Annotated in this window: 95 protein-coding genes, 1 tRNA gene and 1 pseudogene (2 of these 97 cut by a window edge); 54 read left to right on the top strand and 43 right to left on the bottom strand. The window is 59.2% G+C overall.

Translation table 11 applies throughout. The annotated features are described in order from the left end of the window. Positions 1-133 carry the 3' portion of a ubiquinone anaerobic biosynthesis protein UbiV gene (gene ubiV / locus FJU08_RS05785; RefSeq protein WP_141148009.1) on the top strand. 779 nt of this gene lie to the left of the window's left edge, so the window shows 133 of its 912 coding nt (coding positions 780-912); its start codon lies off the left edge, out of view; its stop codon occupies positions 131-133. A gap of 5 nt (positions 134-138) precedes the next feature. Here ubiV and FJU08_RS05780 read toward each other — a convergent pair whose 3' ends face one another. From FJU08_RS05780 to FJU08_RS05765, 4 genes are all read right to left on the bottom strand, one after another. After that, positions 139-1,224, bottom strand: coding sequence for a nickel/cobalt transporter (locus tag FJU08_RS05780; protein WP_141148008.1), 1,086 nt, complete (start codon positions 1,222-1,224; stop codon positions 139-141). Continuing rightward, the gene (locus FJU08_RS05775) at positions 1,215-1,856 is read right to left on the bottom strand and encodes a DUF1007 family protein (protein ID WP_141148007.1); all 642 of its coding nucleotides are present in this window, start codon (positions 1,854-1,856) and stop codon (positions 1,215-1,217) included. Before FJU08_RS05775 ends, FJU08_RS05780 begins: the two co-directional genes overlap by 10 nt. A 101-nt stretch (positions 1,857-1,957) precedes the next feature. Then, positions 1,958-2,329 (bottom strand): SH3 domain-containing protein, encoded by a 372-nt coding sequence (locus FJU08_RS05770; protein WP_141148006.1) that lies wholly within the window; start codon positions 2,327-2,329, stop codon positions 1,958-1,960. Positions 2,330-2,335: 6 nt separating this feature from the next. Then, positions 2,336-3,235, bottom strand: a complete 900-nt coding sequence (locus FJU08_RS05765; RefSeq protein ID WP_141148005.1) for a LysR family transcriptional regulator — start codon at positions 3,233-3,235, stop codon at positions 2,336-2,338. A gap of 530 nt (positions 3,236-3,765) precedes the next feature. Here FJU08_RS05765 and odc2 point away from each other — a divergent pair. Together odc2 and FJU08_RS05755 are read left to right on the top strand one after the other, a co-directional pair. After that, entirely contained in the window at positions 3,766-4,899 is a 1,134-nt protein-coding gene (gene odc2, locus FJU08_RS05760; RefSeq protein WP_141148004.1) for an ornithine/lysine decarboxylase, read from the top strand. 124 nt (positions 4,900-5,023) lie between these two features. Further along, a complete protein-coding gene (locus FJU08_RS05755) occupies positions 5,024-5,614 on the top strand; it encodes a GNAT family N-acetyltransferase (RefSeq protein WP_141148003.1) in 591 nt (196 codons plus the stop codon). Between the two features lie 219 nt (positions 5,615-5,833). Here the strand turns inward: FJU08_RS05755 and FJU08_RS05750 are convergent, their stop codons facing one another. Next, positions 5,834-6,418 carry a GcrA family cell cycle regulator gene (locus tag FJU08_RS05750; RefSeq protein ID WP_141148002.1) on the bottom strand — a complete coding sequence of 195 codons (585 nt, stop codon included), beginning with the start codon at positions 6,416-6,418 and terminating at the stop codon, positions 5,834-5,836. Positions 6,419-6,794: 376 nt separating this feature from the next. Here FJU08_RS05750 and FJU08_RS05745 point away from each other — a divergent pair, with 376 nt between their 5' ends. From FJU08_RS05745 to FJU08_RS05730, 4 genes are all read left to right on the top strand, one after another. Continuing rightward, positions 6,795-8,000 carry an aspartate aminotransferase family protein gene (locus tag FJU08_RS05745; protein ID WP_181409758.1) on the top strand — a complete coding sequence of 402 codons (1,206 nt, stop codon included), beginning with the start codon at positions 6,795-6,797 and terminating at the stop codon, positions 7,998-8,000. Between the two features lie 17 nt (positions 8,001-8,017). After that, positions 8,018-8,935, top strand: coding sequence for an ornithine carbamoyltransferase (argF, locus tag FJU08_RS05740; RefSeq protein WP_141148000.1), 918 nt, complete (start codon positions 8,018-8,020; stop codon positions 8,933-8,935). A gap of 194 nt (positions 8,936-9,129) precedes the next feature. Continuing rightward, a complete protein-coding gene (locus FJU08_RS05735) occupies positions 9,130-10,125 on the top strand; it encodes an Hsp33 family molecular chaperone (protein ID WP_141147999.1) in 996 nt (331 codons plus the stop codon). A 123-nt stretch (positions 10,126-10,248) separates the two neighbouring features. Beyond that, the gene (locus FJU08_RS05730; RefSeq protein ID WP_407943688.1) at positions 10,249-10,911 is read left to right on the top strand and encodes a TetR/AcrR family transcriptional regulator; all 663 of its coding nucleotides are present in this window, start codon (positions 10,249-10,251) and stop codon (positions 10,909-10,911) included. 27 nt (positions 10,912-10,938) lie between these two features. Here the strand turns inward: FJU08_RS05730 and FJU08_RS05725 are convergent, their stop codons facing one another. Together FJU08_RS05725 and FJU08_RS05720 are read right to left on the bottom strand one after the other, a co-directional pair. Beyond that, positions 10,939-12,519 carry a DHA2 family efflux MFS transporter permease subunit gene (locus FJU08_RS05725; RefSeq protein ID WP_141147998.1) on the bottom strand — a complete coding sequence of 527 codons (1,581 nt, stop codon included), beginning with the start codon at positions 12,517-12,519 and terminating at the stop codon, positions 10,939-10,941. A gap of 65 nt (positions 12,520-12,584) precedes the next feature. Further along, positions 12,585-13,700 (bottom strand): HlyD family secretion protein, encoded by a 1,116-nt coding sequence (locus tag FJU08_RS05720; RefSeq protein WP_181409757.1) that lies wholly within the window; start codon positions 13,698-13,700, stop codon positions 12,585-12,587. Between the two features lie 456 nt (positions 13,701-14,156). Between FJU08_RS05720 and gltX the strand changes: the two genes are divergently transcribed. Both gltX and lysS read left to right on the top strand, forming a co-directional pair. Next, positions 14,157-15,623 (top strand): glutamate--tRNA ligase, encoded by a 1,467-nt coding sequence (gene gltX, locus FJU08_RS05715; RefSeq protein WP_141147997.1) that lies wholly within the window; start codon positions 14,157-14,159, stop codon positions 15,621-15,623. Between the two features lies 1 nt (position 15,624). Next, a complete protein-coding gene (gene lysS / locus FJU08_RS05710; RefSeq protein ID WP_141147996.1) occupies positions 15,625-17,118 on the top strand; it encodes a lysine--tRNA ligase in 1,494 nt (497 codons plus the stop codon). A gap of 78 nt (positions 17,119-17,196) precedes the next feature. On the opposite strand, the gene FJU08_RS05705 is transcribed toward lysS, so the two are convergent. Beyond that, the gene (locus tag FJU08_RS05705; protein ID WP_141147995.1) at positions 17,197-17,934 is read right to left on the bottom strand and encodes an SDR family oxidoreductase; all 738 of its coding nucleotides are present in this window, start codon (positions 17,932-17,934) and stop codon (positions 17,197-17,199) included. A gap of 98 nt (positions 17,935-18,032) precedes the next feature. Between FJU08_RS05705 and FJU08_RS05700 the strand changes: the two genes are divergently transcribed. Further along, entirely contained in the window at positions 18,033-18,926 is an 894-nt protein-coding gene (locus FJU08_RS05700; RefSeq protein ID WP_141148151.1) for a LysR family transcriptional regulator, read from the top strand. A 58-nt stretch (positions 18,927-18,984) separates the two neighbouring features. Here FJU08_RS05700 and FJU08_RS05695 read toward each other — a convergent pair whose 3' ends face one another. The 14 genes from FJU08_RS05695 to FJU08_RS05630 form a co-directional block, all read right to left on the bottom strand. Next, entirely contained in the window at positions 18,985-20,370 is a 1,386-nt protein-coding gene (locus FJU08_RS05695; protein WP_141147994.1) for an amidase, read from the bottom strand. A 55-nt stretch (positions 20,371-20,425) separates the two neighbouring features. Continuing rightward, positions 20,426-21,241: an ABC transporter ATP-binding protein gene (locus FJU08_RS05690; RefSeq protein WP_141147993.1), complete on the bottom strand. Its 816-nt coding sequence runs from the start codon at positions 21,239-21,241 to the stop codon at positions 20,426-20,428. Next, positions 21,238-22,059, bottom strand: coding sequence for an ATP-binding cassette domain-containing protein (locus FJU08_RS05685; protein WP_141147992.1), 822 nt, complete (start codon positions 22,057-22,059; stop codon positions 21,238-21,240). Before FJU08_RS05685 ends, FJU08_RS05690 begins: the two co-directional genes overlap by 4 nt. Then, positions 22,056-22,874, bottom strand: a complete 819-nt coding sequence (locus tag FJU08_RS05680) for an ABC transporter permease (protein WP_141147991.1) — start codon at positions 22,872-22,874, stop codon at positions 22,056-22,058. Before FJU08_RS05680 ends, FJU08_RS05685 begins: the two co-directional genes overlap by 4 nt. Continuing rightward, positions 22,871-23,815: an ABC transporter permease gene (locus FJU08_RS05675; protein WP_141147990.1), complete on the bottom strand. Its 945-nt coding sequence runs from the start codon at positions 23,813-23,815 to the stop codon at positions 22,871-22,873. Before FJU08_RS05675 ends, FJU08_RS05680 begins: the two co-directional genes overlap by 4 nt. A gap of 158 nt (positions 23,816-23,973) precedes the next feature. Next, positions 23,974-25,467: an ABC transporter substrate-binding protein gene (locus FJU08_RS05670; protein WP_141147989.1), complete on the bottom strand. Its 1,494-nt coding sequence runs from the start codon at positions 25,465-25,467 to the stop codon at positions 23,974-23,976. A 144-nt stretch (positions 25,468-25,611) separates the two neighbouring features. Beyond that, on the bottom strand, positions 25,612-26,532 hold the full coding sequence (locus FJU08_RS05665) for a LysR family transcriptional regulator (protein WP_141147988.1): 921 nt from the start codon (positions 26,530-26,532) through the stop codon (positions 25,612-25,614). A gap of 80 nt (positions 26,533-26,612) precedes the next feature. After that, on the bottom strand, positions 26,613-27,497 hold the full coding sequence (locus tag FJU08_RS05660) for an N-acetylmuramic acid 6-phosphate etherase (protein WP_141147987.1): 885 nt from the start codon (positions 27,495-27,497) through the stop codon (positions 26,613-26,615). Next, positions 27,494-28,423, bottom strand: a complete 930-nt coding sequence (locus FJU08_RS05655; RefSeq protein WP_181409756.1) for an N-acetylglucosamine kinase — start codon at positions 28,421-28,423, stop codon at positions 27,494-27,496. Before FJU08_RS05655 ends, FJU08_RS05660 begins: the two co-directional genes overlap by 4 nt. A gap of 10 nt (positions 28,424-28,433) precedes the next feature. Then, entirely contained in the window at positions 28,434-29,111 is a 678-nt protein-coding gene (locus FJU08_RS05650) for an N-acetylmannosamine-6-phosphate 2-epimerase (protein WP_141147985.1), read from the bottom strand. Then, positions 29,108-29,965, bottom strand: coding sequence for a carbohydrate ABC transporter permease (locus tag FJU08_RS05645; protein ID WP_141147984.1), 858 nt, complete (start codon positions 29,963-29,965; stop codon positions 29,108-29,110). The genes FJU08_RS05650 and FJU08_RS05645 overlap by 4 nt, the downstream gene beginning before the upstream one ends. Beyond that, on the bottom strand, positions 29,962-30,882 hold the full coding sequence (locus tag FJU08_RS05640) for a carbohydrate ABC transporter permease (protein ID WP_141147983.1): 921 nt from the start codon (positions 30,880-30,882) through the stop codon (positions 29,962-29,964). Before FJU08_RS05640 ends, FJU08_RS05645 begins: the two co-directional genes overlap by 4 nt. 91 nt (positions 30,883-30,973) lie before the next feature. Next, positions 30,974-32,212 (bottom strand): extracellular solute-binding protein, encoded by a 1,239-nt coding sequence (locus FJU08_RS05635; protein ID WP_141147982.1) that lies wholly within the window; start codon positions 32,210-32,212, stop codon positions 30,974-30,976. 63 nt (positions 32,213-32,275) lie between these two features. Beyond that, positions 32,276-33,334 (bottom strand): ABC transporter ATP-binding protein, encoded by a 1,059-nt coding sequence (locus FJU08_RS05630; protein WP_141147981.1) that lies wholly within the window; start codon positions 33,332-33,334, stop codon positions 32,276-32,278. Between the two features lie 273 nt (positions 33,335-33,607). Here FJU08_RS05630 and FJU08_RS05625 point away from each other — a divergent pair, with 273 nt between their 5' ends. From FJU08_RS05625 to FJU08_RS05610, 4 genes are all read left to right on the top strand, one after another. Continuing rightward, the gene (locus FJU08_RS05625; RefSeq protein WP_141147980.1) at positions 33,608-34,354 is read left to right on the top strand and encodes a GntR family transcriptional regulator; all 747 of its coding nucleotides are present in this window, start codon (positions 33,608-33,610) and stop codon (positions 34,352-34,354) included. Positions 34,355-34,410: 56 nt separating this feature from the next. Then, positions 34,411-35,439 carry an SIS domain-containing protein gene (locus tag FJU08_RS05620; protein ID WP_141147979.1) on the top strand — a complete coding sequence of 343 codons (1,029 nt, stop codon included), beginning with the start codon at positions 34,411-34,413 and terminating at the stop codon, positions 35,437-35,439. A 1-nt stretch (position 35,440) separates the two neighbouring features. Then, on the top strand, positions 35,441-36,592 hold the full coding sequence (nagA, locus tag FJU08_RS05615) for an N-acetylglucosamine-6-phosphate deacetylase (RefSeq protein ID WP_141147978.1): 1,152 nt from the start codon (positions 35,441-35,443) through the stop codon (positions 36,590-36,592). Between the two features lie 216 nt (positions 36,593-36,808). Continuing rightward, complete coding sequence (locus FJU08_RS05610; RefSeq protein WP_141147977.1) at positions 36,809-37,339, top strand: hypothetical protein; 531 nt, start codon at positions 36,809-36,811, stop codon at positions 37,337-37,339. 16 nt (positions 37,340-37,355) lie between these two features. On the opposite strand, the gene FJU08_RS05605 is transcribed toward FJU08_RS05610, so the two are convergent. After that, the gene (locus tag FJU08_RS05605; protein ID WP_141147976.1) at positions 37,356-38,453 is read right to left on the bottom strand and encodes an Mrp/NBP35 family ATP-binding protein; all 1,098 of its coding nucleotides are present in this window, start codon (positions 38,451-38,453) and stop codon (positions 37,356-37,358) included. Positions 38,454-39,188: 735 nt separating this feature from the next. On the opposite strand from FJU08_RS05605, the gene FJU08_RS05600 reads away from it, so the two are divergent. Beyond that, on the top strand, positions 39,189-40,136 hold the full coding sequence (locus FJU08_RS05600; protein WP_141147975.1) for a 2-dehydro-3-deoxygalactonokinase: 948 nt from the start codon (positions 39,189-39,191) through the stop codon (positions 40,134-40,136). Between the two features lie 127 nt (positions 40,137-40,263). Beyond that, positions 40,264-41,142, top strand: coding sequence for an SMP-30/gluconolactonase/LRE family protein (locus FJU08_RS05595; RefSeq protein ID WP_141147974.1), 879 nt, complete (start codon positions 40,264-40,266; stop codon positions 41,140-41,142). Between the two features lie 41 nt (positions 41,143-41,183). Here the strand turns inward: FJU08_RS05595 and FJU08_RS05590 are convergent, their stop codons facing one another. After that, positions 41,184-43,226, bottom strand: a complete 2,043-nt coding sequence (locus FJU08_RS05590) for an NADH:flavin oxidoreductase (protein WP_141147973.1) — start codon at positions 43,224-43,226, stop codon at positions 41,184-41,186. Positions 43,227-43,383: 157 nt separating this feature from the next. On the opposite strand from FJU08_RS05590, the gene mutL reads away from it, so the two are divergent. After that, a complete protein-coding gene (gene mutL / locus FJU08_RS05585) occupies positions 43,384-45,225 on the top strand; it encodes a DNA mismatch repair endonuclease MutL (RefSeq protein ID WP_141147972.1) in 1,842 nt (613 codons plus the stop codon). Between the two features lie 26 nt (positions 45,226-45,251). Further along, a complete protein-coding gene (locus FJU08_RS05580) occupies positions 45,252-45,482 on the top strand; it encodes a DUF2093 domain-containing protein (protein WP_141147971.1) in 231 nt (76 codons plus the stop codon). 237 nt (positions 45,483-45,719) lie between these two features. On the opposite strand, the gene FJU08_RS05575 is transcribed toward FJU08_RS05580, so the two are convergent. Further along, a complete protein-coding gene (locus FJU08_RS05575; RefSeq protein WP_141147970.1) occupies positions 45,720-48,635 on the bottom strand; it encodes a hypothetical protein in 2,916 nt (971 codons plus the stop codon). A gap of 307 nt (positions 48,636-48,942) precedes the next feature. Between FJU08_RS05575 and bcsN the strand changes: the two genes are divergently transcribed. The 3 genes from bcsN (at position 48,943) to FJU08_RS05560 (ending at position 54,800) form a co-directional block, all read left to right on the top strand. After that, a complete protein-coding gene (gene bcsN / locus FJU08_RS05570) occupies positions 48,943-50,031 on the top strand; it encodes a cellulose biosynthesis protein BcsN (RefSeq protein ID WP_141147969.1) in 1,089 nt (362 codons plus the stop codon). 273 nt (positions 50,032-50,304) lie between these two features. Beyond that, positions 50,305-52,476 carry a UDP-forming cellulose synthase catalytic subunit gene (gene bcsA / locus FJU08_RS05565; protein ID WP_141147968.1) on the top strand — a complete coding sequence of 724 codons (2,172 nt, stop codon included), beginning with the start codon at positions 50,305-50,307 and terminating at the stop codon, positions 52,474-52,476. Beyond that, positions 52,476-54,800: a cellulose biosynthesis cyclic di-GMP-binding regulatory protein BcsB gene (locus FJU08_RS05560; protein ID WP_141147967.1), complete on the top strand. Its 2,325-nt coding sequence runs from the start codon at positions 52,476-52,478 to the stop codon at positions 54,798-54,800. The genes bcsA and FJU08_RS05560 overlap by 1 nt, the downstream gene beginning before the upstream one ends. Before the next feature lie 125 nt (positions 54,801-54,925). Here FJU08_RS05560 and FJU08_RS05555 read toward each other — a convergent pair whose 3' ends face one another. The 5 genes from FJU08_RS05555 to FJU08_RS05535 all read right to left on the bottom strand — a co-directional run bounded on the left by FJU08_RS05555 (position 54,926) and on the right by FJU08_RS05535 (position 59,230). Next, positions 54,926-55,849, bottom strand: coding sequence for an ROK family protein (locus FJU08_RS05555; protein ID WP_141147966.1), 924 nt, complete (start codon positions 55,847-55,849; stop codon positions 54,926-54,928). A 218-nt stretch (positions 55,850-56,067) separates the two neighbouring features. Further along, positions 56,068-56,142: transfer RNA gene (locus FJU08_RS05550), tRNA-Gly, on the bottom strand. A 267-nt stretch (positions 56,143-56,409) separates the two neighbouring features. Then, the gene (locus FJU08_RS05545) at positions 56,410-57,714 is read right to left on the bottom strand and encodes a TRAP transporter large permease (RefSeq protein WP_141147965.1); all 1,305 of its coding nucleotides are present in this window, start codon (positions 57,712-57,714) and stop codon (positions 56,410-56,412) included. 16 nt (positions 57,715-57,730) lie between these two features. Continuing rightward, positions 57,731-58,237 (bottom strand): TRAP transporter small permease, encoded by a 507-nt coding sequence (locus tag FJU08_RS05540; protein ID WP_141147964.1) that lies wholly within the window; start codon positions 58,235-58,237, stop codon positions 57,731-57,733. Between the two features lie 6 nt (positions 58,238-58,243). Next, positions 58,244-59,230 (bottom strand): sialic acid TRAP transporter substrate-binding protein SiaP, encoded by a 987-nt coding sequence (locus FJU08_RS05535; RefSeq protein ID WP_235890585.1) that lies wholly within the window; start codon positions 59,228-59,230, stop codon positions 58,244-58,246. 157 nt (positions 59,231-59,387) lie between these two features. Here FJU08_RS05535 and FJU08_RS05530 point away from each other — a divergent pair, with 157 nt between their 5' ends. The 7 genes from FJU08_RS05530 (at position 59,388) to FJU08_RS05500 (ending at position 66,217) form a co-directional block, all read left to right on the top strand. Next, positions 59,388-60,275 (top strand): dihydrodipicolinate synthase family protein, encoded by an 888-nt coding sequence (locus FJU08_RS05530; protein ID WP_141147963.1) that lies wholly within the window; start codon positions 59,388-59,390, stop codon positions 60,273-60,275. Between the two features lie 51 nt (positions 60,276-60,326). Next, positions 60,327-60,998 (top strand): GntR family transcriptional regulator, encoded by a 672-nt coding sequence (locus FJU08_RS05525; RefSeq protein ID WP_235890584.1) that lies wholly within the window; start codon positions 60,327-60,329, stop codon positions 60,996-60,998. A 33-nt stretch (positions 60,999-61,031) separates the two neighbouring features. Next, positions 61,032-63,698, top strand: a complete 2,667-nt coding sequence (locus FJU08_RS05520) for an alpha-L-rhamnosidase (protein WP_141147962.1) — start codon at positions 61,032-61,034, stop codon at positions 63,696-63,698. 89 nt (positions 63,699-63,787) lie between these two features. Then, positions 63,788-64,297 (top strand): prolyl-tRNA synthetase associated domain-containing protein, encoded by a 510-nt coding sequence (locus FJU08_RS05515; protein ID WP_141148149.1) that lies wholly within the window; start codon positions 63,788-63,790, stop codon positions 64,295-64,297. Between the two features lie 55 nt (positions 64,298-64,352). Next, on the top strand, positions 64,353-65,327 hold the full coding sequence (gene trxA / locus FJU08_RS05510; RefSeq protein ID WP_141147961.1) for a thioredoxin: 975 nt from the start codon (positions 64,353-64,355) through the stop codon (positions 65,325-65,327). A 27-nt stretch (positions 65,328-65,354) separates the two neighbouring features. Then, positions 65,355-66,020, top strand: coding sequence for an LON peptidase substrate-binding domain-containing protein (locus FJU08_RS05505; RefSeq protein WP_141147960.1), 666 nt, complete (start codon positions 65,355-65,357; stop codon positions 66,018-66,020). Further along, positions 66,020-66,217, top strand: coding sequence for a Trm112 family protein (locus tag FJU08_RS05500; RefSeq protein ID WP_141147959.1), 198 nt, complete (start codon positions 66,020-66,022; stop codon positions 66,215-66,217). The genes FJU08_RS05505 and FJU08_RS05500 overlap by 1 nt, the downstream gene beginning before the upstream one ends. Positions 66,218-66,230: 13 nt before the next feature. On the opposite strand, the gene FJU08_RS05495 is transcribed toward FJU08_RS05500, so the two are convergent. After that, positions 66,231-67,088: a YopT-type cysteine protease domain-containing protein gene (locus FJU08_RS05495; protein WP_141147958.1), complete on the bottom strand. Its 858-nt coding sequence runs from the start codon at positions 67,086-67,088 to the stop codon at positions 66,231-66,233. 157 nt (positions 67,089-67,245) lie between these two features. After that, entirely contained in the window at positions 67,246-68,460 is a 1,215-nt protein-coding gene (locus FJU08_RS05490; protein WP_141147957.1) for a ubiquinone biosynthesis hydroxylase, read from the bottom strand. 172 nt (positions 68,461-68,632) lie between these two features. Here FJU08_RS05490 and tesB point away from each other — a divergent pair, with 172 nt between their 5' ends. From tesB to xth, 7 genes are all read left to right on the top strand, one after another. Then, positions 68,633-69,547 carry an acyl-CoA thioesterase II gene (gene tesB, locus FJU08_RS05485; protein WP_141147956.1) on the top strand — a complete coding sequence of 305 codons (915 nt, stop codon included), beginning with the start codon at positions 68,633-68,635 and terminating at the stop codon, positions 69,545-69,547. Between the two features lie 229 nt (positions 69,548-69,776). Next, positions 69,777-71,105, top strand: a complete 1,329-nt coding sequence (locus tag FJU08_RS05480; RefSeq protein WP_141147955.1) for an ammonium transporter — start codon at positions 69,777-69,779, stop codon at positions 71,103-71,105. Positions 71,106-71,425: 320 nt separating this feature from the next. Further along, positions 71,426-71,776, top strand: a complete 351-nt coding sequence (locus FJU08_RS05475) for a P-II family nitrogen regulator (protein WP_176084967.1) — start codon at positions 71,426-71,428, stop codon at positions 71,774-71,776. Between the two features lie 22 nt (positions 71,777-71,798). Further along, the gene (gene amt, locus FJU08_RS05470; protein WP_141147954.1) at positions 71,799-73,142 is read left to right on the top strand and encodes an ammonium transporter; all 1,344 of its coding nucleotides are present in this window, start codon (positions 71,799-71,801) and stop codon (positions 73,140-73,142) included. Positions 73,143-73,594: 452 nt separating this feature from the next. Next, entirely contained in the window at positions 73,595-76,267 is a 2,673-nt protein-coding gene (locus FJU08_RS05465; protein ID WP_407943687.1) for an FtsK/SpoIIIE family DNA translocase, read from the top strand. 137 nt (positions 76,268-76,404) lie between these two features. Beyond that, positions 76,405-77,151 (top strand): outer membrane lipoprotein carrier protein LolA, encoded by a 747-nt coding sequence (locus FJU08_RS05460; RefSeq protein ID WP_407943680.1) that lies wholly within the window; start codon positions 76,405-76,407, stop codon positions 77,149-77,151. A gap of 68 nt (positions 77,152-77,219) precedes the next feature. Continuing rightward, positions 77,220-78,023, top strand: a complete 804-nt coding sequence (gene xth / locus FJU08_RS05455; RefSeq protein WP_141147952.1) for an exodeoxyribonuclease III — start codon at positions 77,220-77,222, stop codon at positions 78,021-78,023. An 18-nt stretch (positions 78,024-78,041) separates the two neighbouring features. On the opposite strand, the gene FJU08_RS05450 is transcribed toward xth, so the two are convergent. The 3 genes from FJU08_RS05450 to FJU08_RS05440 all read right to left on the bottom strand — a co-directional run bounded on the left by FJU08_RS05450 (position 78,042) and on the right by FJU08_RS05440 (position 80,832). Further along, positions 78,042-78,914 carry an SDR family oxidoreductase gene (locus FJU08_RS05450; RefSeq protein WP_141147951.1) on the bottom strand — a complete coding sequence of 291 codons (873 nt, stop codon included), beginning with the start codon at positions 78,912-78,914 and terminating at the stop codon, positions 78,042-78,044. Further along, the gene (queG, locus tag FJU08_RS05445) at positions 78,905-80,044 is read right to left on the bottom strand and encodes a tRNA epoxyqueuosine(34) reductase QueG (protein ID WP_141147950.1); all 1,140 of its coding nucleotides are present in this window, start codon (positions 80,042-80,044) and stop codon (positions 78,905-78,907) included. Before queG ends, FJU08_RS05450 begins: the two co-directional genes overlap by 10 nt. Before the next feature lie 95 nt (positions 80,045-80,139). Then, on the bottom strand, positions 80,140-80,832 hold the full coding sequence (locus tag FJU08_RS05440; RefSeq protein WP_141147949.1) for a glutathione S-transferase family protein: 693 nt from the start codon (positions 80,830-80,832) through the stop codon (positions 80,140-80,142). A 287-nt stretch (positions 80,833-81,119) separates the two neighbouring features. Between FJU08_RS05440 and FJU08_RS05435 the strand changes: the two genes are divergently transcribed. Continuing rightward, positions 81,120-82,400, top strand: coding sequence for a lytic murein transglycosylase (locus FJU08_RS05435; protein WP_141147948.1), 1,281 nt, complete (start codon positions 81,120-81,122; stop codon positions 82,398-82,400). Between the two features lie 34 nt (positions 82,401-82,434). On the opposite strand, the gene FJU08_RS05430 is transcribed toward FJU08_RS05435, so the two are convergent. After that, complete coding sequence (locus FJU08_RS05430; protein WP_141147947.1) at positions 82,435-84,063, bottom strand: MFS transporter; 1,629 nt, start codon at positions 84,061-84,063, stop codon at positions 82,435-82,437. A 240-nt stretch (positions 84,064-84,303) separates the two neighbouring features. On the opposite strand from FJU08_RS05430, the gene rimP reads away from it, so the two are divergent. The 11 genes from rimP to FJU08_RS05375 all read left to right on the top strand — a co-directional run bounded on the left by rimP (position 84,304) and on the right by FJU08_RS05375 (position 98,662). Further along, entirely contained in the window at positions 84,304-84,912 is a 609-nt protein-coding gene (gene rimP, locus FJU08_RS05425; RefSeq protein ID WP_141147946.1) for a ribosome maturation factor RimP, read from the top strand. A gap of 89 nt (positions 84,913-85,001) precedes the next feature. Then, positions 85,002-86,660 (top strand): transcription termination factor NusA, encoded by a 1,659-nt coding sequence (nusA, locus tag FJU08_RS05420; RefSeq protein ID WP_235890583.1) that lies wholly within the window; start codon positions 85,002-85,004, stop codon positions 86,658-86,660. 5 nt (positions 86,661-86,665) lie between these two features. Next, on the top strand, positions 86,666-87,304 hold the full coding sequence (locus tag FJU08_RS05415; RefSeq protein ID WP_141147945.1) for an RNA-binding protein: 639 nt from the start codon (positions 86,666-86,668) through the stop codon (positions 87,302-87,304). 128 nt (positions 87,305-87,432) lie between these two features. Continuing rightward, the gene (gene infB / locus FJU08_RS05410; protein WP_141147944.1) at positions 87,433-90,369 is read left to right on the top strand and encodes a translation initiation factor IF-2; all 2,937 of its coding nucleotides are present in this window, start codon (positions 87,433-87,435) and stop codon (positions 90,367-90,369) included. A 1,276-nt stretch (positions 90,370-91,645) separates the two neighbouring features. Then, the gene (gene rbfA, locus FJU08_RS05405; protein WP_141147943.1) at positions 91,646-92,068 is read left to right on the top strand and encodes a 30S ribosome-binding factor RbfA; all 423 of its coding nucleotides are present in this window, start codon (positions 91,646-91,648) and stop codon (positions 92,066-92,068) included. A 2-nt stretch (positions 92,069-92,070) separates the two neighbouring features. Beyond that, positions 92,071-93,003: a tRNA pseudouridine(55) synthase TruB gene (truB, locus tag FJU08_RS05400; RefSeq protein ID WP_141147942.1), complete on the top strand. Its 933-nt coding sequence runs from the start codon at positions 92,071-92,073 to the stop codon at positions 93,001-93,003. A 138-nt stretch (positions 93,004-93,141) separates the two neighbouring features. Then, positions 93,142-94,290, top strand: a complete 1,149-nt coding sequence (locus FJU08_RS05395) for an amidohydrolase (RefSeq protein WP_141148146.1) — start codon at positions 93,142-93,144, stop codon at positions 94,288-94,290. Between the two features lie 178 nt (positions 94,291-94,468). Then, the gene (rpsO, locus tag FJU08_RS05390; RefSeq protein ID WP_141147941.1) at positions 94,469-94,738 is read left to right on the top strand and encodes a 30S ribosomal protein S15; all 270 of its coding nucleotides are present in this window, start codon (positions 94,469-94,471) and stop codon (positions 94,736-94,738) included. 279 nt (positions 94,739-95,017) lie between these two features. Further along, positions 95,018-97,162 carry a polyribonucleotide nucleotidyltransferase gene (gene pnp / locus FJU08_RS05385; protein WP_141147940.1) on the top strand — a complete coding sequence of 715 codons (2,145 nt, stop codon included), beginning with the start codon at positions 95,018-95,020 and terminating at the stop codon, positions 97,160-97,162. Positions 97,163-97,244: 82 nt separating this feature from the next. Further along, positions 97,245-98,261 (top strand): class I SAM-dependent methyltransferase, encoded by a 1,017-nt coding sequence (locus FJU08_RS05380; RefSeq protein ID WP_141147939.1) that lies wholly within the window; start codon positions 97,245-97,247, stop codon positions 98,259-98,261. Continuing rightward, a complete protein-coding gene (locus tag FJU08_RS05375) occupies positions 98,258-98,662 on the top strand; it encodes a bleomycin resistance protein (protein ID WP_141147938.1) in 405 nt (134 codons plus the stop codon). Before FJU08_RS05380 ends, FJU08_RS05375 begins: the two co-directional genes overlap by 4 nt. Positions 98,663-98,836: 174 nt before the next feature. Here the strand turns inward: FJU08_RS05375 and FJU08_RS05370 are convergent, their stop codons facing one another. The 4 genes from FJU08_RS05370 to FJU08_RS05355 form a co-directional block, all read right to left on the bottom strand. After that, positions 98,837-99,271 carry a hypothetical protein gene (locus FJU08_RS05370; protein WP_141147937.1) on the bottom strand — a complete coding sequence of 145 codons (435 nt, stop codon included), beginning with the start codon at positions 99,269-99,271 and terminating at the stop codon, positions 98,837-98,839. Positions 99,272-99,398: 127 nt separating this feature from the next. Next, positions 99,399-100,478 carry an enoyl-CoA hydratase/isomerase family protein gene (locus tag FJU08_RS05365; RefSeq protein ID WP_141147936.1) on the bottom strand — a complete coding sequence of 360 codons (1,080 nt, stop codon included), beginning with the start codon at positions 100,476-100,478 and terminating at the stop codon, positions 99,399-99,401. Between the two features lie 145 nt (positions 100,479-100,623). Further along, entirely contained in the window at positions 100,624-100,830 is a 207-nt protein-coding gene (locus tag FJU08_RS05360; RefSeq protein ID WP_141147935.1) for a DUF1737 domain-containing protein, read from the bottom strand. Next, positions 100,827-101,723, bottom strand: a complete 897-nt coding sequence (locus tag FJU08_RS05355; RefSeq protein WP_141147934.1) for an HpcH/HpaI aldolase/citrate lyase family protein — start codon at positions 101,721-101,723, stop codon at positions 100,827-100,829. Before FJU08_RS05355 ends, FJU08_RS05360 begins: the two co-directional genes overlap by 4 nt. A gap of 159 nt (positions 101,724-101,882) precedes the next feature. Between FJU08_RS05355 and FJU08_RS05350 the strand changes: the two genes are divergently transcribed. The 3 genes from FJU08_RS05350 to FJU08_RS05340 all read left to right on the top strand — a co-directional run bounded on the left by FJU08_RS05350 (position 101,883) and on the right by FJU08_RS05340 (position 103,331). Further along, the gene (locus tag FJU08_RS05350) at positions 101,883-102,125 is read left to right on the top strand and encodes a hypothetical protein (protein ID WP_141147933.1); all 243 of its coding nucleotides are present in this window, start codon (positions 101,883-101,885) and stop codon (positions 102,123-102,125) included. 161 nt (positions 102,126-102,286) lie between these two features. Then, positions 102,287-102,892, top strand: coding sequence for a 3-isopropylmalate dehydratase small subunit (gene leuD, locus FJU08_RS05345; RefSeq protein ID WP_141147932.1), 606 nt, complete (start codon positions 102,287-102,289; stop codon positions 102,890-102,892). 181 nt (positions 102,893-103,073) lie between these two features. Beyond that, a complete protein-coding gene (locus tag FJU08_RS05340; protein ID WP_141147931.1) occupies positions 103,074-103,331 on the top strand; it encodes a hypothetical protein in 258 nt (85 codons plus the stop codon). A 13-nt stretch (positions 103,332-103,344) separates the two neighbouring features. On the opposite strand, the gene FJU08_RS05335 is transcribed toward FJU08_RS05340, so the two are convergent. Together FJU08_RS05335 and FJU08_RS05330 are read right to left on the bottom strand one after the other, a co-directional pair. Then, entirely contained in the window at positions 103,345-104,085 is a 741-nt protein-coding gene (locus tag FJU08_RS05335; protein WP_141147930.1) for an HAD-IIB family hydrolase, read from the bottom strand. A gap of 3 nt (positions 104,086-104,088) precedes the next feature. Beyond that, positions 104,089-105,426, bottom strand: coding sequence for a glycosyltransferase (locus FJU08_RS05330; RefSeq protein WP_141147929.1), 1,338 nt, complete (start codon positions 105,424-105,426; stop codon positions 104,089-104,091). 280 nt (positions 105,427-105,706) lie between these two features. Between FJU08_RS05330 and FJU08_RS05325 the strand changes: the two genes are divergently transcribed. Together FJU08_RS05325 and FJU08_RS05320 are read left to right on the top strand one after the other, a co-directional pair. Beyond that, a complete protein-coding gene (locus tag FJU08_RS05325) occupies positions 105,707-106,975 on the top strand; it encodes a glycerate kinase type-2 family protein (protein ID WP_141147928.1) in 1,269 nt (422 codons plus the stop codon). 245 nt (positions 106,976-107,220) lie between these two features. Further along, positions 107,221-107,991 carry a polysaccharide deacetylase family protein gene (locus tag FJU08_RS05320; protein WP_235890582.1) on the top strand — a complete coding sequence of 257 codons (771 nt, stop codon included), beginning with the start codon at positions 107,221-107,223 and terminating at the stop codon, positions 107,989-107,991. Between the two features lie 252 nt (positions 107,992-108,243). On the opposite strand, the pseudogene FJU08_RS05310 reads toward FJU08_RS05320, so the two are convergent. Beyond that, positions 108,244-108,351, bottom strand: a pseudogene (locus FJU08_RS05310) (transposase); the annotation flags it as partial. Between the two features lie 424 nt (positions 108,352-108,775). Between FJU08_RS05310 and FJU08_RS05305 the strand changes: the two are divergent. Both FJU08_RS05305 and FJU08_RS05300 read left to right on the top strand, forming a co-directional pair. Then, on the top strand, positions 108,776-113,764 hold the full coding sequence (locus FJU08_RS05305; RefSeq protein ID WP_141147927.1) for an autotransporter domain-containing protein: 4,989 nt from the start codon (positions 108,776-108,778) through the stop codon (positions 113,762-113,764). A gap of 781 nt (positions 113,765-114,545) precedes the next feature. Next, a protein-coding gene (locus tag FJU08_RS05300) for an autotransporter outer membrane beta-barrel domain-containing protein (protein ID WP_141147926.1) crosses the window boundary here: on the top strand, positions 114,546-115,343 show its 5' end (the start). The gene runs 5,202 nt beyond the window's last position; only the first 798 of its 6,000 coding nucleotides appear in the window; it begins with the start codon at positions 114,546-114,548; its stop codon lies beyond the right edge, outside the window.

The following is a 115,343-nucleotide window of genomic DNA, read 5'->3' as shown; positions in this document are numbered from 1 at the left end:
GCTTGATGGCAAGCTTTCGGCAGAGAATGCACTCGCGGAATTAAAGGCGATTTATCCCGCCGCCCCGCTTTCCAACGGCTTTCTGCATGGCCGGGAAGGCGCTGCCTATATTGCGGCTGCCCGCAGCGCCTGACTTGATCAGGACGCGGCGACTGAGGCTGCAAACAGGGTCAGGCCGATCATCAGCACGAAAAGCGCGCCGAGGATCTCGATGGCGTGGCCGACAAAGGCGCCACGCCCGCTCCCGCCACCTGCAAGCCTGACGGCGAGGCCCTTGAAAGAGACCGCGATGATGGCGAGCACGGAAACGGTGATGGCCGTGCCGATCGCCATGGCAAAGACCGAGGCAATGCCGCCAAGGACGAGGCCGTTGAGAATGGCGAAGGTGAGCACGATCAGCGCGCCGGAACAGGGGCGCATCCCGATCGCCAGAATGGCCGATCCTGCTGCCTTCCAGTCCATGCGGTTTCCGGCAAGGTCCGCCGGCATCGGCATGTGGATATGGCCGCAGCCGCAATCAGGCCCGTGGATGTGATTGGGATCCGGGTGGGGGGTGATTTCTTCAGCCTGAAAGCGCATCGCACCGGGTTCTTGCCGCCCGGATGCGCTGCTGACCGCCATGGCGGGCATGGCAGGCGCTGCCGTCTCTGTCAGCGGGATGGCCCTCGCGCGCCCGGCAAAAATCGCACGGGTCTTGGAAAACAACAGCCAGGCGCCGAAGGCGGCAACCAGAAGAAAACTGGCTTTTTCCATATAGAGCGTTGCGTCTCGCATCGAAACGGAAGTGCCGCGCAGCACGAAATAGGCGGTACCAACCAGCAGAATGGCCGAAACGGCCTGTGCCAGAGAGGCCAGGATAGCCACGCCGATACCGCGTTTCAGCTGCTTTTCATTGGCAATCAGATAGGACGAGATCACCGCCTTGCCATGACCGGGACCGGCAGCGTGAAACACGCCATAGGCAAATGAGAGACCGATCAGAATAAGGACCTTGAACGGATCGTCACGCATCGCCTTCAAAGCGGCGGTGAGCGCGTGATAGAAGCGCTGCTGATACTGATTGATGATGATCAGCAGATGTTCCAGCGGAGCGAAGGAGGATGAAAAAGACGGCTCCGCCGTGCCGATGCCAAGCGGCGTCGTCTGGGCCTGGGCAATGGTGGCACCCGCCACAAAGGCAATGAAGAGCAGGCCGAGCCAGAGACTGAATTTGGCTAGCCGCATTGTATGTCCAGCTGGGTTGCGAAAAGTTTGCTCATATCGGTCGGATCGGAGAAAAAGGCTGCTGTCAGCGCGTTCTTGTTTTCGGAGATCACCTTGTCGGGGTCGGGGCGCACGACTTCGGTCTTGCAGGCCTTGAAGCCATCGCCCATGGTGACGATGTCGCTGTCATGGTGAAAATTGAAGGAGGTATAGAGTGTCGGGTCATAGACACCAATGGTCAGATGCCCTTTCAATTTCAGCGGTTTTTCCGGCTCGGCGGAAAAGAACAGCAGCAGCTGACCATCCTTCATATCGGCATGGATAACGTCTGGCGTCTTCAGCTTCACCGTTTCGCCATTGTCAGTGATCTGGGTGTAGAAATCATATTCCTTGAGCGAATCGCGCACCGTCTTGCCGATATCGGTCAGCTCGTCACCGGTCAGCTGGTTATCCATATTGGTGTCGTAATCCATGATCACGGACGAGGAGAAGAACTCGTCGAAACGCCAGACATTGTGCAGTTCGGTGATATTGCCCTTGTCGTCGGAGACGACCTCAAGCCTTGCATCGACAAAGACATGCGGATGCGCAAGCGCTTGAGCGGCAGGCAGGAAAAACAGGCAGGAAAGCGCGGCTGGCCATCTGGCGTTCATTGGGGCGGTGTCCGTTGTCGCGGCTGTTTCAGGATTGCCGGACCCTGAAACGGGATTGAGTCAAAAAAACGCCGAAACTGGCCGAAAAGTGGATCCTGGCATCAATTGCCGGCGTCAAGCCGCATAATACCATCCGGTAGCCAGCCGGTCTCGCCTTCCCGACTGCGGCAAAAAAGATAGCCGCCCTCGCTGAAGATGAGTGCCAGCCGGTCACCGGAGGCTACCGACAGTTCGATTGCGTTGTAATCGCGGATGGCAATGCGGCGGCTGCCGTCTTGCCTAAGCCAGCTTTCTGGTACCCAGCCCTCGCGCCCGTCATCGCCACGGCACCAGAGCCAGCCTTCAATATCCGTCTCTTTTCCGCCGATCGGCAGGGCGGCCTCACCGGCCTTTAGTACGATGGGGTCGTCATAGAAACGCTGATAGGACTTTGTGGCGATGACGAAAGTGCCGTCCGGGAAAATGTAATGCATCGCCGTTCAGTCAATATGGTCGCGGAACCACTTTGTCAGATAGTCGACAAAGGAGCGCACCTTGACCGGCAGATAACGGCGATGGGGAAAGATCGCATAGATACCCGCGCCCGGCGGCAGATCGTCGTCAAAGATCGAGACGAGGCGGCCATCTTCCAGCGCCTGGCGGGCGACGAAATCCGGAATCAGCGCAACGCCGAGGCCGGCAAGGGCCGCGCGCATGGTTGCGATCGGCGAATTGACCTCGATCGGCCCGCGGATCGGCACGGAATAGAGTGTGCCATCTTCATTGCGGAAGCGGATTGAGGAATAGGATTTCGGATTGGTGTCAACGATGAAGGAGACATGGGCCAGATCGGCTGGTTTCTTCAGCGGCTGTTCCAGACCTTCAAGAAAGGCAGGAGAAGCGCAGATGCGATTGACCGAGTCGGCAAGCTTGCGGGCGATCAGCGCCGAATCTTCCAGCCGGGTGATGCGGATGGCGACATCATAACCTTCCTCCACCAGGTCGACGAAGCGGTCTTCCGCGACAATTTCCAGTGTCACATCGGGATGTTCGCTGGAAAAATCGATCAGCGACTGACCGATCGGTGCATCAACGAAAGTGCGCGGCACGGAGATTTTCAGCCGTCCGCGCAGGTCTGTATTATTGGCGCGCACCGAGTCGGAGAGGTTGTCGATCTCCTGCAGAATATCCGCGGCGCTGCGGAAATAGATATGGCCGGCCTCGGTGAGGGCAAACTGGCGTGTGGTGCGGTTGAGGAGAAGCGCACCGAGATCGTCCTCCAGCTCCCGCACATATTTGGAGAGAAGCGCCTTGGAGCGCCCGGTTTTGCGGGCGGCGGCGGAAAAGCCTTCCGCCTCCACCACATCGATGAAGGCACGCATGCGTGTCAGTGTGTCCATGGCCGCTCGCTGTCGCTTTCAAAAAAATGTTTGTTCTTTGTCAAACGGATAGCACAGATGATCGCCTGCGCGTGCGGATTTTACAACCTGCCCACTTGATTTTGCGGTCCTGTTTGCATAAATCTCCGCTTGCCCAAAGTCGCGCGTGCCTGTGGGTGTCCGCCGACCCTCGAAATGGCGAGGATCTCGGTAAGGTACCTGGAACTAACCCCTCCAGTCGCTTCCCCGGCCAACCGGTCAAGCGAGGACATCTTGAAGCAACGACGGTGCGGGCCTTTCTGGTGTCTCCCTGCTTTCCATCCGCAGGGGTACTGAAGAGGCACATACCATCATTGCCGGAAGTGCGGTCGGGTTATCCCTCCAATCCAAGGCAGACAAAGCCGGACTCGTCTCAACAAGACAGGTCCATCCGTCTGGCGTTAGCCGTAACCGATCTCCGGGGTCTCCACCGGCCGGGATCGTGAGCGTGTCGATGCGCCCTTTGTCCATCCGGTTTATCCGGATATCGCTTCTGAGAAGGGGTTATCAGCATGACCACCGCCCGTATTGCAGAATTCTTCAAGACCCAGCGCCCCGAAGGCCCCTGCCTCGTTGTCGATCTCGACGTTGTTCGCGACAATTATCAGGCCTTCCGCCACGCGCTTCCCGATAGCTCGATCTATTATGCCGTCAAGGCCAATCCGGCACCTGAAATCCTGTCGCTGCTCGCCGGTCTCGGCTCGAACTTCGACTGCGCTTCGGTTGTTGAAATCCAGATGGCGCTTGCCGCCGGTGCCGATGCGACCCGCATTTCCTACGGCAACACCATCAAGAAGGAGCGCGATATTGCCCGCGCTTACGAGCTTGGCGTCAATCTCTTTGCTGTCGATTGCCATGAGGAAGTTGAAAAGATCGCCCGCGCCGCGCCCGGCGCCCGCGTGTTCTGCCGCGTTCTGACCGATGGTGAAGGCGCTGAATGGCCGCTGTCGCGCAAGTTCGGCTGCGTTCCGCCGATGGCGGTTGACGTGCTGGTCTATGCCCATCAGCTGGGCCTGGAAAGCTATGGCGTGTCCTTCCATGTCGGCTCGCAGATGACCAAGCTTGATGCCTGGGACGTGGCGCTCGGCGATGCCAAGCGTGTCTTCGCGCAGCTGGCCAAGCAGGGTATCTACCTCAAGATGGTCAATATGGGCGGCGGTTTCCCGACCAAGTATCTGCGCGATGTTCCTTCCGCAGAGGCTTATGGCAAGGCGATCTTCGCGGCTCTGACCCGTCATTTCGGCAACCAGATTCCGAAGACCATCATCGAGCCCGGCCGCGGCATGGTTGGTAATGCCGGTGTCGTCAAGGCCGAGGTTGTTCTGGTGTCGAAGAAGTCGGATGACGATCAGCACCGATGGATCTTCCTCGATATCGGCAAGTTCGGCGGTCTCGCTGAAACCATGGACGAAGCGATCCGCTATCCGATCCGCACGGAACGCGACAGCGATGAGATGGAGCCCTGCGTCATTGCCGGTCCGACCTGCGACAGCGCTGATGTCCTTTATGAAAAGAACATGTATCCGCTGCCGATCACGCTGACGGTGGGTGACGAGGTTCTGATCGAAGGCACGGGCGCCTATACCACGACCTATGCCTCGGTCGCCTTCAACGGTTTCGAGCCGCTGCGGTCTTATGTGATCTGAACCGGCTCTCCGGCACAATTCGTCATGATGCGCGGCTTTTGCGGCCGCGCTCGTTTCGCCACGCAGCGGCAACGGCCCGCTGCGCCTATTCTGGTCCTTCGCATACCTATTGGGGGACAACGACATGACTGACGTCATTGGTGAAATCCGCGCCCTGTTTGCTGCGCCGTCTTTTGTAATCGATGCGGAAACCCCGCGTGATGTCGCGGTTCGCGAAAACCTGCTTGATCGCGCCATGGGTGAAAACCGCAAGAAGAAATCCTCGGAAAAGATCCGTCGCGGCCGCTTGCCGGCCGATGGTCTTGCTCTTGTTGCCCGTGACGAAAACGGCCTTGTCATCGGAACCGTGCGGCTCTGGCATGTTGATGCCGGCGTTTCGGCCGAGGGAAACGGCGTTCCGGCCCTGCTTCTCGGGCCGCTTGCGGTTGATCCGCGCGCGGAGGGTAAGGGTATCGGTGCGGCACTGATGCGCGCAGCCATCAAGGCGGCGGAGAAGCGCGGCCATGGCGCAATCCTTTTGGTGGGAGACCCGGAATATTACGAGCGCTTCGGGTTTTCTGCGGACAAGGCACAGCATCTCGTCATGCCGGGGCCGTTTGAGCGCCGCCGGTTCCTTGGGCTGGAGCTGAAGCGTGACTGGCTGACGGGAGCAGCCGGTGTCATCGTGCCGACTGGGGCGAAAGTGCGGGCTGTCAAGCTGCGCCGCGCCGCCTGAGCGCTTAGGGCGCCGTGCATCCATTCGGATGCACCAAGGACGCTCTAACTTATTGAATCTACGCATCGTTCTTTTCGAAAATCGATTCCGATTTTCGAGCCGATGCGCTAGGCCTTGCAGGATATCCATTCTGTGGCTGGGGCAAAATTTGCCAATGAAAAAGCCCTCATGGCCATGCCGTGAGGGCTTTTTTTGACAGGGGCTTGCCGGCCTCGATTATCAGCGTGGCTTGCGTCGGTCGCTGACGGGCTGATAGGCCAGTTTGGCATGGTAGCTGCAATATGGCGAATTTTCAGGCGATTCACAGCCGCAGAAATAGAAGTCTTCCTGGGTCGGGTCGCCAACCGGCCATTTGCAGGTCCGTTCGGTCAGTTCGGTCAGCGCAATCCGGCGCATGATCGGTACGACAACATTCTTGCGATCGACCTGGGTCTGGATTTCAGCAACCGCTTCAACCTCGAGGTCCTGCTTCAGCGCAGTCGCGCCTGCCGTGCGCGGTGCCGACTGGGCCGCCATGCTGGCGCTTGCCTGGGCGGCAGTGCTGGTTGTCGTGGTGGTGCGGGTTGACGCGCGGCTGGCGAAATTGGGCGCGCGCGGCGGTGTGGTGTTGGCCTTGCTGGCCCGTGTTGGCTGTGCCGGCGCCGGAGCGCCACTCTTGGCGCGGCCCGGAAGGCTCAGGCGATGCACCTTGCCGATGACGGCATTACGGCTGACACCGCCCAGCTGGGCAGCGATCTGGCTGGCACTCAGCCCTTCGGACCACAGTTGTTTGAGTTTTTCGACACGCTCGTCTGTCCAGCTCATATAGTCCTCTCCGCGATTTGCGGGCGGAATCCCTCGCCGTGCTCCGCGGATGAAGTCCGTGAAACATGAAACTGGGGCTACTCGGGTAAAAAGATCCGCCGCTTGCAGTCGTTGTGGGCCTTAAAGTAGGCTCGTGGCGCAAGCGTGGCAAGGTTGGGCCGAATCACGATGATTCGTTTTTTCAGTTTTCCCCAACTTGATTGGTCAAGGGCGTAAATGCAAAAGATTCCAGCTCTCACGCGTCAGGTTCGGGTTTTGTTGACATGGCGGGCGAAAAAGCCAATATAGTGTCGCCGCCTGTCAAGGCGGCATTTTTACTTTTTGGAGCGGGCGCAGTCTGTCACTCCGCTCCTGTCCTCGCCGGGAGTTTGTAATAATGTCGAAGGCCTCGCCTCTCTATAATACCTTTGCTCGCATTCCGCTCAATTTCGAGCGAGGCGAGGGTGTCTGGCTGATCACCGACACGGGCGAGCGATATCTCGATTTTGCCGCCGGCATTGCCGTCAACTCGCTGGGCCATGCGCATCCGCATCTGGTTGAGGCATTAAAGAGCCAGGCCGAGAAGGTCTGGCACCTGTCGAACCTTTACACGGTTTCCGGACAGGAGACGCTGGCCGGACGGCTGACCCAGGCGACCTTTGCCGATCAGGTCTTCTTTGCCAATTCCGGCGCCGAGGCGATTGAATGCGCGATCAAGACCGCGCGCCGCTATCACTATGCCAAGGGACACCCGGAAAAGATTGACATCATCACCTTTGAGGGTGCCTTCCACGGCCGGACGCTGGCAACGATCGCCGCTGGCGGTCAGGCCAAGTATATGGAAGGCTTCGGGCCGAAGGCGCCGGGTTTCAGGCAGATCAAGGTCGGGGACATGGAGGCGCTGAAGGCGGCAATCACCGAAGAAACCGCCGCGTTCCTGATCGAGCCGGTTCAGGGCGAAGGCGGCATCAAGCCGATCGACAAGGGGTTTTTGAAAACCCTGCGCGATCTCGCCGACGAACATGATCTTCTGTTGATGTTCGATGAGGTTCAGTGCGGTATCGGCCGTACCGGCACGCTGTTTGCCTATGAGCAGACGGGCGTGATGCCGGATATCATGGCGATCGCCAAGGGCATTGGCGGCGGGTTTCCGCTGGCAGCCTGCCTGGCGACGGCAAATGCGGCTTCCGGCATGGTGCCGGGTGTTCACGGCACGACCTTTGGCGGCAATCCGCTGGCGATGGCTGTCGGCAATGCCGTGCTGGATGTGGTGCTTGGCGATGGCTTTCTCGCCCATGTGCGTCAGATGGGATTGCTGTTCCAGCAGGGGCTTGCCGCGATCAAGGATCGCTACCCGGATGTGATTGAGGAAATCCGCGGCGAGGGGCTGATGCTGGGCGTCAAGGCTAAAATACCGGCTGGCGAACTGGCGGTGGCGATGCGTGACCAGCATCTGCTGTCAGTGCCTGCCGGTGATAATGTGGTGCGTCTTCTGCCGCCGCTGACTGTGACCGCAGAGGAGGTGCGCGAGGGGCTGGCGCGCCTGGAAAAGGCTGCCGAGACCGTGCATGCCGCGCATGCTTCGCCCCAGCACGCAGAGTGAACAAGGACAAGGAATCCATGGCTGACCCAAGACATTTTCTCGATCTTTCGGCGGTGTCGAAAGCCTCGCTGCGCGGCATTCTCGATGATGCCGCCACGCGAAAGGCACGCCAGAAGGCGGGAACCGCCGACAAGCCGCTTGACGGCAAGGTTCTGGCAATGATCTTCGAGAAGCCCTCGACGCGAACCCGCGTTTCCTTCGATGTTGGCATGCGCCAGCTCGGCGGTGAGACGCTGGTGCTTTCGGGCAAGGACATGCAGCTCGGCCGCGCCGAGACGATCGGCGATACGGCCCAGGTTCTCTCGCGCTATGTCGATGCCATCATGATCCGCACCACCGATCACGCCCGCCTCCTGGAACTGGCCGAATATGCCACCGTGCCGGTGATCAACGGGCTGACCGATGCAACCCATCCCTGCCAGATCATGGCCGATCTGCAGACCTTTGAGGAACATCGCGGCCCGGTGGCCGGCAAGACGCTGGCCTGGACCGGTGATGGCAATAATGTGCTTCATTCGCTGGTTGAAGGGGCTGCGCGCTTCTCCTACCGGATGAATATCGCCGTGCCGAAGGGTTCAGAGCCGGAACAGCGCTACATCGACTGGGCGCGCGCCGAAGGAGCGGAAATCAATATCTTCGAAAGCGCCGACGAGGCGGTGAAGGGTGTCGACTGTGTGATCACCGATACCTGGGTGTCGATGAACCAGGAACACAAGGCCCGCGGCCATAATGTATTCCAGCCCTATCAGGTCAATCAGGCGCTGATGGAAAAAGCCTCACCCGATGCGCTGTTCATGCATTGCCTGCCGGCCCATCGCGGCGAGGAGGTGACCGACGAGGTGATCGACGGCAAGCAGTCCGTCGTCTTTGATGAGGCGGAAAACCGCCTTCATGCGCAAAAATCCGTTCTGGCCTGGTGCCTCGGCGCTTTCTGAGCCGGATAGGGACTGTCAACGGCATCGTGCAGAGCGGTGGTTTCAAAACCGCAACAGGCACATTACATAGGGGGCAATTCAAGACCCCCGACATTTCGGGCTGACCGGTTGCCGCCGGTTTGACCGGGCCTCAGGCTGCGGTTGAACGGACGGCCAAGCTGTGTCAGCCTTTCTCCACCAAGGAGCGTGAACACATGCAAGATATTGAAAGCCAGCTCGGCGAACTTGGCTTCGCCGGCGACGACATGGTTGTTCCGTTTCAGGTCGATGCACTGGATGTGCGCGGCCGCACGGTTCAGCTCGGCCCCCTGCTCGACACGATGCTGTCCCGCCATGATTATCCGGAGCCGGTTGCGCGGCTTCTGGCGGAAATGGTGGTTCTGACGGCGCTGATCGGCACGTCGTTGAAATTCAGCGGCAAATTCACCGCCCAGACCAAGAGCGATGGTCCGGTCGATCTGCTGGTCGCCGATTTCTCCACACCGGATGCGCTGCGTGCCTATGCCCGCTATGATGACGAAAAGCTGGCGGCGGCCGTTGCAGCGGATGAAACCGCGCCCGAGCAGCTGCTCGGCAAGGGCTTTTTGGCGCTGACCATTGATCAGGGCAATTTCATGCAGCCCTATCAGGGTATTGTCGAACTGGATGGCCGTTCGCTTGATGAGATTGCCACCGGCTATTTCCGTCAGTCGGAGCAGATCCCGACCACGGTCAAGCTCGGTGTCGCCAAGCTTTTCGCCCGCGAGGGTGATCAGACCAGGGAGACCTGGCGTGCCGGCGGGCTTGTCGCCCAGTTTCTGCCGGAAGAGCCGGAACGGATGCGCCAGCCTGATCTGCATGGCGGTGACGGCGATGACGGACAGTTCTCGCATGAACCCGACGATGCATGGACGGAAGCCAGCACGCTGGTCGAAACCATTGATGTCGATGAACTGACCGACCCGGCCGTGGGGGCCGAACGGCTGCTTTACCGGCTGTTTCACGAGCGCGGCGTGACGGTTTACCCGGCGCAGGCCGTTTATGATCGCTGCAGCTGCTCGCGCGGGCGCATTCTTGATGTCCTGAAGGGCTTTTCGGCCGAGGAGATCACAGAAAGCACCACTGATGGCAAAGTCACAGTGACCTGTGAGTTCTGCTCGACCAGCTATGAATACACGCCCGAGGAGATCGTGAACGCGATCAAGGCCTGAGATCGAACCCGACGGTTTGATTATAGTTGAATTGCATCGCCGCGCTCAGTATGTCTGATATCAACATGGGTACGGACATAAGGAGCGCGGCGCTTGTCTTTCAAGAAACATGGCGTTCACGGATTGGGAGCCGAGGGCTTTTGTGCGCTCAGGCGTTCCAGGCGTCATGCGGCCGGTGAAGATCCGGTCAAGCGCGCGCAGATCCTGAAAGGGGCGCAGCAGGTCTTTCTCCGCGTTGGTTTCGACGCTGCCAGCATGAATGACATCACCCGGGAGGCAGGTGTCTCCAAGGGCACCATCTATGTCTATTTTGAAAACAAGGAAATCCTGTTCCGCACCATGATCCTGGAGCGGAAACAGCAGATCTTTGCCGATCTGCGGACCGCGCTTGAGACTGAAGGCGATACGGAAACCATTCTGCACCGCTTTGCCGTGTCGCTGGCCGAGGGGCTGACACGTGATGACACGATCCGCGCCATGCGGATTGCCATTGGTGTCGCCGATCGTTTTCCGCATCTGGTGCGTGCCTTTTTCGGCGATACGCCGGACAATCTGATTGTCTCGCTTTCCGCCTATATCCGGGTCCGCATTGATGCCGGCGATCTCGAGATTGATGATGTCGACATTGCCGCCAAACAGTTCCTTGAACTCTGCAGCGGTCATATGTGGAAGATGCGGCTGTTCGGTCTGATGGAGGAAGAGCCGCCAGCCTGCGAGATCAACGCCATGGCGACGCGGGCTGTTCATATGTTCATGAGCTGCTACGGCGCCCGCCGTCCTCGCTGAGAGGCGGGTTTTCATGCCAGGCTTCCGTCAGTGACCGCCGCCGCTGGCGCCAGCTTCGGGTTTGCGCACGAAGATGATGCAGACGGTGAGAATGACGAACAGCACCGTCAGCGACGTGAAGACATCGATGAAAGCCAGAAGCCAGGCCTGCTGCGATACGGTTTCGTAAAGTTTGTAGATCGCGGCCAACTCGCCGTTCAGCCCATAGGCATCATAATTGTTCTGAAGCGTCGCCAGCCATTCCTTGGTTGCCGGCAGGGCAGCGTTCACGCTCTCGGCCAGACGGTCATAATGGAAGTCATCGCGGCTGGTCAGCATGGTGTTGATCAGCGCCAGACCAACGGCGCCGCCGAGATTGCGCGTCAGATTGAACAGGCCGGAAGCGTTTTTCACCTCCGATGGCTTTAGTGTGCCGAGCGCGATATTGGACACCGGCACCATGCACAGCATCAGCGCCATGCCGCGCCAGACCTGCGGCCAGAACAGTTCGTAATAATCCCAGTCGGCGGTGATATGCATCATCTGCCAGGTGGAGAAGGCAAACATGCCGAGCCCCACGGCCATGATGGCCCGGGCATCGAATTTCTGTGTCAGGATCCCGACAAAGGGCGCTGTCAGCATCATCGCAATGCCGGAGACGAACATGGTCTCGCCGATCATCAGCGCGTCATAGCCGCGAATGCGGGCCATATAGAGCGGGAAGAGATAGACGAGGCCATAAAGGCCGATGCCGATGGAAAACGAGAAGATCGAGCCGATGGCAAAGTTGATATTACCGAAGGCCTTGAGATCGACCACCGGAAATTTCGCCGTGAAGGCACGGATGAAGAAGAACACGCCGCCAATCGACATGGCGAGAAAGGCGTAGATGATTTCTTCGCTCTGGAACCAGTTCTTGGTATTGCCTTCCTCGAGGAAATATTCGAGCGAGCCGAGAAAGACCGCCATGGCGATCATGCCCCACCAGTCGAAGCGCTTCATCAGCGAGAATTCCGGCTTGTCGAAATCGATCAGCATCCAAGAGAAGATGGTGACGAGAATGCCGGGGACGACATTGATAAGGAACAGCCAGTGCCAGGACATGGCATCGACCAGATAGCCGCCGACCGTAGGCCCGATTGTCGGCGCCAGCGTTGCCACAAGGCCGACGATCGGGATGACTGCGGCGCGCTGGCGTTCAGGAAAGGCGGTGAAGGCGACCGAGAAGACTGCAGGCACCATGCCGCCGGACATGAAACCCTGCAGCGCGCGGTAGATGATCATCTGGTCGATATTGGTGGCGGTGGCGCATAGCGCCGAGCAGAGCGTGAAGGCGGCGGCGGAGACAGAAAAGATGATGCGGGTTGAAAAAATCCGGCCAAGCACACCCGATAGCGGGATCATGATCACTTCGGCGATCAGATAGGAGGTCTGCACCCAGGCGATCTGATCGGCACTGGCCGAAATGCCAGCCTGGATATCGGTCAGCGCCGAGGCGACGATCTGGATATCGAGGATCGCCATGAACATGCCGAAGGCCATGACGATAAAGGCCACGATACTGCGTGCGGTGACCTTGGGCTCGTCAGCCGGTGGCGCGCTGCCATCCATCGTCGCTGTATCTGCCATGATCTGCTCTTCCAGTTCAGCTGGTGGCCTGCGGTTGGGGGGACGGAATTTTTACGGCCGGGTGATCAGCGTCCGGCCGTTTCTCCAAGCGTGCCATGGGGCGCGGTGCGGCTGTCGGCTTCGACGATCACCGAAAGGCCAGCCTTCAGGAAGTCGCTATCGAGCACATCATCGGGAATGGAAATGCGGACCGGAATGCGCTGAACCACCTTGGTGAAGTTGCCCGTGGCATTTTGCGGCGGCAGAAGCGCGAATACGGAGCCGGTTGCCGGCGACAGGCTTTCCACCGTGCCGGTGAAATCATGTTCTGAGAAGGCATCGACCTTGACCTTCACCTTGGCGCCGATGCCGAGCTTGTCGATCTCGGTTTCCTTGAAATTGGCGACGATATAGAGCTGGTGGGTCGGTACCAGCGAGCCGAGGCGCGAGCCAGAGGAAACGAGGTCGCCGAGCTGAATGCTCTTGTTGCCGAACACGCCATCAAAGGGCGCGCGGATTTCGGTGAAGCCCAGATTGCGCTTGGCGAGATCAACGGCAAGCTGCAGCTCCTTCAGGGCGGCCTGCTGTTGGGCAAGCTGCGCCTGATAGGTGTTGATGCTGGCCTTGGCCACGGCCACGGCGGCATTGGCGGCGTCGACATTGGCTTTCAGCTGATCGAGGGCAGAGCGGGCATTGTCAAAGGCAGCAACGGTTGCCGCGCCCTTTTCCTTCAGCGTCGTCGCGCGGGTCAGCGCGGTCTTGGCATTGTCGATCTGCGGATCGAGTGCATTGCGATTGGCCTCAGCCTGCTGCAGCGTCGCCTTGGCACCTTCGATCTGTGCCTGGGTCGCCTGCATGGCGACCTGCTGTGCCGTCAGCTGTGCTTCCGCCTGGGACAGCGCGTTCTTGTAATCACCTTCGTCAATCTTCACCAGAAGGTCGCCCTTCTTGACCTCTTGATTGTTTGTGACCGGAACCTCGACGACATAGCCGGCGACCTTCGGCGCCATGACCGCAATATCGCCCTCGATAAAGGCGTCATCGGTGGAAACGATGAAACGGCCATTGGTCCACCAGTTCCAGCCAAACCAGGCAGCACCACCGACAAGGACAAGGCCGATCACTGCGAAGATGACCTTTCGCATGCCGCCGCCCTTGGCTTCCGTCTTCATGTCTTCGTCATTGCCGGCAGGATTGTCCATGATGCGAGGTCTTTCCGGAGTGCGGCCGCCTGGGCGGATCAAAAAATCGGTATGGTGGAATCCATTTCGAACCGTTGGGTTCGATTAGCTCTGCCTGCTATCGCGCGCCTTTGCAGATGTGTCAAGTCACCTGACCAAATTCACTTGCATGGTACATATGCATTGCGCTCGTGGCTGACAGAAAGCAGCCGGACCGGCACGTGCCGCCGCTTCAGCCCTGCGGCGTTGCCAATACGGGCCGAGAACCCCCGGTTTTAGCCGCTTTTCAGGCCTTGGCCTTGACGTTGACGGTTGAATGTGGCCTAAGGCTGGCCAGTGAAACTCCGCAAAATTGCGCGGTGAAAACCGAGGCGTGGAGCTTTTCGACAGCAACCAGAAACCGCACGGCCGGGCTGAATTCGAGAACCGCCAGACATGGCGGGTCAGAGCCTGACCGGAAGCATGGACAGATCCAAGATGAGTGAAACCGGCCCACGCCTGCGCATTGCGCCATCGCCCACCGGCGAACCGCATGTCGGCACAGCCTATACGGCGCTTTTCAACTACCTCTTCGCCAAGAAGACGGGAGGCACCTTTATCCTGCGTATCGAGGATACGGACGCAACGCGTTCGACCCCGGAATTTGAGGAAAAAGTGCTGGAAGCGCTTAAATGGTGCGGGCTGGAATGGGCGGAAGGCCCGGATGTCGGCGGGCCTTATGGTCCCTACCGTCAGTCTGATCGCAAGGATATCTACAGGCCCTTCGTCGACAAGCTGGTCGAAAACGGCCACGCCTTTACCTGCTTCTGCACGCCCGAGCGGCTGGAGCTGATGCGCGCCGGTCAGCGCGCCGAAGGCAAGGCGCCGAAATATGACGGGCTTTGCATGCATCTCAAAGCCGAGGAGGTGAAGGCCCGTATCGATGCCGGGGAACCGCATGTCGTACGCATGAAGGTGCCCACCGAAGGATCGTGCAAGTTTACCGATGGCGTTTATGGTGATGTCGAAATCCCGTGGGATGCCGTCGACATGCAGGTTCTGCTGAAGGCAGATGGCATGCCGACCTACCACATGGCCAATGTGGTGGACGATCATCTGATGAAGATCACCCATGTGGCGCGCGGCGAGGAATGGCTGGCCTCGGTGCCGAAACATATCCTGATCTATCAGTATCTCGGGCTTGAGCCGCCGACCTTCTTCCATCTGCCGCTGATGAAGAACCCCGACCGCACCAAGCTGTCGAAGCGCAAGAACCCGACCTCGATTTCCTATTATTCGGCGCTTGGCTATCTGCCGGAAGCGCTGATGAACTTCCTTGGCCTGTTCTTCATCCAGATCTCCGAAGGTGAGGAGCTGATGGATATGGCTGAGCTGATCGAGAAGTTTGATGCCGACAATCTCAACAAGTCCGGCGCCGTTTTCGATACGCAGAAGCTGGACTGGCTGAATGGCCGCTGGCTGCGCGAAAAGCTTTCGGAAGAAGATTTCATCCTCCGCGTTGCCCGCTGGGCGGCGGAAAATGAGCGGATGAAAAAGGGGCTGACCCTGTCGCAGAGCCGCATTTCCAAGCTGGGCGAACTGCCGTCGCTGATGGGCTTTCTGCTGCAGTCGGATCTGGTGCCCTCAGAAGCTGCTTTTGCCGGCATCAAGAAGACCAATCCGGAAGAAATTCTCGAGATCCTTCAAACCGTTCAGCCAGCGCTTGAAAAGCTGATCGAGTGGAATATGGACAATGTCGAAGCCTGCCTGCGCCAGGTCGCCGATGATATGGGCAAGAAGCTGAGAACGGTGGTCGCACCGCTGTTTGTCGCCATGTCGGGTACATCGCGCTCGCTGCCGCTTTTCGACAGTATGGAAATTCTCGGACGCGCCGTGGTTCGCCAGCGGCTGAAGGTTGCCGAACAGGTCGTGGCTGGCATGGTTGCCGCCAAGGCGGAGAAGTAAGATGAGTGACAAGACAGATACAGCCGCCCTTTCCTCCGATGCGACGGAAGTGCGCGCCCAGAAGCTGGCATTGCTGCGCGAGAAGATCGGCGATGTTTATCCGGCCCATTTCCACCGCACGATCACCAATCAGGAACTGGCGGAAAAATATGCCGATCTCGCCGATGACACCGAGACCGAAGACGTCGTCACCGTCGCCGGCCGGGTTCATTCGATGCGCAATTCCGGCATGTTCATCGACCTGCGCGATGCGTCGGGCAAGATCCAGATCTTCTGCCACAAGGATGTAACGCCGGAAGAGGTCCGCGATCTGCTGCCGCTGATCGATCTGGCCGATATTATCGGCGTGACCGGCGTGGTGCGCCGCACCAAGCGCGGCGAGCTGACCATCAACGCCCGTGAGATCACCATGCTCACCAAGGCGCTTCTGCCGATGCCGGAGAAGTATCACGGTCTGTCAGACATCGAGACGCGCTATCGCAAGCGCTACCTCGACATCATGAGCAATGAGGAATCGAAGCTGCGCTTCGTCCAGCGCTCGCAGATCATTTCCGGCATTCGGCGGTTCCTCGAAGGCGAGGGCTTCATGGAAGTCGAAACGCCGATGCTGCAGTCGATCTATGGCGGGGCGACGGCTGACCCGTTCAAGACGCATCACAATGCGCTTGATATCGACATGTATCTGCGCATCGCGCCGGAGCTTTATCTGAAGCGTGTTCTGGTGTCGGGGCTCACCGACAAGGTGTTCGAGGTCAATCGCAACTTCCGCAATGAAGGCGTTTCGACCCGGCACAATCCCGAATTCACGATGATGGAATGCTACTGGGCCTATGCCGATTACGAGGACATGATGGGCATTGTCGAACGCATGTTCGAAACGCTGGCCATCACGCTTTATGGCAAGACCGATCTCGAATTCACCGACAAGGTGATCGATTTCAAGGGGCCGTTCCGCCGCGTGCCGATGCCGGATGCCGTGAAAGAGGTCACGGGCATCGATTTCCTTGCGATCAAGACCGATGAAGAGGCCCGCGCCGCCGCCAAGGCTGCCGGTTTTGAGGTCGAGAAGGACTGGACCTGGGGTGAATGCCTTTCCTTCATCTTCGAAGAGAAGGTGGAATCGACGCTGATCCAGCCGTCACATGTCACCCATTTCCCGAAGGATATCTCGCCCTTCGCCAAGGAAGTGCCGGGCGAGCCGCGTCTGGTCGAGCGTTTCGAGACCTATGTCAATGGCTGGGAACTGGGCAACGCCTTTTCCGAGCTCAACGACCCGGTCGAACAGCGCCGCCGCATGGTCGAGCAGCTGGAACAGGCCCATGCCCGCGGCGAGCTTGAAAAGCAGCTGGATGATGACTTCCTCGACGCCATGGATCACGGCATGCCGCCGGCCGGTGGCCTCGGCATTGGCGTCGACCGCCTGATCATGCTTTTGACCAATGGTCCGTCGATCCGCGATGTCATCCTGTTCCCGGCGCGGCGCCAGAAGGACTGACGGCGGCGATATCGGTAGAGAATTTAGGAACCCCGGACGGGAGATCGTACGGGGTTTTTCATGCCGTTTGAAGCGATCTCACGCCATGCCGCCATTGACGCGCAGGACCTGACCGGAGACGTAGCGGCTTTCTTCCGAGACGAGAAAGGCGACGACGTCGGCGATATCGGCGGGCTCACCAAAGCGGCCGGCGGGGATCATTGCAGTCAGGCGGGCGAGCAGCTCCTCGCTCTTGCCTTCGAGGAAAAGATCGGTCGCGACCGGGCCGGGGGCGACGGCATTGACGGTGATGCCGCGTGGGGCAAGTTCCTTGGCTGCGATATGGGTCAGCGTTTCCACCGCCGCCTTGGTGGCGGCGTAGACACCGTAGTTCGGCAGTTTGGTGCCGACAACGCTGGTGGAGAAATTGATGATCCGGCCACCGTCGTTCAGACGGTTGGCTGCTTCGCGGATACCGCGGAAAGTGCCGCCGAGATTGATCGAGACCTCGCGCTCATAGGTCGCGTCATCGAAATCCTTCAGCGGTGAGAGCAGCAATACGCCGCCATTATTGATCAGGATATCGGCTTTGCCGAAATGGTTTTCCGCTGCGTCAAACAAAGTCCTGATGCCGTCCGTTGCGGCAATATCGGCTTGCACCGCGACCGCCCGGCCGCCCGAGGCTTCGATATCGGCGACAACAGCTCTGGCCGGGCCTTCGCTTGAAGCATAGTTGACGATGATGTTCATGCCGCCGCGGCCGAGCCTGCGGGCGATTTCCGCGCCAATGCCGCGCGATGCGCCGGTGATGATCGCTGTCTTTGCTGTTGTGGTCATGTCGTGGTCCTTTCGTTCGCTGCGAAAATAGGCCGTTTTCAATGACAAACAATCTTTCGATATTTGACATCATAATTCGCATGTGCTGAACAATGACTATGGACCGTCTTGATCGCATGCAGCTATTTATCCGGGTTGTGGAACGGGGCAGCTTTTCCGCCGCCGCCCATGATCTCGGCCTTGCCCGTTCGACTGCGACAGAGGCGATCAAGGCGCTGGAGGCTGGTCTCGGTGTCCGGCTTCTGGAGCGCACCACGCGCCATGTCACCACCACGCTGGACGGGCGCGCCTTTTATCAGCGTTGCCTTTCAATCCTTGCCGAGATCGAAGACGCGGAGAACGCCTTTCGCGACCGCACTCCGCGCGGGCTGCTCAGGATCGAGGCGCATCCGCTTTTGACACAGACCTTCATTCTGCCGGGCCTGCCGGAATTTCTTGCCCGTTATCCGGGGCTTTCCATTCATTTCGGTCAGGGCGACCGCTATGTCGATCTGGTGCGCGAAGGGGTGGATCTGGCGATCCGCGCCGGTGAACTGGATGATAGCGGGCTGATTGCCCGAAGGCTCGGTGCGCTGTCGGAAATCACCTGTGCAAGCCCTGCCTATCTTGATGCGCATGGCAGACCGGAGCGGATAGAAGACCTTGAGGGGCATCTCGCTGTCGGCTTCGTGTCTTCGCGCAGCGGCGAAGTGATGCCGCTGGAATTTTCCACTGGCGGCAGGACACATTTCCTGCGGCTTGCAACACGGGTGACGGCCAATAATTCCGACACGATGGCGGAGCTTGCCCGGCTTGGTTTCGGCCTGGTTCAGGCGCCGCGCTATCGTTTCGATGACGATCTGGCGACGGGGCGGCTGGTGGAGGTTCTGCCGGATTTCCCGCCGCCGCCGACGCCGCTGACAGCGGTCTACCCGCAGAACCGGCAGATGACACCGCGGTTGCGGGTGTTTCTCGACTGGCTGGCCACGGTGCTGGCGAAAGCGGATATCTGACAGCGTCTGCCGTGGGGGAGCGGCCGCCCCGTGTCAGAACGGAACGGCCAATGCCGGATCAGAATTCCGGCCAGTTGGTCGTCGGGCCGCGCCAGTCCTCATAGGCTTTGGCGAGCGCCATGACGGTCAGGTCGTCAAAGCGGGGGGCGACGATCTGCAGGCCGATCGGCATGCCGCTTTTTGAAAAGCCGCAATTGATTGAAGCGGCCGGCTGTTCGCCCATGTTCCACGGCATGGTGAAGGCAATATGCTCGAAGGGCTTTTGCGGATCATTGGTGGGCGAGGCCCAGTCGGCCGGGTAGGAGACATTCGGGTTGACCGGCGACAGCACCACATCGACCGTCTGGAACACGGCGGCGCAAGCGGTGCGCATGGCCATGGTGGCATCAAAGCCCTTGACCACCTCCACCGGATCGGCGTCACCGCCGGTTTTAGCCCATTCAAAAATATAGGGCAGGATTGTCTTGCGCTTTTCCGGTGTCAGTTTCAGCATCGAGCCCCAGAAACGGGCGCGCCAGAACACATCCAGCCCGTCCAGCCATTCACGCGTCAGTACGGCAGGAATTTCCACCACTTCGGCGCCCTCGGCCTCGAAGCGCTTCGCCGCGGCAATCACCGCTTCCTTGACTTCCGGCTCGGCATCAATGCCGCATCCGGCATCCAGCATCAGGCCGATCTTGAGACCCTTCACATTGGCGGGTGCGATATTCCAGTCGAGATTTTCATATTTCACCGAGGTCGCATCGCGCCAGTCCGGTTTGGTGATGGTCGGCATCACCATGACGGCATCATCGACGGTGCGGGTCATCGGCCCGGCGCAGCGGCCAGTATAATAGGGATCGATCGGAATGCGCCCGAGCGTCGGCTTGAAGCCGAAAAGCCCGGTCCAGCCTGCGGGTAGGCGCACTGAGCCGCCAATGTCCGTGCCGATATGCAAAGGGCCGAAACCGGCTGCTCCCGCAGCTGCAGCACCGGCTGAGGAACCGCCCGGATTTTGCGTCAGATCCCAGGGATTGCGGCTCAAATGGTGGAAGGTCGAAAGGCCGGACGACAGCATGCCGTAATCGGGACAGGTGGTCTTGGCGAAGATGATCGCGCCGTCTTCCTTCAGGCGGGCGGCGGTCGGGGCATCCTCTTCGGCAGGTGTCATGTCGGATGCGGCAGTTCCCATGGGGATCGGGTCGCCCTTGGTGGCGATCAGTTCCTTGACCGTGACGGGAACACCGTCGAGCGGGCCGATGGTCTCGCCATTGTGCCAGCGTTTCGTCGCGGCTTCGGCTGCCTTCAGCGCTTCTTCCGGCTTAAAGGCATAGAGTGCGCAGACCTTCGGTTCGATGCGTTCGACGCGGGCAATCAGCCAGCGCATATAGTCGGTCGGGCTCGTCTCGCCGCTCTTGTATGCATCAAGAAGCGCGCGCGTATTCAGGTCTGAAAAATCGGTCATATCGGAAATTCTTGTTTTCGGGGGCAATGATCAGGTGAGGGGCAGAAAGGCTTGCTCACGACGGCGGCGGCTCGCCCGCCGCGCGTTTCTTGCGGCCGATCTCACGCAGGGTCGGTTCGGCCGAAAGCAGTTTTTTCGTATAGGCCTCGCGCGGATTGTCGAGCACATCGCGCACCTGGCCATATTCCACCAGCTTTCCGGCCTGCATCACCGCAACGCGGTCGCAGATCTCGTCGACAACGCCGATATTATGGGTGATGAACAGGACCGAAATGCCGTGGGTCTTGCGCATGTCGAGGATCAGTTTCAGGATCTGCGCCTGCACGGTGAGGTCAAGCGCAGAGGTTGCCTCGTCGGCGACCAGCAGCTTCGGCCTGGTGATCAGCGCCCGGGCGATGGCAATGCGCTGGCGCTGGCCACCGGAAAACTCATGCGGGTATTTGTCCATATCGGCAGCGGCCAGGCCGACTTCTTCGAGAAGCTTGCCGACGCGTTCGCGCCTTGCCTTGCCGGTAGGTGCGTTCTTTTCCAGATAGAGCGGTTCGGCGATGATCCGGCCGACCCGGTGGCGCGGATCAAGCGAGCCATAGGGATCCTGGAACACCATCTGGAAATTTGCGCGCATGCGGCGCAGCTTCTCCGCCGGAAGCGCAAACAGGTCCTCGCCATTTAACAGCACATTGCCGGCGGTCGGCCTGTCAAGCGCCATGACGATGCGTGCCAGTGTCGATTTGCCGGAGCCGGATTCACCGACAATACCGAGGATCTGGCCTTCTTCAAGGCTGAGCGAGACATTGTCGACCGCCTTGACGATACCGTTGCCGAGGCCGAATTCGCGGGTCAGATTGTGGATTTCGAGCAGCTTGATCATGCACCGTCTCCTTGCCCTTCGGTGAGGAAGCCGGCACGCGCCCGGCGCGGCAGGGCGGACAACAATTTGCGGGTATAATCATGACCCGGCTGACGCAGCACCCGTTCGGTTTCGCCCTGTTCCATCTCATTGCCGCGATACATGACCAGCGTGCGGTCGGCGATGCGGGCGATCACGCCGAGATCGTGTGAAATCAGGATCAGCGCAATCCCAAGCTCGGTGACGAGATCATCGAGAATGTCGAGGATTTCTGCCTGTACCGTCACGTCGAGTGCGGTTGTCGGCTCATCGGCAATCAGCAGGTCGGGTTTCAGCGCCAGTGCGATGGCGATGCCGACGCGCTGGCGCTGGCCACCCGACATTTCATGCGGGTAGGAATTGATCCGCCGCTTCGCCTCGGGGATCTGCACCATGTCCAAGAGCCTGAGCGCTTCGGCCTGCGCTTCGGATGCCGAAATCGCCTTGTGCAGCCTCAGCCCCTCGGCAATCTGGGTGCCGACCTTCATCGCCGGGTTCAGCGCCGTCATCGGCTCCTGAAAGATCATGCCGATCTTCGAGCCGCGCAGACGGCAGAGCTGCTTCTCGGAGCATTTCAGCAGATCCTCGCCGTTGAACAGGATCTCGCCGGTGGCGGTTGCCGTCTTCGGCAGAAGGCCGATCGTGGCAAGCGACAGCACCGATTTGCCGGAGCCGGATTCCCCGACAATGCCGAGTGTCTGGCCCTTGTCGAGGGCAAGCGAGATGCCGTGAACGACTTCGGTTGCCGGGCCGCTCTGGTTCCTGAAGGCGACCTTCAGATTGTTGATTTCAAGCATCATGTCGCCTGCCTCCGTCGCGGGTCCGTCAGATCACGCAGGCCGTCGCCCAGAAGGTTGAGGCCGAGCACGGCGATGCAGATGGCAAGGCCAGGCGCCAGCACCATATGCGGTGCGATCGAGAGATAGGTCTGGGCATCGGCCAGCATCCGGCCCCAGGAGGGGGTCGGCGGGGCGACGCCAAGGCCGAGGAAGGAGAGGCCAGCCTCGGTCAGAATGCCGAGACCGGTCTGGATTGCCACCTGCACGATAATCTGAGCGGCAATATTCGGGATTACATGTTCAAGCGTGATCCGCGTCTGGCCCTTGCCAGCCATGCGGGCGGCAAGGATGTAGTCGCGTGCCCAGATCTGCAGTGCAGCACCACGGGTGATGCGGGCAAAGACCGGGATCATGAACAACGCGATGGCGATGATGGTGGTGACCGGGCCGCCGCCGAGGATGGCCGCCAGAAGAATGGCGGACAGAACGGGCGGGAAGGCGAACAGCACATCATTGACGCGCATGATCAGCGCCTCGAATTTGCCGCGCCGCGCCGCAGCCGTGACACCAAGCGCGGTGCCGATCGAGCCGCCGATGAAGATCGCCGAAAAGGCAATGCCGAGCGAGGTCCATGCACCGGCCATGATCATCGAAGCCTCGTCGCGGCCGAAATGATCGGCGCCGAGAAGACCGCCGGGGCCAGGGCCTTTCAGCCGGTTGACGATATTGATTGCGGTCGGGTCCACCGGCGTCCAGAAACGGCTGGTGATCGCGGCGATGACGAGCAGAGCGGTGATGATGCCGCCGATGATGAGAGACCAGGGAATACGCTTCATTTGCGGGTCCTCAGGCGCGGATCCAGCACTGTGTAAAGCGCATCGACGAGAAAATTGATGCCCATGACGATGGCAGCGAAGAACAGAACTACATTCTGGATCACCACCAGATCGCGCTGGGCGAGTGCCTGATAGGCAAGAGTTCCCATGCCGGGCAGGGTGAAGACGTTTTCAACCAGAACGGCGCCGGCAATCAGCACCGAGATCTGCATGCCGAGCATGGTAACGACCGGGATCAGCGCATTGGGTACGACATGGCGCCACAGCGCATGCGACGGCGTCGCCCCCTTGGCGCGGGCGGTGCGGACGAAATCCTCGTTGGTGATCTCGATCACCGCAGCGCGGGTAACCCGGGTCAGAACCGCGGCCTGGGGAATGGCAAGTGCGACAGATGGCAGGATCAGCGCCTTCAGTGCCGGCCAGAACCCGGCCTCCCAGCCGGGGAAACCACCGGCAGGCAGAAAGCCGAAGGTCAGGGCGATGCCGAGGATCAGCAACAGGCCGATCCAGAAATTGGGAACGGCAATACCGATCTGGGCAAAGAGCGAGGCGAACATATCGACGATGCCACCCGGGCGGGACGCGGCAATCACGCCAAGCGGCAGCGAGATCGCCACGGAGAGCACGACGGCAAGGCCGGTCAGCGGCAGGGTCACCGTCAGTCGTTCGGCGATCAGATGGGCGACAGACGTGTGATAGGTATAGCTGTCGCCGAGATTGCCGTGGAGGATGCCGGACAGCCATTCGACATAGCGGACCAGAAAAGGCTGATCGAGGCCAAGCTGGGTGCGAAGGGCTGCCAGCGTGTCAGGTGCCGCGGATGTTCCGAGCATGATTTCCGCCGGATCGCCCGGAACGGCCTCCATGATCAGAAAAATGACAAAGGAAATCACCAGCAGGGTGAGAATCAGCCCTGCAAGCGATCTGGCGATATGCTGCATCGGTCGAGAGTTCCTTGCGGGTGCGTTCCCGCTCTGATCAGGCAAAATAACAATGTGCCTGCGCTTGTTTCAGCCCAGCCTGCGCCAAAAGCAGTGCTTCGGACCGGCATGCCGCCCGCATCAGAACATGGTTTCGATGCGGGCGGCCTGATCATGGTCTATTCGCTCCAGTAGACGCCGGTCACGTCGTTGGAGGGCACCGGTTCATTGACCCACAGGCCGTTGAGGCCAGCCTTCCAGACGCCGATCTTCGGCCAGGCATAGAGGAACAGCGCCGGTACGTCATTGGCGAGGATTTCCTCAGCCTTCTGATAGGCGGCAATGCGTTCGTCCTCGGTCGTGGCCGCGGCCACAGAGGCCATGGTCGCGTCGAATTCCGGATTGTTGTAGTTGAAGTAATAGGGGTGACGGCTGTAAATGCCGATATCCAGCGGCTCGGCATGACCGATAATGGTCATGTCGTAATTGGTGTCCTTGAACACGTCCTGAATCCACTTGGCCGGGAATTCCGAACTTTCGATGTTCATCGTCACGCCGATCTGCGCGAAATAGGCCTGCATGATTTCAGCCGCGCGTTCGGCATAGGCCCGGTTCGGCACCTTCATGGTGAAGGTGAAGCCGTTCGGATAGCCGGCTTCTGCCAGAAGGGCCTTGGCCTTGGCCGGGTCATAGGGCAGAACGCCGGTCAGATCTTCATAGCCGGCATCCGACGGCGAGAAATGGCTGCCGATCGGCGTGCCATAGCCGGAATTGGTGGCATCGATGATCGCCTGACGGTCGATCGCCATCATCAGCGCCTGACGCACCTTGACGTCGGAGAAGGGTTTTTCGGCATTGTTCATGCCGGCGACCACTTCCATGCCGGTCGCGCCGATCTCGACGGTGAAATCGGAATTCTTCTTGAACTGATCAACAAGTTCGGGAGCACCGAATTCCGGAATGGCGTCAACACCGCCCGAGGTCAGTGCTGCGGCCTGGGCCTGCGGATCGGCGATGAAGCGGAAGGTCACCTTGTCGAGCTTCGGCGCCTCACCCCAGTAATTCGGGTTCTTGACGAAGGTGACCTCGTTGCCCTTCTTCCAGTCGGAGAATTCGAACGGGCCGGTGCCAACCGGCTTGGTGGTGTTGGTGTCGACGCTGTCGGGCGAAACCATCACGGCTGCGGGGAAGCCGAGCCAGTATAAGAGGTCGGCGGACGGGGCGGAGAGATGCAGCACCAGCGTGCTCTCATCCGGGGCATCGGTGCTCTCGATCGCCTTGTAAAGCGCCTTCTGGCCATTGACGCTGTCGGGTGCAATGATGCGGTCGATGGTGAACTTGGCGGTATCGGCATTGAAGGCCGAACCGTCCTGGAAGGTCACGCCATCGCGCAGATGGAAGGTATAGGTCAGGCCATCGTCGGAAATGTCCCAGCTGGAGGCGAGTTCCGGCTCGATCTTGCCTTCCTCGTCAACCTTGACCAGACCTTCAAACAGGTTCTGCCAGACCACCTGACCGATGGCGACGGGGGACGCAATGGTCGGATCGAGACCCGAGGGTTCAATGCTCATGCCGAGAACGAGATCGGTGCGCGCTTCGGCAAAGGCAGTACCGGCGGTCGCAAGGCCGATCAGGGCGGTCGCTGCCAAAAGCGAACGGAAATGACGTGTCATGAAAACGGGGCCTCTTCTGGATGGTTATTTGAGAAGACTGATTATCATTATTTTTTTATAGCTTGCCCGAGGGGCTAGTGTAAACGCAATGCCTATTATGGTCGCACAGTGCAACGAAAACCGTTGCACTCATACTGTTGGTTCTCAAAGCTCCGCCGTCACCCGTCTGGCTTGCGCCGGCAAAAATTCCTCGAGAAATTCCGCCAGTCTGGCGGCCGCAAAGCTGGGCGCGGTGCTTTTCGCCCGGCCAAGCTGCAGGTCGGAGGCAATTTCCGCCTGCTTGGCAAAGGGGATGGCGACCAGCTCACCGGCACGGATTTCACGCATTACCGTCATGGCCGGCAGGATCAGGATGGCGGCACCCGAGCGCGCCAGTTCCTTTTGCAGTTCCAGCGACGAGGTGGTGAAGGCAATTTCAACAGGCTCAAGCCCCGCAGCACGCTGGCGGTGGTCAAAGGCGCGGCGGATGCCGAAAGAGCGGTCTGGCATGGCGATCGGATGGGCGCGGATCGCTTCCAGCGGTATTTCGGTGAGATTGGCGATCGGATGGTCCGGCGCCATCACCGGAACATGCAGCACCGGCAGGCGGAAGCGGATATCCATCTGCGCTTCGGGGGGCGTGAACATGGTCACGGCCATATCGGTCTGGCCGCCGGTGACGGCATTGAGCGCTGCCTGGGCGGAGGAGACGGTAACCTCGATCCTGACGGCGGGATACTGGGCGTAAAACCGCGCCAGCGCTGGCGCCAGAATGGCGTTGATCGCTGCACCATTGACGTGAATGGAAACGCGCCCGCGCTTCAGCCCGCGCAGATCATCGATCACCTGACGGGCGGTTTCGAGATCGCGCATCACCCCGCGCGAACGGGCGGCCAGAAGTTCGCCCGCCGCCGTCAGCATGATCCCGCGCGCACCGCGCTCGACCAGCGGCGCGCCGAAATAATATTCGAGATTTTCGAGCTGGCGGCTGATGGCGGTCGGCGAGACGCCGAGCGTTTCAGCGGCCTGACGGATCGAGCGCGAGCGAACCAGCTCGTTGAAATAGGTAATCGCCTGTAGCTGCAAGCAAATCATCTCCGGGATTTTGTCCCGGCATCAAATCGCGCATTGCCGCCAGAGGCAAGCCCCTGGCGTGATCCAGCCGCTCAACCTTCAAGCGCGCGGCGCAGATTGCCTCTTACTTCTGCAATCAGCGCTTCGGCCGCCGCGCTGGAAAGCGACTTTTTCAGCATCACGGTTGCGATCTTGATGGAATAGTCACAGGCTTCCAGTGCGGTTGCCGCAGTGGCGATATCGGTCCCGGCCAGTTCCGCCACCATTTCGCGGGCGCGCTGGTAGAGCTTGGCATTGGTCGGCTTCATTTCCACCATGCGGCCGCGATAGACATAGCCGAGCTTGATCATCACCGCCGTGGAAAGTGTCGTCAGCGCCACTTTCTGGGCGGTTCCGGCCTTCATGCGCGTTGAGCCGGCAACAAATTCCGCACCGGTTTCCAGGAGGATCGGAAAATCGGCATGTTCGGCAACCGCGCCGCCGGGGTTGTTGTATAGCGCAACGGTGGCAGCGCCGGTCTTTCGGCCGTGGGCAAGGGCGGAAGCGACATAGGGCGTGTTGCCGCTGGCGGCGATGCCAATCACCACATCCTTCTCCGTAAGACCCGCCGCATCGAGATCGGCGACGGCTGCCGCGCGATCATCTTCTGCGCCTTCCCGGGCAATGATAAAGGCGTCGCTTCCGCCTGCCATCAGGGCAAAGGCCCGCTCGCGCGGAAAATTATAGGTCGGCGGCAGTTCGGCGGCATCAAGCGTTGCCAGGCGGCCGGAGGTGCCGGCGCCGAGATAGATCATCCGCCCGCCATCTTCCAGGCGACCGGCAATGGCCTCTGCGGCGGCGGCGATCATCTGCTGGGCCTGCTGCACCGCGCCGATGGCGGCATACTGGCTTTCGACAATGCCGGAGACGAGTTCACCGGCGGGCCAGTCATCAATGGTCAGATAACGTTTGGAGGCGGCTTCGGTGGTCGATTTCATGCTTTATCCTGACTAAAATGCTGTCCGGCTTCACCGGCTGAAAAATGGTTGCGGGCAAGGCGGGCGGCGCCTTCGGCCTGATCGAGAACGGGAAACATCGCCTCGCCCTTAAGCTCGGCAAGAATGGTTGCGCCAATGACCGGCGAAAGCGTCAAGACGCCGCCGATAAAGGCAACGGGATGTGTTCCGCCGCGGGCAATCAGAATATTGCCGAGCCGGGCCAGCTCGAAACCGGCCTGCCGCAAAAGCTGATCGGCAAAGCCGTCGCCTTCTTCGGCTGCTTCCGCCACCGCCTTGGCGAGCGCACCGATGCGGCCGCGATCACCGCCATAGACATAGGAACGGGTGTCAGACCAGTCGCTGCCGCCCATTGCGGCGAAAAGCCGGTCGGCAAGGATGGTCATATCGCCGGGAGAACCGTCCTCATCGATCCGGCGATAAAGTGCGCGAAGGGCGGCAAGCGCAATCCACGCGCCGGAACCGCCATCGTCGATCATCGTGCCGCGACCACCGATCCTGAGCAATGTTTCGGCTTCCGTCAGATGCACGGCGATCGAGCCGGTGCCGGCGGAGACGAGATGGCCCTTTCCGGGCGCGAAAACCGCGCGAAAGGCCAGCTCGATATCGTCGCGGGCAAAGATTTTCGCGGGCGCGACCTTGAGCCTTTTTTCGATGATCTCGGCAATATCGGTCTCAGCACGCGGGCCATAACCTGTCATGCCGATGACGAGGCCGGACAGGGGTTCCGGCACGCAAGCGGCAATCGCGTCGACCGTGCGCTCGAAGGCGGCGCGGGCATCGGGGTTGAACATGTGTCCCGTCGCGCCCGGTGCCGTCCCGCGACGGATCACGGCGCCGGCCTGATCGGTGAGGCAAAAACGCGATGCCGTGCCGCCGACATCTGCACCAAGATAGAAAGCACTCATTCCCGCACCCTCAACTGTCCGAGGCAAGTGCACCGGCGAAGCCGCGCGTGATCTCACGCGGATTGGTGATCGCGGTGCCGACGACAACGGCATGCGCACCATAGTCGATCGCCTGTCTGGCAAGCGCCGGCGTGTCGAAACACCCCTCGGCGATGACCGGGATCGCGGTCCGGGCGCAAAGCGCCTCGATCAGGGCGAAATCGGGTTCGCGCACGGCGCGCTTCGTGTAATCGGTATAGCCCGAAAGCGTGGTTGCGACATAGGTCGCGCCTGCCTGTTCGGCAATCAGGCCTTCCTCGACGGTGGAAATGTCGCAGAATACCTCAAGGCCGAGCTGTTCTCTGATATGGCGGATGAGCGCGGCTGGCTTGTCACCGATGCGCGGGCGCGGTGTTGCATCAATGCCGATCACATCAGCCCCGGCTTCGGCCAGCGCGTCGCAGGCCTTTTTCGTCGGCGTGATATAGACCGGCACGCGGTCGTCAAACAGCTTGTCGATGCCGATCACCGGCAGCCCTGCCGCCTTCACCGCCCGGACGTCGTCAACGCCGTTGGCGCGGATCGCACCTGCGCCGCCGTCACGCGCAGCCAGCGCCATGGCGCCCATGAAGACGGGGCCGTGAAGCGGATTGTCCTTGCGGGCCTGACAGGAAACGATCAGGCGTCCTTTCGGCAGGGTGAGGCTCATTTGATTGCTCCGGATGTCATGCCGGAAATGAACTGGCGCGACAGCACGATGTAGAGAATGGTGATCGGAGCGGCGGCGAAGGTGAGGCCGGCGAAGAGCACGCCCCAATTGGTGGTATATTCGCCCATGAAGCCGGTCAGGCCCTGCGGCAGGGTCTTCAGATTGTCGTTCTGCAGGAAGATCAGCGGGAAGAAGAAGTCATTCCAGATCGGCACGAGATTGTTGATGGCGGCGATCACCATGGCGGGCCGGGTGAGCGGCAGCATCACCGACCACATGATCCGTGCTTCCGAAGCGCCATCCATGCGGGCGGCATCCTCCAGCTCGCCGGGCAGCGAGCGGATGAAGCCGGTCATGATGAAGACGGCGGAGGGCAGCCCCATGGCAACATAGATCAGGATCAGCGAGAACTGCGTGTCCAACAGGCCGAGATCGCGCATCAGCACGAAAAGCGGAATGACGGCGAGCTTCAGCGGCAGGGTCAGCCCCGCCAGAAAGAACAGCAGAATGAAGCTCGATCCGGCGAAGGTGTAGCGCGCCAGTGCATAGGCCGCCATGGTGCCGAGGATCAGGATCAGGGCGATTGCCGAACCGGTGATCAGAACCGAGTTGAAGAAGTAGCGGACGAAATTGGTATCGGTCCAGATCGCCACGAAATTGGAAAGATCGGTGAAATCGGGCAGCGAGAAGGGATGCCGGAAGATCTCCATGGTCGGCTTGAAGGCCGAGAAGACCATGATCACGATCGGCGCGATCATGATGAAGGAATTGGCGATCAGGAAGATCTGCAAAAGGCCATCGCGGCCGAAGGTGCGCAAGAGACCGGATTTTTCGGAATAGACGGCTGAGGTCACAGTTCAATCTCCCGGCGGCGCAGGAACAGGGTCATGGCAGTGGCAAAAACCGTGATGAAGATGAAGACGAGAGCGGCAACCGCGCTGCCATGGCCGAAATCGGCGACGCCGGTCGAGGGCCCGCCAAAGGCGAGGCGGTAGAAATAGAGCGCCAGCACATCGGAATGGCCGTAGGGCGAGCCAAGAATGTCTTCCATGATATAGGGCAGTTCGAACCAGTTGAACGAACCGATAAACTGCAGCACGAAGACGATTGTTGCAGCCGGGGCGACCAGCGGCCAGATGATCTTGCGGATCTTGACCCATTCGCTTTCGGTTTCCATCCGCGCGGCATCATAGATTTCGCCGGGAATGCGCTGCATGGCGGCGAGGAAAATCAGTGTCGGGAAGCCGACCCAGTGCCAGGCATTGACGAGAATGAGCGAGGGCAGCGCCGTTTCCGGCTGGCCGAGCCAGGGCTGGGCAAGGGCTGCAAGCCCGACCTGCTTCAAGAGATGGTTGACCAGGCCGAAAACCGGATTGAGGAACAGTTTCCACAGATAGCCGACGATGACGGTCGACAGCACCACCGGCAGGAAGACGGCGATGCGGTGGAACCGGGCCAGCGGGAATTCGCGCCACAGTGCATAGGCCAGGAGAAAGGCCGCGCCGTTCTGGATGATCATCAGCGAAACAAAGACGATCACATTGTTCATGAAGGCGTTGCGGATATCGCTCTTGTAGGGCTCCCGCATGAGAACGTCGGAAAAATTCTGAAAACCCACAAATTCACCGCGGGCCAGGCCGTGCCAGTCATAAAAGGCATAGGCGAGCGCGGAAATGATCGGGTAGGCGACGAAGAGGATCATCACCAGAAGGCCGGGGGCAATGAGGCTGGTGATCCACAGGCCGCGCCGTGTGGGCTTTATGGACGGCATGAACAGGTCTCCGGTTCACAATGAACCGCTTGGCTTGAAGGCGGTCATTTCAGGGTCCGGACCGGCTGAAGCCGGTCCGGGATTGTGGCGATCAGTTCTTCTGGAACGGCGCGTAATAGGTGGCGATACCGTCGGTAACGGCCTTTCCGACGCCCTCCGGTGTTTCATCACCAGCCATCATCTTCTGAACGTTTTCCTGAATGAGCGTCGAACCCGAGGGCTGCTCGAAGCGGAAGTGAACCAGCATCATGTAGGGGATCGACGACTTGTTGAGGTCGGCAACCGCCTGCAGATCGGGATTGTCGAAGGTGACACCCGGAATCGGCGAGATGTTGGAGAGTTCATTGGCGAAGGCCTGACCGAATTCCTTTGAGGCCAGGAAGTTCAGGAACTTCGTTACGGCTTCCTTGTGTTCGGTCTTGGCATTGCCGGCATAACCGCCATCATAGAATACAGCGACGAGGCCTTCATCATCGGCATTGACGGTCGGGGCGGGTGCAACGCCGATCTGAATGTCAGGGTTCAGGCTCTTCATTGCGGCGATTTCATAGGATCCGCCGACAAACATACCGGCCATGCCCGAAGCGAAAAGCTGCTGCGAGGACGGGTAATCCAGACCGACGAAACCGTCAGGGAAATACTGGCCCATATCCTTGATGCGCGTCAGGGCATCGACAAAGCGCGGATCGGTGAAATCGGCCTTGCCGTTGATCATGTCTTCGTAAAAGCCCTTGCCCATGGTCGATGCGCCCATGCCGAAGGTCAGAACCTCGTTCTGCCATGCAGCGGCGGTGCCGTTGGCGAAGGGGAAGATGCCAGCGGCCTTGAGCGCCTCGGCATCGGTCTTGATATCGTCCCAGGTCTTGGGGGCTTCCAGGCCGAGCTGATCGAAAATACCCTTGTTATAGAGCATCATCATGGTCTGGGAGGCGAAAGGCACGGCATAGACGGTCTGGTCGGCGCGCAGCGTTTCGGCCTGAAGGGCGTCCTTGGGGAAATCCTTCAGCGCCGGTACGGCATCGGTCAGCGGCATCAGGTAACCGCCGGAGGCGAGATCCTCAAAAGAGCCGTAGGCGCGTACCATCATGACGTCAGGGCCAGCGTCACCGGCCAGCGCCGTCTTCAGGATCGTGCCGTAGCTGACGGCCTCGACCATACGCAGATTGACGGTGATGTCCGGGTTTTCCTTCTCGAACATGGCGATGAAGTCCTGATACTGGGCGACGTCTTCCGTGCGCCAGCCCCAGAACGAGATTTCTTCGGAAAATGCAGGTGCGGCAATGCCAGCAAAGGCAGCCGCCGCAAGGATAGTCTTGACGAAGGGCTTCATCCGGTTGGTTCCTTTCTTCCGTTCCCCTTTATGCGGTGACGGGCGGCCCGCCTGACATTTGTGTCAGGCGACGCGTTGGCCGCTCGTCTTGTCGAAGACGTGCAGCGCATCAGCGCGCGCCGTCACGGACACGTCTTTATCGGCATCGAAGAATTGGTTCGGCGGCACCCTGATGGTGACCTGCTCGCCGCTTGTCAGCCGGACATAGACGTAAGAATCATCGCCGAGATATTCGGTATAGATCACCTTGCCGGCAAAGCCCTCGCCGTGGCCCGCAACAAGGCCAAGCGCATCGGGCCGTACCCCGATGGTGAGGGCGCCGTCTTTCAGGCCGCCCGGTGCGGCGATCGCGCCGGTGCCTTCAATGCCAAGCTGACCGGCCGAATGGGCGACATCAAGCAGCGACATTTTCGGTGAGCCGATAAAGGTCGCGACAAAGGTGTTGGCCGGTGTTTCAAACAGTTCGCGCGGTGTGCCGACCTGCTCGATATAGCCGTCCTTCATCACCACGATCCGGTCGGCGAGCGTCATCGCCTCGACCTGGTCATGGGTCACATAGATCATCGTGCCGCCGATCTCGCGATGCAGGCGGGCGATCTCCAGCCGCACATCGGCGCGCAAGGCAGCGTCAAGGTTGGACAGCGGCTCGTCGAGCAGAAACACATCCGGCTTGCGGACAACCGCACGGGCGATGGCAACGCGCTGACGCTGGCCGCCCGAAAGCTGGCGCGGCTTGCGCTTCAGATAGTCTTCCAGCCGCAGCATGCGCGCAGCTTCGGCAATACGCGTTTCCACCTCCGCCTTGGAAAGCCCCATCAGCCGGGCGCCGAAGGCCATGTTTTCATAGACATCCATATGCGGATAAAGCGCATAGGACTGAAACACCATGGCCGCACCGCGCTTGGACGGGGCAACATCGTTCATGATCTTCTCATTGATCGACAGCGTGCCATCGGTAATCGGGTCAAGGCCTGCGATCAGGCGCAGAAGGGTCGACTTGCCACAGCCGGACGGGCCGACGAAAATGATCAGCTCGCGATCGCCGATTTCAAGATCGATGCCGTGAAGCACTTCGGTTTCCTTGAAGCGCTTGACGATTCCCTTCAGTGACAGTCGTGCCAAAACAATTCCTCGAAGATACCATTAAAATACCAATTTGATCATTGCCGGTTTTCCAAACCCTGTAAAGAGAGAAATCGTATTCCGTGCGAAATTGACCACGCACAATTCATGGCGCAGTGTTGGCAGGGAAGCTGTCATTCCGGCGGCGATGGTTCCAAGCTCCGGAAATGACTGGAAGTTATGACTTGCCACGTGGTATTATATTGGTGTTAATATTCTCGGGATTGGTAAGTTTCCTGCAGGGCAGAAGGTGTGAGCGGAGACGTTGTGCGTATGAACAGGATCATCCAGCCTCTGGATCTCGTTGGCGAGGGGCCGCTCTATCTGCGCCTGAAACGTGCTCTTTCCGATGCCGTGTCCTCAGGCCGCCTCGACAGCGGTGCGGCACTTCCGCCGGAACGTGATCTGGCTGAGGATGCCGGTGTCAGCCGGGTGACGGTGCGCCGGGCGATTGAGGAACTGACCCAGGAGGGGCTTTTGATGCGCAGGCATGGTTCGGGCACTTTTGTCGCCCGGCCGGTGGAGCGTATCCAGCAGCCGCTATCGCGGTTGACCTCCTTTACCGAGGATATGCTGTCGCGCGGACTGACGCCGCATTCGCGTTGGCTGGAGCGCGGCCTCTATTCGCCGACCACCGAGGAGGTGATGGCGCTTGGCCTGTCACCGGGCAGCCGGGTGGCGCGGTTGACGCGTATTCGCCTCGCCGATGACATGCCGATGGCGATCGAGCGCACCAGCCTGCCGGAGGATATTCTGGCAAACCCCGAAGCGGTCGAGCATTCGCTCTATGAAACGCTGTCTGCGCGCGGTGTCCGGCCGGTGCGCGCCATCCAGCGGATTTCTGCCGTGGTGCTGAAGCCTGAGCAGACAGCGCTTCTGGATCTGCCGGAAGGTGCGCCGGCCCTTTCCGTGCAGCGCATCGCCTATAATGAGACAGGCCGTGTCATCGAGGCGACGCAGGCCCATTACAGAAGTGATGTCTATGACCTGATCGCCGAGCTGACGCTCGATAATGTCTGACCGGGCAGTCCTGCCCGAACCCAACCCCCGATATTCATGACCCAGGGAATTTGAAAATGACCGAGATGACGATGATGCGACGCGAGATCCTCGAGATCCCGCAGGCGGCAGCCCGCTTTCTGGATGGGCAAAAGGCTGCCATTGCCGAGGCGGGCAAGGCGCTTTCGGCGCGCGATCCGTCGGTGGTCGTCACCGTGGCGCGCGGCTCTTCCGATCACGCCGCCTATTTTCTGAAATATGCGATCGAACTTGTTGCCGGCGTGCCGGTTGCCTCGCTCGGCCCGTCGCTTGCCTCCATCTATGAGGCGCCGCTGAAGCTGGAAAAGGCCGCAGCGATCTCGATCTCGCAATCGGGCAAAAGCCCCGATATCGTTGCCATGGGTGAGGCAGCACGCAAGGGCGGAGCGCTCACTTTGTCGCTGGTCAACACCATCAATTCGCCGCTGGCGGAGGCTGCCGACCGGCCGATTGATATTGCCGCCGGCCCCGAAAAGGCTGTCGCCGCGACCAAGTCCTATGTCAATTCCATCGTTGCCGGCCTTGCTGTCCTGGCGGAATGGAAGGGTGATCAGGCGCTGAAGGCGGCTCTTGCCGCTTTGCCGGATCATTTCGAAAAGGCGCTTGCCTGCGACTGGTCCATGCTGATCGAGCCGCTGAAGGACGCACAGTCGATCTATGTGCTCGGTCGCGGGCCGTCCTTTGCCATTGCCAGTGAGGCGGCGCTGAAATGCAAGGAAACCTGCGAGCTGCATGCCGAGGCCTATTCATCTGCCGAGGTGATGCACGGTCCGGTATCGCTGGTGGCGCCGCGCTTCCCGATCATTGCCTTTTCCGCTCGCGACAAGGCGGAAGCCTCGGTTGCCGCGATTGCCAACGGGCTGGCGCAAAAGGGCGCTAACGTCTTTCTGGCTTCCGATCTTTCCGATGGCCCGACAAAGCTGCCCTTTGTCGCGACCGGTCACCCGATTACCGATGCCCTGTCATTGATCCTGCCCTATTATTCTTTCATCGAGCGGTTGTCGCTTGCCCGTGGCTTCAATCCCGATGCGCCGGTCGCGCTCAACAAGGTCACGGAGACCAAGTGAGATGACGACGATTGTAACCGGTGCCCGGATTTTTGACGGGGCTGAAACCCATGAGGGCAAGGTTCTGGTGATCGAGGATGGCAAGATCGCAGACCTTATTGCCAGTGCCGATGCGCCTGCGGCGGACAAGGTGGTTGCCGCCGATGGCCAGCTCATCGTTCCGGGCTTTGTCGACCTTCAGGTCAATGGCGGCGGTGGCGTGCTGCTCAACAACGATCCGAGCGTGAAGGGCCTTTCCACGATCTGTGCGGCCCATGCGCAATTCGGCACCACGGCGCTTCTGCCGACGCTGATCACCGATGGTCCGGATGTTGTTCATGCCGCGGTTCTGGCGGGCGCAGACGCGACAGCGCAAGGCGTGCCCGGTTTTCTCGGCCTGCATCTGGAGGGGCCACATCTGGCGCTGTCGCGCAAGGGAACCCATGATCCGGCGCTGATCCGGCCGATGAATGATGCCGATCTCGCCTTTCTGGTTGAACATGCCGGTCGTTTCGGCGCTGCGATGATCACCATCGCGCCGGAAAATGTAACGCGCGAACAGGTCACGGCACTGGCTGAGGCTGGTTATACCGTCTCGCTCGGTCATACCGATACCGGCTGCGCCGAGGCGAAAACCTATCTCGACGCCGGGGCGAAGATGGCGACGCATCTTTATAATGCGATGAGCCCGCTGAAGCATCGCGAACCGGGGCTTGTCGGGGCGGCACTTTCCGACGGGCGGATTTCCTGCGGCATGATTGCTGATGGTTATCACGTCGATCCGGTCGCCATGGGGATTGCGCTCAGGGCCAAGACAGGTCCGGGGCGGATTTTCCTCGTCACCGACGCCATGTCGCCGACGGGAACGGATGAGAAAACCTTCGAACTCAATGGGCGGACCATCTATCGCCGCGGCGGCCGGCTGACGCTTGAAGATGGCACGCTGGCCGGTGCGGATACGGATATGCTGAGCTGCGTCAAAAATGTCATGTCGATGCTCGCCGTACCGCAGGATGAGGCCCTGCGCATGGCCTCGCTCTATCCGGCAGAGGCAATCGGGGCCACGGCCAAAGGACGGCTGGCCAAGGGGTTTGATGCTGATTTCGTGGTCCTGACGCCGGATCTCGATCTCGTCTCGACTCATATCGGCGGTAGTTGTGTCTTTTCCGCCTGAAGCTTGCCAGAGCGCCGTGCATCCATTCGGATGCACAAAGCACGATGTAACCCATTGAATCTACGCATCGGCCCGAAAATCGATTCCGATTTTCGGGCCGATGCTGTTGCGGCGCTGAGCCGGTTATTGTCGTAAAATACCGGTCCGACAGATATGCCACCCCCGAACGAACATCATTGTGGTGTTTCGATCAGGGCGTTTTTCTGGAGGTTCAAAGTGCCGAAATGGGTTGGTCTGTCACTCTTGCTGCTCACGTGCAGCGTGGCAAATGCACAGGAAGAAAGCCGGCATGAAAGCTGGCCTTACGGCGACTGGGTGAGTGAAGCCGAGACGGTTCTCGGCGAACAGGACGAGATGATCACCTGCTCGGTGACATCAAAGACTGAGGACGGTGTCGCGATCCATGTCAACCAGTTCAATCTCGACGGGGGCCCGCCCGATTTCTATCCGCCCATTGAAATCTTGCATGGGCTGGGGACGGCCGGGGTCCGCAGCGAGCTTCTGGTAAGCGATCTCGTCTTTGATGACGGCCTTGTTCTGTCCGCGCCCGTCGATGGCTTCAGTGATGACGGAAAGGCCCGGCATCGGGCGATCCTTGCAGCAATGGCCAGCCACCGCTCTGTCGGACTATCCGGGACGGCGCTTTCTGCCCCGATCTCGCTTAAAGGCTTTGCTGATGCCTATCGGCAGATGGGGCGGATCTGTGGTTTTCCAACCGAAGATCTTGCCGGTGGGCAAAGGCAATAGCAGCGTCATTCCGGCTCTATTCAAAGACGATTGACGGCCCCTTCTTCTGCGTTGAGCCAAGATTTTCCGCAACTTTTCCGGCAATCGCCATATATGCTTTCGCATGCGGGCCGTCCGGTGCCGAGGCGACAACGGGCGAACCTGCATCCGAGGTCTCACGGATATCCATGGCAAGCGGCACTTCGCCAAGGAAGGGAACGCCAATCTTTTCCGCTTCCGCGCGGGCGCCACCATGGCCGAATATGTGGTGGGTGGCGCCGCATTCGGGGCAGATGAAGCTGCTCATATTCTCGACAATGCCAAGAACGGGAACAGAAACCTTTTCAAACATGGCGATCGCCTTGCGCGCATCAATCAGCGCAAGGTCCTGTGGTGTGGAGACCACAACACTTCCGGCCAGCGGCACCTGCTGGGCCATGGTCAGCTGAGCGTCGCCGGTACCGGGCGGCATGTCGACCACCAGCACATCGAGTTTGCCCCAGGCGACTTCGCGCAGCATCTGCAGCAATGCTGACTGCACCATGGGTCCCCGCCAGATCACCGCCGTGCCCTCATCGACGAGAAAGCCGATCGACATGATCTTGAGGCCGAATTTTTCCATCGGCAGGATGGTGCGGCCAGGCCCCTGCAGCGGCCGGCCGGAAAGCCCGGTCAGGCGCGGTACGGAGGGGCCGTAGATATCGGCGTCAAGCAGGCCGACCTTCAATCCGAGGCGGGACAGCGCAAGGGCGAAATTAATCGCCGTGGTCGACTTGCCAACCCCGCCCTTGCCCGATGCAACGGCAATGATGGCACCGATTCCGGGTATTTCCGGTTTTTGCGGTTGCGAAGCCGGTTTTTCGCGCGCGGCGGGCTTGGCGGCGGGGGCGTGATCTGCCGTCAGGGTGATGAGAGCCTCGCTGACGCCATCAAGGGCGCGGACCGCGGCAATCGCCTGCTGGCGCACGGGCTCCATGGCTTCTGCCCTGTCCGGCGTCACGGTCAGCGAAAAATAGACCTTTCCTTCGGCGATGAAAATATCGGAGACCATGCCGCTATCGGCAAGATTGCCGCCCTCCGGCAGGTTGATGGCCTTCAGGCTGGAAAGAACCTTTTCCCGGGACACTGCGCTCATGATACCTCACTTGTGCCAGCCGGCCGCTGGCTTGGCAGAAAGTGCCCGCAGATGGCCGGTTCGTCACATCAGCAACATGCTGAAAACAAGACATAACTGTTTCGGTTGCAGGCCTTGGCCCGTCGCACCGGAAACATCCGAACTCCTGCAATAACGGTCTTTTGACGCTGCGCCAATGGCAAGACTGCTGCTTTTTGAGGTTCGGTCAAGCTTTGCCGGGAGAGGGAAAGGCTGGGCCGGGAGAGGGAAGGGCTGGCGCAGGGGCAAAGAAAAACCGCCAGCGCAGGATCGGAGACCAATCGTGCAAGCCGGCGGTTTCTGTTCTTAATTCACGCTTTTTGAGCGCGCGGTCTCTTGTCATCCCCTCTGGACCTGACGGGACAATGCCGGATTCAATTTGGCTTTGCAAGTGACTTTTTTCATCAGGAGAACAAATGCTTAGGTGATAACATGACAGTCCGGTAACGTGTGACGGCACTGTGCGGTGCACAAATTATTGACAGCGCTTAATAAATAGGCTTTTGCACACATGTATAATTTCCTGACATCAGGGCCGGAAAAAAACTCTTGCGCGTCGAAACGACGCTGGTGCGACAGCGGTAAAACAGCTTGCGCAATCATGTTTGAGGATGCGCAATGACAGAATGGTGTGCGCGGGTGATTGTGGTAACAGATATGGACTGCGCCGTCTGATGGTCCGCGTGTTGCGGCCCGGCAGGAAAGGAAAGGATATCAATGGCGGGAGCATTTGCGGCGGTTGAATGGGGGCTCACTGCTTTTCGGGCCTGGTTGATGGAGGCTGACGGCACCGTCGTTTCGCAGCGCCAGGCCAGTGAAAGCCTGGCTGCCGTGAAATCGGAAGGTTTTGCCGAAGCGCTTGAATCGAATCTGGCCGCCCTTGCCGTTCCCCGCAATGTGCCGGTCGTCATCTGTGGCATGGCCGGCGCGAAGCAGGGCTGGCAGGAAGTGCCTCCGGTGACGCTGCCGATGCGGCTGGATAGTCTTCCAAGCCATGCGATGCGGATTGATGGCCTTGCCCGTGATGTGCGTATTCTCCCGGCGCTGGCGCAGCGGGGAGCGGATTCCGATTTCATGCGGGGCGAGGAGACATTGCTTTTTGGCCTGTTTGCCGGTCAGCCGCAGGTTTCGGCCCGGGTCTGCATTCCGGGCCGTTTTTCGCGCTGGGTCGGGCTGGAGGCTGGCGCCGTCACGCGGATCGCCACCCATATGACGGGAGAGATGTTTTCGGTTCTTCAGCGTTCCTCGGTTCTGTCGCCGATCCTGCGCGGCGCGGAAATGCTGGACGAGACGGCCTTTCTCGATGCGGTCGAGCGTTCATTTCAAGCGCCGGCGCTTTATCTCAATGCCGCTCATGCCATCAGAGCGCGCAATCTGCTGGAGGGGATCGCGCCGGAGCGGGCCGAGGCAGAGCTTTTCGGACTTCTGGTGGGGACGGAGCTTGCGGGCGGGCTGAGCGTCTTTGCAGGCGAAGGGCCGGTCTGGCTGATTGCCTCGGGGCAGCTTTGCGAATTTTACGAACACGCCTTCCAAAGGCTTGGTCAGTCATGCATGGTCCATGATGCGACAGCGGCGGCCAGGGAAGGGCTTGCGGCAGCGGCGTCGCAGTTATTCGACCTTTCTGGAACAGCAGATGAGAAAAAGGGTAGGATTTCTGGTGGATAAGGTGCTTGCTACGGTCATGCTTCTGCCGCAGCTTGTGTCTTTACAGGATCAGTGGCATGCGGATGACGCGTGATGTGGAGGAAACCAGACTCCCTGGCCGGTCAAGGCGGGATGACGGAACAGGATAATGACTCAGGAAATCGTTTTTGAAGGCAAGATACTCAGCAATGAACGTCTGGCTCTGGGGGAGGGGCCTGGTTACGATCCAGTGACCGACACCGTGTGGTGGTTCGATATCCTCCATCGCAAGCTCAATCTTCTCAAGGTCTCAGGTCGCGACCGCCGCATCATCATGCTGCCGGAAATGGCCAGCGTCATGGCGTCCGTGGATGAGCACCGCCAGCTGATCGCGATGGAAACCGGGCTTTATTTCCGTGATACGGGCTCCGGTGCCTTGACGCTGCATGCCGCGATCGAGGCCGATGATGACACGACCCGATCGAATGACGGACGGGTGCATAATTCCGGTGCCTTGTGGATTTCCACCATGAGCAAGCAGGAAGATGAGGGCGCCGGCGCCATTTATCACGTCGCGCGCGGCGAAGTGACCAAGCTTTTCGACAAAATCACGATCCCCAATGCGATCTGCTTTTCACCTGCCGGTGATATTGGCTATTTCGTTGACACGCCGACAGGCAAGCTGATGCAGGTGGCGCTTGATCCCGAAACCGGCCTGCCGGTGGAAGATCCCCGGCTGCTGGTTGATACCAAGGGCAGGCTTGGCGGCATGGACGGGGCGATCTGCGACGGTGATGGCTATATCTGGAATGCCCGCTACGGGGCTTCGCTGCTCGATCAGTACAGTCCCGAGGGCCGGCTGGTGGCGCGTTACCAGCTGCCGGCGCGGCAGCCGACCTGCCCGGCTTTTATCGGCCGCGATGGCGGCTGGATGCTGGTGACATCAGCTGCCCAGCATACCGACCCGGAAGAAGAGCCCAATGCCGGCTTCACCTTCGCACTGGTGACAGGGGCAACGCCGCGCTTCGACCCGCCTTATCGGCCCTGAGTGTCCAAGCGGCTTCATCGCGTTTGGGTGCCGGGCGCGCCCTATAGCATCGAGCAATAGCGCAGCGCGTCATAGACGGCCGCATGGATGTTGCGGGCATGGACAGCATCGCCAATGCGGATCAGGTCGAACTGGCCGCTGGCATTGGTCTCTGGCAGGAAGGGCCGCCGCCCGATCAGCGCCCGGTAGTCGACCTCACCGAGGTTGCGCGACAGCGGCTTCAGCTGGAAATAGAGATCCTGCATCGCCATGGTTCCATATTCGGCAACCACCATGGCGACCTCGCGCGTCTGTTCCACGCCGGGGGCAAAATCGGACGCCAGCACGGCTTCAAGGGCGTTACCCTTGCGGCGCACCGCTTTCAGCCGCTGATTGATGGTCAGGGTAACGCCATGTTCGGCAAAGACCTTGGCATAGGGGACATGGTTCATGCTGCCGACATCAGGGGCGAAGAAACGTTCTGGCGTAACGATTTCCAGCCTTGTGCCCGAGCGTGCGATCACTTCGGCTGCGGTCATGCCCTGATGGCCACCATGATCGTCGTAAAGCAGGACCGGCCCGGTGATCTTTGCTGTGCCGCCGAGGATCTCCCAGCTGGAAACCACCAGATCTTCGCCGCTTTCCAGCGGCGGTAACTGTGACACGCCGCCCGTGGCGATCACCACAATGTCGGGCTGTTCTGCTAGGACGTCATAGTCCTCGGCATAGCAGTCGAAACGGATATCGACGTCGAGGCGGTCCAGTTCGGACAGCCGCCAGTCGATGATGCCGATCATTTCGCGACGCCGCGGATTGCGCACCAGCAGATTGATCTGGCCACCGGCTGCATTCATGGCTTCAAGCACGGTGACCTTGTGGCCGCGCTCGGCCAGCACGCGGGCAGCCTCCAGCCCGGCAGGTCCGGCGCCGACGACCACGGCCTTCTTTTTGCGAAAAGCGGGGGAAATTTCGTGTGGCATGAACGCCTCCCGTCCTGTTGCAGCATTGTGAATGCAGAGCGCCTCTCCGCCTTCGTAAATACGATCCAGGCAGTAGGTGGCGCCGACACAGGGGCGTATGCGGTGTTCGTCCTTCGTCTCTATCTTTCGCACGATATGCGGGTCAGCCATCATGGCGCGCGTCATCCCGACCATGTCGAGCCTGCCTTCAGCAATGGCGTGACGGGCGGTTGCGACATCGCCGATACGGGCGGCGTGAAACACCGGAAAGCCGGTTGCCTTGCGGATCTCGCCGGCAAAATCAAGATGCGGCGCCGATGCCATGCCCTGAATGGGAATGACATCGGTGAGCGGTGCGTCGTGGTCGATATGGCCGCGGATCAGGTTGAGAAAATCAACCTTGCCGCTGCCGATGAAGCGACGACAGATCTCCAACCCCTCATCGCGGGAGATGCCGTTTTTCATATTTTCGTCGGCGACCAGACGAAGACCGACGATGAAATCATCGCCGACGGCGCGGCGCACCGCCTCCAGGACTTCGAAGGTGAAGCGCAGGCGGTTGTCGAGTACACCGCCATAATCATCATCGCGGAAATTGGTGGCAGGTGACCAGAAACCGTCAAGCAGATGGCCATAAGCCTCGATCTCGATACCGTCGAGACCGGCATCGGCCATGCGCTCGGCCGCATCGGCATAATCAGCGGCGATGCGAGCGAAATCGAAATCTTCCATCTCTTTCGGGAAGCTGCGATGGGCCGCCTCACGCACCGAAGAGGCTGCCAGAACCGGCAGCCAGTCGCCCTTGTTCCAGCCGCTTGTCCGTCGCCCGAGATGGGTGAGCTGGATCATGACGGCACAATCATGCTCGTGGCAATCCCAGGCCAGCCGCCGCATCCATGGGACAATCTCATCACGATAGGCCTGGAGATTGCCGAAGGCAGCAGGCGAATCGGGAGAGACGACGGCCGATCCCGCTGTCATGGTCAGCGCTACGCCCCCCTTTGCCTTCTCGGCATGATAAAGCCTGTATCGGTCTGTCGGCAGTCCGTTTTCCCCATAGGCCGGTTCATGCGCGGTTGAGATCAGCCGGTTCTTCAAGGTCAGATGTTTGAGTTGATAAGGTTGCAGTAACGGATCTGCGTTCATTCGGGCCCCCTGTTTCCCAATTGGATATATTACAAAACGAAATTCTGTCGGTGTCATCAAACATTAAGTTGCATCGATAGGCTGTGACCTGAAAAAAGACGGGGACAGTGCCGCAGCTGAGCATTTTCCTCAGGCCCAAATCCGATTAAGACAGGTCATGGCCATCAAGCAGCTCTCCGAAAATCTGATCAACCAGATCGCCGCCGGTGAAGTGATCGAACGGCCGGCCAGTGCCGCCAAGGAACTGATCGAGAATGCCCTCGATGCGGGCGCGACCCGGATCGAGATCGCGACTGCGGGCGGCGGCAAGGCGCTTTTACGTGTCACGGACAACGGGTCCGGAATGGGGCCGGACGATCTTGTGCTTTCCATCCGCCGTCATTGCACCTCGAAACTTTCCGACGATCTCTTCGATATCCGCACGCTGGGTTTTCGCGGCGAGGCACTGCCATCGATCGGTTCGGTGGCGAAACTGTCGATCACCAGCCGTTTGAAGGCAGCAAACGAGGGCTATCGTGTGGCGCTTTCGGGCGGGCATCTGGAAGAACCCCATCCTGCGGCTGTCAATCCCGGTACGATTGTGGAGGTTAGGGATCTGTTCTTCGCAACGCCGGCGCGGTTGAAATTCCTGAAGAGCGAGCGAGCCGAGGCCGGCGCGATCACCGAGATCGTCAAGCGCATGGCGCTGGCCTTTCCGGGTGTGCGTTTCGTGCTGTCGGGGTCAGACCGTTCGACGCTGGAACTGCCGGCGACGGGGGAAGACCGGCTGGCCCGCATCGCCCAGGTGCTGGGCAAGGATTTTCCCGACAACGCCATCGCCATTGATGCCCTGCGCGAGGATGTGACGCTTTCGGGCTATGCCGGCGTGCCAACCTTCAATCGCGGCAATTCCGGCCATGTCTATGCCTTCGTCAATGGCCGGCCGGTGCAGGACAAGATGCTGATGGGCGCCATCCGCGCGGCCTATGCCGAGACGGTGCCAAAGGGGCGTTATCCGGTTGCGGTTCTGTGGTTCACGCTGGATCCGGCTCTGGTGGATGTCAATGTCCATCCCGCCAAGGCGGATGTGCGTTTTCGCGATCCGGGCCTGGTGCGCGGTCTGGTGATCGGGGCGATCCGCGAGGGGTTGACGAGCCATGGCGACCGGGCCTCTTCCACCGGTGCTGATCAGATGTTGCGGGCCTTCCGTCCGGGTTTTGGCGCTCCGCAGGGCGAGCGGCCGCGAAATGCCAACTGGTCGCCTGCCGCCTCGCCATACCGGCCGGAAGGCTTTCGCCAGGAAACGCCGGAACCGGCGACATGGCGCGCCGCGCCGCAGGCCTATCGCACGCCTTCCGTCCAGTCGGATCTTGAAGGGTTTGATCAGCCTTCGGCGCGTGCCGACCTGCAGGAACCGGCCACGGCAGAGGCTGCGGCCGTGTCCCACCCGCTCGGCGCTGCCCGGGCGCAGATCCATGAAAACTACATCATCGCCCAGACCGAGACCGGACTGGTGATCGTTGATCAGCATGCCGCCCATGAGCGGCTGGTCTATGAGGCCATGCGCAAGGCATTAAGAGACCGGCGGCTTGCCTCACAGGTGCTGCTGATCCCGGAAATCATCGACCTGCCGGAGGAGGACTGCGACCGGCTGATGCCTTTCGTCGATACGCTGGAGCAGCTGGGCCTCGCCTTCGAGCGTTTCGGACCGGGAGCGATTGCGGTGCGTGAAACACCGGCCATGCTGGGCGAGGTGGATGCGCCGGCGCTGATCCGCGCCCTTGCAGAGGAAGCCGGGGAGTGGGAGACTGCCGACGGGCTGTCGGCGCGGCTGGAATCGGTTGCGGCAACCATGGCCTGTCACGGTTCGGTCCGTTCCGGGCGTCGCATGCGGCCGGAAGAGATGAATGCATTGCTGCGTCAGATGGAAGTCACGCCTGGCTCTGGACAGTGCAATCATGGCAGGCCAACCTATATAGAATTGAAGCTGGCTGATATTGAGCGGCTTTTTGGGCGCTGAGCGCGCCCCATGATGGAGCATTTGCGTTGAATATTCTCGAAGGTAACGGAAGGGGCGAAGCCCGCATCAAATATCTCGATGCCGATTTCGAGGTGATCGTTCCCGGGACCCATGTCGTCTGTGCTGTGACCGGCCAGCGTATTCCGCTTGAGGAATTGCGCTACTGGAGCGTTGCACGGCAGGAGGCCTATGTGGACGCTGCGGTTTCTTTTGAAGCTGAAAAGCGCGCCGGAACCCTGCCGCTTTCCGCGAAGTAATAGCTGCCGGATGCGGCCGCCTCAGATTGTTGCCAAACGGCGCGCCTTTTTTCTGACGTCATGCCTGTGCCTGGTCAACGGGCATCCAGCTGGCGCGCGTCCGCGCGGCGAGAGACAACGTCTATTCAATGACCTTATGAATCCGGATCCCCGTGGACCAAGCACGGGGATGGCGCGGTTGTTGTGCCCCAAGCAGGCCAACTGAATGACTTTGTCACCAGCTGGAGGGTCGCCTCGTCAGTTTGCATTGCCCATGAGTTGCTGCCGGGCAAGCGCAAGGCCTTCCATGCCTGTGGTATCGCCCTTTTCAGCCAGCGCCTCGAACACCTTATAGGCATCATTGTAGCGTTGCAGCTGCATATAGGCATAGCCGCGGATCGCCAGGAGCCCGTCTTCGGTCGGGGCGAGCTGGTCGCGTTGATCGAGCAGAAGCAGAGCGTCGCGATAATGACCGCCATTATAGGCGGTAACGGCGCGATCGGTCAGGATCTGAATTTGCAGATCGGTCTGGCGCTCGGCGCTCATCGGCGTCTGGGAGGCGGCAACGGCAGCCTTCGAGGTCAGGCCCATGCGCATATAGGCAAGGCTCTGCCCATAGGCGGCTTCTTCGCGGGTCTTTGACGACGACGAGCCGAGTGCGACTTCGAAGGCCCGTGCTGCTTCCATCGGTCGCTGCAGGTCCATCAGGCACCAGCCCTGGGTCAGTGCTGCCGAAGCCGACAGGCCACTGGGAGAGCGCCCGCTCCAGCAGCTTCCCGAACTTGCCGAACTGGTAGAGGTGCTGCGGGTGGTGGTCCGGGTCGTCGTCGTTGCGGCAACCGGCGTGACGGTCGCTTCACCGATTGTCACCTGGGAGCCGGCCGGAAGCGTGTTGGTGGTTCTCACCACCACAGGCGTTGTCGTATCAGTCGCCGTCTTTGCTGCCGTCTGCGGCTGGTAGGTGCCGATCTCATACTGGCGCAGGAAGTCGCGATTGCGATAGGCGGTATCATCAAAGCGCCAGACAACGGTTTTGTCGGAGGGCTGGCCGTAGGTATAAAGCGCCGCTGCGACCTGCTGGGCCGAGGGCCGGTAGGGATTGGTGTTGAGCAGGAGGTCGGTGTTGAGGATGGTCACGGTTTCCTCACCGGTTACCTGATCCGTCGCAATCATCGATTTCGGGATCGACTGACCGTTGAGCGAGGGCAGGTTCTGCAGGGCCGGCTGGTTGCCGGTCGGCACCATCATGGAATGGGTGTCAACACCTGTGTCTGACTGGCCATAGTAATATTTGTAATAGTCCGGCACATAGCTTTCCGCTGCTGTGCTGCCGGCATCAGAGCCGGTACCGGCGGATCCGGGCGCGGAAATCGGGGCCGTCAGTGCCACGCCGGCGGTTGCATCGCCGGTTACCGACATGGCGGCCGCGCCGATCGGCTTCTGCTCGCCGGTTGCCAGATTGACTTCGGCGATCGGCACGGCGGAGACCGAGGTCTTGCCATTGGCGAGCTTGACCGTAGTCAAGCGGAAAACGGTTGCCAGAAGATTGTCGAGACTGTTGACCGGCGCATTCGGATCATTGAGCCAGGCAATGCGTTCGGAATAGGGAGCCCAGATCCTCTGCATCTGATAAACGCCGGGCTTATAGTTCATCTCGTTCAGCGTTATGGTCACGCCATAGGCGAGCGGTTCCTGCCAGGGTTCCCAGGACAGGCCGGCCTCAAACCATTGAAGTCCGGTCATCCATTGCTTGAAATTGTTGGAATACCAGCCAAACTGTTCTGCTGCCGTGACGCTTTTGGTCTCTGTCACGACATCAGCCATGCGCTTGAGCACTTCGTCGGAATAGGCAACGCGCGGTGTGCGGCCGAGCATGTTGACCACGGCGTTGAGATAGGTGTCCTTGGCCTCGTCTGAGCTGTTGCGCCAGGGATACATCACCGCTTCGGCTTCATCGGACTTGTCCTGCTTGATCAAAAGCAGCGCGAGGCCCTGGGAGATCGTGGCACTGTCGCCTTCGTCCCGCGCCTTGCGGAACCATTCCTCCGCCGCTTCGTCTGAGCCGCGTACAAGGAAATACCAGGCGAGAAGCTGGGAATCGTCGGCACTCTTGCTGTCGTCGGCAAGCTTCTGCATCCGGGCCACATCATCGGGTGAGATGACGAGATTGGCATCCTGACCTGCCTGGGCAAAGCGGTCGCGCAGCAACTGGTTGCGCAGATCCTCGAATTCGGGCTTGCCGTCATCACCGGTCCGCTCCAATGCGAAAAGCTTGACGACGTCGTCATAGGGCAGCAGCGACATGGCTTTCTGCATGGTCGCATAGCGCTCTTCGGGCTTTTCGCAATTGGTGAGAATATAAGTATAGGCATCATCCGCGCGGCTGGTCTTGTCCGTCTTGGCAAAGGCTTCGGCCACTTGCCACATGACGTTGACCTCCGCGCAGGTCAGAAGGCTCGGGGCCTGCGAGGCAAGATCGATGACCTTGGCATAATCCTGATCCTTGGCGGCGGCCAGCAGGTTGCGGCGGGTCTCGGCTATGAACAGGCGATCGGTGAGATCGGCCGGCGGGACCCAGCCGGGTTCGCGCTGCTGCCGCTCGGCGATCATGTCGCGAACATCCTGATAGCGGCCTTCGGCATAGGCCTGCCACATGGCCTGCAGCTGGTCATCGCTATTGTCCTGAACCGCGAGCGGATTGGCTGGCGGGGTCCAGTTCGGATAAAGCGCGCGCAGGCGTGAAATTTCTGCCTGAAGCCGTTCAAGGTCACCCTGCTGGGCGAAATAGCGCAGCGCACTTTCATCAACACTGGGTCCTGCCGGGGTCGTGTCTGCCGGCGCAGCAGGCGTTGCTGCGCTGCGCGAGGCTGCGGTGTCGCTACTGCCGGTCTTGCCTTGCTCACTGGCCGGAAGGTTACGCAGATCCTGGCTATCCGACTGCGCCTGGGCTTCGTTCAGGCCGGAAAAGCCAGGATCGGCATTCGCGTCACCGGCACCAGTGCCGGCACCAGCCTGTTGCGGGTCGCGCAGGATCTGATCATAGGCCTCGTCGAAATTCGACGCGGTCACCGGCTGGGCCGCCTTCTCGGCAGCATCCCGGTTGGTCCCGTGTATGCTGATTGCACCAATCACTGCGATACCCGCCGCCGTGAGCGCAATATAGGCCAGTTTCATAACTCAGATACTCCGGCTTTCCGGGCGGGACCGGCATTTGCCGCCTGCCCAAGAGCTGTTAGTCGTCGGCGCCTCGACGCGCGCTTCCCTTGCCTAACAAGAGCCATATTGTCCTTAAGAAAGTATAAAATAGCGGAATTACAACATAGGGATGCGCTAAAATGCCGTGTGAGGGCTGTTATCCTTCCGGGTTTATATGGCTGAAAGCGTTAGCATAGGCGCATGTTAGTGCTTTCTTTACCAAACTGTGAAAATTCTGGCGGCGAGAAAAAAGAGCAGGCAACTGCGCAACAGGGTGAGCCGAGCAATGAGACAATCGAAAGCCGGAACGAACGGGACAGGCCTGCTTTGTGGCGCTGCTGCTATCGGTCTCAGCCTTTTGCTTTCAGCCTGCGCCGGCCCTGTGATGCCCTATGGGGCAGCCACCCGTACGGCGCTTCCCGAAGACGCGCTGGTTATGCCGCCGCCTGGCGGTCCGGCCATTGTCTCTGTTCTTGAGCATCAATATTCCAATGCGCTGCAGCAACGTATCCTGTTGACGACGAATGCCCGGACGCAGGGACAGAATTATATTCAGACGCAGTTCTTCGGCGTGGAGAATTACTCTCGGCTGAACGGACAGTCGCTCGCCTATCACTCCGTCAACGAGACCAATATCGCCGAGACGATGCGGGAAGAAATTCCTGGCGTGGTGATGAAGCAGTCACCCTATTATGTGCAGAATAATTACGGTCCCTTTGGCTATGCCTTCGGCTATGGCCGTGGCAATGATCTTTGCATGTATGGCTGGCAGCAGATCCGGCCGGGTCGCGATACACGGCAGGCCTTTGGTCAGGCGGGAACGATCCAGATCCGGGTGCGCTTCTGCGAAACGGGCGCAAGCGAGGATGATCTGCTCGGTATCATGTATGGCTATACCATCAATGGCGCCGTCGAGGCCTATGGCTGGAACCCCTATGGCGATGCCAATTCGCCGCCGCCGCTTCTTGGCAAGACGGGGGCGCCAACCTATCCGAAGCAGGTCTATGACGATCGCAAGGATAATCTGGCCAGGACAAGTACAGTCCTGCCGTCATCCACGACCAAGCGCACCGTTACGTCCACGACGCGGACCGTGAGCACGGCTGCCCCGGTTACCAATAGTCAGAGCGTCACGATCATCGATCAGCCGGAAGGTGCCGTCGTCACAAGGGCGCCAGCGCTTCCGCCGGCTACCGCGCCAGCAGCTGCCATCGCACCGGCCAGCACCATCCCGGCGCCTGAACGTCAGATCCCGGCGGCGACGGCTGGTGCACCGGCAAGTACGGCAGGCACTGCGGCACAGCCCACTTCGGGTTCCATTCCGGGGCCACCCTGCCGGCTTTTGCCAGGATCAACGACGGTTACCTGTAATTAGCGCCGGTTGCCTGTCGCCACAAAACGGGTCGCGGCTGGGGGAAAGCGGGATGAAGGTGGGGGCCCGCCAGCCCGCCGGGCGGCCAGAGATAAAGATGTTCTTGCCATGCCGCGGCTTCACAAGTAGTGAAATTCAGGGGCCGCAGCAGATATTTACCGGCAGGAAACGCAGTCAGACATCAGAAAAAGTCCGGGCAGGAAAGTAATTCTTCAGCTTTCTCGCTCAGGCTCGGGAAAATAGCAGCAGAGCTGTTTCCGAGAAAGGTTCGACCACATGCGCAAGGCTGGAATCCTGATATTCTGGATTTTTGCATCGATTCTCGTTCTGGGACTCGTCACATTGCCGATTGATCTGCGCACGCAGATTGTCGTCAGCGTTGTCGCCGTAGCGGTGATGACGGTCCTGAAACAGATGCATGCGGAAGGAAACTGGCGCCTGATCGCGCTGGCATTCGGCACATCCATCGTGCTGCGCTATGTCTATTGGCGCACCACCAGCACCCTGCCGCCAATCACCGAGTTGCAGAACTTCATTCCCGGCCTGATCCTTTATCTCGCCGAAATGTTCTCGGTCGTGATGCTGGGGCTCAGCCTTTTCGTTGTGGCATTGCCGCTTCCCGTGCGGCCGCGCTGGGGCAAGCTGGAAGGCGATCTGCCCTATGTCGATGTTTATGTCCCCTCTTACAATGAGGACTATCAGCTGCTGGCCAATACGCTGGCTGCGGCAAAGGCGATGGATTACCCGTCGGACAAGCTGAAGGTCTACCTGCTGGATGATGGTGGTACCGAGCAGAAGCGCAACTCGAAGAATCTGGTCGAGGCCTCGCTTGCCCAGACCCGTTACAAGGAATTGCGCCAGCTCTGTGCCGAACTGGGCGTTGGCTATATCACCCGCCCGCGCAACGAACATGCCAAGGCTGGCAACATGAATCACGCGCTTCAGTACACCAATGGTGATCTGATCGTCGTGTTTGATGCCGACCATGCGCCGGCCAATGACTTTCTTCAGGAGACGGTCGGCTACTTCATGGAAGACGAGAAGCTCTTCCTGGTGCAGACGCCGCACTTCTTCATCAATCCTGATCCGCTGGAGCGCAATCTGCGCACCTATGAGCTGATGCCGAGTGAGAACGAAATGTTCTACGGCATCATCCAGCGCGGTCTCGACAAATGGAATGCGTCCTTCTTTTGCGGTTCGGCCGCTGTTCTGTCGCGCAAGGCGCTGAATTCGGTGAACGGCTTTTCCGGTGTGTCGATCACCGAAGACTGCGAAACCGCCGTTGCGCTTCATTCCCAGGGCTGGAATTCGGTCTATGTCGACCGGCCGTTGATTGCCGGTCTGCAGCCTGCGACCTTCTCCTCCTTCATCGGTCAGCGCAGCCGCTGGGCCCAGGGCATGATGCAGATCCTGCGTTTCAAGTTCCCGCTTTTGCTGCGCGGATTGTCGCTGCCGCAGCGGCTTTGCTATATGTCTTCGAACCTGTTCTGGCTGTTCCCCTTTGCGCGCGCCTCTTTCATGATCGCGCCTTTGTTCTACCTGTTCTTCGGCCTTCAGGTTTTCAACGCGTCGGGCGGTGAATTCCTGGCCTATACGCTGTCCTATCTGGTGGTGAATATCCTGACGCAGAACTATCTGTTCGGGCAGTTCCGCTGGCCCTGGATTTCAGAGCTTTATGAATATGTGCAGACGATCCATCTAATGCCGGCGGTGGTCTCGGCGATCATCAATCCGCGCAAGCCTTCCTTCAAGGTGACGGCGAAGGATGAATCGATCGAGCACAGCCGGCTTTCAGAAATTTCGCGGCCTTTCTTCATCATCTTCTTCATCTTCGTCGCGGCCATGGTGATGATGGCTTACCGGCTTTATACCGAGCCCTATCTTGCTGGCGTGACCTGGGTTGTGGGTGGCTGGAACTTCCTCAACCTGTTCCTGACAGCAGCAGCGCTGGGCGTCGTATCGGAAGCCGGCGAGCGTCAGAAGGCGCGCCGTATCAAGATGTCGCGCCGCTGCGAACTGGTGATCGGCGATAATGTTTATCGCGGAACGATCGAGGATGTCTCCTCCGATGGCGCCGGGCTTCAGGTCCAGGTGCGCGATCTGGACCGGCTGCGGCCGGGAACGGAGGCGCTGCTGCGTGTCGAACCGCATCGCGGTGGTGATCAGGGGGAAATTCCGGTGACACTTCGTCACGCCCGCTCGCTTGGCGAACTGGCCATGGTCGGCTGTCGCTATGCGCCGACGAACAGCCTTCATTATACGATGGTGTCCGATCTCATGTTTGCCAATTCCGAGCGCTGGCAGCAGCTCTTGCAGGCGCGCAAGAATGATCCGGGCACGCTTGGCGGTACATTCTGGTTCATCAAGACCTCCATTCAGCAGATGGGGCGCGGAATGAGCTATTTCATCGGCAAATATCAGTCAAACACCGGTGGGGCAGGCAAGTGATGACCAAGAAGACGGCATTTTTCCTGTTCGCGTTGCTGATGGCGCCTGGCCTTGCTGCCGCGCAGCAGGCAGCGCCCTTCAGCATGGGAAGCGACGGGAGCGGGCCACCGCCAAGCCAGCAGAGCCAGCAGGGTGACGGCGGCGTGGTCGACAGTCTTGCCGCCAAGGCGACGCTGCCATTCTTCCGTTATCTCGTTCCCGAAGACGAAATGCGCCTGGAAGGCGAAATCGTCGATGACGCCTGGTCGATCTATCTGACGGATGCGCAGGCCAAATCGGCGGCAACGCTCAATGTCGGCTATCAGAATTCGATCTTCATCGCGCCGGAATTCTCCGAATTCACGATTTCCATCAATAATGTCGTCATTGCCAAGCCGCCGCTGAGTGCTTCGGAAAGCGAGGCTGACCGGCGCTATGACATTCCTCCCGGTGTACTGAAACCGGGCTATAATCTGGTTTCTTTCAAGGCAAAGCAGCGCCATCGTACCGATTGCAGTCTCGATTCGACCTATGATCTGTGGACCCAGATCGATCAGGAGCGCACCTTCATCATGTTCTCCGATGCTTCCGCAGCGCTGTTGTCGAAGACGGAGGATATTCGTGGCGTCGGGGTTGATGCCACCGGACGGACCCAGTTCCATCTGGTCGTGCCGGCGCTGGACCAGCCGATCACGGCAAACCCGCTGCTTGAACTGTCACAGGGTCTGGCGCTTCTGGCCGACATGCCCAATACCTATTTCACCTATTCCACGTCAGAGCCGGAAAAGTTTGCTTCCGGTGTTCTGCCCGTCTATGTCGGCACGCCCGCCGAGCTTCGCCCGCTGCTTGGCGATGCGCTTCCGGCGATCGGCACGACACAGACGGCCCGCTTCATCGCCACCAACAAGCTCGGCCAGAGCGTTCTTGTGCTGATGGCGCCGTCCTGGCAGCTGATCAGCCCGCTGGTGGACGGGATTACGCGCCCCGCCGCCAAGACGGCTGCGGTCAAGGACGAGGCATTTTCAACCCATTCCTGGCGTAAGCAGGATACCCAGCTTCTGACCGGCAAGCGCAGGCTGTCATTCGAGCAACTCGGCATTCCGACCCAGGAATTTTCCGGCCGCTCCTTCCGCACCGAATTCTCGATCGGTCTGCCGGCGGATTTCTATGCCAATGCCTATGGCGAGGCGCGGCTTCTGCTGGATGCTGCCTATTCGCCCGAAGTGCTGCCGGGAAGCCGCATTCACATCTATGTCAACGACCAGCTGGCGGCGACCTGGCCGATCAGCACGGTCAATGGCGCTGTTCTGCGCCGCAACCCGATCACTTTCACCATGCGCCAGTTCAAGCCGGGCGTGAACAAGGTCGTCATCGAAGCCGCGCTTCTGACCAAGGCCGATGCTGAATGCCTGCCGGGTGCGACCAACAACGCCACGCCACGCTTTGCCCTGTTTGACACATCCGAATTCGATATGCCGAATTTCGGCCGGGTGGCGCAGGTACCGGATCTCTGGGCCACCAGCGGGACGTCCTTCCCCTATGCCAACCAGTCAAGCCGGGTGCCCTTCTATATCGATTCGCTGAACCCGGATTCGCTGTCGGCTGCCTCCGATTTCATCGGCAAGCTCGCCAATTCCGCGCGCCAGCAGATCCCGGTCGATGTGGTTCAGTCGATGGATGATATCGGCGAGGGGGATGCGCTGTTCCTCGGCAGCATCGGTCAGATCCCCGCGGAGGCATTGCGCCAGGTGAAGATTTCGCAGACAAGCCGAAGCACATGGACCCAGCAATCGGGTGGTGAGGCCAATACCAATGAAGGCCCGACGACGACGATCGAGCAATGGGACGAGGCGGTTACCGCCGGCTGGTACAACTGGATCTTCGAGGTGGAGAAATATCTCAAGCGCAATTACGACCTGTCCTTCGACACGCTGCGCTTCCTGCCGAGCCCGGACAGTGAATATCTGCCACCCAATTCGGTTTCGATGATGATAGCGCAGGAACCGAGCCCCAATGGCGATGGCGCCTGGACACTGGTTGCCGCGCCGACGCCTGAGAACCTCAATTATGGCATGACGTCGCTGACCAAGCGCCAGCACTGGGATGCCGTGCAGGGGCGCATCACCACCTTCAACCGCAATACCGGTGTGATCGACAATATCGCGGCCGGATCGACGGATTTCATCTTCGATACGCCCTTCTCGATCCGAAATATACGCCTGGTCATCACCAACTGGTTCTCGACCAACACCATGTCCTTCTCGCTGGCGCTGGTTATCGGCACCATTCTGCTGGGACTGGCAACCAAGGCGATGCTCACCATATTCGGTCGCTTTCATGACTGACCGGAGAGGGCGGCGGCGCTTGAAGTCAAGGTGAAGTCAAGCCCGGCTGCAATCTTTCCATGACAAACGAAACGGGGCCGCCTTTGTCGCGGTCCCGTTTCGTTTCGAATGTTTGAGCCTTGGTATCAGACCTCTTCAAGCGCCTGACGTCCGAGAATAGCCGCCCCCAGCAGGCCGGGCTCGGTGCCGCTCGTGGCAGGCACGACCAGTGGCGTGGATGGCTGGGCAAGCGTCAGCGGGCGCACGGCGCGGTCGATCGCGCCGACGAGATCATGCGCGCGGGCAAGGCCGCCGCCAGCCGGAACGATCGAAGCACCCGTCATATTCACCACCATGGCCAGCGGCGCGGCAATCAGATCAAGATAGACTGAGAGTGTATCTACGGCTGTCACCTCGCCCGCGCGCCAGGCTTCCAGAATGGCTTCCGCCGAGCGTTCACCGCCATGGAACAGCCGGTCGAGCCGCTCCATGCCGCGCGCGCTGACGGCGGTATCGAGGCAGCCGGTCTGGCCGCAGCCACAGGCAAAGCGCGGCACGGGGCGCGGCGGCATACCGGCGATCTGCGCCGCTACAGGGCCATGGCCCCATTCGCCGGCAAACCCGCCCTTGCGATTGATCAGCCTTTCGCCGGAGACAAGCCCGCCGCCGACGCCGGTTCCCAGAATAATGCCGAAGACGATATCGTGGCCGGCACCGGAACCAACCACGGCTTCAGCCACTGCAAAACAGTCGGCATCATTGGCGATGGTGACGGCAATGCCGGTGGCCTCCGCCAGATCCTGTGCCAGATCGGTGCCGTGGATGGCCGGAATATTGGCGACGATCAGGCCGCCGGTCTTCGGATCAACCACGCCGGCAAGCGAAACGGCAATCCGCGCGGGTTTCTCGTCCAGCTGTCCGACAAAGGCTGACAGGGCAGCGATGAAACCCGCATGGTCATCGGTGGGGGTAGCGATACGCTCAAGGAAGGTCAGGTCACCCATGGCGCGTGAATGACCCGCACGGATCGAGGTTCCGCCAATGTCGAAACAGAGAATGTTGGAAGGCATTGACCTTGTCTCTTTTGCTTGATCCGGGACATCGAAATGGAAGCGCATGCCCTATCGCTAAGGCTCAGGCATTGCAAACATGTCTTTAGAGCAAAATGATGCGAATTGGTAATGAGGATTTCAGCGCTGCAACCAGATGGCGTGCAGTGACCAATATCAACAGGCAGCGTTCTGCGCGCTGTCTTCTTCATGGTAATGTATTGTTTCGGAAGAGAAACTGGAGCGGGCGAAGGGATTCGAACCCTCGACCCCAACCTTGGCAAGGTTGTGCTCTACCCCTGAGCTACACCCGCTCATCAATCACCGGGCCGGGGGTAGTCAGTGGCCGGTGGTCACCACCGCGGCGGCGACGAAGGCGTATATGGCCTAAGCCGATTTTAAATGCAACAGGGAAATGACAGATTTTTCGTCTTTTTTTCAAAATTGGCATAAAGCCTTTGTTTTTAAGGGATTTTCCTCTTGAAGCCTTTTGCGCCATCCGGCTTTAACAGTCAGAGGGCCGGTCAGGTGATGACCGGCCCTCTGCTGCGACATGTTGAAATATGCTGCGTGCCCCAGGCTCAGAGCATACCCGCCGCACGCGGCAGCCAGAGCACCAGACCCGGGATGAATGTAAGCGCCAGAAGCATGGAAATTAGGATCGCCATGAAGAACCATGTCTCGCGAATCATCTCCGCAAGCGGGATGCCGTTCAGTGCTTTGATGATGAACAGCAGGATGCCATAGGGCGGCGTGATCAGCCCGATCATCATGTTGAACACCAAAACGACGCCGAGATGGTTGAGGTCGATGCCAAGGGCGGCGGCCGTCGGAATGAACAGCGGCGTCACCACCAGCATGATGGTCGAGACATCGAGAATGCAGCCGAGCAGCAGATAGAGAATGTTGAGCAGCAGCAGAAACTGCCAGGGTTCGAACTGGTAGTTCTGCACCGTGTCGAACACCATTTGCGGCACGCGCTCAATGGTGATGACATAGTTGAAGATGAACGCACCGCACAGAACCATGGTGACGACAGCGGTCGTCTTGACGGTCGAGACCACCACCCGCCAGAAGCTTGCAAGACCCAGAACCCGATAGGCGAAGAACGCCAGCAAAAGCGCATAAAGCGCTGAGACCGCAGCGGCTTCCGTCGGGGTGAAGATGCCCGAATAGATGCCGCCAAGCAGGATGATCGGCATCAAGAGCGCCGGAAAGGCGCGAATGATGACAATCGGCAGCATCCTGAGCGGCACGGCCTCTTCAACGGGAAAGCCACGGATCTTGGCCATGATGGCCACGGCGATGGCCATGACGGTGCACATCAATAGTGCCGGGATGACGCCACCGAGAAACAGGACGCCGACCGAGGTGGATGAGATCAGCGCGTAGAATACCATCGGGATCGATGGGGGGAAGATCGGCCCGACGACGGCGGAGGCCGCTGTCAGCGCACCGGCAAAGCCGCGCGGATAGCGGTTTTCCTTCATCATCATGTCGGTGATGATCTTGCCGACACCAGCGGCATCGGAAATCGCCGAGCCGCTCATGCCGGAAAAGATCAGGCTGGTGAAGATATTGACCTGCGCCAGCCCGCCCGGAAGACGTCCGACCACGGCGAGCGAGAAATCCAGCAGCCGGTCGGATATCTTGCCCTCGTTCATCACATTGGCGGCGAAGATAAACAACGGTACGGCAAGTGCGACGAAATTGCCGAACACGCCGTTGAGCACGTTTTCAGCCGCAAGCCCGACATCGCGATGCGCGAAAAAGAGATAGAAAATGCTCGATACAATCATGGCGATGCCGAAGGGCAGGCCGGTGATCGTGATCGTGACCATGATGGCCAGCATGATGATCAGAGCATGATCGGAAAAAAATGCCATTGTCCAACGCCTCCGCTCAGATCTGATCGTGCCATTTCGGGCCGAACAGCTGGACGAGACGCCAGACGGCCTGGATGGTGAAGCCGACGAGGAAGAGCATGTAGCAGCCATAGATGAGGTTCATCGGGATGCGCAGCACCGAGCTTTTCTTGCGGGTCAGGAAATCGAGATAGTCCCAGGTATAGGGGATCAGCAGCACGAAGGCGGCAATCAGCGCCACCATGGAAATCATGGTGAAGATACGCTGCGTGCGGGCCGGAACGATGTCATAGACAACGTCGAAGGACACATGTTCGCGGATCGGCACGCAAAAGGCCGCCGCCCAGAAAACCGCCCAGATGAAGGCGATCATGGTGAATTCCTCGGTCCACAGCAGCGGCTGGTTCATCACATAGCGATAAAAGATCTGGATGATGAAGCCGGCGAATGCGGACAGGAAGAACAGGGCGCCGATCGCGTCGGCGACGGTTTTGAGAAAGGTGCCCCACTTTCGCAGGGCACCGGTATCGAATTGCGCGGGCATGGCCTGTTACTCGGCCAGCTGGTTGATCTTTTCCATCCAGCCGTCCGGCCAGTCCTTCGCGCGCGGCGAATTCTTGTAGGCTTCCTGGACATGGGCGCGGAACGCGTCGACATCGGGCGTGGTCACGGTAAGGCCCTTGTCCTGGAAGAAGGAGACGAGATCGCTCTCGATCTTCACACGTTCGGCGTTGTTCCAGTCGCAGGCAGCCTTGGCGGCATCGGTCACGGCCGATTTCTGTGCGTCATCCAGCTCGTTCCAGAAGGTGTTGGAAACGGCAAAATTGATGGCATCGACGAGATGTGAGGTCAGGGTGATCTGTTCAGTGACTTCATAGAACTTGGCGGCCTCGACCGTCGGCAGCGGGTTGTCCTGTGCGTCGATCGTGCCGGTCTGCAGGCCGAGATAGACTTCCCCGAAGGGCAGCGGCGTCGGATTGGCGCCGAGCGCCTGGCCGAGGAACAGCCATGCATCCGAGCTTGGCATGCGCAGTTTCACGCCTTTCAGGTCATCCGGCGTGTTGACGTCCATCGTCTTGCGCAGGTTCAGCTGGCGGGTGCCGAGATAGCAGGCATCCAGAAGCGTGATGTCCATCTCGTCGGATACGGTCTGCTTGAATTCGGTGCCGATATCGCTGTCAAGAAAGGCCCGGTAATGTTCGGGGCTCTGGAACAGATAGCCCGCCGTCAGCAAGCCATATTGCGGCAGTGCATCAGCAATCAGCTGGTAGGAAACATAAGTCATTTCCGCATTGCCGCGCTGCAGTGCATCAAGATCGGCGCCCTGGCCGAACAGTGAACCGGAATCATAGATCTGAACATCGAAGACGCCCGGCATTGCCGCGTCCAGCTTGTCCTTGAAGACATGCAGTGCCTTGGTATGTACATCGCTGGGGACCGACGGAACGGTCATCTTCATTTCTATCGGCGCGGAAAGTACCGGCCCGGCAAGCAAGGTCGTGGCAAGAAGAGCCTTCGCGAAAAGGTGCTTGGTCAACTGAATTCCTCCCAAAAGTCATTTCACCGGATCCCTCAGGTCTCCATTCCGGTGAATAAAACAGACTTTACGGGCTAATTTGACTGATGTAAATACTGATTGTATCAGTTATAGTATGAGCTATCCGATAATGGATTGCGTGGGAGGGAGGAACACCATGCTGGCCGGAACGGATCTTAAGGGTGTGATTGGCGCTTCTGTTACACCTGTTGATCAAGACCTGAGAATTGATGTCGAAAAACTGAAATCGCACATGGATTTCATGCTGGGCGAGGGCTGTGCCTTCGTTTCGGAATTCGGCACGACCGGTGAGGGGGCATCATTTTCAAGTGCCGAGAAGATTGCCGCACTTGAAGACCTTGCCGATATGGGGGCGGATCTGAAGCGCCATATCCCCGGCGTCATCGCTTCCTCACTCGATGAAGCGGCGAAACTCTTTGCAGCCATTGCCCGGCTGAATGCGCGCGCGGCACTGGTGATCCCGCCCTTCTACTACGCGCCATCATCCCATGCCGCCGTGGCCGATTTCTATGAGGCGATGATCGAGCGCGCCGGAGCACCCGAGATCGACCTCGTGCTCTATAATTTCCCGCATTTTTCCGGCGTCAGTTTCGATGTGCCGCTGGTTGAGGTGATGCTGAAACGGCTTGGAAGCCGCATTGTCGGCATCAAGGATTCGACCGGCGATCTGGCCGGTGGCCTGGCCCTGATCAAGGCTTTTCCGCAGCTTTCCATTTTCACTGGCGATGACCGGATCCTGCCCGAAATGGTTGCGGCTGGCGGCGCAGGCATGATCGGTGGTATGACCAATCCCTATCCGGCTGATTGCGTGCAGCTTTATGGCGGGCCTGTGACGCCGGAACTACGCGCCCGTGCCAAGGCAAGGATCGAGGCGGTGGATGGCAATGGCGGGCTCGTCGTGCTGAAAGCGCTGGTCGCGACGATGCGCCAAGACGCATCCTTTGCGCGTCCCATGCCGCCGCTTGCTGGCGCATCCGAAACGGTGATGACAAAGGTCGACGCGGCCATTGATGCTGTGGCCTGAACCGGGAGGCATAACGCAGAAGCGTCAGACGGCGCCAGGGGAGGAGAGAATTTGGCCAAGCCGCAGATTGCCGATCCGGGTGGATCCGGTATCAAGGATATTGCCTATGACCGGTTTCAGGAGGCGCTTTTAAGCGGCCGGCTGAGACCTGGCCAGATGGTCAGCCAACGTGATCTGGTCGATATGCTCGGCCTGTCGATCGGCGCGCTGCGCGAATTGTTGCCGCGGCTGCAGTCGGAGGGCCTGGTGAATGTGCTGCCGCAGCGCGGCATTCTCATTCCGGCCATTGATCTGCCGATGATCCGCAACACGTTTCAGATGCGAGCAGCGCTTGAGCGCGAAGCGGTGATGCAGGCCGTGCGCGATCTGCCGGACAGCGTGCTGGAAGGCCAGCGCCGGCTGCATGCCGACATGATCGAGGCGGTGGCGAAAAACCCGACGCCAGAGCTTCTGGATCGCGGTCAGGATATCGATACGGCGTTTCACAATCTGCTGATTTCGGCCACCGGCAATGATCTTCTGCGCCATGCCTATAGTATCAACGTCATCCGCATGCGGCTGATCAAGCTGGACCGGATCAGGCTTAACGAACACATCCTGCCGGAGGCCTTCGGTGATCATCTCGCCGTCATCGATGCGATTTTGCGCCGCGATATGACGGGTGCCATCGAGACCATGGACAATCACATCCGCAATGCCCGCGAACGTGCCCTGAAACTCTGAAATCCTGAATGCAACGTTGATCGAGACATGATCATGAATGACATGAAATCCGCCCTTGCGCCGCTGCGCCTCGCTGTCGCCCACCTTGATGAAGCCCCCGGACTGAACGATGAGGCACCTGTCTTTTCCTGGGCCCTTGGCGGCACTGGCGGCGCGCAATCGGCCTTTCGCCTTGTTGTCGCATTGACCGCAGAGGATGCCGCTTCAGGCCATGGGACCCTCTATGACAGTGGCCGCCGGGAAACGGACTATCCGGGCATGACCTATGACGGGCCGCCGCTCAGATCCGGTCTCAAGCTGTTCTGGAGCGTCTGCGTGTTTGACGATGCGGGCCGCGCTTCTGGCTTTTGCCCGCCCGCATTTTTCTTCACCGGCCTGAGGGCGGAGGACTGGCAGGCGGACTGGATTGCACGCTATTTCGTCTTGCCAGCGGGGCGTGACGTGCCGCAGGGCAACCGCTATGACAACCGCTTTCAGGCGCGCCCTGCCGACTATCTGCGCCGCGCGGTGCAGCTGGCCGGAACGCCGGTCAGGGCAACGGCCTATGTGACGGCGCTCGGTGTCTATGAGTTCTATATCAACGGCGCGCGGATCGGCGATCATGTTCTGGCGCCCGGTTGGACAGATTATCACCGCCGTGTCGAATATCAGACCTATGATGTCACCGGTCATTTTGCCGATGGCGAGAATGTCATCGGTGCCATTCTCGGTGAGGGCTGGTATTCTGGCCGCATCGGTCATAACCAACGTCGCGCTGGCAATCATTATGGTGGACGTCCGGCCTTCTGCTGCCAGATCGTGCTGGAATATGAAAGCGGGCGGCGCGAACTCATCGTCAGCGATGAAAACTGGCAGACGGTGCAGGGGCCGATCCTTTATTCCGATTTTCTGGCGGGTGAGGCCTATGATGCGAGGCTGGAAATCGAAGGCTGGGCCGAAACCGGGTTCGATACGGCCCTCTGGCAGCCGGTGGAGGTGTTCACACCGGGTCCGAAGGCGCCGCAGCTGGATGCCCAGCGCGCTGAGCCGATCCGCGCGGTCGCCTGGCTGCCCGCCCACCACCTGCATGTGCGGGACGGCATGGCGATCTATGATCTGAAACAGAATATTGCCGGATATTGTGCGCTGAGGCTGCGTGCCAAGGCCGGGAGCACTTTCCGCCTGTTCTTCGCCGAGCGGCTGAAGGACGATGGCACGCTCTATCTCGACAATATGCGCTATGCGGTGAATGAGGATATCTATATCGCCAAAGGCGCGGACGAGGAGTGCTTCACGCCGCGTTTCACCTTTCGCGGCTTTCAGTATGTCGGCGTCACGATCGAAGGCCCCGGTGAGGTTGCCGGGCTCGAAGGCGTTGCCATCCAGACCGACACGCCGGTATCCGGGACCATCTCGACGGGCAACCCGATGGTCAATCAGTTGATTTCCAATATTTTCTGGGGTCAGCGCGATAACTTCCTCGCCGTGCCGACCGATTGCCCGCAGCGCGACGAGCGCTATGGCTGGACGGCTGATGCGCAGGTCTTCTGGAAGACCGCCGGCTATTTCATGGATGTCGATGCCTTTCTCAAGAAATGGATGGAAGACCTGATCGACGGCCAGTCGCCGGAAGGGGCCTTTCCCGATGTTGCGCCGACCAAGCCGCTCAACCCTTACCGGCTGACACCCCAGCCGGGCGCGCCGGGCTGGGGCGACGGGCCGATCATCATGGCCTGGCATCACTATCTGCGCTATGGCGACGACAAGCTGCTGGTCCGTGCCTATGACAATCTCGCTGCCTGGATGGATTACATTGCTGCCGCCAACCCGGATGGTATCCGCCGCAATCGCAACAACAATAATTACGGCGACTGGCTCAATGTCGGGCCGAAGACCGATCCCTTTCTGGTCGCTTCAGCCTACTGGATCCATCTTGCAGACCTGATGACCGGTATTGCGGATGCGATCGGCCGCGATGCCTTGCGCTGGCAGGAACTTGGCACGACGCTCAGGGCCGCCTTTCTCGAAACCTATTGGGTGGCGCCGGGCCGGCTCTCCAGCGACACGCAGACGGCCTATCTGCTGGCGCTCGCATTTGACGTGCTTCCGCCGCGGCTGAAACGATTTGCCGCGGCCCGGCTGGAAGAACTCTTTGCCGCGGCCGACTGGCACCTTCAGACCGGCTTTCTCGGCGTGCGCCATGTCTGCCCGGTCGTGGCGGATTTCATCTCCGAAGAGCGCGCCGTCGATCTCCTGCTGAAGGACAGCTATCCCTCATGGGGCTTTTCCATCCGGCACGGCGCCACCACGATCTGGGAGCGCTGGGATGGCTGGACGCCGGAAAACGGCTTTCAGAGCCCCGCAATGAACTCTTTCAATCACTATGCCTATGGCGCGGTCGGCGAATGGATCTGGGCGCGGCTTGCCGGGATTGACTGGCTGGAGACAGCGCCAGGCTATCGCGGTGTTTTGATGCGGCCGGTGTTCGACCGTCGTATCGGCCATGTCGAGGCCGTCTACGCGGCGCGGACAGGGGCGGTCAAAAGCGCCTGGAGGATCAACGGGGATGTGGGGCAGTGGCAGGTGAGCCTGCCGCCGGGCGTCTTCGCGCAAGTGGAATTGCCGGAAGGGCTTGGCGCCGTTGAATGTGATGGCGCGGCGCGCACCGGACGGGCATTCCGGCTTGAAAGCGGTGCGCACAGCTTGACCTTTTCGCTCTGATCGGCCGGGCGGCTTTGTTGCATTCATCGGCAAATGGTGCTGAAGATGGCGGCCTTGATGCAAGAATGAGACAAAGCCGACGCGGACCGATGAGCGAAATGAACCCGAAGACTTCCGAAGACCTGTTTGCCTATCTCGATGAACTGGGCATTTCTTATGAGAATATGGAACATCGCGCGGTTTTCACCGTGGCGGAGGGCGATGACCTGAGGGAAAAAATCCCCGGCGGCCATACCAAGAACCTGTTCGTTAAGGACAAGAAGAGCCGTTATTTCATGCTCACGGTGGAGGAATATGCCACCGTTGATCTCAAGACGGTTCATAGCCTGATCGGCGCCCAGGGCCGCGTCTCCTTCGGCCGGCCGGAGCAGATGCGCGACTATCTCGGTGTCGAACCCGGCTCGGTGACGGCGCTGGCAGCCATCAATGATACTAACGGCAATGTCACCTTCATTCTTGATGAAGCGCTGATGGAAAATTCTGTGATCAACTGCCACCCCTTGCGCAATACGGCGACGACGTCGGTCGGCCGTGACGATCTGCTGCGCTTTATCAGGGCAACCGGCCATGAGCCGCTTGTCTTGAAAGTGACGGCGTGACACACGATCTTTCTATTACGTTTTTAACGGGCCTGGCCCGACGCGGGAGACATTGATGAGCGGTTTTGACAATCCCTATGGCGGTTCGTTCGGCGGACAGATGAATGTGTCGGTCGACGGCAGCACCAATGGCGCAACACCGCCTGGCGGGCTTATCAAGGATACCACCACCGCAGGCTTCATGGCTGATGTAATCGAGGAATCGAAGAACCAGCCGGTGCTGGTCGATTTCTGGGCGCCCTGGTGCGGTCCCTGCAAGCAGCTCGGGCCGGTGATCGAAAAGGTGGTGACGGAAGCAGCCGGCAAGGTCAAGCTGGTGAAGATGAATATCGACGACCATCCGGCCGTGGCCGGGCAGATGGGCATTCAGTCGATCCCCGCCGTTGTCGCCTTTGCCGGTGGCCAGCCGGTTGACGGTTTCATGGGCGCGGTCCCGGAAAGCCAGGTGCGCGAATTCATTGACAAGGTTGCCGCTTCCGCGCCGTCGGAAAAGGATCGCGCTGCCGAGATTGCCGCCGCGCTTGAAGAGGCCGATACGCTTCTGGCAGCGGATAACATCCAGGAAGCGCTGCAGCTTTACGGCGCAATCGCCCAGGCCGATCCGGAAAATGCCCGCGCCCTTGCCGGTATCGGCCGCTGCCTGATTGCCGCTGGCGATCTGGAGCGTGCCAAGGCACTTCTGGAGGAAATTCCAGACAGCGCAAAGGAAGATGATGCGATCAAGGCATTGCAGACCAAGATCGCGCAGATGGAGGAAGCGCGCAAGCTGGGCGATCCCAATGCGCTGGAACATCAGCTTTCGCTTGATCCCGACAATCATGCAGCACGTATGAACCTGGCCAAGATCCGAAGTGCCGAGGGTGCGCGTATGGAAGCGGCAGAACATCTGCTGCTGATCATGAAGAAAGACCGCACATTTGAGGATGACGGCGCGCGCAAGCAGCTGGTCGCCTTCTTCGAGGCCTGGGGTGCGAAGGATCCGGCAACCATCGCCGCACGGCGCAAATTGTCGACGATCCTGTTTTCATAAACATCAAACGTAAAGGAAGGCAGCGTCATGCAAGTGGGAAATGCGCGTTACATCAGGCGGGATGATCTGCCGGAGGCCGTGCCTGTGTTTCCCCTGCCCGGAGCGCTTTTGCTGCCCCAGGGCCATCTGCCGCTGAACATCTTCGAGCCGCGTTACCTCGCCTTGTTCGATCGGGCGCTGTCGGGCAACCGGCTCGTCGGTCTGGTGCAGCCGGCGCGGGTGGAAGAGGGTATGGATATTACCGATGTCACGCCGCTGGCGGGGGTCGGCTGTATCGGCCGGGTCACGTCCTTTGCCGAAACGGGCGATGGCCGCTATCTCACGGCGCTGACCGGGGTCTGCCGTTTCCGCTTGATGAGCGAATTGCGCAGCACCAATCCCTATCGCTCCTTCGAGATCAATCCCTTCATGGGCGACCTCAAATCCGAGGAGGAGGAGGACAGCGTCAATCGCACGCGTCTTCTGGAGGCCTTCCGCGCCTATCTCGATGCCGAGGGGCTGGAGGTCGACTGGAGCCATATCGAACAGGCGAGCAATCTGGTTCTGGTCAATTCGCTTGCCATGATGGCGCCCTTCGGCGCGGCAGAAAAGCAGGCGCTTCTGGAGGCCGAAGATCTGAAGACCCGGGCCGAGCTTTTCGTTGCCATCACCGAATTCGCGCTGGCCGGTGATCCGGGAGAGAAGTTGCAGTAATGCCTTCAGCACAGGATAAATATGATCCGCGTATCGACCCGCGCATGCTGGAGCTTCTGGTCTGTCCGCTGACCAAGGGGCGGCTGACCTATGATCGCGAGGCGGGAGAGCTTGTGTCTGAAAGGGCGCGTCTTGCCTATCCGATTCGTGATGGCGTGCCGATCATGCTGGTCTCCGAAGCACGGCAGCTGATGTGACTGCCGAACCGTGTCAGGGCGTAACCGTCTCAAATTCCGTGATCTGGAATGTCTTGTAACTGCCGTAGCCGTCGTCGCGGTCAAGCTGTTCGGCGAGCCAGCTGCTGAGTTCCTCCCGGTCGCCGAATTCAATTTCTCCGATGTTCGGATCCATGATCCGCATTGTCTCCGATAGGGTTTCGACGCAGGCGATCGCGTGGCCGGATTGCCCCTTGTTTGTCGAATCCGTCAAGATCAACAGGTTGCCGAGCTGAACGTCCGGCGCGTCGTCCCACTCATCTTCCTCTTTCTCGGGCCAGACTGCCTGTGCGAGCGTCTGCGCCATTTCCCCCTTCGTGATGCCTTCCTCCCGGCGGCAAAGAAACGCTCCCTTATACGCAAGTCCACTGTCCCGGATGGTCTCGATCGTGTCGACATACATTTTCTGGGGGGCTTTCTGTTTCAGGTCTTCGTCATAATAATCTCGCCCCAGCCCGTATCCGGCGTCGTGGTGATCGATCCAGCTCCAGTAGTCATGTGCTTTGCTGGAAAGTGATATCATCAGGTAATGCGCGGAGGCAGGCAGGCACACGCCCGGCGGTCTTGGTATGTCACGATGGTCATCTTTACCGTAACTGCGACCGAGAATGCCGGATTGAGGCCTGAGATAGAGCATCGTTCCGTATTTTAGCCGTCGCGGGTTGCTCGCGGCCTGCTCATAAACAGAGCTGATGCCGGAATCCCTGTCGGACGGGCCATCGTCAGCCGATACCCGACCGGCAGGAGCGTCCCCGGCGGCGCGCGGCTGTGAGGGCTGCTCGCTCGGTAGAGAACTGTCTGTCGCAGAAAACTGGCGGCTGGGCCGGTGGTTTGCGTCGGTAAATAATGCCATTTTCAGCCAATATCCTTCATTTCGAAGGAGTTTAGGCCGAAAATATATTATATAAAAATAGATACTGACTATTTATAGTTATTTTATAGGTAAGATATTACATCTATGGAAAATTATATTTTAGATATCGACGCGGCAATGGCCGCTGATATTTAATTCAAAGTGCCTCCCCGGCGAGAAGTTTCGGCGTTGCACGCGAGGCGCGGCCGGCCGCTTCTTCAATGAAATAGCGTTTCAGGCCGGGCATGCGGTCGACCAGGCCGAGGCCGATATCGCGGGCCAGGCGAACCGGGCCGATATCATTGGAAAACAGCCGGTTCAGCACATCGGTGGTCATGCCCATGCGCACCGTGTCGAAACGGCGCCAGGCCTGATAGCGCTCAAGCGTATCCATGGCGCCGATATCAAAGCCCATGCGGTCGGCTTCGACGATGGTTTCGGCAAGGGCGGCGACGTCCTTGAAGCCAAGATTGAGGCCCTGGCCTGAAATTGGATGGATGCCGTGGGCGGCATCGCCGGCCAGCGCCAGGCGCGGGGCAATGAAAGACCGCGCCAGTGTCAGTCCGAGCGGGAAGGCACGGCGGCCGCCGGCAAGCGTCAGCGGGCCGAGATGATGACCGAAGCGGCGTTCAAGTTCCGCCTCGAAGATGAGATCATCATCTTCGACCAGACGGTTGGCATCAGCGGTGCGTTCGGTCCAGACCAGCGAAGAGCGGTTACCGGTCAGAGGCAGGATGGCGAAGGGGCCAGCGGGCAGGAAATGCTCCTCGGCGCGGCCGTTATGCGGGCGTTCATGGGCAATGGTGGTGACGATGCCGGACTGACCATAGTCGAAGCGAACGGTCTTGATGCCGGCCATGTCACGCAATTTCGAGCGCACGCCATCGCAGGCAACGACAAGGCGGGTATCAATCGTTTCACCATCGGCGAGTGTGATCTTCGCCCGGCCGCCCTCATTCTCTAACGCGCTCACGAAAGCGGCGTGGCGGATTTCGATGCCCAGATCTTCTGCGGCGCGGCGCAATGCGCGCACCATGGCGACATTGGGGATCATATAGGCGAAAGGCGCCGATGTTGCACTATTGTCGGCAAAGGTCAAAAAGACCGGGCGGACCGGATCGGCGGTTTTCGAATCAGTCACGATCATGTCGTTGATCGGTTGGGCGTGTTTTCGAATTTCCTCCCAGAGGCCAAGTGTCTTCAGCATGCTGACGGCTGCCGCGATAATGGCGGAGGCGCGCTCGTCCTTTTCCCAGACATGTTCGGGTGCTGCTTCCATCAGCGTGATATCGAGATGCGGCGCCGCTTTCTTGATGGCGACGGCAACCGAAAGACCAACATAGCCACCACCGACGACGATCATGTCTTTCATCACGTGCTTCCTTGCAATTTGCCTCAAAAAGAATTCTTTTGCGGTCCTGGGCCACGCCGTCAAGGGGCGCAGGCGTCCGGCACCTCATCCGGTGTTCTTTTCGCGCCCGCGGCCTGGCGTTTCAAGCCCGGTTCGCCAATCTGTTCAACTTCAATATAGGGAATGAACCCGAATGTCACAGTCCGAAGACAGGGAAAGCGGCAAAGCACTGGCCGATCTTCTCGATCTGGAGCGGCTGGAGGAGAACCTTTATCGCGGCGAAAGCCCGGCAACGACATGGCAACGCGTCTTTGGAGGACAGGTGGTTGCCCAGTCGCTGGTCGCAGCACAGCGCACCGTGCCAATGGACCGTTATGTTCATTCGCTGCATGGTTATTTCATGCGGGCAGGCGACACCGAAGTACCGATTGTCTTCCAGGTCGATCGCCTGCGTGATGGCAAAAGCTTTCTGACCCGCAGTGTGCGGGCCATCCAGCATGGCCAGCCGATCTTCATCATGACGGCTTCGTTTCAGTGTGAGGAGGAGGGGTATGAACATCAGGAGACCATGCCCGATGTTCCGCCGCCGGAGGCGCTGGATGCCGAAGCCATGCTGATCGCCGACAATGCGGCAGGGGCGCCGGCGCCGATCCGCAATTACTGGCAGCGGGAACGGCCGATCGAGATCCGCCCGGTCGATGTCGAGGATTTCCTGTGGCGAAAGAAGGGGTCCAGCGAACAGGCGATCTGGATCCGCGCCAGCGGCGAGCCGCCGGCTGACCGGGCCTATCAGACAGCTTTCCTCGCCTATATGTCAGATATGACCCTGCTCGATTCGACGCTCTATCCGCATTGTGCTTCGGTCTTTTCTGACCGCATCCAGGCGGCAAGCCTCGATCATGCGATCTGGTTTCATCGCCCTTTCGAAATTTCGGACTGGCTGCTTTATGTGCAGAAAACGCCATCGGCCAGCAATGCACGCGGGCTGGCGATCGGCCGTGTCTTCAGCCGGGACGGCCGCCTTGTCGCAAGCGTCGCCCAGGAGGGGCTGATCCGCGCCCGCGAAACGGTTATCCCGTTTTATGAGAAAGGGACGACGCCGCGTTGAAACGGGCTTTATGCATGAAAAGTGATGAAATTTTTGGCATATGTTACCCAATATTGCGATGATTGAAGGCGTTATTGCTGTAAGCGCTGTCTTTGGTTGACGAAAATCAATACGGGCGCGATTTGGCACGCGCCTTGTATGGTCTTTAGATACGCGCCGGCTCCGGTCGGCTCCGTATCGGGCGGGGCTGCGGGTCCGGTCAGCGGTTTTCTGCAAGAAAGGCCGATAGATGACCACCGGAATTCTTCTTAACAGAATGAGATGGCTGGGGCTTGGCTGCGCAGCAGCACTTCTGCCTCTTTCCGCTCATGCACAGGATGCAGCCGTGCCCGACAAGGGCGACACGGCCTTCATGTTCATTGCCACTTTGCTGGTTCTCTTTATGATTCTGCCCGGACTTGCCCTGTTTTATGGCGGCCTGGTGCGCTCGAAAAACATGCTTTCGGTGCTGATGCAGTGTACGGTCATCGCCTGTACCGTGATGCTGATCTGGGTGATTTACGGCTATTCCTTTACCTTTGGCGGTGCGGTTAATCCGTTTTTTGGCGGGTTTTCCAAACTGTTTCTGTCCGGTGTCACGCCCGACAGCACGGCTGCGACTTTTTCGGATGCTGTTATTCCCGAATATATCTTCATGCTGTTCCAGATGACCTTTGCTGCCATCACACCAGCCCTGATCGTCGGTGCCTTTGCCGAGCGGATCAAGTTCTCGGCTGCCGTGCTGTTCTGTGCGTTGTGGGTCACCTTCGTCTATTTCCCAGTTGCACATATGGTCTGGGATGCAAGCGGATTCCTGTTTGATCTCGGTGCGCTCGATTTCGCCGGTGGCACGGTTGTTCACATCAATGCCGGTGTCGCCGGACTTGTCGGTGCCATCATGGTCGGCAAGCGCATGCATCTGGAATCAGAGGAAATGGCGCCGCATTCCATGACCCTGACCATGGTCGGCGCCGCCATGCTGTGGTTCGGCTGGTTCGGCTTCAATGCTGGTTCCAACCTCGAAGCTTCGGGCGGCGCCATGCTGGCAACTGTAAACACTTTTGTGGCAACCGCCGCTGCAACGGTCTCCTGGTGCCTGGTCGAGAAAATGACCCGTGGCAAGGCATCCATGCTTGGTGCTGCATCCGGCATGGTTGCCGGCCTCGTTGCCATTACCCCGGCGGCCGGCATTGCAGGGCCGATGGGCGCCATCATCATGGGATTCCTGGTTTCGCCGCTCTGCTACTTCTTCGTTACCGCCGTCAAGCACCGCTTTGGTTATGACGATACGGCCGATGTTTTCGGTGTGCATGGCGTTGGTGGCTTTTTCGGTGCTTTGGCGACGGGTATCTTCGCTTCGTCGTCGCTGGGCGGCATCGGCTATGCCGACGGCGTCACCATGGCTGGTCAGTTTTTCACCCAGCTGATCGCTGTCATCACCACCATTGCCTGGTGCCTGATCGGTTCGGTTATCCTTTACAAGGTTGTCGATATCGTCGTCGGCCTGCGCGTCTCGCAGGATGACGAGCTGGCCGGTCTTGACCTCGCCTCTCATGGCGAGCGCGCTTATCACATGTAGTGATTGATACAGGGCGTTGCCGCTTTTCGGACGGAAATGCGGCGGCGTCCTGAAAAGAGGGTGCCTGTTTTTGCGTCATTTTTCGAGGCAGTCGCCTGCTTAATAGATGCGCAATTTTGAAAAATTGCTTAGATTCTGGGCGCAGTGCAAAGCCTGTGGCAGCAGCGTGCTGAATTTGTGGGGAAAATGCGACCAAGATTCGGGGCGCAGCAACGGATTGTTGAAACTGGCACGTACTTTGAATGTATGTTTAGGGCCTCTGATTGATTGCTGCCGTCAGAGGCAAGGAGAGTCGGCTCTGGGCCGAGGACAAACAAAGGATGGGAAACCAGATGAAAATTGTTATGGCCATTATAAAGCCGTTCAAACTGGATGAGGTGCGCGAGGCTCTCACTTCAGTCGGTATCCAGGGCCTGACTGTTACAGAAGTCAAAGGCTATGGCCGGCAGAAGGGCCACACCGAAATCTATCGCGGCACCGAATATGCAGTCAGCTTTCTTCCCAAGCTGAAGATCGAAGTCGCCGTCGCCGCCGACGTCGTTGAAAAGGCAGTAGAGGCGATCGCGTCATCGGCAAAGACCGGCCAGATCGGGGACGGCAAGATCTTTGTTTATTCCATCGAACAGGCCGTGCGCATTCGTACCGGCGAAACCGATTCCGAAGCGTTGTAAAACCGCAGGGGGTATTCTTTCTATGTATTCCAAACTCAAACTCGTCGCGGGCGCCAGCGTTATTGCTGCTGGTTCTTTCGCGCTCCCGGCTTTCGCCCAGGACACGACCGTGATTGATCTTTCCACGGCTGCCGGTGTTCCGGGTGAGGTGGCCTGGATCCTGAACACGCTGTTGTTCCTCGTGATGGGTTTTCTCGTCATGTGGATGGCCGCTGGTTTCGCCATGCTCGAAATGGGCCTGGTCCGCACCAAGAACGCCTCGATGCAGGGCCTCAAGAACGTTGCGATTTACGCCGTTGGCGGCCTGATGTTCTGGTTCACCGGCTACAGCCTGATGTACACCAATGTTGATGGTGGCTTCATCGGCACGTTCGGTCCCTACATGATCCCGACGCCGGATGCCGAAGCTGCTTCGGCCATGGCTGATGGCTCGTCCTATTCGGTGGCTTCCGACTGGTTCTTCCAGATGGTGTTCTGCGCCACCGCCGCTTCGGTTGTTTCGGGTACGCTGGCCGAGCGCATCAAGCTCTGGCCGTTCATGATCTTCACCGTCATTCTCACCGGCTTCATGTACCCGATCACGGGTTCCTGGCAGTGGGGCGGCGGCTGGCTTTCCGAAATGGGCTTCTCCGACTTCGCCGGTTCGACGCTGGTTCACTCGGTCGGTGGCTGGGCAGCGCTTGCCGGTGCCTTCGTTCTCGGCCCGCGCCTTGGCAAGTTCTCCTCCGACGGTACGGTCAACCCGATGCCGGGCTCGAACATTCCGCTGGCTGTTCTCGGTACCTTCATCCTGTGGCTCGGCTGGTTCGGCTTTAACGGCGGCTCGCAGCTGGCTCTCGGCTCGATCGCTGACGCATCCGCCGTTTCGAAGATCTTCGTCAACACCAACCTGGCCGCTGCTGCCGGTGCCGTGATCGTCATGATCCTTCTGCAGATCATCTACAAGAAGGTCGACGTCACCATGGTTCTCAACGGTGCGCTTGCCGGTCTCGTTGCCATCACGGCCGAGCCGCTGACGCCGTCCGTTCCGGCCGCTCTTTTCATCGGTGCCATTGGCGGTGTCATCGTCGTTGTCGTTGTTCCGCTGCTCGACAAGCTGAAGATCGACGACGTTGTCGGCGCCATTCCGGTTCACCTTTGCGCCGGTATCTGGGGTACCTTCATCGTTCCGCTGACGAACCCCGACACCAGCTATGTCACGCAGATCATCGGTATCGTCTCGATCGGCATCTTCACCTTCGTCGTGTCGCTGGTTGTCTGGCTCATCCTCAAGGCCGTCATGGGCATCCGGGTATCGCCGGAAGAGGAAACGGCTGGTCTCGACAAGGCCGAAATCGGCGTCGAAGCCTATCCGGAATTCAAGTAATCCGGATTTTTATCGCGCACGGCTCCATCAGGAGTTCTGCCATCAGCCCGGGCCTTTCGGCCCGGGTTTTTGTTTGCATGCAGTTCGGGCCTTTCGGCTCGGGTTTTGTTTGCACGCAGTTCGGGCCTTTCGGCCCGGTTTTGCTTGTCGCGATCTGCGTGAAAGTGATTGGCCCGTTACCATGGTTAAAGAGGCATTAACTCCTCGCTGCTAGGGTCAGTTCGTGAGAAGTGTCCGGCAGCAACCGGGCTGGTGCATCGGCCAGAAAATCGAACCTGATTTTCGAAAAGGCACGATGCGTCGCGGTAAATAAATTGGAGCGTCCTTTGTGCATCCGAATGGATGCACGGCGCTCTAGCAGGTGCGGTGGCCCGCACGGAGTTGCCGGCCATTCCTAAGACTGAGCGGGTTTGAGTATGGCAAAGACAGGAATGACGGCATCGGCGGAACGGATGAGCGGGCGCGGCGACGGAGAGTTCTCGGTCCTTGGCTTTTTGTGGCGTCAGCTTGTCGCCCTTCTCGGTATTGTTCTGTTCGGGGCGCTCTGCGTCGCCATTGCGGCGCTTGCGACCTGGAATGTCGCCGATCCGTCGAGTTTTCACGCAACAGGCAGATTACCGACCAATCTTCTCGGCTATGGCGGTGCGGAATTTGCCGATATCGTGATGCAGACATTGGGGCTTGCCGCCGTCTTTGCGCTTTTGCCAATTCTCGCCTGGTCGCTTTCGATGATGACCGGCCGCAGGATCTATCGCAAGCCAGCCCGCTTTTTCGCATGGATCGGCGGATCGGTGATGACCGCATCGGTGCTGGGCTGCGTTCCGGCACCGCCGACCTGGCCGCTGCCCAACGGACTTGGCGGTGTTGCAGGCGATCTGGTGTTGCGCTTTCCAGCCCTTTTCATCGGTCATTACCCGACCGGTATTGCCGCAATCATCATCGGCGCGATCTTCGTGCTGCCGGCTTTGTTTCTGATGCTGTTTTCAGCCGGGCTCATCATCCGCCATCCCCGGGTCGTCGCTGAAACGGCGCAGGCGAAAAAACGGGCTGAGGCCTCCTCCATTCCCTCCGTCGGCGATCTTGATGACGAGCGCGAGCGTGGTTTTTCGCTGCTGCCGCTCATCGGCTATATGGAACATAGCTGGCTGATCATCCGGGCACGCATCAATCGTCTTTCCGGTCGCAATGCGCGCCGTCACGAGGATGAGGGCTTTGAGGAGCCCTATGATTTCAATCAGGATTCTTTCGAGCGGCTGGATGGGCTCGATGCGCCTCTCGAAACACCGTCCTACCAGCGTCGCGGCGAGCCGAGCCTGATCGATCCCGATGCCCGGGCAAACCGTGGCGGCCCCGGTTTCGTGCCGCCCTTTGATGACTATGAAGAGGATGATGATTTTGTAGCCGAAGCGCTGCCGCAGGGTGTGCTGAGTGCCGATTTCGATGATGGGCCTGCCAGGAGCCGCAGCCGGCGCGATCCCGATGTGGCGCCTGCCGGCGGGGCAAGGCTGCCGCGCGCGAATTTCGTCGCCCAGGCTGCGCCGCCGCCACGCCAGAGCGCGCGGGTGGCCCGTGACGCACAGGCCGCGCTTATCAGTGATGACGGGTTTCAGCTGCCCTCCGTTCACCTTCTGGCCGAACCGAAGGGCATTGCCCGCGATCGTGCGCTTTCTCCCGACATGCTGGAACAGAATGCCCGCATGCTTGAAGGTGTGCTGGAAGATTTCGGCGTCAAGGGCGAAATCATCCATGTTCGCCCTGGTCCCGTTGTCACGCTTTACGAGCTGGAGCCCGCTCCGGGGATCAAGTCGTCCCGCGTGATCGGTCTTGCCGATGATATCGCCCGGTCGATGTCCGCCATTTCGGCGCGTGTTGCCGTCATTCCCGGCCGCAATGCCATCGGTATTGAATTGCCGAATCCGACGCGGGAAACGGTGTTTCTGCGCGAAATCATCGCCAGCGAGGATTTCGAGAAGAGCAAGGCCAAGCTCGCCATGGCGCTTGGCAAGACTATTGGCGGTGAACCGGTCACAGTCGATCTCGCCAAGATGCCGCATCTGCTGATTGCCGGTACCACCGGTTCGGGCAAGTCGGTTGCTGTCAACACGATGATCCTGTCGCTGCTCTATCGCATGTCGCCGGAACAGTGCCGGTTGATCATGATTGACCCGAAAATGCTCGAACTCTCCGTTTATGACGGCATTCCCCATCTTCTGTCGCCGGTTGTGACCGATCCGAAAAAGGCGGTCGTCGCGCTCAAATGGACCGTGCGCGAGATGGAAGAGCGCTACAAGAAGATGGCCAAGCTCGGCGTGCGCAATATTGACGGCTTCAATACGCGGGTGAAACAGGCCGAGGAAAAGGGCGAGACGCTGTCGCGCACGGTGCAGGTCGGCTTTGATCGCGAGACCGGTGAGGCGCTTTACGAAACCGAAGAATTCGACATGTCGCCGATGCCCTATATCGTCGTGATCATTGATGAAATGGCCGATCTGATGATGGTGGCGGGCAAGGATATTGAAGGCGCCGTACAGCGGCTGGCGCAGATGGCCCGTGCGGCTGGCATTCACGTCATCATGGCCACCCAGCGCCCCTCCGTCGATGTCATCACCGGCACGATCAAGGCCAATTTCCCGACGCGTATTTCCTTCCAGGTCACATCGAAGATCGACAGCCGGACCATTCTCGGTGAGCAGGGGGCTGAACAGCTGCTTGGCCAGGGCGATATGCTGCACATGGCCGGAGGCGGCCGCATCCAGCGTGTCCACGGTCCCTTCGTCTCCGATCCGGAGGTGGAAGAGATCGTCGCCTATCTCAAGACGCAAGGCGCGCCGGACTATCTTGAGGCGATTACCGCCGAGGATGACGAAGATGGCGATCTGGGCGATGGCAGCCTCGGCAATCTCGGCCGCTCGGATGATCCTTATGATCAGGCGGTGGCGATTGTGCTGCGTGATGGCAAAGCCTCGACCTCCTATATCCAGCGGCGGCTCGGTATCGGCTATAACCGTGCGGCCAGCCTGATTGAGCGCATGGAGCAGGAGGGCGTGATCGGCCCGGCCAATCATGCCGGCAAGCGCGAGATCCTGGTTCCCACCGAGCAGGACATTATAGAAGGCCCGCGTTGAGAATTCGGGCCAAAAGCGCCGGAACTGCGGGCTATCGGGCGGCTCCTGCCATCAAGGCGCCTTGATGGCAAGGCACGAAATCCTATCTGAGCCGTTATAAGCTCATTGAGACATTGAATGACGAAGGAATGAACGGCATGGCCTCTGAAAACAGACAAGCCGCACATAAATGGCTCGGCCTCGCCGCGCTCCTCTTTTTGGGGATGCTGCCGCTTCCGGCATTGGCGCAGGCACCGACGCCACCGGCAGCACTGACCACGCCGCCTGATCTGCCGACGGGCAGCAATGTGCCGCTGCCCACCCACCGTGATGCAGCACCGGCGCCCGGCACGCCCGTTCAGCCCGCGCCCGCCGATGTGGCGCAGAAGATTGCCGACCACTTTTCCTCGGTCAAAACGATGACGGGCGAGTTTGTCCAGTTTGGCCCGACCGGCGATCAGCAGGGCGGCAAGTTCTATCTCGAACGGCCCGGCAAGCTGCGGTTTGACTATGACCAGCCGTCGCCGGTCAAGGTCATTGCCGACGGGCGCAATGTCGCCATCGGCAACACCAAGCTTGAGACCTGGGATTTTTATCCGTTGTCGCGCACGCCGCTGAGCCTGCTGCTCTCCGACAATATCGACCTGCAGCACCGCATGGTCCGCGATGTTCAGGAAAAGGACGGGCTGACCACGATCGTGCTCGGTGACAAGACGATTTTCGGCGATCAGACCATCACGCTGACCTTTGATACCAAGACCTTCGACCTGCGTCAGTGGATCGTCACTGATGCCCAGGGCAAGGATACGACGGTGATGCTGTTCAATACGCGTTCGGGCATCCAGTTCGGGCCTTCGACCTTCCGGATCCCCTATGATGATATCATGTCGGGTCCCAACAATTGAACCTTTGACCCGGTTCAAGAATCGCCTATTGCTGGGATGAGTGTGAACGGCAATGGCGGGAATGGCATATGCAGCTGAAGATTTCGACCTGGAACATCAATTCGGTGCGGCTGCGCATGCCGATCGTCGAGCGCTTTGCTGCGTCAAGCCGCCCGGATGTGCTGTGTCTTCAGGAAATCAAATGCACCAATGACCAGTTTCCGCTGAAGCCTTTGAAGGCGCTTGGTTACGAGCATATCGTCATGCATGGCCAGAAGGGCTATCATGGCGTGGCGATCGCCTCGCGGCTGCCCTTGTCGGAAAATTTCTCCACCGATTACTGCCAGATGGGCGATACCCGCCATATCTCGGCGGTGTTCGAGGCGGGTGGCCGGAAGATCCGGCTGCACAATTTCTATGTGCCGGCCGGCGGTGACGAGCCGGATCCGGACATCAATCCGAAATTCCGCCACAAGCTCGATTTCATCGAGGAAATGAAGGCGCTGCAGGCGGATCAGGGCGATGGCATTGCCTCTGTTCTGGTGGGCGATCTCAACATTGCGCCGCTTGAAAATGATGTCTGGTCACACAAGCAGCTGTTGAAGATCGTCAGCCATACGCCGATTGAAACCGATGGGCTGAAGGCGGTGATGGCGGCTGGCGGCTGGGTGGACCTGATGCGTCAGGGCGTGCCGGATGAGGAGAAGATCTATACCTGGTGGAGCTATCGCGCCAAGGACTGGCAGGCCGCCAATCGCGGCCGCAGGCTCGATCATGTCTGGTCATCGCCCGATATTGCCCCCGCCCTTGCCGGTATCGACATTCTGACCGAGGCGCGCGGCTGGGAAAAGCCGTCCGATCATGTTCCGGTAACGGCGACTTTCGAGTTCTGAGGTCAAGGGCGCGGAGCTTCAGGCGGTGTGGCGCTGCAATTCCCACATCTGCTTCAGTGACTGGCGGTAGTTGGGAAATTCGAACTCATAGCCGAGATCGCAGATCTTCTTGTTGCTGACCCGCTTGCTGTCACCCCAGAAGGAGCGGGCCATTTCGCTCATCTCCGCGTCCTCGAAGGCGATTTCCGGCGGCGGATCAATACCCATCAGCCGGGCCGCCTCGACGATCACATCCTGTGGCGGGGCCGGTTCGTCATCGGTGATGTTGAAGACGCCGCCAAAACCATGTTCGGCGAGAAAGGCGGTCGAAAAACCGACATCCTCGACACGGACGCGGTTGAAGATCTGGCCTTTCTTGATCACCCGTTTCGATGTGCCGTCCTGCAGTTTGAGAAAGACATTGCGGCCGGGGCCGTAAATGCCGGAAAGCCGCATGATGGCGACCGGTATGCAGTGGTTGGCACCAGCCTGCAGCCAGGCCCGCTCGGTCTCATAGCGCAGCTGCGAACGCAGCGAGGTTGGCCGGCACTGGGCGGTTTCATCAATCCATGCGCCCTTGTGATCGCCATAAACGCCAATTGTCGAGAGATAGCCGATCCATTGCAGCGAGGGGAAATCCTGCCGCGTGGCACCGCGGGCTGCACGCAGCAGCGGGTCGCCATTGTCGCCCGGCGGAATGGTCTGAACGATATGGGTGACGGATCTGAGCTTGTGCCTGAGCGCCGGATCCATCGTCTCGCCATCGAAGATGAACGCTTCCATGCCGCAATCGGCGAGTTCGCCGGCCTTGTTCGCAGAACGGATCGTGCCGGCGACCTGGGTGGCATTGGGCGCCAGCGCCCGTCCGATTTCCTTTCCGGAATAGCCGGCACCAAAGATCATCAGATGCATAGTGCACTCCTCCCGTTTTCCCATTCTTCGCAGACTTCAGGATCTGCTTCATGGCGATGAAGATCAGCCATACGGGCAAAATCATCAGTAGACAGCAGCCGTGACAGTGCCCAGACCGCCATGGCGCGAATTTCCGGCGCCGGATCGGCAAGCAGGCGCTCGCAAGGGGTGGCAAGGTTTGCGACGCCGCTGTTTCCGGCCGCGATGAGACAGTTTCGCACAAAGCGGTTACGGCCGATACGCTTGACTGGTGAGCCGGAGAAAAAACTGCGGAAGGTCTTGTCGTCGAAACCGAGAAAGGTTGCGAGTTCAGGCGCCCTGAGGTCGTCGCGCGCGGCAAGCTTCATCTCGGATGCAGCTTTGGCGAACTTGTTCCAGGGGCAGGCAGCAAGACAGTCGTCACAGCCATAGATGCGGTTTCCCATCTTCTTCCGGAGTTCTTCCGGAATATGACCTGAATGTTCAATGGTCAGATAGGAGATGCAGCGTCGCGCATCAAGCCTGTAGGGGGCGGGAAAGGCATCGGTCGGACAGGCGTCGAGGCAGGCACGGCAGCGCCCGCAATGGTCCGTCTCGGCATTGTCGGCTGGAAGTTCTGCCGTGGTGAAGATCGAGCCGAGAAACAGCCAGGAACCATGGCTGCGGCTGACGAGATTGGTATGCTTGCCCTGCCAGCCGAGGCCGGCTTTGGCCGCCAGCGGCTTTTCCATGACCGGGGCGGTATCGACGAAGACCTTGACCTGTTCTCCGGTCCGCGCGGCAATCCGGCCGGCCATCTGTTTCAATTTGCCCTTGATGACGTCGTGATAGTCGCGATTGCGGGCATAGACCGAGATATTGGCCTTTTCCGGCCGTTGCAGCAGGCTGCGCGGATCGCTGTCCGGGCCGTAATTCATGCCGAGCATGATGATCGAGCGGGCCTCAGGCCACAGATGAAGCGGGTTGGAGCGCCGCTCATAGGTCGCCTCCATCCATGCCATCGTGCCATAATAGCCAGCGTCGATGCCTTCGCGCAGCGCTTCGGCGGCGGCCGGCATGGCTTCGGCAGGCGTGATCCGGCAAACATCGAAGCCGTTATCGCGCGCTTCGCTGTCGATGAAAGCCTTAAGCTTTTGTATCGACCGGTCCATGCCTCAAGCCTTCTGTGCTGTACGGATGCCGCAATCTTGAGCCATTTTCACCCCTGACGGGAGTTCTGGCAAGTCAAGCAGGAAGGGGAGCTGCACTAGAAATCGAGATCGGCGTAGTGGGAGACCGGGACAACACCGCGCACGCGCTCGGCCAGAAGCGGGCGGAAGGAGGGGCGCGATTTCAGCCGCTGATACCATTCCTTGGCGCCGGGAGCCTCTTCCCATTTGATCTCGCCGAGATAATCGAGCACCGAAATGGCACCGCCAGCGGCGAGATCGGCATAGCTCAGCCGTTTGCCGGCAAGCCAGGGACGGCTGCCGCCAAGCCAGGAGAGATATTTCAGATGCTGCTGAATATTGGCGCGGGCAGCACGCAGAATGCGCGAATCCGGTGCGCCGCCGCCATTGCCGCTGGTCATTTGCAGCTTGTAGACGCGTTCGCGGCACAGCGGATAGGTGACATCATGTTCGAGTTTCTGCAGGAACCATTCGGTCAGCCGCCGGATTTCAGCGCGCTGAAACGGCTCTTCGGCCAGAAGCCGACGGTCGCGCTGCAGGACGCCATGGGTTTCGTCGATAAATTCGGCAATCACCGACGGGCCGCAGAGTACGCGCATATTATCATCGACATAGACGGGAAGCGTGCCGGCGGGATTGGCGGCCAGAAAGGCCCGGCGCTTTTCCCAGGGGCGTTCCTCGATGAGGTCGAACTCGAAATCATATTCGCCCATGATGAGCCGGACAAAGCGGGAGGCCGCGGACATGGGGTGGTGATAAAGCGTTGACATGATGCTCCGCAATTTCGAAACGGCCGGAAGATCGCACGGTGTGGCTGCTCAGATTTCAGCCGCCGTGCCGTTCATGTCCGGAGTTTGGCGCTATTGAATTTTCTTCCATTAAGCATTTAAGGATTAATGATGGGTGACCAACCGTCCGTCAACGCCCCATGGCGGCAAGATCTTGATCCGCACCGGTGATGGCCTGGGTGCCACAGCATCGTCACGCTTCTTCTTTACCCTTCGGTAACCATGTTTGTGCAGTATCCGGGCCAAATGCGTGGAGGGAGACCAGAACCATGGCAAAGCTGCGTGCACTCCGTTTCGCCCGGCGCTTCGCTGCGCTCCTTGTTCTGGCTGCCGGTCTTTGTGTCCTGCCAGCGGTTGAGGCTTTCGCCTATAGTCAGGCAAGCGTCAACGCCGAATTTTCCAGCTGGCTTTCCGGCGATATGCGCAAGGCGGCGCTCAAAGCCGGTATCAAACCCGCCGTCTACGACAAGGCGACAAAGGGGCTTGCGATCAACTGGTCGCTGCCCGATCTGGTGCCGCCGGGCGAAAAGCCACCGGCAACACGGCGCCAGACCCAGCCGGAATTTTCCGAGCCGGGCAATTATTTCAGCGAGAACAATCTGAACTATCTGGCCCAACGCGGGCAGAAACTCTATCGCCAGTACAAGCCGGTTCTGGATCAGATCGAGGCGCGCTATGGGGTTCCGGGCCGCATTGTTCTGGCCATATGGGGCCGCGAAATGAGCTTTGGCGCGGTTGAGGAAAAATACGATATCCTTCAGGTGCTGGCGACAAAGGCCTTCATGACGGGCAGCCGTCAGGACATGTTCCGCTCCGAATTCATCGATGCGTTGAAGATCGTCCAGTCGGGCGCTGCCCCCCTCGACAAGCGCAAGGCCTCATGGGCCGGGGCTTTCGGCCAGCCGCAGCTTATGCCATCCAATTTTCTCAACTATGCGGTCGATTTCGATCGTGACGGCACCATTGATGTTTGGGATTCCGTCCCTGATGCCATGGCGACGATCGCCAATCATCTGGCCAGCGACGGCTGGGTCAGAGGGCGTGACTGGGGCTATGAGGTGACGATCCCAGCCAATGTGTCATGCGCGCAGGAAGGGCCGGACAATGCGCGCGCCATCTCGTCCTGGGTCGGGCAGGGGATCAACCGGGTCGCTGGAAAGAGCTTCCCCGCCGATGAAATGCGCAAATCCGGCATGATGCTGGTGCCGCAGGGCCGCTACGGGCCGGAATTCGTCGTCACCGACAATTTCTATGTGCTGAAGAAATATAATAATTCCGATCTCTATGCGCTGTTTGTCGGCAATCTGGCCGATCGGATCCAGTATGGCATGGGATCCTTCGTCAAGCCCTGGCAGAAGACGGGAACGCTGCTGCGCTCCGATGTCGCCGACATGCAGAAGAAACTTGAGGGCATGGGCTATGATGTCGGCGGCGCCGACGGGCTGGTCGGCTACAAGACCCGCCGTTCGATCGGCGACTGGGAAGCGAAGAACCGCTATCCGCAGACCTGCTGGCCGACGCCGTCTCTGCAGAAGGAACTGATGCGCTGAATGTGGAGCCCTAAAGGCTTCCCCCTTTAAGGCTTCAATGCGTATCCATGAAGGTCCGGTTGAACACTTCGTCCTTGGGCGCGATCGCCTGTCGCTCGATCATGCGCCGCACTTTCGGGCCGGTCTGGTTGCGGGTAATGGCGCGCACCTGGTCGAAATGATCGCCGTCCGACAGGAGCCGTCGCTGGTTATGGCGCACATAATCCGCCCAGGTCGGCGAATGATAGGTTTCCGTCCAGATATCCGGATTGGCAAGGTTGCGCATCAGTGCCCAGTGGCGGGCGCCGTCGCGGATGCGGATACGTCGCCGGTCCGACATCAGCCGCAGGAATTCGATGGTGTTTTCGTCCGCGATCTCGAATTCCAGCTCGATTACAATCGGGCCTGAGCGCGGCAGAAGGTCGAGCTTCAGTTCCGGTGTGCGGAAGCGGTTGAGCGGCGACAGATCCAGCTTTGAGAAGCCTGGCATGCGCCACAGGAGCCCCATGGCCGCACCGATGATCATGGTGGCGCCGGAGATGGCAAGCGAGAAGGCGATGCCGTGATTTTCCGCCAGCATGCCCCAGACCCAGGCACCAAGCGCCTGTCCGCCAAAGGTGGCGGTGGCGTAGAAGGAGAGCACCCGGCCGACCACCCAGCGTGGCGTCGACAGCTGGATCGTGGTGTTGAACAGCGAAAATTCCATCACCCAGCAGGCCCCGGCAAAGAAAAGTGCAATACAGGAGATCACAAGACTGGTGGAAAAGCCGACCACGGTTGCCGAAACGGCCAGAATGAGAAAGGCGTAGCGGACGATGCCTTCGCCGGAAAGCCTGGCGCGCACCGGTGCATTGGCGAATGCGCCGCCAATGGCACCGATGCCGAAGGCACCAAGCATGATGCCGTAGGTCAGCGGTCCGCCGGCAATCACATCGCGGGCGACAACCGGCAGCAGCGCCAGAAGCGAGACGGCGGCGAAGCCGAAGATGGCGGAGCGGCAGAGCACATTGATGATGTTTGGCGACATGGCTGCATAGCGCAGGCCCGCGAGAATCGCCGTGCCCATCTTCTCGCGCGGCAATTCGTCAACCTCGACCGGTTTTTTCCAGAAGGCCAGCGCCATGGCGGTTGGAATATAGGTCAGCGCGTTGATTAAAAAGGCGATCGCCGGGCTGGTGAAGGTCAGGATCGCGCCGCCGATGGCCGGGCCGACAACGCGGGTGGCGTTGAAGCCGACCGAATTGAGCGACACGGCGCCGGAGACCTCCTCGCGGGGCACCATATCGCCGACCGCTGCCTGCCATGAAGGGTTGTTCAAAGAACCGCCGCAACCGATCAGGAAGGTGAAGGCCAGCAGTAGCCACGGCGTGATCAGGCCTGAAAAGGCAACGAAGGCGAGCATGAAGGAGACGACACACATGAAGATCTGCGCCGCCAGCATCACCTTGCGGCGGTCGTAATTATCGGCAATCGCGCCGGCCAGAAGCGCAAACAGCATGACGGGCAGGGTATTGGATGTCTGGACCAGCGCCACCATATTTTCCGATGGGGTCAGAGAGGTCATCATCCAGGCAGCGCCCACGCCCTGCACCATGCCGCCGATATTGGAAATGATTGACGCCGACCAGATATTGCGGAAGGTCGGGTAGGAAAAGGGTGACAGGAAGGTCTGGGGTTGCGGCATGCGCTTGATCCCTAAAGCGATTCGACTGTGCTGGCGGTGCGGCAATATAGGCCGATACCATGGCGCCTGCCTATAGGCGTGACGGTTTTTCGCCAAAGAGGGCCTTTCGGAAATGCTTGCATTTTGGGCAGAACAGGTGTATCACCCGGCAAAATTCTTGATCGTCAGATGGAGAGTGGGGCCGGCCGGACCCGCTCTTTTTTATTTGGCGCGCAATTCCCGGCGGAAACGGAAACGACAATGGATGTGAATTCGATGGAAGAACGGCTGATCGTCGAGACGGGTATCGACAAGCGTGTCGCCGATCTGATCGAGCCGGTCCTGCAGGATCTGGGCTTCAAGCTGGTGCGCGTGCGCCTTTCCGGGCAGAACGGTCTGACGCTGCAGATCATGACCGAGCGCAATGATGGCACGATGACCGTGGAGGACTGTGAAGAGGTCTCCATGGCGGTTTCGCCGGTGCTCGATGTCGAAGATCCGATCGACCGCGCCTATAATCTTGAGGTTTCCTCGCCCGGTATCGACCGGCCAATGGTCCGCAAGACGGATTTCTATCGCTGGAAGGGCCATCTGATGAAATGCGAGACCTCGGTCATGATCGATGGCCGAAAGCGTTTTCGCGGCCGCATCATCGAAGCGGGGCCGGATGACTTCACGCTGCTGCGCGATGGCGTCGCCTATGGCGAGGCCCCCGAGGTGACGATCCCCTTTTCCGCACTGTCCGATGCCAAGCTGATTTTGACGGATGAACTGATCCGCGACGCGCTCAGGGCCGACAAGCAGGCAAAGGCGCGTGCGGCCAATGAAAATGGCGCGCCGGACGATGGCGAAGGCGCCGAAAGCAACTGAGGCCCTTTGCTGCGCTTGATGCGGCAAAGGCCTGACAAGAATGACATCGGAACCGACGGTTCCCATTTTTAAAAGACGGAGACAGATCAATGGCAGTGAGTGCGAACCGGCTTGAACTGTTGCAGATTGCCGATGCAGTGGCGCGGGAAAAGTCCATCGACCGCGAGATCGTTCTGGCGGCGATGGCCGATGCGATCCAGAAGGCGGCGCGCTCGCGCTATGGCACGGACACCAATATCCGCGCCGACATCAATCCGAAAACCGGAGAAATCCACCTTCAGCGCCTGCTGGAAGTGGTCGATCATGCCGAGGACTATAACCTCCAGATCCCGCTGGCGCTGGCGCAGGACCGCAATCCCGAAGCCAAGATCGGCGATTTTATTGCCGATCCGCTGCCGCCGATGGATTTCGGCCGTATCGCCGCCCAGTCTGCCAAGCAGGTCATCGTGCAGAAAGTGCGCGAGGCCGAGCGCGATCGTCAGTATGAAGAATATCATGACCGGATTGGCGAGATCGTCAACGGCACGGTCAAGCGCGTCGAATATGGCAATGTCATTGTCGATCTCGGCCGTGGCGAAGCCATTATCCGCCGCGACGAGATGATCCCGCGCGAAAGCCCGCGCTATGGTGATCGCATCCGTGCCTATGTCTATGACGTGCGGCGCGAACAGCGCGGTCCGCAGATCTTCCTGTCGCGCACCCATCCGCAGTTCATGGTCAAGCTCTTCACCATGGAAGTGCCGGAAATCTATGACGGTATCATCCAGATCAAGTCGGTCGCCCGTGATCCGGGCTCGCGCGCCAAGATCGCCGTTGTCTCCAACGATGCTTCGATCGATCCGGTCGGCGCCTGCGTCGGTATGCGCGGCTCCCGCGTTCAGGCCGTTGTCGGCGAATTGCAGGGTGAGAAGATCGACATCATTCCTTGGTCGGAAGACCCCGCTTCCTTCATCGTCAATGCGCTGCAGCCGGCCGAAGTGGCCAAGGTGGTGCTGGATGAGGATGCAGAGCGCATCGAGGTTGTTGTTCCCGATGAGCAGCTGTCGCTGGCGATCGGCCGTCGCGGTCAGAATGTCCGCCTTGCCTCGCAGCTCACCGGCTGGGACATCGACATCATGACGGAGCACGAGGAATCGGAGCGCCGCCAGAAGGAATTCAACGAGCGCTCGCAGCTGTTCATGGAAGCGCTGGATGTTGACGAGATGGTCGGTCAGGTTCTCGCTTCGGAAGGCTTCGCGGCCATAGACGAAGTGGCCTATGTCGAACTTGACGAGATCTCCTCGATCGAAGGCTTCGATGAGGAGACCGCCCAGGAAATCCAGACCCGCGCACGTGAATATCTCGAACGCCTCGAAGCCGAGATGGATGAGAAGCGCCGCGCACTGGGCGTCTCTGATGACCTGCGTCAGATCGATGGCATCACTTCGGCGATGATGGTGGCACTCGGCGAGGATGGCGTGAAGACGCTTGAAGATTTCGCCGGTTGCGCTGCTGACGATCTGGTTGGCTGGAGTGAGCGCCAGAACGGTCAGACCAAGCGCTTCGAGGGCATCCTCTCCTCCTTCGACCTGTCGCGGGTTGAAGCAGAGAATATGGTTGTTCAGGCGCGTCTGGCCGCTGGCTGGATCACCGAGGCCGACCTCGCCAGCGCGGCGGAAGAGGCTGAGGAAGAGGCCGAAGCCGAGGATACCGGCGAAGAGGGTGATGTGGTTGCCGTCGCCGAAGCCGATGGCGAGGAAAAGGCCTGAGCGTCATGGAGTCTGCCCGCGATGAAGAGGCGGAGATGAACGAGCGAACCTGCATCGTCACCCGCCAGACGGGCACGCCGGACGATCTGATCCGCTTCGTCGCCGGTCCCGGCGACGTGGTGTTTCCCGATCTCAAGCGGGAGTTGCCGGGGCGGGGCTGCTGGGTCACGGCCGAACGATGGGCCGTGGCACAGGCGGTTGAAAAAAAGCTTTTTGCCCGCGCGTTGAAGGCGAAGGTCACGGCAGAGCCAGAATTGGCGGATATGGTTGACGGGCTTTTGGCCCGTCAGCTTGCCGGCATGATCCACATGGCACGCAAGGCCGGCGAGTTTGTCACCGGTTCAACGAAGGTCGATCTGGCGATCCGGTCCGGTCAGGCAATTGCGGTGTTTCATGCCGAAGATGCGGCCGATGACGGGGTTCGCAAGCTCGATCAGGCACGCAAGGCATTCATGCTCGCAAATGAGCTCGATACCGAGATTCCGGCTTTTCGTCCCTTCGGGACAGAAGAATTGATCGCTCTTTTGGGCGAGAATGCGTTTAAACACGCCGCAGCGCTTGCGGGGAAGGCCGGTGAGGGTGTAGTGAAGCGCGCAAACATGCTCGTAAGGTTTCGGGCAGGAGGGCCTAGTGCCAAGCGCTGAGGAAACGCGGCGATGACAAGACAATGACGACGTCACGGATTTTGGCCGGACGCCACTTTTTGATTTAGATAGCGGGAATGCGCGCTTTTTCCTGAAAGCCGGTTCTCGCCCCAAGGAACGGGAACCGTATGACGGACAATAAAGACGACAAGACACTCAGCGTATCGGGCAAGAAAACTCTTACACTCAAGCCGTCGGGTGTCAGCCAGGGAACCGTGCGCCAGGATATGGGCCGCGGTCGCAGCAAGGCAGTCGTGGTCGAGACCCGCAAGCGCCGGGTTCATAAACCCGAAGATGAGCCGGCTGCAGCAGTAGCAGCACCCCAGTCTGCGCCCGCCGCAGCCCCGCCGCGCCAGGCCGCACCGGCCCCGGCACCGGCAAAGCCTGCCGAACCGGCACCTGCGCGCGCCGAGGCAGCACCTGCCCGTCCGGCACCTCAGCCGCAGCAGCCTGCAGCGCGCGCGCCGCAGCCGCAGCATCGTCAGGGTGGCGGTCCGCGTCAGGATCGCGGCAATCAGGGTAATCACCAGAACCGCCAGCGTGGTGGCCAGGGTTCGGGCAACGGTTCGCGTCAGGATCGCAATCATGGCAATCGCGGCCGTGGCGGCAATGTTTTGCATGATCTTTCTGCCGGTGAGATGGAAGCCCGCCGCCGGGCGCTGATTGAAGCGCAGGCGCGCGAGGCCGAGGAAGCGCGTCGTCGCGTCGTCGAAGCCGAGGAAGCCCGCCGCCAGGCTGAAATTGACGCCAAGCGCAAGGCTGAAGAAGACGCCGCCCGCGCCGCCGAGGAAGCAGAAGCTGCGCGCCGTGCGGCTGAAGAAGCCAAGGCTGCTGCCGAAACCGCTGCTGCAGAGGCCGCGCGCCCTGCTGGTGAGCCGGCCCGTTCGGCCGCGCGTCCCGCGCCGCGCGCCAATGGCCAGCGCGCCACCGAGAAGGTTGTCACCGATCCGGCTGAAGCCGAGGCGCAGCTTGCCCGCGCGGCGCAGCGCCCCCGCCCGGCCGCCCGGACCAATGATGACGATGATGCTGCAGCGCGTGGCCGCAAGCCGCGCCGCGAAACTGAGGAAGACGATCGCAGCGCACGCGGCCCGGCCGCCGTTCGTGGCAAGGTCGTGCGCCCCGATGCAGCTGCCAAGCCGGCCGCCCGTCCGAAGGGCGAGGGTGAACGCCGCCGTGGCAAGCTGACGGTCACGACTGTCACCTCCGACGAGGATGGCGGTGCGACCCGTGGACGTTCGCTTTCGGCGATGCGCCGGCGGCAGGAGAAATTCCGCCGCGCCCAGGCGCAGGAACCGCGCGAAAAGGTGCTGCGTGAAGTTATCCTGCCGGAAACCATCACCATTCAGGAACTGTCACAGCGTATGTCCGAACGGGCTGTCGATGTGATCAAGTACCTGATGAAGGAAGGGCAGATGATGAAGCCCGGCGATGTGATCGATGCCGATCTCGCCGAGCTGATTGCCACCGAATTTGGTCACACCGTCAAGCGTGTTGCTGAATCCGATGTCGAAGAGGGTATCTTCGGTCGTGAGGATGATGAAAAGGACATGGTTTCCCGTGCGCCGGTCGTCACCATCATGGGCCATGTCGACCACGGCAAGACCTCGCTGCTGGATGCGATCCGCCACGCCAATGTGGTGGCCGGAGAAGCTGGCGGCATCACCCAGCATATCGGTGCCTATCAGGTTGAGCAGGATGGTCAGAAGATCACCTTCATCGACACGCCCGGCCACGCCGCCTTTACCGCGATGCGTGCCCGCGGTGCCCAGGCGACAGATATCGCCATTCTGGTGGTTGCCGCCGATGACAGCGTGATGCCGCAGACGATCGAAAGCATCAGCCATGCCAAGGCGGCCGGCGTTCCGATCATCGTGGCGATCAACAAGATCGACAAGCCTGAAGCCGATCCGCAGCGGGTGCGGACCGCGCTGCTGCAGCATGAGGTTTTCGTTGAAACCATGGGCGGCGAGACCCTGGAAGTCGAGGTTTCGGCCAAGACCGGCAAGAATCTCGACAAGCTGCTGGAAGCGATCCTGCTGCAGTCGGAAATTCTCGACCTGAAGGCCAATCCGGACCGGACCGCCGAAGGTGTGGTCATTGAAGCCGAGCTTGACCGTGGTCGCGGTGCCGTTGCCACGGTTCTGGTTCAAAAGGGTACGCTGACGCCAGGTCAGATCATCGTTGCCGGTGATCAGTGGGGCCGCGTGCGCGCACTGGTCAATGACCGCGGCACCCATGTCAAGGATGCGGGTCCGTCGACACCTGTCGAAATTCTCGGCCTTTCGGGAACCCCGGCGGCCGGTGACCGCTTTGCGGTTGTTGAGAATGAAGCCAAGGCCCGTGAGATCGCCGAATACCGTCAGCGGCTTGCCCGCGACAAGGCGGCCGCCCGCCAGTCGGGTTCGCGCGGTTCGCTCGAACAGATGATGAGCCAGCTCCAGGACACGGGCCGGAAGGAATTCCCGCTCGTTATCAAGGGCGACGTTCAGGGGTCGGTCGAAGCGATCCAGGCAGCCCTCGACAAGCTTGGTACCGACGAGGTTCGTGCCCGGATCGTCCACGCGGCGGCCGGCGGTATCACCGAATCGGATATCTCGCTTGCGGAAGCCTCGGATGCTGCGATCATCGGCTTCAACGTTCGTGCCAACGCCCAGGCGCGCCGTGCGGCCGAACAGGCTGGTATCGAGATCCGCTATTACAACATCATCTACGATCTGGTCGATGACGTGAAAGCGGCCATGTCGGGCCTCCTGTCGCCGGAGCGTCGCGAAACCTTCCTCGGCAATGCGGATATCCTCGAGGTCTTCAACATTTCGAAGGTCGGCAAGGTCGCCGGCTGCCGTGTTACCGAAGGCAAGGTCGAAAGAGGTGCCGGTGTCCGTCTGGTGCGCGACCACGTGGTTATTCACGAGGGCAAGCTCAAGACGCTCAAGCGCTTCAAGGACGAAGTCGGCGAAGTGCCGGTCGGTCAGGAATGCGGCATGGCCTTCGAGAATTACGAAGACATCCGCGCTGGAGACACGATCGAGTGCTTCCGCGTCGAACACATTACCCGCACGCTGTAATCAGCCAGATGTAATGGTTGATGGAAGGCCGGTCCGCGCAGGCGGATCGGCCTTTTCATGTTTTCGCGACCGGCTACCGGATCGCGCTATCAGAAAATTTAATTTTTTTTTCAAAGATCCGATTGCCACAGTGCGGATCCAAGCCCGCCATTTCTGCCTGATCAAGACGGTCAGTCCGGTGGCGGGCTGTCTCGCAGCAGCGGTCAGCCTGTCGGCCCCGGAACCGGGGGGCTGAACAATCAGGCACCGGTGCTTTCCTTTTTTGCCTGTCGAACAGCGGATATCAAAATGTCTCATCGTCTCAACGCGGAAATCAGTTCATCCTGGCGATATCTGGCCGGCCCGGCCGCACCTGCCCCGAAGCCTCCGCCTAGCACCGGCGCAAAATCAGCGTCTGCTTTTTCGCCAACGGCCGCAGATTTGAAGGCGCCGGACGACTCTTCAGCTTATTACGCGCAGATAGATTACGACTATGCTCCTGCCGCCCGACCGCGCGGTGGTAAAGCGCCGCCGGCTGGCGGCGTGTGGCAGGCGGGCGCGCGAAAACCCGACGTTCCAGCGCGGCCGATGCTGGTGCCGAGGGCGCAGATGGAAAAACGTTCGCATTCGGCGCCACCCTGTCCCGAACGGCCGTCCGTCCGGCTTCAGGCAGAGCCAATCCGGCTGCCCAGGGTTCGCTTGCGCAGCAGATCCGCTCCGCCGAAGCTTGAATTGTGGTTGCCGCGTGCACAATTGCGCGGCGTTCAACCATGACCCACCGAACGGGTCTGGACGCGGTTTCAAGCGTCTTGCCGATGAATTCCTGAAAGACAGTGACAGGGGCAAAACGAAAACGGACCGCATGGCGCGGCCCGTTTTTTAGTTTCCCGCATATGAGAGGAGGGAGAATGGCCGAGCGGGAGGCGGCCGGCCAGAACACTTCACGAGTTGAAGGAGGAGGAGAAGATGAAGTGTTCTGAAACTGAATTTTAAAGCGGTGAAATGGCTCCCTCTTTTTCACTTTCCGAAAGGCTTTGAAGACCCTTCTGCTGCTTGTTGAGATAATCTTTAGCGCTGGATTTCTGCCGAGGCTTTGCGCTGGATCAAACGCTTCAGGCGGTTTCCGACTTTAGGCGGATGGTCACGCGGCGGCAGCCAATCTTCCGCGCGGCGATTGACCTGAAGGCGACAACGCGCTAAACGACCCGCCAATCACGCTAGGAACTGTCCGGGCGGGTTCGAACCCCGTTCCATGCGGACAGAGCGCAAACACGTAAACGACAGAATCAGAGCCAAAATGACGAGAGCTACATCCTCGGCGCCCTCCCAGCGCATGCTGCGCGTTGGTGAACAGGTGCGCGCCGCATTGACCAAGGTACTGCAGCGCGGCGACATCCGTGATCCGCTGATCGAAAACACCGTGATCTCGATTTCGGAAGTGCGCATGTCGCCCGACCTGAAGATTGCCACAGCCTATGTGACGCCGCTTGGCGACCACGATCACAATGCGCTTGTTGCAGCCCTTAATCACCATGCCCGCTATCTGCGCGGTCGGGTGAGCCCGGAACTGAGGCAGATGAAATATATGCCGGAACTGCGTTTCCGCGACGATACCAGCTTCGACAACTACGCAAAAATCGACGAACTTCTGCGTTCGCCGGAAGTGGTGCGCGATCTCGATCACGACGAAGACGACGACAACAACGACAATAACGACTGAGCATGGCACGACAGAGAAAACCCAAGGGCCGCCCGATTTCTGGCTGGCTGATCCTCGACAAGCCGGTTGATTTCGGCTCCACCGAAGCCGTTTCCAAGATCAAATGGCTATTCAAGGCGCAAAAGGCCGGCCATGCCGGCACGCTTGATCCGCTGGCTTCCGGCATGCTGCCGATCGCTCTTGGTGATGCCACCAAGACGGTGCCTTATGTGATGGAAGGTCGCAAGATCTATGAGTTCTCCGTCACCTGGGGCGAAGAGCGTGCTTCTGATGATCTGGAAGGCGAGGTGACGGAAACGTCGCCAAAGCGTCCGTCAAAGGCCGATATCGAGGTGCTTCTGGGCAAATATACCGGGGTGATCGAGCAGGTGCCGCCACAGTTCTCGGCGATCAAGATTGACGGTGCCCGCGCCTATGATCTCGCCCGTGAAGGCGAGACGGTGGAGATGCCAGCCCGTGAGGTGGAAATTCACCGGCTGACGCTGATTGGCTGCCCCGATGAAAACACCGCCGATTTCGAAGTTGAATGCGGCAAGGGCACCTATGTCAGGGCGCTGGCCCGCGATATGGGGCGCGATCTTGGCTGCTTTGGCCATATCTCGGCGCTCCGTCGGCCATTCGTTGCGCCCTTTGCCGAAGATATGCTGGTGCCGCTTTCCGATCTGGTGGCGCTGGAAGAGATCGAGGATGATGCCGAGCGGCTGGCCGCGCTTGATGCCATGCTGCTTGATACCGCCGAAGCGCTGGCAAGTCTGCCGCATGTGCCGGTCAATGATGATCAGGCGCGGCGCCTGCGGCTTGGCAATCCGATCATTCTGCGCGGTGCCCATGCACCGGTTGCAGAACCGGATGCCTATGCCTCGATCGGCGGCAAGCTGATCGCCATTGGCGAGATCGCCGAGGGCCAGTTCAAGCCGCGCCGCGTTTTCGGTTGAGACTGGCAATATACGTTGTGACAGGCCGTCCGCATCTCGGTGCGGACGGCTTTTCATATCTTGGGCGCTGCGGGCTTGCTTTGCAGCTGTGAGGGGAGGAAGGTGGCGCGGTTCATGCCAATCATATCGAGCCTGCCCATGTTTCTCACCAACCGCGACCTTGTCGATCTCATCGAACTGCGCCACGATCTGCACCGTCATCCGGAAATCTCCGGTGAAGAGCAACAAACGGCCGGAAGGGTCGCGTCCTATCTTCGCCTGCTGAAACCGGATGCGCTTGTGACCGGTCTTGGCGGTCATGGTGTTGCCGCTGTCTTCGAAGGCGCCGAGCCGGGGCCAACCGTGCTGTTTCGCGCCGAGCTCGATGCCTTGCCGATCGAGGAACTGACCGGGCTCGATTACGCCTCCGAAGTGCCAGGCAAGGGCCATCTTTGCGGTCATGACGGCCATATGGCGATCCTGACGGCACTGGCGACGGGGCTGGCGCGGCAGCGTCCGGCGCGCGGCAGGGCCGTATTGCTCTATCAGCCGGCTGAAGAGACCGGCGCGGGGGCGGCGGCGGTGATCGAAGACCCGCAATTTGCCGAAATCGCGCCGGATATGGCCTTTTCGCTGCACAATCAGCCGGGCATGGCGATCGGCACGGCATCGCTGATGGCCGGACCGGTCAATTGTGCCTCGCGCGGCATGCGGATTGTCCTTTCCGGCAAAACCGCCCATGCCTCGCTGCCGCATACCGGAATTTCGCCGATGCCTGCCCTGGCTGAGATTATGCCGGTGCTGGCAGCGCTTGCCCATGGCCGCCACAGCGAGGCCGATTTTGCGCTTGTAACCGTCACCCACGCGGAAATGGGCGAGCGGGCCTTCGGCATCGCTCCGGGGGCTGCGGAAATCTGGGCCACGCTCAGAACGCTGACCGATGACCGTATGGACGGGCTGGTCCAGAAGGCCGAAGCCGTTGCTACCGCCTCGTCGCTGCGCCACGGTCTGACCGTTGCAATCGAATATGACGATATCTTCATGCATTGTGAAAATGCGGAGGAAGCGGTTAGCCATCTCGCTGCAGCGCTGACGGCGGAAGGCGTTGCCTTTGATCGCGGCGATCTGCCGATGCGGGCATCTGAGGATTTCGGCCGGTTCGGCAAGGCCTGCCCGGCGGCGATGTTCTTTCTCGGTTCGGGGACGGATAATGCTGATCTGCACAATCCCGATTATGCTTTTCCCGATGATCTGATCGAGATCGGCGGGCGGGTCTTCATGCGCGTCGCCCGCAATCTTCTCGGATGAAGAACTGCGCCAAGGGGCGAAGCGAACAGGCAGCAGCCAGACTGCCGGCACTCGACATTGTCTGCCTTTTGCCCTATATGACCGCCAGCATTGCAACATATGCTTTTGAATGACCTCTGCTGGACGACATCCCGGCCGGGGCGACTTTAAATCCTCGTTACACAGAAAGGACAACACGATGTCGATCACTGCTGAACGCAAGGCCGCGCTGATCAAGGAATACGCAACCAAGGAAGGCGACACCGGTTCGCCGGAAGTTCAGGTTGCCATTCTGACCGAGCGGATCACCAATCTGACCGAGCACTTCAAGGACCACAAGAAGGACAACCACTCCCGCCGTGGCCTGCTGAAGCTCGTTTCCAGCCGCCGTTCGCTGCTTGATTACCTCAAGCGCAATGACGAAGCCCGCTACACCGCTCTGATCGGTCGTCTCGGCATCCGTCGCTGATTTTTTAAAGGCGGGCGCTCGCGTCCGCCTTTTTCCTTTGAAAAGGCGCGCCAGGGGCGCGCTTTGGCACCATGTAGCGCAGGTGGCGGCGCTGCAGGAGGATTAACGGTCCGCCGGGGGCGGCCGTGCCACATGGAGAGACCCGTCATGGGGCAGGATTGCCGGCCGCTTCGCCTTAACGGAAGCGGCGAGCTGTCTTGCCCATGATGCGTCATATGAGATGAACCCGCAGCACCAGGCCATGGGCAGGCGTTGCGGGCAGTAGAAAAAGGACAAGACATGTTCAACACCCACACCGTGGAAATCGAGTGGGCCGGCCGGCCGCTGAAGCTGGAGACCGGCAAGGTTGCCCGTCAGGCTGATGGCGCCGTGATCGCGACCTATGGCGAAACCGTCGTTCTGGCGACCGTCGTTTCGGCCAAGGATGTGAAGCCCGGCCAGGACTTCTTCCCGCTGACGGTCAATTACCAGGAAAAGACCTATGCAGCCGGCAAGATCCCCGGCGGCTATTTCAAGCGTGAAGGCCGTCCGAGCGAAAACGAAACGCTGACCTCGCGCCTGATCGACCGTCCGATCCGTCCGCTGTTCCCGGAAGGCTACAAGAACGACACCCAGGTGGTCGTCACCGTTCTGCAGCACGACATGGAAAACAACCCGGATATCCTGTCCATGGTTGCGACCTCGGCCGCGCTGACGGTTTCCGGCGTTCCCTTCATGGGCCCGATCGCCGGTGCCCGCGTTGGCTATATCAAAGGTCAGTATGTGCTGAACCCGCATATCGACGAAATGCCGGAAACGGCGCTTGATCTCGTCGTTGCCGGCACGACCGAAGCTGTTTTGATGGTTGAATCGGAAGCCAAGGAACTGCCTGAAGACATCATGCTCGGCGCCGTCATGTTCGGTCACAAGGGCTTCCAGCCGGTGATCGACGCGATCATCAAGCTGGCTGAAGTTGCCGCCAAGGAGCCGCGCGAATTCGAGCCGGAAGATTTCTCCGCGCTGGAAGGCGAGATGCTGGCCTTTGCCGAAGCCGAGCTGCGCGAAGCCTACAAGATCACCGAAAAGGCGTCCCGTTACGCCGCCGTTGATGCCGTCAAGGCCAAGGTCAAGGCGCATTTCGCTCCGGCCGAAGGCGAAGAGGCGAAGTATTCCGACGAAGATATCGCTTCGGTCTTCAAGCATCTGCAGGCCAAGATCGTTCGCTGGAACATTCTCGACACATCGAGCCGTATTGATGGCCGTGATCTGCAGACCGTGCGTCCGATCACCGCTGAAGTCGGCCTTCTGCCGCGCACCCATGGTTCGGCGCTGTTCACCCGCGGTGAAACCCAGGCCATGGTTGTCGCAACGCTTGGCACCGGCGAAGACGAGCAGTATGTCGACAGCCTGACCGGCATGTACAAAGAAAAATTCATGCTGCACTACAACTTCCCGCCCTATTCGGTCGGTGAGACGGGTCGCATGGGTTCGCCGGGCCGCCGCGAAATCGGTCATGGCAAGCTCGCATGGCGCGCCGTCCATCCGATGCTGCCGGAAACCGAACAGTTCCCCTACACGCTGCGTGTGGTTTCCGAAATCACCGAATCCAATGGTTCGTCCTCTATGGCAACCGTCTGCGGCACCTCGCTGGCGCTGATGGATGCCGGTGTGCCGCTGGCCAAGCCGGTTGCCGGTATCGCCATGGGCCTGATCAAGGAAGGCGAACGCTTCGCGGTTCTGTCCGATATTCTCGGCGACGAAGACCACCTCGGCGACATGGACTTCAAGGTTGCCGGTACTGATTCCGGCATCACCTCGCTGCAGATGGACATCAAGATCGACGGCATCACCGAAGAGATCATGTCCGTTGCGCTGAACCAGGCCAAGGGCGGCCGTCTGCACATTCTCGGCGAAATGGCCAAGGCCATCACCGAGAGCCGTTCGCAGCTCGGCGAATTTGCACCGCGTATCGAAGTGATGAACATCCCGGTTGACAAGATCCGTGACGTTATCGGTTCGGGCGGCAAGGTCATCCGCGAAATCGTTGAAAAGACCGGCGCCAAGATCAACATCGAAGACGATGGCACGATCAAGATCGCTTCGTCCTCCGGCAAGGAAATCGAGGCCGCCAAGAAGTGGATCCACTCGATCGTTGACGAGCCGGAACTGAACGCCATCTATGAGGGCACGGTTGTCAAGACCGCTGATTTCGGCGCTTTCGTCAACTTCTTCGGCGCTCGCGACGGCCTGGTGCATATTTCCCAGCTCGCACCGGAACGCGTTGCCAAGACCACCGATGTGGTCAAGGAAGGCGACAAGGTCTGGGTCAAGCTGATCGGCTTTGATGAGCGTGGCAAGGTCAAGCTGTCGATGAAGATCGTTGATCAGGAAACCGGCAAGGAAATCGAAAAGCCGGCTCGCAAGAAGGAAGGCGACGCCGAATAAGGCGTCCCCATTTCACATGCTGCATTTCGGGGCGCGGGCAATTTCTGCCCGCGCCCCTTGCCTTATCGAGGATAGTTGAGCCATGTCTCGCGAAACGCTGAAAACCCTGTTCCATCCCTTTGAAAACGGCGTGCTCGACATGCCAGCTTCGGGCCGTGCGCTGTTTTACGGTGCCGAGCCCGGCTTCCGCCTGCCTCAGGGCTTCGGTGCGGAGATCTGTGCCGTTCAGCCGCTGAAAAGCCTGTTCGATGGTCTGAAGACCGCAGGTGTCTCCGTTGCGCCGGAACGTGGCGAAGGTCCTTTCGATCTGTCGCTGGTGCTGTTGACCAAGCATCGCGGCGAGAATGAAAACCATATCGCCGATGCGCTGGCCAACACGGTGCCCGGCGGCTTGATCGTGATTGCCGGTGCCAAGGAAGAGGGCGTGCAGTCGATGCGCAAGCGCCTCTCAGGCCTGATTGACGGCGTTGAATCGATGCCGAAATATCATGGCGTGGTGATCTGGTTTGCCCGTCCGGAAAAGCCTGAAGCCGCGATTGCGGCACTCACCCATCCCGCCGTCGAGATTGATGGCCGCTTCACCACCGTGCCGGGGCTTTTCTCCCATGACCGGATCGACGAGGGATCGCGTCTTCTCGGCGAGCGCCTGCCGGAAGATTTCGCTGGTCTGGCCGCCGATTTCGGCGCCGGCTGGGGCTATCTCTCGGCCATGCTGATCGAGACGGCGCCACGGCTTGGCGGGCTTGATCTCTATGAGGCCGATCACCGGGCGCTGGAGCGGGCACGTGTCAATCTCGCCGGCAAGTCTGATCACATGCCGGTCAAGTATTTCTGGCAGGACCTGACGGCCGGGCCGGTGAAGACGCGCTATGACCTGATCATCATGAACCCGCCCTTCCACGCCGCCGGGCAGGCGGCAGAGCCGGCGCTCGGCCAGACGATCATCGAAACGGCCTGTGCCGCGCTGAAGCCCGGCGGCAAGCTGATGCTGGTGGCCAATCGCGGTCTGCCTTACGAGGATATTCTGGCGAAGAATTGCCGCCAGCATGGTGAGGACTATCGCAATGCCCGCTTCAAGATCCTCTGGGGCGTGAAGTGAGGTTCAATGCGCTGATCCCGGAACTTTCCGTCCGGGATCTTCAGCAAAGCCTTGCCTTTTATGTCGGGCTGATCGGCTTTTCAGTGCGCTACGACCGTCCGGATGAGGGCTTTGCCTTTCTCGAGAAAGGCGAGGCGCAGCTGATGCTGGATACAATCGGCATGGGGCGGACCATGGATGAGGTCGCTGCCGGTCTCGGCGGCGGCGTCAATTTGCAGCTCGCCGTTGACGATTTCGATGCGATCGTTGCCCGGCTTGCCGCCGCTGACTGGCCGCTGATGCTGGGGCCTGAAGAAAAATGGTATCGCACAGAAGATGGCGAAGAAGGCCAGCGCCAGCTCTGGGTGCGCGATCCTGATGGTTATCTGCTGCGGCCGTTCAAACCGCTGGTAACTGAATGAAACAATCGGAACTTAGCATTTGGAGCGGGCGGGGAGCACATGGCAAATCCCCGCCACTGGATCATTGACCCGATCGTCAGCGCTAACTGCCGGGCCAATGGTGTTGAGCCTGTTCCGCTGAAATGCTGCTACCTGCTTCAGCGGTCCAGGATGAAAACCCTATGACCAGTCACTTCATTCGTTCCAGTGACGTTTCTGGGATGTGCTGGACGCGGAGAATGTTTGATCAGATGGCGTTTCCTTTGCCTCGTTCCAGCTCCCGCCTGAATCATTTCCGGCAAAGGACATGACATTCGCCGAGGCTTCCTGATAGGTGCCAGTCACCGACTGAGGAACGGTCGTGCCCGGGTCGGCTGACGTGCTGGCTCCGGTTCGCGTGCTGAGGATTTTCTCATCGCTGTCCTTGATGCCATTGCCCCTGTGAAACTTGATGTATTGTTCGTCGCTCATCGATTCGAGCATTTGCTTAAATTCCGCAGCGCCCTGCCGGCACCGTTCTCTCACTGCTTGCATTTTGATCTGGTTGGCTATGCTCTGACTGTCGTCAGCACGCCTGCCAGCACTTGCTGCGGTTCTGTCATTTTGTAATGTTGAAGATGATGATCCCATCAAAAAAATCCCTAGTTTTTGAAAACAGATCAACACTAGTGAATAGAAAAATTATAAAAAATTCAATTATCTGGAATGCCGGGACCGATGAGGCCCTCTATGCATTTCAAAAATCCCCGTTGCCGGGTTAATGCCCCTTTGCCGGGAAAAGCCGTCTGTTTGCGTGATGTATGAGGTCATCAATCATTGCATCATCGACCTCGCTTAGGCTGGCTGGGCTCCAGTGCGGATTGCGGTCCTTGTCCACGAGCGTTGCGCGAACACCTTCAGCAAAATCGGGCCGGAAGATCATTTTCTGACCGGCGGCAAATTCGCGTTCAAGGCAATCCTCAAGCCGCTCGGATCGTCCGCCCTTACGGATCAGCCTCAGCGTCAGCTTGACGGAGACCGGGCAACGCCCCTCGATCTGGCTGGCTGTCTGCAGGGCGAATTCCCCGCCATCGCGGCGCAATGCGGCGAGGATCTGGCTGACGTCGTCATGACGGAAAGCAATATCGATCAGCCGGTGCTCAAACTCGATCGGCGAAAAGGCCGGGCTGGTGGCAAAGCCTGCAATCAGCGGATCGAGCGCCTGTTCAAGTGTTTCACCGTCAAGGGCGAGGATGGCCTCGACCAGCCGGGGAAGGCGGGAGGCGGGGACGAAATGGTCGGCGATCTTCATGCGGATCGCATCGGCAGGCCCGACGGTTGCGCCGGAAAGGCCCATATAGGTGCCGAATTCGTGATCGGGCAGCGACAGGAACCAGGTCGCGCCGATATCCGGCAGAAGGCCGATCCCGGTCTCAGGCATGGCAATGCGGCTCTTCTCGGTGACGATGCGGTGCGAGCCGTGGGCGGAAATGCCGAGCCCGCCGCCCATGACGATCCCGTCCATGATGGCGATATAGGGCTTGTCCAGCCGGGCGATATGGGCGTTCATGCGGTATTCGTCGGCGAGGAAGTCGATGGCCGTGGCATCATTGGCGAGCACTTTTTCGCGCAGCTCGCGAATATCACCGCCAGCGCAAAGGCCGCGACTGCCATTGCCGGTTACAAGAATGGCGGCGATCTGCGGGTCGTGCTCGAAGCGTGTGATGGCAGCATGCATGTCGCAGATGATCTGATGGGTGAGTGCATTCAGCGCCTTTGGCCGGTTGATGGTGATCAGGCCGACAGCACCGCGCGTTTCGATCAGAACCGGCGCATCAGTCATCACTTTCACATCCATCGTGCCTTATCCTCTCAGACGCTGTTTCGTGCCGGATACCAGTCGTAGAGGGTAAGGCCATTTCGGCAAATGACAAATATCAAACGCGCCACAGGCTGGAGACCGGCGGCGCGTCTGTCATCGCTGACGGTGATTTGGCAGCGGTTTACTGCTCGCCGAGCTTTATCGACGGGTCATAGTCCTTGCCTTCGACCTCTTTCACCACGGCCTGGCCGCAATACATCTGACCAGTGGCGTGGTTGAAGGAGATGGATGGCGCACCGGAGAGCGACCAGCCCTTGTTCAACGCGTCGGTGACGCGGTGGCAGAAGCTTGCATCATCGGGGCCAGTGAGGAAGCGGTAGAGTTTCACAGGCTGTCTCCTTCAGGCTTTTCGATGCCTTCAGCAACGGCAACAAGCGCTTCGGCCTGTTCCAGATGCAAGCGTTCGATCATCCGGCCGTTGAATTCCAGCACGGCCTGGCCCTGCGCCTTCGGGGCGGCGAAAGCAGCGATGATGGCATGCGCTTCGGCAAGGGCGGCCGGAGAAGGGCTGAAATGCTGGTTCGCACCGGCAATTTGTGAGGGATGGATCAGCATCTTGCCATCAAAGCCCATTTCGTTGCCCTGAATACATTCGGCAACGAAAGCGTCCTGATTGGTATAGTTGTTGAATACGCCATCGACGACAGAAAGACCGAAAGCCCGTCCGGCCAGAAGCACCTGCATCAGCCACGGCACCAGATAGGGGCGGCCGAACTGCGGCAATACACCGGTTTCGGAACGCAGGTCGTTGACGCCGATGACGAGGGTCTCCAGACGTCCGCCTGATGCAACCGAGAAAGCGCCGGCGATGGCGTGGGCATTCAGCACGCCCTCCGGCGTCTCGATCATGCCCCACAGCTTGACCCTCAGTGGCGCGCCATTGGCGTTGAGAATGGCGCTGGCGGCTGCGACATTGGCCACGGTCTCGACCTTGGGCAGGAGAATGGCATCCGGCTGGCAGGCCATTGCCACCTTCATGTCTTCCCGGCCGAAATCGGTCGACAGCGGATTGATGCGGATTGCCGTCAGCTTGCCCTGCGGACGGTTGTTGATGAAGAGCTGCTCGAGATTCTCGCGCGCTTCGGCCTTGCGTTCGCGGGCAACCGCGTCTTCGAGATCGAAGATCACGGCATCGCAGTCGAGCGTGGCGGTTTTCGCTAGCGCGCGGCGATTGACTGCCGGAACACACAAAACAGAGCGGCGCAGCTTAATCCGGTCCATAGCCTTAGTCCTACCATATTTTCTATAAGTAATGCGGTTGCGGGGTGCCGAAACCTTGTTTCAGCTTATTGATCATTATTCAGAGAGACAAATTTGCATTCGCCCCTTGCGAAAGAACTGCCAAAGCGCCAGATTGTCAAATGTGAAAGGATTTTGACGATGCAGAATATCCGTTCGGTACTGATGGCGATCGTCGGTCTTGCCGCTATTGCGGTTCTGACGGTCTTTGCAGCTTCTGTCGGCTTTGCGCTGATTGGCGTTCTTGCCGTGCTGTCTCTCGCGCGCCTTTTCGCCGCGCGGCTCGAGCGCTCGGCGGTTCCGGTGCGCGCGCGCCGCAGGCAGGCACGTCAGGAAGACATGCGCGTCTGGGATGATGGTCGCGGCAAGATCATCGATCTGTAGAGCCAAGAGGTTCCTTTGGGAGCGTCGTTTTGTCGCGGCGCTTTCATCGTGAATGTATATGGGCGTACCCTCAGGTACAGTTTGCCATTGAAAAATGCGCAAAAGCCCTTTATCCCGTTCTCAAACAAAATCTGCCTTCAGAAACGCGCTGAGGACGTGCCATGGAAAAATTCGTCAAGCTTACAGGCGTTGCGGCGCCGCTTCCGGTTGTCAATATCGACACCGACATGATCATTCCGAAGGATTACCTGAAGACGATCAAGCGCACCGGTCTCGGCAAGGGCCTCTTTGCCGAAGCGCGTTATAATGAAGATGGCTCGGAAAATACTGATTTCGTGCTGAACAAGCCGGCTTATCGTCAGGCCAAGATCCTTGTTGCCGGTGACAATTTCGGCTGTGGATCCTCGCGCGAACATGCGCCCTGGGCGCTGGCTGATTTTGGCATTCGCTGTGTGATCTCCACCAGCTTTGCCGATATCTTCTACAATAACTGTTTCAAGAACGGCATTCTGCCGATCAAGGTATCGCCGGAAGAGCTGGAAAAGCTGATGGACGATGCCGAGCGCGGCTCCAACGCCATCATCACGGTTGATCTCGAAAAGCAGGAAATCAGCGGTCCCGATGGTGGTTCGATCAGTTTCGAGCTCGACAGCTTCAAGCGGCACTGCCTGCTGAACGGTCTTGATGATATCTCGCTGACCATGGAAAAGCAGGGCGATATTGCCACCTATGAGGCCCGGCTCGCTGCCGATCGCCCCTGGGCCTGAAATCAGAGACTGAGATATTTCATTTCGACCGGCTGGTGGAGACACCGGCCGGTTTTGTTTTCTGCAGGTTTCCGGTTGCTTTATCCATGATGTTGCCATTAGGGGTGGTGCGTGTTACGTTCGCAGTGTTCAATCTATGAGGGCAATAGATTGTATCCATGTGATGTTGGGGGACATTCTGATGAAATCTGCAATGCTCGGTATTGTGTTGTTCGCGGCTTCGATCACTTCATTTGCTGCGGCCGAAAGTGCTCAATTGTCCAGTGGAACTGGATTGAACAGCGTTGAAGCTGGAGACGACCTGCTTGCGGTCACCTGTCTTCGCAAGGATGAGGAAGTCAGCGGCAGAAACAAGATTTGCTATTATGACTGTCTGGGCAGCCGAACGGCGGTTACGATCAAATCAACACAGCCATGTCCGCTAACGATCGATCACTGATTGTGCGGTTGCATCAAAGCGGCAGGCCGAAATGCTTCAGGCCCTCGATGACGCCATCGGCGATTGCGGCGCGTGCCTGGTAGACCCGCGCCTCAGTGGTGGCAAGCGCACGCAATTCGTCAAAGCCATTGGCCGGGATGATGCCGCGGACACCATCCATCTCGAACATGGCGCGGTCGTTGCCGGTGTCACCGGCAACGATAACCGATTGCATGTCGACGCCGAGCCGGGCAGCAAGGAAGGCGAGTGTCGCTCCCTTGTCGGCGGCACGCGGCAGCACATCGAGATCGCGCGCGGAAGAATAGACCAGTTTGATATCGAGGCCTGCGGATTTAAGCCGGCGTTCGATCGAATGCAGCCGGGCGGAATCGGCGTCTTTGAGATACCAGCTTGATTTCAGCCCGTGCTGATAGCGTTCCGGCTGACGGTGGACATCGGGAATTTCGCCCATGATCGCAGCGATCTTGCTGGCGTCGAAGCCGGCGCCGATCTGCGCTGCAAAACCATCAGCGATGCGGCTGTCACCAAGACCATGCAGCATGGTGCCGACACCGCCGATCAGAAAGTCCGGTTCCGGCAGGCCTGCTTTGGGGATCAGATCCAGCATGTCATCGATCAGCCGGCCGCTATTATAGACCAGCACTGGCCTGTCTTCGGGAGCGAGTGCCTCGAAGGCCGTGCGGAACCGGGCGGTTGCGGCCGGATCGCCGACAAGCGTGCCGTCGAGATCGGAGGAAAACAGGCGTGGTTTCATGGCTCAGTCGCCATCATGCCAGGGTTCGGCCCAGTCGCTGTCGCGCAGCGACTGGCGGATCGGCCGTCCCTCGACCAGCGAAATCAGCTGCTGGGCGATGCCTGTCCAGGTGAACAGGCTGCGGGCCTTGTGGGCGCCCATGCGTGACAGCCGGTCATTCAGCCGCTTGTGCCTGAACGGCTTCATCATCATGATGCCGAGGTCATATTTGTCGAACGTATCGGCAAACAGGGCGTGTCGGCCGAAACTGATGGCGCGGTAAAGCCCGCCATTGGTGGTCACCACTGTCGGCGTGCCGCTTGCCATGGCCTCAATCGCGGTCATGCCGAAGGGTTCGTAGCGGCTTGAGAGCACGAAAAGATCGGCGGCGCGATAGATGTCGGGCAGGTCCTCATCGGAGACATAGCCGGAAAATTCGACCTTGTCCTCAAGCCCGAGTGTCTGTACCTGATCCTTTAGTTCGCTGAGAATACGGGTTTCCAGCTCGTCCATATTTTCACCGCCCACGGCCAGATGCAGCCGGGCGTCAGGAACACGCTCGGCCAGAATCGCGAAACCATCAATCAGGAGATCATAGCCCTTGTTGGTCGCAAGGCGGCCCAGCGACAGAACGGTCTTGCCTGTGAAGCCGAATTTTTCACGCAGCATCTGCCGGGAGGCGGCTGATACGGGATAGAAACGGTTATCGTCATAGCCCGGCGGGATCATGTAGACCCGGTCTTCCTTCAGCGAATAGTCGTCGACGATCATGTCGACCTGCAATGGGGTCGTGGCGATCACGGCATCACAGCTGCGATAGATCTGGTTTTCGAAGCGAATACGCTCAGAGAAGTTGAAGTCCTTTTCGAACTGGTCGGCGCGGTCCGGATAGTCGGTCTCCATCTGGCGCTTCTTCCAGATGCCGAGCGAATGCGGCGTGTGCAGATGCGGAATGTCCAGCGCTTCCGACAGGCGCATGCCGGCAAAGCCTGCATCCCAGTAATGTGAATTGATGAAGTCATAGGTGAGGTTGTTGCGACGCATGTAGCGCAGCGCATTCTCGCTCCATTCGAGCAGATGGCGATAGAGATATTCTTTCGGAATGAAATCCTTGCCACCGCAGGGGACGCGGACAACCCTGACGCGATCATCGACAATGTCAATCTCTGGCTGATCCTCAAAGCGGCGGGTATAGAGGTCTACAGAATAGCCGAGCTGGGCGAGCTTTTTTGCAAGTTCAAGAACGTATACGACCTGACCGCCCGTGTCAGCGGCGCCAAGCGGCGGATCGGCAGAAACGTATCCATGGGTTGAAATCAGGGCAATACTTGGAAATTTATCAGTTTCAGGTGCTTCTGTCATAATGGATACCTTTATTACAATTTTGCGCCACGGCTATCAACCCCATCAGGAATTTCATAAAAACTTGTCATTCGTCCGGAAATACAATTCGGGCCGCAGGCATGATGAGGCGAACGCAGATCTGATCCCACCATGTGACCCAAACGCTGCATGGCGAGGTTGTGTTCCCTTCGAGATGCTTGAGCGCTCACTTTTTCTGTGAAACACTCGGCATCATCACAAAGACGACGTGCCTGCCGGCTCTTCCGTCGGGCTTGCGCGTGTGCCGGGGGTTTTAAGAATGAATTTTGCCGATGATCCGAAAGGCTTCCTTAAATCACTGTTTCAGGTGGCGGTGGAAGCGGCCGACCCTATGGCGCAGGTGAAGAAATATCTTCCCGCAGCGCCAAAAGGACGCACGGTCGTCATCGGTGCCGGCAAGGGATCTGCGCGGATGGCGGAGGCGTTGGAAGCCTGCTGGAACGGGCCGCTTGAAGGCCTCGTGGTGACGCGTTACGGCCATGAAGCCCCCTGTTCGAAGATCGAGATTGTTCAGGCCTCGCATCCGGTACCGGATGCGGCAGGCGAAGAGGCAGCGCGGCGCATTCTGGCGCTGGTCAGTGATCTGACGGCCGATGATCTTGTCATCGTGCTGATTTCGGGCGGCGGTTCGGCTCTTCTGTCGTTGCCGCCGGAAGGTATGACGCTTGCCGATCAGATCGCGGTCAACAAGGCGCTTCTTTCCTGTGGTGCCTCGATCGACGAAATGAACTGTGTTCGCAAGCATCTCTCGGCGATCAAGGGCGGCAGGCTTGCCGCTGCCATTCATCCAGCCCATTGCCATACGCTGATGATTTCGGACGTGCCTGGCGATGATCCGGCGGTGATCGCGTCTGGACCGACCATTGGCGAGACGACGACGGTGGCGGATTGCCGGGCGATCCTCAAACGCTACCGGATCGATCTGCCGGCCCATGTGGCGCAGCATCTGGCGTCACCGGCTGCCAGCTGCGTAGCGCCCGATGATCCGCGTCTTGAGGGCGCGACGCAGGCGATTATCGCCACACCCTTCATGTCGCTTGAGGCCGCCCGCGCGGCGGCGCAGAAGGCCGGCCTCACCGTATTGATGCTGGGAGACACGATTGAGGGCGAGGCCGCAGAGGTCGGCATTGTTCACGCCGGCATTGCCCGCTCCTGTGTTCATCACGGTGTTCCCGTGGCGCGACCCGGACTGATCCTGTCCGGCGGGGAGACCAGTGTGACAGTACGCGGCAATGGCCGCGGCGGGCGCAATGTCGAGTTTTTGCTGTCGCTCGCCATTGATCTTGGCGGGGTTGACGGTGTCTATGCACTGGCAGGTGACACAGATGGTATCGATGGCCGGGAGGAGGTCGCAGGCGCCGTTATCACGCCGGATACGCTTGAGCGCGCGCGGGCGTGCGGGATCGATCCGCGGGCCGCTCTGGAGAATAATGATGGTCACGGCTTTTTCGAAGCGCTCGGCGATCAGCTGATCACCGGACCGACACTGACCAATGTGAATGATTTCCGGGCGATCCTGGTTCTTTGAGCCGGGATCGGCAGGGCCTGTGCGGCGCTGGAGTAACAGTTGGTCAGCTACATGGGGTTGGTTGCAATATGGCTTTGTCTTGTGGACAGGAGAGGGGTATCTATCAGAATCAGTTGCCGCCCTTCGCGCATAAGGTTCTGATTTCGGATATGCTTTGCTGGGTTCGTTCACTTGCATTGGTTGTCCCGCTGCTTGTTCCGTTATCGGCTTATGCCGCCGGGCCGAAGGCTGTTGAGGTCAGTTCCATGACACCATCTTCCCTCCGTCAGAACGCAAACCCGTCTGTTCCTGCGCCAAAGCGGCAGGTCGGCGCAATCCATTCGGTCGTCGCGCCCATGCTGTCATTTCAACAGGATGTGGGACCGGGCCTGGCCGGTCGCGTGATTTATGTTGATCAGACCCATGATATCGTTCTGGCGCCGAAAGAAGTCGTCCTCACCTTCGACGACGGTCCCGTGCCGAAGAATACGGTGTCCATTCTCGATACGCTCGATGCCTTCGGCGTGAAGGCGACCTTTTTCATGGTCGGTACAATGGCGCATGATCACGCTGCTATCGGTGCAGAGGTTGCCCGACGTGGACAGACGATCGGCACCCATACCTATGGGCATGTGGATCTTTCCAAGCTGGCGCCTGCGGCGGCCGGTGCGGAAATCGACAAGGGCGTTGCTGCGGTCGCGGCGGCGACAGGCGCGATGCCGCATTTCTTCCGCTTTCCCTATCTGTCGGAAAGCCGGGGGCTCGACAGCCTGGTTGCCAAGCGGAATTTGATCCCGGTCGGCATTGATGTCGATTCCATCGATTATCGTCCGGCCTCCCAGCAGGTGCTGGTCAACCGTGTCATGGCCAAGCTGGCGAAGCGTGGCGGCGGCATTATTCTGATGCATGATCTTCAGGCCCGCACGGCCAATTTTCTGCCCAGTCTGCTGACTGAGCTCCAGATCAATGGCTACAAGATTGTGCAGCTTAGACCAGGTGAGCGATTTGCGGCTTCGCCGCCTGCAGGTTTTCCTTAGTGGGCCAGTCATGGCCTGAAAGGAAAGATGACATGGAAAGAATTGTTTATGTTGGGCTTGACGTTCATGCCGCTACGATCGGGCGAGAGACTGGACCAAAATCCACTGGTGCTGGATCAACGCGCTGCGGAAATTTGGCTATCCGCGCCAGCAACTGGCCTTTGGGACGTTGAAACGCGCCATCCGGCAGATAGAAGAATGGAAGAGAACGCTTGACCAGGCGATCGAAGATGCGGTGAATGACTGGCGTCTTGCCGGACTGAGGCCGTGCTTGCGGCAAATCTCGGCGGCCGGCAGACCGGCTGCCTGTTCCTTGATCATCCCAATCATCTGCGCCTTGTCGAAACGGCCCTTTGGCATAAACCTGCACCATATGATCGAGCAAGCTCTACATTAAACGCGGGACCATCTGGGGGCAGGTCAGGGGCTATGATTGCGGCGGGGGCTTGTCCTATGGGCGCTCGTGAACGGCATAATGCCGAATTCCTGTGCCGTAAACCACGCATCCATCCTGCTCGGTTGCCCCGGGCCACTTCACTGACCGATGGCAGTCGTGGAGATCTCACTTGTTCACTTTGACAGCAGACCCTGACAACACGTAATGGTTGCAAAACGGCAACACCATTTCATGACATATATTGTAATTATATTGATCTTTATTACATCGATATTGGCAATATTTTAATTATACAATACCGTCCCCGGCGAGAGATTGTCGTTTTCGACTGACGCCGAAAATTAGAATGCTCGTTATAGTAGTATTTTCAGGTCGGGGGACCCCTTTATGAACGCTATCAAGAAACAGACGAATCCCGCAAAGCCAATGGCCGCTTCGCCTCGGCAAAGCCGTCAAAGCGGAAGCACCCTATATCGCTCTGCTCGGGAAAGCCGCCTCAGGGCGAGGTTATGGGCGGGCACGTTGCTGACCGGCACGCTGGTGCTGGCGTCAACCGGTATTCTGACACCCGGGCAGCTGCCGGTTCTGGCAGACGAAACCCAGTACTGGAATTACGGCAAGGGCGGCAGCGGAACCTGGTCGTCGACGGCATATAACTGGGTAGATGAAAACAATCAGACCGGGGTGTGGGCCGGAGATACCGGGATATTCAATACGGCAAGCGGGACGGTGACGCTTGCGTCAGACCAATATTTCGTTGAGCTTGATTTCCCGAAAATTGGTAGCAGCAGCGATACGTCCTTTTATACGCTGACCGGCAATTACCTGCGCTCCGGCAGCAGTGCGGCGACGATCTATGTCGGCACAGATCAATCGGCGTTGATCATGTCAACTTTGGCGCTGGGCGGAGACTTTACCAAGACGGGAGGAGGCACCCTGACGCTGAACAGCCCGAATGGAGATGGTGGCACTATCGCCGGCGAGACGAAAATCACCGACGGAACGCTCAACTTCAATGGGTTAATTTACGTGACGGATGTATATATTGGCGGCCGCAATGGTGCTGTGGTTAATATCGATTATGGCCAGTTTGAGCTTTGCGGAACATCTGGCAGCTGTGAGACCACCCAGGGTGGCGGTATGAATATCGGCGTTGAAAAAGGAACAAGCGGAAAACTCATGGTCACAGGCGACGGGCAAGTCGCGGCGGTCCCCGAGCATGATTCTGTCATTGGCAAATTTGGACATGGCGAACTGTGGATTGTTGACGGCGGGAAATATGCCGAATCGGGTGAAGACGCCAACAATGCGACCGCGCGGATACGGTTTGCCGATGGCGAGAATTCAACCGCCTTTCTGTATATCAGCGGTGATACGAGTGAGCTGACGACCCAGGACGATCCGGAGCGAACCAATATCAACATTGGCAATTTTGGCGATGCAACTGCCATTATTGAGGATGGTGCCGAATTTCTTGCTGACGGTGAGTTTTTGATCGCAACCAATGGCGGCAACTCGACCGTCACTATCGATGGCGACGGCTCGAAGCTTGTGAACAAATTTTCAGGTGCTCAGCAACTGGTCATCGGTAATGCGGGCAATGGCACATTGATCCTTTCCAATGGCGGTAAAGCACGGGTCAATAGTTCGGATTCAACGGCCATACTTGGTTACTATGATATCTATCTTAACACCCATTATGGCAAAGGAACTCTGATTTTCGGATCTGCGCCTTCGGCGACCGAGACGACGGCGAGTGCCGGTGCTCTGGAGGTTGATACCCTGGAATTCGGGCCGGGGCAGTCAACCCTGATCTTCAATCACACCGCAACGGCTGATCATCCCTATGCCTTCGATGTTACGATCGAAACAGAAAGCAAGGATTCAAGTACGAATACGATCCAGCAGCTTTCGGGGGTGACCAGTTTCGAGGCTTATGGCAGCGAATATTTCGGAACGGTCGAGATAAATGGTGGCACCCTTGATGTTTCTGGCGTGACCTTGGGCGGAACATACACGGTCAACGGCGGCACGCTGGCGGGAAAAAACGGCACGGTCGGCACGCTGACCGTCGGTGCGGACGCGGCCTCTGTAATTTTTGCTGCAACCGCAAGTTCCACTGTGCCGATTCTTTCGCCCGGTGATGTCGACGGCAATATCTATGGCGTAATCACCGTGGATGGTGACCTGACGCTGGCAAAATCAGCGGTTCTTGACATGCAGCTTGGATCAAACAATTCGACTAACTCAATGGATCGGGTTGATGTTGAAGGAGATGTCACACTTGGCGGCACACTGAATGTTCAGTTCTATGGTCCCCATCAAGGCAGCGAAAAAGAATATCCGATCATCACCTATACAGGAAGCGTTTCTGGTGCTTTTGACGAGATTCCGGAAAATTACATGATCACGTATGATACAGTCACAATCAAAGGCGAGACAAAAAAGGCCGTCTTGCTGGTCTGGGCAACGCTGGAAGAAACTGGTTTTTACTGGAATGGCGGGGCTACCGCTGAAGATGAGGGGCATGGGCTCACGGGCGGATCTGGGACCTGGAGTTTGAGTAACGCGGCCTGGACCAATCAGGACGGAAGTGCGCCCGAACAGGAATGGCCCTTTGAAGCCGGTAATACAGCGATTTTCGCCGGTAGTCAGGGCGGAACGGTGACTGTGGCCGGCGTGCAGCTTTTTGGCAAGCTTGACTTCCGTGTGACCCAGGACCAGGAGAGCTACCTTCTGTCCGGAGGGACACTGTCTCCCTCGCCCAAGCAGGGTGAAACTGCCGAGATCTCGGTTGATCCCAATGTCGAGGCGGTGATTTCCTCCGCCATCGCGTCTACCGACGGGTCTCGCCCCGATCTGGAAAAGGTTGGCGCCGGACAGCTGACCTTGACAAATTCCGACAATGTCGTGGGTCGGTTCCAGCTGTCTGAGGGAACGGTTGTTCTGAAGGGCCAGCTTACCGCAGATGATGTTCATATTCTTGATTGGGATGCGTCCAAGGCGTCTGGCGCAGCTGTCATGCGTGTTGATGGTGGCGCTCTTGACGTGGACTATCAGTTGGTTGTTGGATACACATCAATAGATGCAGACGACAACGCAAAACAAGTTTCAAAGCTGCTCGTAACCAATAAAGCAAAAGTAACAGCAGGCTATCTTTTGGTAGGGAACTTTAATGAACTCGCTCCCGCCACGGTAGAGGTTACAAATGGTGGGCGGTTGCAATTCGAAACGCTGACGCTCGTGGGCCTGTTTTATGGTTCGGCTGTTCTGTTGGTTGACGGCTCTGGCTCAAGGGTCAGTTCGAGCGGTAATCTCACTACAGGGTACGGCGGGGGTACTGGCAAGGTCATTTTGAGTAATTCCGGCGAGCTTGAGGTCGATGGGTCGTTCACTTTGGGTGAGCAAGCGAATGAATCGACCGGAATACTTATTTTCGGTGAAGACCCGGACACTCAGTCAGCGGCGCGTGTTACAACCATACCGGGTGTATTTTCGGCGGAGGGGTTATACTTCGGTGGAGGTGATGCAAAATTGATATTCAACCATGCTGCGGAAGAGAGTGACAATTTCGTCTTCGATACGAAATTGGTAGCATACTCTTCGAATGCGAAAGAAACGAACACGATAGAGCAGCTTTCGGGTTACACTTATTTCAAAGGGGACGGTTCTCAATTTAGCGGGACGGTTAATATCACCGGCGGCACCCTGGATGTCACCAATGATCTGATGGGCCAGATCAATGTTGGCGGTGTCGATCTTATGGATGCGTATCTGGTTCTGCCCAAAACGAATATCAATCTTGGCGACATTTCGATTTTGAGTAGTGGTAAAGTTGATCTTTCAAAGAATCAAAATCCCATGTTGACGGTAACCGTCTCCAGTTTCTCTATGCAGTCTGAGCATAGCGAGCTCTACCTCTACGCGAATTTTACCGACGATTACGGACAGCCGGTGAGCAGCAATATCCATTCCACTGGCGCGGTTAGTCTCCAAGACGGCACCATCTTTATATATCATGAAGATATCGAGAATCCGGTTACCAATGATCCGGTCCTGATCATCAGCTCGGATCAATCCATCGATCTCGGGGATGGCATGGATTTCGAGCCTCAGGAGGAAATCAACGGGATCCAACTCGACGACATACTATCGGACGACAATAAATCGCTTTACGTTCAGCTTGTCGTGAAAGATGAATTTCTGTCCGACGCAACCGTATCGATGTCAGCCAACGCTGCTGCCATGACCAATTCATTGATTTCCCTTGGGGGCGTTCACAGTCTTCCGGTCAATTTCGCATTGACCGACGCGGCGCAACGCGACTGGGTTGCGCAGATCATGTCGGGCGATATCTATGCCTCTGAGGCTTCGGCAATGGTGGCCAACAGCCGCTATGTGCGGGATGCGACCGGGCAGCATATCCGCGATATCTCCGGTGGTATCGCCACCGGCCAGGCCATTGCAACCGTTTCCAACTATGCCGCCCAGCCATCGGCGGCGACTACACCGGCCTTTGACGGCTTCAGCGAAGCCAACAGCGGCATCGATCTGTGGGCAACGGGCTATGGCGCATGGTCCAGCTTTGATGGTGACACGGCCGCCGGCACTGCCAGTGCAAGCAACAATGTCGGCGGTTTCATCTTCGGTGCCGATGCCTCAGCTTTCGGCAATCTCCGGCTCGGCGCACTCGGCGCCTATGGCCACTCCAGCTTCAAGGCCGATGATCATTATGCCAGTGGTACCAGCAATGATGTCACCTTCGGCATGTATGGCGGCGGCAATTGGGGCGCGATTGGCGTCAATTTCGGAGCGGCCTATACCTGGCACGACATCGACACAAACCGCACAATAAAGTCGCGCTATTTTGATGATGCTCTCGACAGCGACTATTCTGCCGGGACCTTCCAGCTCTTCGGTGGTGTGGGCTATATGTTTGACCTGGGCGGTGGTGTGCGCCTTGAGCCCTTCCTCGATGCCGCCTATGTCCACTACCAGGCCGATAACTTCAGTGAAAACGGCGGGCTGCTGGCACTTTCGGTCCTCGATTCGGACATGAATACCGGCTACACAACCGTTGGTCTGCGTGGCGCATGGGATTTTGATATCGGTGCGACGCAGAACAAGCTGACGGGGGCTCTTGGCTGGCGCCATGCCTATGGCGATACCGAACCCTTTGCCAATGTCGGCTTCGCACTGGGCGGGGATATGCAGATGATCCAGGGCACGCCGCTGGCCTCCGATCAGGCGGTTATCAATGTGGGCTGGGTTACCGAGCTCAACAAGACCGTTTCCATCGGCGTGGATTACACCGGTCTGTTCGGCGGCGGCTATGAAAGCCAGACCGTCTCCGGAAAGCTCAATATCCGCTTTTGAGCCAGATATGCAGTCAAGACAGCAGGGCCGGGGGTATTCAACATCCCCCGGCCTTGTCGCCGGGGCCGTAATACCAAGAGTCAATGATTGTGCCCCCCTAATCGCTGTCTCTCGGTATCACAGTCAGGACATGATGAGATCCGCACCATGCCGCTCCCAATAGATGGTCTTGCTGCAAGGCCCGTCTTTTGGGGCAGGGTTTGCTGCATGTTGATCCGCTGTTTCGTCAGCACTGTTCCCGGACCGTGCAATCGAGCCGAAGTGGCTCGTCCAGAGGCGCACCGCCGCCGAGGCTCGCGAAATATCGCGCTCAGCCAGCAATCCTCCATGCCAGCGGTGCTCGCGGCAAGCCGGCAATAGGCCCATACGGCTCAAGCGATGAAATCACGCGGAAAGCGGAAGCCCTTCAGTCGGGACGTGTCGGTCGGAACCTTCATCCCAGCCGCCATCTGTACGGAAAATGAAAAGTCAATTTTGCAAGGTTGTCCGGAATAAAGAAAGCCTGGATAAGCCAATACAACCGATTGCAACCAAGTACAAATTAACGCAACCCAATACAACTACGATAATATTGGTGCAGAATTGCAACTATTTGCGATATTTTTAAATTAATTATTCTTAATCCAAATATTATTTTGTATATATAACGAAGTGACATGCGGGTGTATTACATTCTATACAAATAGAATTATTTTATACCTGTAAATACTGTCAGTTGTCGAATTGATTACATTGATCTTTGCGCCTCGCTCTGCCGGCGCTTTTTGCAGGGGGAATTGAAATGTCTAGAACAGATCGCAACGTGAACCGCCAAAGGTTGAAAACAACGCACAGCACAGCAGTCTGTGCCGCGCCTTCTCCGCAAAGGGGCCGCACCTCCGGGCAGAGATGGTTGCCGAACCTGCTCACCAGCACCGCGCTGGGCAGTATGCTTCTGGCGGGCGTGGCTGGTTCCCAGGCCCATGCTGACCAGACGATTTTGTACTGGTGGGGTAACGAAGCGACCGCAAATTCCGACGGGGTGTGGACAACGTCATATCCACTAACAGATTGGGTTTCAACACTGCCTACGCAGTCAACAGGGTATGGTGACACGGTTTGGCCGACAAATGAGCATGGCTTGGTCGCAGAATTTTTGACAGGGTTAGGTGGCTCATCCACGAACAAAACTGCCGGAATAACGGTGTACGAAACGGTTTGGTTCGACACGATAAATTTCGATGTCGGTGATACTGCCGGTTCTCTACAGCCTTACCGAATCTTGGACTACGACGATAATTCCAAACTTGTCATTGCTCCGGACGGTGAGGCTACAGCCGGAACAATATTTTATGGCAGTAAAACCACCGGTACATACACTAACGACTACGGTATTCCGATTACAGTTGCCATTGTAAATGGAACCAATGGGGCTGGACACGAGGCAAATGGGATCAATATCACCGGAACTGCGCCAATATACTATGAAGCAGATATGCAATATACCGGGGCAACGACCATTAATACAGGTGCTTTGCTATTTGTCGGTGCAGGCCAGGTTAACACCGGCAACGATAACGGTTCGATTGCCGGGGCGATC

This window comes from Martelella alba (genome assembly GCF_006516955.1).
Lineage (GTDB): Bacteria > Pseudomonadota > Alphaproteobacteria > Rhizobiales > Rhizobiaceae > Martelella > Martelella alba.
The sequence above is the reverse complement of the archived record's forward strand: the minus strand, read 5'-3'. Positions and strand labels throughout refer to the sequence as shown.

What these genes read in the sequence shown, in the direction of transcription:
- FJU08_RS05780 (WP_141148008.1), bottom strand. Translation starts at nt 1,224, where the DNA reads ATGCGGCTAGCCAAATTCAGTCTCTGGCTCGGCCTGCTCTTCATTGCC.
- FJU08_RS05775 (WP_141148007.1), bottom strand. Translation starts at nt 1,856, where the DNA reads ATGAACGCCAGATGGCCAGCCGCGCTTTCCTGCCTGTTTTTCCTGCCT.
- FJU08_RS05770 (WP_141148006.1), bottom strand. Translation starts at nt 2,329, where the DNA reads ATGCATTACATTTTCCCGGACGGCACTTTCGTCATCGCCACAAAGTCC.
- FJU08_RS05765 (WP_141148005.1), bottom strand. Translation starts at nt 3,235, where the DNA reads ATGGACACACTGACACGCATGCGTGCCTTCATCGATGTGGTGGAGGCG.
- odc2 (WP_141148004.1), top strand. Translation starts at nt 3,766, where the DNA reads ATGACCACCGCCCGTATTGCAGAATTCTTCAAGACCCAGCGCCCCGAA.
- FJU08_RS05755 (WP_141148003.1), top strand. Translation starts at nt 5,024, where the DNA reads ATGACTGACGTCATTGGTGAAATCCGCGCCCTGTTTGCTGCGCCGTCT.
- FJU08_RS05750 (WP_141148002.1), bottom strand. Translation starts at nt 6,418, where the DNA reads ATGAGCTGGACAGACGAGCGTGTCGAAAAACTCAAACAACTGTGGTCC.
- FJU08_RS05745 (WP_181409758.1), top strand. Translation starts at nt 6,795, where the DNA reads ATGTCGAAGGCCTCGCCTCTCTATAATACCTTTGCTCGCATTCCGCTC.
- argF (WP_141148000.1), top strand. Translation starts at nt 8,018, where the DNA reads ATGGCTGACCCAAGACATTTTCTCGATCTTTCGGCGGTGTCGAAAGCC.
- FJU08_RS05735 (WP_141147999.1), top strand. Translation starts at nt 9,130, where the DNA reads ATGCAAGATATTGAAAGCCAGCTCGGCGAACTTGGCTTCGCCGGCGAC.
- FJU08_RS05725 (WP_141147998.1), bottom strand. Translation starts at nt 12,519, where the DNA reads ATGGCAGATACAGCGACGATGGATGGCAGCGCGCCACCGGCTGACGAG.
- FJU08_RS05720 (WP_181409757.1), bottom strand. Translation starts at nt 13,700, where the DNA reads ATGGACAATCCTGCCGGCAATGACGAAGACATGAAGACGGAAGCCAAG.
- gltX (WP_141147997.1), top strand. Translation starts at nt 14,157, where the DNA reads ATGAGTGAAACCGGCCCACGCCTGCGCATTGCGCCATCGCCCACCGGC.
- lysS (WP_141147996.1), top strand. Translation starts at nt 15,625, where the DNA reads ATGAGTGACAAGACAGATACAGCCGCCCTTTCCTCCGATGCGACGGAA.
- FJU08_RS05705 (WP_141147995.1), bottom strand. Translation starts at nt 17,934, where the DNA reads ATGACCACAACAGCAAAGACAGCGATCATCACCGGCGCATCGCGCGGC.
- FJU08_RS05700 (WP_141148151.1), top strand. Translation starts at nt 18,033, where the DNA reads ATGGACCGTCTTGATCGCATGCAGCTATTTATCCGGGTTGTGGAACGG.
- FJU08_RS05695 (WP_141147994.1), bottom strand. Translation starts at nt 20,370, where the DNA reads ATGACCGATTTTTCAGACCTGAATACGCGCGCGCTTCTTGATGCATAC.
- FJU08_RS05690 (WP_141147993.1), bottom strand. Translation starts at nt 21,241, where the DNA reads ATGATCAAGCTGCTCGAAATCCACAATCTGACCCGCGAATTCGGCCTC.
- FJU08_RS05685 (WP_141147992.1), bottom strand. Translation starts at nt 22,059, where the DNA reads ATGATGCTTGAAATCAACAATCTGAAGGTCGCCTTCAGGAACCAGAGC.
- FJU08_RS05680 (WP_141147991.1), bottom strand. Translation starts at nt 22,874, where the DNA reads ATGAAGCGTATTCCCTGGTCTCTCATCATCGGCGGCATCATCACCGCT.
- FJU08_RS05675 (WP_141147990.1), bottom strand. Translation starts at nt 23,815, where the DNA reads ATGCAGCATATCGCCAGATCGCTTGCAGGGCTGATTCTCACCCTGCTG.
- FJU08_RS05670 (WP_141147989.1), bottom strand. Translation starts at nt 25,467, where the DNA reads ATGACACGTCATTTCCGTTCGCTTTTGGCAGCGACCGCCCTGATCGGC.
- FJU08_RS05660 (WP_141147987.1), bottom strand. Translation starts at nt 27,497, where the DNA reads ATGAAATCGACCACCGAAGCCGCCTCCAAACGTTATCTGACCATTGAT.
- FJU08_RS05655 (WP_181409756.1), bottom strand. Translation starts at nt 28,423, where the DNA reads ATGAGTGCTTTCTATCTTGGTGCAGATGTCGGCGGCACGGCATCGCGT.
- FJU08_RS05650 (WP_141147985.1), bottom strand. Translation starts at nt 29,111, where the DNA reads ATGAGCCTCACCCTGCCGAAAGGACGCCTGATCGTTTCCTGTCAGGCC.
- FJU08_RS05640 (WP_141147983.1), bottom strand. Translation starts at nt 30,882, where the DNA reads ATGCCGTCCATAAAGCCCACACGGCGCGGCCTGTGGATCACCAGCCTC.
- FJU08_RS05635 (WP_141147982.1), bottom strand. Translation starts at nt 32,212, where the DNA reads ATGAAGCCCTTCGTCAAGACTATCCTTGCGGCGGCTGCCTTTGCTGGC.
- FJU08_RS05625 (WP_141147980.1), top strand. Translation starts at nt 33,608, where the DNA reads ATGAACAGGATCATCCAGCCTCTGGATCTCGTTGGCGAGGGGCCGCTC.
- FJU08_RS05620 (WP_141147979.1), top strand. Translation starts at nt 34,411, where the DNA reads ATGACCGAGATGACGATGATGCGACGCGAGATCCTCGAGATCCCGCAG.
- nagA (WP_141147978.1), top strand. Translation starts at nt 35,441, where the DNA reads ATGACGACGATTGTAACCGGTGCCCGGATTTTTGACGGGGCTGAAACC.
- FJU08_RS05605 (WP_141147976.1), bottom strand. Translation starts at nt 38,453, where the DNA reads ATGAGCGCAGTGTCCCGGGAAAAGGTTCTTTCCAGCCTGAAGGCCATC.
- FJU08_RS05600 (WP_141147975.1), top strand. Translation starts at nt 39,189, where the DNA reads ATGGCGGGAGCATTTGCGGCGGTTGAATGGGGGCTCACTGCTTTTCGG.
- FJU08_RS05595 (WP_141147974.1), top strand. Translation starts at nt 40,264, where the DNA reads ATGACTCAGGAAATCGTTTTTGAAGGCAAGATACTCAGCAATGAACGT.
- FJU08_RS05590 (WP_141147973.1), bottom strand. Translation starts at nt 43,226, where the DNA reads ATGAACGCAGATCCGTTACTGCAACCTTATCAACTCAAACATCTGACC.
- mutL (WP_141147972.1), top strand. Translation starts at nt 43,384, where the DNA reads ATGGCCATCAAGCAGCTCTCCGAAAATCTGATCAACCAGATCGCCGCC.
- FJU08_RS05575 (WP_141147970.1), bottom strand. Translation starts at nt 48,635, where the DNA reads ATGAAACTGGCCTATATTGCGCTCACGGCGGCGGGTATCGCAGTGATT.
- bcsN (WP_141147969.1), top strand. Translation starts at nt 48,943, where the DNA reads ATGAGACAATCGAAAGCCGGAACGAACGGGACAGGCCTGCTTTGTGGC.
- bcsA (WP_141147968.1), top strand. Translation starts at nt 50,305, where the DNA reads ATGCGCAAGGCTGGAATCCTGATATTCTGGATTTTTGCATCGATTCTC.
- FJU08_RS05560 (WP_141147967.1), top strand. Translation starts at nt 52,476, where the DNA reads ATGACCAAGAAGACGGCATTTTTCCTGTTCGCGTTGCTGATGGCGCCT.
- FJU08_RS05555 (WP_141147966.1), bottom strand. Translation starts at nt 55,849, where the DNA reads ATGCCTTCCAACATTCTCTGTTTCGACATTGGCGGAACCTCGATCCGT.
- FJU08_RS05545 (WP_141147965.1), bottom strand. Translation starts at nt 57,714, where the DNA reads ATGGCATTTTTTTCCGATCATGCTCTGATCATCATGCTGGCCATCATG.
- FJU08_RS05540 (WP_141147964.1), bottom strand. Translation starts at nt 58,237, where the DNA reads ATGCCCGCGCAATTCGATACCGGTGCCCTGCGAAAGTGGGGCACCTTT.
- FJU08_RS05530 (WP_141147963.1), top strand. Translation starts at nt 59,388, where the DNA reads ATGCTGGCCGGAACGGATCTTAAGGGTGTGATTGGCGCTTCTGTTACA.
- FJU08_RS05520 (WP_141147962.1), top strand. Translation starts at nt 61,032, where the DNA reads ATGAATGACATGAAATCCGCCCTTGCGCCGCTGCGCCTCGCTGTCGCC.
- FJU08_RS05515 (WP_141148149.1), top strand. Translation starts at nt 63,788, where the DNA reads ATGAGCGAAATGAACCCGAAGACTTCCGAAGACCTGTTTGCCTATCTC.
- trxA (WP_141147961.1), top strand. Translation starts at nt 64,353, where the DNA reads ATGAGCGGTTTTGACAATCCCTATGGCGGTTCGTTCGGCGGACAGATG.
- FJU08_RS05505 (WP_141147960.1), top strand. Translation starts at nt 65,355, where the DNA reads ATGCAAGTGGGAAATGCGCGTTACATCAGGCGGGATGATCTGCCGGAG.
- FJU08_RS05500 (WP_141147959.1), top strand. Translation starts at nt 66,020, where the DNA reads ATGCCTTCAGCACAGGATAAATATGATCCGCGTATCGACCCGCGCATG.
- FJU08_RS05495 (WP_141147958.1), bottom strand. Translation starts at nt 67,088, where the DNA reads ATGGCATTATTTACCGACGCAAACCACCGGCCCAGCCGCCAGTTTTCT.
- FJU08_RS05490 (WP_141147957.1), bottom strand. Translation starts at nt 68,460, where the DNA reads ATGAAAGACATGATCGTCGTCGGTGGTGGCTATGTTGGTCTTTCGGTT.
- tesB (WP_141147956.1), top strand. Translation starts at nt 68,633, where the DNA reads ATGTCACAGTCCGAAGACAGGGAAAGCGGCAAAGCACTGGCCGATCTT.
- FJU08_RS05480 (WP_141147955.1), top strand. Translation starts at nt 69,777, where the DNA reads ATGACCACCGGAATTCTTCTTAACAGAATGAGATGGCTGGGGCTTGGC.
- FJU08_RS05475 (WP_176084967.1), top strand. Translation starts at nt 71,426, where the DNA reads ATGGGAAACCAGATGAAAATTGTTATGGCCATTATAAAGCCGTTCAAA.
- amt (WP_141147954.1), top strand. Translation starts at nt 71,799, where the DNA reads ATGTATTCCAAACTCAAACTCGTCGCGGGCGCCAGCGTTATTGCTGCT.
- FJU08_RS05465 (WP_407943687.1), top strand. Translation starts at nt 73,595, where the DNA reads ATGAGCGGGCGCGGCGACGGAGAGTTCTCGGTCCTTGGCTTTTTGTGG.
- FJU08_RS05460 (WP_407943680.1), top strand. Translation starts at nt 76,405, where the DNA reads ATGGCCTCTGAAAACAGACAAGCCGCACATAAATGGCTCGGCCTCGCC.
- xth (WP_141147952.1), top strand. Translation starts at nt 77,220, where the DNA reads ATGCAGCTGAAGATTTCGACCTGGAACATCAATTCGGTGCGGCTGCGC.
- FJU08_RS05450 (WP_141147951.1), bottom strand. Translation starts at nt 78,914, where the DNA reads ATGCATCTGATGATCTTTGGTGCCGGCTATTCCGGAAAGGAAATCGGA.
- queG (WP_141147950.1), bottom strand. Translation starts at nt 80,044, where the DNA reads ATGGACCGGTCGATACAAAAGCTTAAGGCTTTCATCGACAGCGAAGCG.
- FJU08_RS05440 (WP_141147949.1), bottom strand. Translation starts at nt 80,832, where the DNA reads ATGTCAACGCTTTATCACCACCCCATGTCCGCGGCCTCCCGCTTTGTC.
- FJU08_RS05435 (WP_141147948.1), top strand. Translation starts at nt 81,120, where the DNA reads ATGGCAAAGCTGCGTGCACTCCGTTTCGCCCGGCGCTTCGCTGCGCTC.
- FJU08_RS05430 (WP_141147947.1), bottom strand. Translation starts at nt 84,063, where the DNA reads ATGCCGCAACCCCAGACCTTCCTGTCACCCTTTTCCTACCCGACCTTC.
- rimP (WP_141147946.1), top strand. Translation starts at nt 84,304, where the DNA reads ATGGATGTGAATTCGATGGAAGAACGGCTGATCGTCGAGACGGGTATC.
- nusA (WP_235890583.1), top strand. Translation starts at nt 85,002, where the DNA reads ATGGCAGTGAGTGCGAACCGGCTTGAACTGTTGCAGATTGCCGATGCA.
- FJU08_RS05415 (WP_141147945.1), top strand. Translation starts at nt 86,666, where the DNA reads ATGGAGTCTGCCCGCGATGAAGAGGCGGAGATGAACGAGCGAACCTGC.
- infB (WP_141147944.1), top strand. Translation starts at nt 87,433, where the DNA reads ATGACGGACAATAAAGACGACAAGACACTCAGCGTATCGGGCAAGAAA.
- rbfA (WP_141147943.1), top strand. Translation starts at nt 91,646, where the DNA reads ATGACGAGAGCTACATCCTCGGCGCCCTCCCAGCGCATGCTGCGCGTT.
- truB (WP_141147942.1), top strand. Translation starts at nt 92,071, where the DNA reads ATGGCACGACAGAGAAAACCCAAGGGCCGCCCGATTTCTGGCTGGCTG.
- FJU08_RS05395 (WP_141148146.1), top strand. Translation starts at nt 93,142, where the DNA reads ATGTTTCTCACCAACCGCGACCTTGTCGATCTCATCGAACTGCGCCAC.
- rpsO (WP_141147941.1), top strand. Translation starts at nt 94,469, where the DNA reads ATGTCGATCACTGCTGAACGCAAGGCCGCGCTGATCAAGGAATACGCA.
- pnp (WP_141147940.1), top strand. Translation starts at nt 95,018, where the DNA reads ATGTTCAACACCCACACCGTGGAAATCGAGTGGGCCGGCCGGCCGCTG.
- FJU08_RS05380 (WP_141147939.1), top strand. Translation starts at nt 97,245, where the DNA reads ATGTCTCGCGAAACGCTGAAAACCCTGTTCCATCCCTTTGAAAACGGC.
- FJU08_RS05370 (WP_141147937.1), bottom strand. Translation starts at nt 99,271, where the DNA reads ATGGGATCATCATCTTCAACATTACAAAATGACAGAACCGCAGCAAGT.
- FJU08_RS05365 (WP_141147936.1), bottom strand. Translation starts at nt 100,478, where the DNA reads ATGGATGTGAAAGTGATGACTGATGCGCCGGTTCTGATCGAAACGCGC.
- FJU08_RS05355 (WP_141147934.1), bottom strand. Translation starts at nt 101,723, where the DNA reads ATGGACCGGATTAAGCTGCGCCGCTCTGTTTTGTGTGTTCCGGCAGTC.
- FJU08_RS05350 (WP_141147933.1), top strand. Translation starts at nt 101,883, where the DNA reads ATGCAGAATATCCGTTCGGTACTGATGGCGATCGTCGGTCTTGCCGCT.
- leuD (WP_141147932.1), top strand. Translation starts at nt 102,287, where the DNA reads ATGGAAAAATTCGTCAAGCTTACAGGCGTTGCGGCGCCGCTTCCGGTT.
- FJU08_RS05340 (WP_141147931.1), top strand. Translation starts at nt 103,074, where the DNA reads ATGAAATCTGCAATGCTCGGTATTGTGTTGTTCGCGGCTTCGATCACT.
- FJU08_RS05335 (WP_141147930.1), bottom strand. Translation starts at nt 104,085, where the DNA reads ATGAAACCACGCCTGTTTTCCTCCGATCTCGACGGCACGCTTGTCGGC.
- FJU08_RS05330 (WP_141147929.1), bottom strand. Translation starts at nt 105,426, where the DNA reads ATGACAGAAGCACCTGAAACTGATAAATTTCCAAGTATTGCCCTGATT.
- FJU08_RS05325 (WP_141147928.1), top strand. Translation starts at nt 105,707, where the DNA reads ATGAATTTTGCCGATGATCCGAAAGGCTTCCTTAAATCACTGTTTCAG.
- FJU08_RS05320 (WP_235890582.1), top strand. Translation starts at nt 107,221, where the DNA reads ATGACACCATCTTCCCTCCGTCAGAACGCAAACCCGTCTGTTCCTGCG.
- FJU08_RS05305 (WP_141147927.1), top strand. Translation starts at nt 108,776, where the DNA reads ATGAACGCTATCAAGAAACAGACGAATCCCGCAAAGCCAATGGCCGCT.